General features: G+C 70.0%; 106 protein-coding genes and 2 tRNA genes (1 of these 108 only partly in view). 50 read left to right on the forward strand and 58 right to left on the reverse strand.

Annotation, left to right across the window (positions count from 1 at the left end):
- The first annotated feature begins 264 nt into the window (after positions 1-264).
- The 3 genes from AB0B61_RS05750 to AB0B61_RS05760 all read left to right on the forward strand — a co-directional run bounded on the left by AB0B61_RS05750 (position 265) and on the right by AB0B61_RS05760 (position 1,712).
- Entirely contained in the window at positions 265-402 is a 138-nt protein-coding gene (locus AB0B61_RS05750; RefSeq protein ID WP_358428534.1) for a hypothetical protein, read from the forward strand.
- Between the two features lie 386 nt (positions 403-788).
- Positions 789-1,325: a hypothetical protein gene (locus AB0B61_RS05755; RefSeq protein WP_358428536.1), complete on the forward strand. Its 537-nt coding sequence runs from the start codon at positions 789-791 to the stop codon at positions 1,323-1,325.
- A 168-nt stretch (positions 1,326-1,493) separates the two neighbouring features.
- Positions 1,494-1,712: a hypothetical protein gene (locus AB0B61_RS05760; RefSeq protein WP_357956304.1), complete on the forward strand. Its 219-nt coding sequence runs from the start codon at positions 1,494-1,496 to the stop codon at positions 1,710-1,712.
- A 71-nt stretch (positions 1,713-1,783) separates the two neighbouring features.
- Here AB0B61_RS05760 and AB0B61_RS05765 read toward each other — a convergent pair whose 3' ends face one another.
- The 4 genes from AB0B61_RS05765 to AB0B61_RS05780 are packed head-to-tail and all read right to left on the reverse strand — an operon-like array spanning position 1,784 to position 5,534.
- Positions 1,784-4,027 carry a heavy metal translocating P-type ATPase gene (locus tag AB0B61_RS05765; RefSeq protein WP_358428539.1) on the reverse strand — a complete coding sequence of 748 codons (2,244 nt, stop codon included), beginning with the start codon at positions 4,025-4,027 and terminating at the stop codon, positions 1,784-1,786.
- Positions 4,028-4,048: 21 nt separating this feature from the next.
- Positions 4,049-5,023 carry a hypothetical protein gene (locus AB0B61_RS05770; RefSeq protein WP_358428542.1) on the reverse strand — a complete coding sequence of 325 codons (975 nt, stop codon included), beginning with the start codon at positions 5,021-5,023 and terminating at the stop codon, positions 4,049-4,051.
- Complete coding sequence (locus AB0B61_RS05775) at positions 5,020-5,232, reverse strand: cation transporter (RefSeq protein WP_357956308.1); 213 nt, start codon at positions 5,230-5,232, stop codon at positions 5,020-5,022. Before AB0B61_RS05775 ends, AB0B61_RS05770 begins: the two co-directional genes overlap by 4 nt.
- A gap of 20 nt (positions 5,233-5,252) precedes the next feature.
- Complete coding sequence (locus AB0B61_RS05780) at positions 5,253-5,534, reverse strand: metal-sensitive transcriptional regulator (RefSeq protein WP_357956311.1); 282 nt, start codon at positions 5,532-5,534, stop codon at positions 5,253-5,255.
- A 351-nt stretch (positions 5,535-5,885) separates the two neighbouring features.
- On the opposite strand from AB0B61_RS05780, the gene AB0B61_RS05785 reads away from it, so the two are divergent.
- Together AB0B61_RS05785 and AB0B61_RS05790 are read left to right on the forward strand one after the other, a co-directional pair.
- Positions 5,886-7,316 carry an MFS transporter gene (locus AB0B61_RS05785; protein ID WP_358428545.1) on the forward strand — a complete coding sequence of 477 codons (1,431 nt, stop codon included), beginning with the start codon at positions 5,886-5,888 and terminating at the stop codon, positions 7,314-7,316.
- Between the two features lie 39 nt (positions 7,317-7,355).
- Positions 7,356-7,853: a universal stress protein gene (locus AB0B61_RS05790; protein ID WP_358428548.1), complete on the forward strand. Its 498-nt coding sequence runs from the start codon at positions 7,356-7,358 to the stop codon at positions 7,851-7,853.
- 143 nt (positions 7,854-7,996) lie between these two features.
- Here the strand turns inward: AB0B61_RS05790 and AB0B61_RS05795 are convergent.
- A tRNA-Lys gene (locus tag AB0B61_RS05795) sits at positions 7,997-8,070 on the reverse strand.
- A gap of 100 nt (positions 8,071-8,170) precedes the next feature.
- On the opposite strand from AB0B61_RS05795, the gene AB0B61_RS05800 reads away from it, so the two are divergent.
- Both AB0B61_RS05800 and AB0B61_RS05805 read left to right on the forward strand, forming a co-directional pair.
- Positions 8,171-9,007, forward strand: coding sequence for a MoxR family ATPase (locus AB0B61_RS05800; RefSeq protein ID WP_357643945.1), 837 nt, complete (start codon positions 8,171-8,173; stop codon positions 9,005-9,007).
- Positions 9,004-10,365: a VWA domain-containing protein gene (locus tag AB0B61_RS05805; RefSeq protein ID WP_358428552.1), complete on the forward strand. Its 1,362-nt coding sequence runs from the start codon at positions 9,004-9,006 to the stop codon at positions 10,363-10,365. The genes AB0B61_RS05800 and AB0B61_RS05805 overlap by 4 nt, the downstream gene beginning before the upstream one ends.
- On the opposite strand, the gene AB0B61_RS05810 is transcribed toward AB0B61_RS05805, so the two are convergent.
- The gene (locus tag AB0B61_RS05810; RefSeq protein WP_358428555.1) at positions 10,362-11,126 is read right to left on the reverse strand and encodes a nuclease-related domain-containing protein; all 765 of its coding nucleotides are present in this window, start codon (positions 11,124-11,126) and stop codon (positions 10,362-10,364) included. The two genes, AB0B61_RS05805 and AB0B61_RS05810, sit on opposite strands and share 4 nt — an antisense overlap.
- Before the next feature lie 170 nt (positions 11,127-11,296).
- On the opposite strand from AB0B61_RS05810, the gene AB0B61_RS05815 reads away from it, so the two are divergent.
- Positions 11,297-11,887 (forward strand): TetR/AcrR family transcriptional regulator, encoded by a 591-nt coding sequence (locus AB0B61_RS05815; protein ID WP_358428558.1) that lies wholly within the window; start codon positions 11,297-11,299, stop codon positions 11,885-11,887.
- On the opposite strand, the gene AB0B61_RS05820 is transcribed toward AB0B61_RS05815, so the two are convergent.
- From AB0B61_RS05820 to AB0B61_RS05830, 3 genes are read right to left on the reverse strand one after another with little or no spacing between them, the layout of a single operon-like run.
- Positions 11,846-12,937: an acyl-CoA dehydrogenase family protein gene (locus tag AB0B61_RS05820; protein WP_358428561.1), complete on the reverse strand. Its 1,092-nt coding sequence runs from the start codon at positions 12,935-12,937 to the stop codon at positions 11,846-11,848. The two genes, AB0B61_RS05815 and AB0B61_RS05820, sit on opposite strands and share 42 nt — an antisense overlap.
- Complete coding sequence (locus AB0B61_RS05825; protein ID WP_358429325.1) at positions 12,934-14,094, reverse strand: acyl-CoA dehydrogenase family protein; 1,161 nt, start codon at positions 14,092-14,094, stop codon at positions 12,934-12,936. The genes AB0B61_RS05820 and AB0B61_RS05825 overlap by 4 nt, the downstream gene beginning before the upstream one ends.
- A gap of 11 nt (positions 14,095-14,105) precedes the next feature.
- Positions 14,106-15,308, reverse strand: a complete 1,203-nt coding sequence (locus tag AB0B61_RS05830) for an acyl-CoA dehydrogenase family protein (protein WP_358428564.1) — start codon at positions 15,306-15,308, stop codon at positions 14,106-14,108.
- A gap of 107 nt (positions 15,309-15,415) precedes the next feature.
- On the opposite strand from AB0B61_RS05830, the gene AB0B61_RS05835 reads away from it, so the two are divergent.
- Together AB0B61_RS05835 and AB0B61_RS05840 are read left to right on the forward strand one after the other, a co-directional pair.
- A complete protein-coding gene (locus tag AB0B61_RS05835; protein ID WP_358428567.1) occupies positions 15,416-15,994 on the forward strand; it encodes a GNAT family protein in 579 nt (192 codons plus the stop codon).
- 13 nt (positions 15,995-16,007) lie between these two features.
- Complete coding sequence (locus tag AB0B61_RS05840) at positions 16,008-18,473, forward strand: hypothetical protein (RefSeq protein WP_358428570.1); 2,466 nt, start codon at positions 16,008-16,010, stop codon at positions 18,471-18,473.
- 306 nt (positions 18,474-18,779) lie between these two features.
- Here AB0B61_RS05840 and AB0B61_RS05845 read toward each other — a convergent pair whose 3' ends face one another.
- A complete protein-coding gene (locus AB0B61_RS05845) occupies positions 18,780-19,394 on the reverse strand; it encodes a TetR family transcriptional regulator C-terminal domain-containing protein (protein WP_358428572.1) in 615 nt (204 codons plus the stop codon).
- An 82-nt stretch (positions 19,395-19,476) separates the two neighbouring features.
- Between AB0B61_RS05845 and AB0B61_RS05850 the strand changes: the two genes are divergently transcribed.
- Positions 19,477-20,742, forward strand: a complete 1,266-nt coding sequence (locus AB0B61_RS05850) for an FAD-dependent monooxygenase (RefSeq protein WP_358428575.1) — start codon at positions 19,477-19,479, stop codon at positions 20,740-20,742.
- On the opposite strand, the gene AB0B61_RS05855 is transcribed toward AB0B61_RS05850, so the two are convergent.
- The 5 genes from AB0B61_RS05855 to AB0B61_RS05875 all read right to left on the reverse strand — a co-directional run bounded on the left by AB0B61_RS05855 (position 20,645) and on the right by AB0B61_RS05875 (position 26,541).
- Complete coding sequence (locus AB0B61_RS05855) at positions 20,645-21,529, reverse strand: hypothetical protein (RefSeq protein WP_358428578.1); 885 nt, start codon at positions 21,527-21,529, stop codon at positions 20,645-20,647. The two genes, AB0B61_RS05850 and AB0B61_RS05855, sit on opposite strands and share 98 nt — an antisense overlap.
- A 174-nt stretch (positions 21,530-21,703) precedes the next feature.
- On the reverse strand, positions 21,704-22,078 hold the full coding sequence (locus tag AB0B61_RS05860) for a VOC family protein (protein WP_358428581.1): 375 nt from the start codon (positions 22,076-22,078) through the stop codon (positions 21,704-21,706).
- Between the two features lie 45 nt (positions 22,079-22,123).
- Complete coding sequence (gene secA2, locus AB0B61_RS05865; protein ID WP_358428584.1) at positions 22,124-24,304, reverse strand: accessory Sec system translocase SecA2; 2,181 nt, start codon at positions 24,302-24,304, stop codon at positions 22,124-22,126.
- Between the two features lie 167 nt (positions 24,305-24,471).
- Positions 24,472-25,491 carry an EamA family transporter gene (locus tag AB0B61_RS05870; RefSeq protein ID WP_358428586.1) on the reverse strand — a complete coding sequence of 340 codons (1,020 nt, stop codon included), beginning with the start codon at positions 25,489-25,491 and terminating at the stop codon, positions 24,472-24,474.
- 216 nt (positions 25,492-25,707) lie between these two features.
- Positions 25,708-26,541, reverse strand: coding sequence for an SAM-dependent methyltransferase (locus AB0B61_RS05875; RefSeq protein ID WP_358428589.1), 834 nt, complete (start codon positions 26,539-26,541; stop codon positions 25,708-25,710).
- 257 nt (positions 26,542-26,798) lie between these two features.
- Between AB0B61_RS05875 and AB0B61_RS05880 the strand changes: the two genes are divergently transcribed.
- Positions 26,799-27,143: a PRC-barrel domain containing protein gene (locus AB0B61_RS05880; protein WP_358428592.1), complete on the forward strand. Its 345-nt coding sequence runs from the start codon at positions 26,799-26,801 to the stop codon at positions 27,141-27,143.
- A 101-nt stretch (positions 27,144-27,244) separates the two neighbouring features.
- On the opposite strand, the gene AB0B61_RS05885 is transcribed toward AB0B61_RS05880, so the two are convergent.
- Positions 27,245-27,841 carry a nucleotidyltransferase gene (locus tag AB0B61_RS05885; protein ID WP_358428595.1) on the reverse strand — a complete coding sequence of 199 codons (597 nt, stop codon included), beginning with the start codon at positions 27,839-27,841 and terminating at the stop codon, positions 27,245-27,247.
- A gap of 86 nt (positions 27,842-27,927) precedes the next feature.
- On the opposite strand from AB0B61_RS05885, the gene AB0B61_RS05890 reads away from it, so the two are divergent.
- The 3 genes from AB0B61_RS05890 to AB0B61_RS05900 all read left to right on the forward strand — a co-directional run bounded on the left by AB0B61_RS05890 (position 27,928) and on the right by AB0B61_RS05900 (position 30,584).
- Positions 27,928-28,413 (forward strand): DUF1360 domain-containing protein, encoded by a 486-nt coding sequence (locus tag AB0B61_RS05890; RefSeq protein WP_358428598.1) that lies wholly within the window; start codon positions 27,928-27,930, stop codon positions 28,411-28,413.
- Positions 28,414-28,514: 101 nt separating this feature from the next.
- Entirely contained in the window at positions 28,515-28,664 is a 150-nt protein-coding gene (locus tag AB0B61_RS05895) for a GPGG-motif small membrane protein (protein ID WP_165959640.1), read from the forward strand.
- A 135-nt stretch (positions 28,665-28,799) separates the two neighbouring features.
- The gene (locus AB0B61_RS05900) at positions 28,800-30,584 is read left to right on the forward strand and encodes a SpoIIE family protein phosphatase (RefSeq protein WP_358428601.1); all 1,785 of its coding nucleotides are present in this window, start codon (positions 28,800-28,802) and stop codon (positions 30,582-30,584) included.
- A gap of 68 nt (positions 30,585-30,652) precedes the next feature.
- Here the strand turns inward: AB0B61_RS05900 and AB0B61_RS05905 are convergent, their stop codons facing one another.
- Genes AB0B61_RS05905 through AB0B61_RS05920 form a run of 4 tightly spaced genes read right to left on the reverse strand, consistent with a single transcriptional unit; the run spans position 30,653 to position 32,307 of the window.
- Positions 30,653-31,378: a metallophosphoesterase gene (locus tag AB0B61_RS05905; protein WP_357950678.1), complete on the reverse strand. Its 726-nt coding sequence runs from the start codon at positions 31,376-31,378 to the stop codon at positions 30,653-30,655.
- Positions 31,371-31,619 (reverse strand): BON domain-containing protein, encoded by a 249-nt coding sequence (locus AB0B61_RS05910; protein ID WP_357950676.1) that lies wholly within the window; start codon positions 31,617-31,619, stop codon positions 31,371-31,373. Before AB0B61_RS05910 ends, AB0B61_RS05905 begins: the two co-directional genes overlap by 8 nt.
- Before the next feature lie 47 nt (positions 31,620-31,666).
- Positions 31,667-31,801 (reverse strand): hypothetical protein, encoded by a 135-nt coding sequence (locus AB0B61_RS05915; protein ID WP_358428604.1) that lies wholly within the window; start codon positions 31,799-31,801, stop codon positions 31,667-31,669.
- Entirely contained in the window at positions 31,798-32,307 is a 510-nt protein-coding gene (locus AB0B61_RS05920; protein ID WP_358428607.1) for a hypothetical protein, read from the reverse strand. Before AB0B61_RS05920 ends, AB0B61_RS05915 begins: the two co-directional genes overlap by 4 nt.
- Positions 32,308-32,362: 55 nt before the next feature.
- Between AB0B61_RS05920 and AB0B61_RS05925 the strand changes: the two genes are divergently transcribed.
- The 3 genes from AB0B61_RS05925 to AB0B61_RS05935 all read left to right on the forward strand — a co-directional run bounded on the left by AB0B61_RS05925 (position 32,363) and on the right by AB0B61_RS05935 (position 35,581).
- On the forward strand, positions 32,363-32,620 hold the full coding sequence (locus AB0B61_RS05925; RefSeq protein WP_225291886.1) for a hypothetical protein: 258 nt from the start codon (positions 32,363-32,365) through the stop codon (positions 32,618-32,620).
- Between the two features lie 5 nt (positions 32,621-32,625).
- Entirely contained in the window at positions 32,626-33,681 is a 1,056-nt protein-coding gene (locus AB0B61_RS05930) for an SDR family oxidoreductase (protein ID WP_358428610.1), read from the forward strand.
- Positions 33,682-33,754: 73 nt separating this feature from the next.
- Positions 33,755-35,581, forward strand: a complete 1,827-nt coding sequence (locus AB0B61_RS05935; protein ID WP_358428613.1) for a transketolase — start codon at positions 33,755-33,757, stop codon at positions 35,579-35,581.
- 54 nt (positions 35,582-35,635) lie between these two features.
- On the opposite strand, the gene AB0B61_RS05940 is transcribed toward AB0B61_RS05935, so the two are convergent.
- Positions 35,636-35,980 carry a hypothetical protein gene (locus tag AB0B61_RS05940; RefSeq protein ID WP_358428616.1) on the reverse strand — a complete coding sequence of 115 codons (345 nt, stop codon included), beginning with the start codon at positions 35,978-35,980 and terminating at the stop codon, positions 35,636-35,638.
- 48 nt (positions 35,981-36,028) lie between these two features.
- On the opposite strand from AB0B61_RS05940, the gene AB0B61_RS05945 reads away from it, so the two are divergent.
- From AB0B61_RS05945 to AB0B61_RS05955, 3 genes are all read left to right on the forward strand, one after another.
- Positions 36,029-36,583, forward strand: coding sequence for a GNAT family protein (locus tag AB0B61_RS05945; protein ID WP_358428619.1), 555 nt, complete (start codon positions 36,029-36,031; stop codon positions 36,581-36,583).
- 92 nt (positions 36,584-36,675) lie between these two features.
- Positions 36,676-38,535, forward strand: a complete 1,860-nt coding sequence (locus AB0B61_RS05950; protein ID WP_358428622.1) for a protein kinase — start codon at positions 36,676-36,678, stop codon at positions 38,533-38,535.
- Between the two features lie 143 nt (positions 38,536-38,678).
- Positions 38,679-39,623, forward strand: a complete 945-nt coding sequence (locus tag AB0B61_RS05955) for a sugar kinase (protein WP_358428625.1) — start codon at positions 38,679-38,681, stop codon at positions 39,621-39,623.
- Here AB0B61_RS05955 and AB0B61_RS05960 read toward each other — a convergent pair whose 3' ends face one another.
- The 7 genes from AB0B61_RS05960 to AB0B61_RS05990 form a co-directional block, all read right to left on the reverse strand.
- Positions 39,624-40,121: a DUF4232 domain-containing protein gene (locus AB0B61_RS05960; protein ID WP_358428628.1), complete on the reverse strand. Its 498-nt coding sequence runs from the start codon at positions 40,119-40,121 to the stop codon at positions 39,624-39,626.
- Positions 40,118-40,804 carry a hemerythrin domain-containing protein gene (locus AB0B61_RS05965; protein ID WP_358428631.1) on the reverse strand — a complete coding sequence of 229 codons (687 nt, stop codon included), beginning with the start codon at positions 40,802-40,804 and terminating at the stop codon, positions 40,118-40,120. Before AB0B61_RS05965 ends, AB0B61_RS05960 begins: the two co-directional genes overlap by 4 nt.
- A gap of 64 nt (positions 40,805-40,868) precedes the next feature.
- Complete coding sequence (locus tag AB0B61_RS05970) at positions 40,869-41,774, reverse strand: dihydrodipicolinate synthase family protein (RefSeq protein WP_358428634.1); 906 nt, start codon at positions 41,772-41,774, stop codon at positions 40,869-40,871.
- A complete protein-coding gene (locus AB0B61_RS05975; protein WP_357643887.1) occupies positions 41,771-42,760 on the reverse strand; it encodes an ABC transporter ATP-binding protein in 990 nt (329 codons plus the stop codon). The genes AB0B61_RS05970 and AB0B61_RS05975 overlap by 4 nt, the downstream gene beginning before the upstream one ends.
- Positions 42,753-44,687 carry a dipeptide/oligopeptide/nickel ABC transporter permease/ATP-binding protein gene (locus AB0B61_RS05980; RefSeq protein ID WP_358428636.1) on the reverse strand — a complete coding sequence of 645 codons (1,935 nt, stop codon included), beginning with the start codon at positions 44,685-44,687 and terminating at the stop codon, positions 42,753-42,755. The genes AB0B61_RS05975 and AB0B61_RS05980 overlap by 8 nt, the downstream gene beginning before the upstream one ends.
- Positions 44,687-45,628: an ABC transporter permease gene (locus AB0B61_RS05985; protein WP_358428639.1), complete on the reverse strand. Its 942-nt coding sequence runs from the start codon at positions 45,626-45,628 to the stop codon at positions 44,687-44,689. The genes AB0B61_RS05980 and AB0B61_RS05985 overlap by 1 nt, the downstream gene beginning before the upstream one ends.
- Before the next feature lie 22 nt (positions 45,629-45,650).
- Entirely contained in the window at positions 45,651-47,258 is a 1,608-nt protein-coding gene (locus tag AB0B61_RS05990; protein ID WP_358428642.1) for an ABC transporter substrate-binding protein, read from the reverse strand.
- Between the two features lie 191 nt (positions 47,259-47,449).
- Between AB0B61_RS05990 and AB0B61_RS05995 the strand changes: the two genes are divergently transcribed.
- A complete protein-coding gene (locus AB0B61_RS05995; RefSeq protein ID WP_358428645.1) occupies positions 47,450-48,160 on the forward strand; it encodes an FCD domain-containing protein in 711 nt (236 codons plus the stop codon).
- Between the two features lie 28 nt (positions 48,161-48,188).
- Here the strand turns inward: AB0B61_RS05995 and AB0B61_RS06000 are convergent, their stop codons facing one another.
- Positions 48,189-48,791, reverse strand: coding sequence for an HD domain-containing protein (locus tag AB0B61_RS06000; protein WP_358428648.1), 603 nt, complete (start codon positions 48,789-48,791; stop codon positions 48,189-48,191).
- A gap of 72 nt (positions 48,792-48,863) precedes the next feature.
- On the opposite strand from AB0B61_RS06000, the gene AB0B61_RS06005 reads away from it, so the two are divergent.
- From AB0B61_RS06005 to AB0B61_RS06015, 3 genes are all read left to right on the forward strand, one after another.
- Positions 48,864-49,442: a TetR family transcriptional regulator gene (locus AB0B61_RS06005; RefSeq protein WP_358428651.1), complete on the forward strand. Its 579-nt coding sequence runs from the start codon at positions 48,864-48,866 to the stop codon at positions 49,440-49,442.
- Positions 49,439-50,590: an FAD-dependent monooxygenase gene (locus AB0B61_RS06010; RefSeq protein WP_358428654.1), complete on the forward strand. Its 1,152-nt coding sequence runs from the start codon at positions 49,439-49,441 to the stop codon at positions 50,588-50,590. The genes AB0B61_RS06005 and AB0B61_RS06010 overlap by 4 nt, the downstream gene beginning before the upstream one ends.
- A 73-nt stretch (positions 50,591-50,663) precedes the next feature.
- The gene (locus AB0B61_RS06015; protein WP_358428657.1) at positions 50,664-51,869 is read left to right on the forward strand and encodes an amidohydrolase family protein; all 1,206 of its coding nucleotides are present in this window, start codon (positions 50,664-50,666) and stop codon (positions 51,867-51,869) included.
- A 154-nt stretch (positions 51,870-52,023) separates the two neighbouring features.
- Here AB0B61_RS06015 and AB0B61_RS06020 read toward each other — a convergent pair whose 3' ends face one another.
- On the reverse strand, positions 52,024-52,473 hold the full coding sequence (locus AB0B61_RS06020) for a hypothetical protein (RefSeq protein ID WP_358428660.1): 450 nt from the start codon (positions 52,471-52,473) through the stop codon (positions 52,024-52,026).
- Positions 52,454-53,167 carry a DUF433 domain-containing protein gene (locus AB0B61_RS06025; RefSeq protein WP_358428663.1) on the reverse strand — a complete coding sequence of 238 codons (714 nt, stop codon included), beginning with the start codon at positions 53,165-53,167 and terminating at the stop codon, positions 52,454-52,456. Before AB0B61_RS06025 ends, AB0B61_RS06020 begins: the two co-directional genes overlap by 20 nt.
- Positions 53,168-53,308: 141 nt before the next feature.
- Here AB0B61_RS06025 and AB0B61_RS06030 point away from each other — a divergent pair, with 141 nt between their 5' ends.
- A complete protein-coding gene (locus AB0B61_RS06030) occupies positions 53,309-53,890 on the forward strand; it encodes an NADAR family protein (RefSeq protein WP_358428666.1) in 582 nt (193 codons plus the stop codon).
- A gap of 581 nt (positions 53,891-54,471) precedes the next feature.
- On the opposite strand, the gene AB0B61_RS06035 is transcribed toward AB0B61_RS06030, so the two are convergent.
- From AB0B61_RS06035 to AB0B61_RS06055, 5 genes are all read right to left on the reverse strand, one after another.
- A complete protein-coding gene (locus AB0B61_RS06035; RefSeq protein ID WP_358428669.1) occupies positions 54,472-55,671 on the reverse strand; it encodes an ADP-dependent glucokinase/phosphofructokinase in 1,200 nt (399 codons plus the stop codon).
- 1 nt (position 55,672) lies between these two features.
- The gene (locus AB0B61_RS06040; RefSeq protein WP_358428672.1) at positions 55,673-56,533 is read right to left on the reverse strand and encodes a ketose-bisphosphate aldolase; all 861 of its coding nucleotides are present in this window, start codon (positions 56,531-56,533) and stop codon (positions 55,673-55,675) included.
- Between the two features lie 53 nt (positions 56,534-56,586).
- On the reverse strand, positions 56,587-57,429 hold the full coding sequence (locus AB0B61_RS06045; RefSeq protein ID WP_358428675.1) for a carbohydrate ABC transporter permease: 843 nt from the start codon (positions 57,427-57,429) through the stop codon (positions 56,587-56,589).
- A 6-nt stretch (positions 57,430-57,435) separates the two neighbouring features.
- Positions 57,436-58,239, reverse strand: a complete 804-nt coding sequence (locus AB0B61_RS06050; protein ID WP_358428678.1) for a sugar ABC transporter permease — start codon at positions 58,237-58,239, stop codon at positions 57,436-57,438.
- Positions 58,240-58,459: 220 nt separating this feature from the next.
- Entirely contained in the window at positions 58,460-59,767 is a 1,308-nt protein-coding gene (locus AB0B61_RS06055) for a sugar ABC transporter substrate-binding protein (RefSeq protein WP_358428681.1), read from the reverse strand.
- Between the two features lie 289 nt (positions 59,768-60,056).
- Between AB0B61_RS06055 and AB0B61_RS06060 the strand changes: the two genes are divergently transcribed.
- Complete coding sequence (locus tag AB0B61_RS06060) at positions 60,057-60,896, forward strand: DeoR/GlpR family DNA-binding transcription regulator (RefSeq protein ID WP_358428684.1); 840 nt, start codon at positions 60,057-60,059, stop codon at positions 60,894-60,896.
- A gap of 53 nt (positions 60,897-60,949) precedes the next feature.
- On the opposite strand, the gene AB0B61_RS06065 is transcribed toward AB0B61_RS06060, so the two are convergent.
- From AB0B61_RS06065 to AB0B61_RS06075, 3 genes are all read right to left on the reverse strand, one after another.
- Positions 60,950-61,026 (reverse strand) — tRNA-Lys (locus tag AB0B61_RS06065).
- Positions 61,027-61,072: 46 nt separating this feature from the next.
- Positions 61,073-61,996, reverse strand: coding sequence for a nucleoside hydrolase (locus AB0B61_RS06070; RefSeq protein WP_358428687.1), 924 nt, complete (start codon positions 61,994-61,996; stop codon positions 61,073-61,075).
- Between the two features lie 250 nt (positions 61,997-62,246).
- Positions 62,247-62,639 carry an OsmC family protein gene (locus AB0B61_RS06075; protein WP_358428690.1) on the reverse strand — a complete coding sequence of 131 codons (393 nt, stop codon included), beginning with the start codon at positions 62,637-62,639 and terminating at the stop codon, positions 62,247-62,249.
- Between the two features lie 52 nt (positions 62,640-62,691).
- Between AB0B61_RS06075 and AB0B61_RS06080 the strand changes: the two genes are divergently transcribed.
- Both AB0B61_RS06080 and AB0B61_RS06085 read left to right on the forward strand, forming a co-directional pair.
- Entirely contained in the window at positions 62,692-63,405 is a 714-nt protein-coding gene (locus AB0B61_RS06080) for a hypothetical protein (protein WP_358428693.1), read from the forward strand.
- Positions 63,406-63,454: 49 nt separating this feature from the next.
- Positions 63,455-64,231, forward strand: a complete 777-nt coding sequence (locus AB0B61_RS06085; RefSeq protein WP_358428696.1) for an FAD:protein FMN transferase — start codon at positions 63,455-63,457, stop codon at positions 64,229-64,231.
- A 129-nt stretch (positions 64,232-64,360) separates the two neighbouring features.
- Here the strand turns inward: AB0B61_RS06085 and AB0B61_RS06090 are convergent, their stop codons facing one another.
- Positions 64,361-64,636, reverse strand: coding sequence for a hypothetical protein (locus tag AB0B61_RS06090; protein ID WP_225291914.1), 276 nt, complete (start codon positions 64,634-64,636; stop codon positions 64,361-64,363).
- A gap of 154 nt (positions 64,637-64,790) precedes the next feature.
- On the opposite strand from AB0B61_RS06090, the gene AB0B61_RS06095 reads away from it, so the two are divergent.
- Positions 64,791-65,168, forward strand: a complete 378-nt coding sequence (locus tag AB0B61_RS06095) for a phage holin family protein (protein ID WP_358428699.1) — start codon at positions 64,791-64,793, stop codon at positions 65,166-65,168.
- 5 nt (positions 65,169-65,173) lie between these two features.
- Entirely contained in the window at positions 65,174-66,610 is a 1,437-nt protein-coding gene (locus tag AB0B61_RS06100) for an aromatic amino acid ammonia-lyase (protein ID WP_358428702.1), read from the forward strand.
- Between the two features lie 107 nt (positions 66,611-66,717).
- Here AB0B61_RS06100 and AB0B61_RS06105 read toward each other — a convergent pair whose 3' ends face one another.
- Entirely contained in the window at positions 66,718-67,722 is a 1,005-nt protein-coding gene (locus AB0B61_RS06105; protein WP_358428705.1) for a LacI family DNA-binding transcriptional regulator, read from the reverse strand.
- A 213-nt stretch (positions 67,723-67,935) separates the two neighbouring features.
- On the opposite strand from AB0B61_RS06105, the gene AB0B61_RS06110 reads away from it, so the two are divergent.
- Positions 67,936-68,796, forward strand: a complete 861-nt coding sequence (locus AB0B61_RS06110; RefSeq protein WP_358428707.1) for an amidohydrolase — start codon at positions 67,936-67,938, stop codon at positions 68,794-68,796.
- Positions 68,793-69,350, forward strand: a complete 558-nt coding sequence (locus AB0B61_RS06115; RefSeq protein ID WP_358428710.1) for a cysteine dioxygenase family protein — start codon at positions 68,793-68,795, stop codon at positions 69,348-69,350. Before AB0B61_RS06110 ends, AB0B61_RS06115 begins: the two co-directional genes overlap by 4 nt.
- Here the strand turns inward: AB0B61_RS06115 and AB0B61_RS06120 are convergent.
- Together AB0B61_RS06120 and AB0B61_RS06125 are read right to left on the reverse strand one after the other, a co-directional pair.
- Positions 69,301-69,987, reverse strand: coding sequence for a (2Fe-2S)-binding protein (locus tag AB0B61_RS06120; RefSeq protein ID WP_358428713.1), 687 nt, complete (start codon positions 69,985-69,987; stop codon positions 69,301-69,303). The genes AB0B61_RS06115 and AB0B61_RS06120 overlap by 50 nt on opposite strands.
- A gap of 13 nt (positions 69,988-70,000) precedes the next feature.
- Positions 70,001-71,182 (reverse strand): MFS transporter, encoded by a 1,182-nt coding sequence (locus AB0B61_RS06125; protein WP_358428716.1) that lies wholly within the window; start codon positions 71,180-71,182, stop codon positions 70,001-70,003.
- A gap of 81 nt (positions 71,183-71,263) precedes the next feature.
- Here AB0B61_RS06125 and AB0B61_RS06130 point away from each other — a divergent pair, with 81 nt between their 5' ends.
- Positions 71,264-72,232, forward strand: a complete 969-nt coding sequence (locus AB0B61_RS06130; protein WP_358429327.1) for a LacI family DNA-binding transcriptional regulator — start codon at positions 71,264-71,266, stop codon at positions 72,230-72,232.
- Here AB0B61_RS06130 and AB0B61_RS06135 read toward each other — a convergent pair.
- Entirely contained in the window at positions 72,198-73,490 is a 1,293-nt protein-coding gene (locus tag AB0B61_RS06135; RefSeq protein ID WP_358428719.1) for an MFS transporter, read from the reverse strand. The genes AB0B61_RS06130 and AB0B61_RS06135 overlap by 35 nt on opposite strands.
- A 115-nt stretch (positions 73,491-73,605) precedes the next feature.
- Here AB0B61_RS06135 and AB0B61_RS06140 point away from each other — a divergent pair, with 115 nt between their 5' ends.
- The 9 genes from AB0B61_RS06140 (at position 73,606) to AB0B61_RS06180 (ending at position 83,601) form a co-directional block, all read left to right on the forward strand.
- Positions 73,606-74,649 carry a winged helix-turn-helix domain-containing protein gene (locus tag AB0B61_RS06140; RefSeq protein WP_358428722.1) on the forward strand — a complete coding sequence of 348 codons (1,044 nt, stop codon included), beginning with the start codon at positions 73,606-73,608 and terminating at the stop codon, positions 74,647-74,649.
- Between the two features lie 65 nt (positions 74,650-74,714).
- A complete protein-coding gene (locus tag AB0B61_RS06145; protein ID WP_358428725.1) occupies positions 74,715-75,680 on the forward strand; it encodes a sugar-binding domain-containing protein in 966 nt (321 codons plus the stop codon).
- A gap of 237 nt (positions 75,681-75,917) precedes the next feature.
- Complete coding sequence (locus tag AB0B61_RS06150; RefSeq protein ID WP_358428728.1) at positions 75,918-76,997, forward strand: sugar ABC transporter substrate-binding protein; 1,080 nt, start codon at positions 75,918-75,920, stop codon at positions 76,995-76,997.
- An 18-nt stretch (positions 76,998-77,015) separates the two neighbouring features.
- On the forward strand, positions 77,016-77,807 hold the full coding sequence (locus AB0B61_RS06155) for an ATP-binding cassette domain-containing protein (RefSeq protein WP_358428731.1): 792 nt from the start codon (positions 77,016-77,018) through the stop codon (positions 77,805-77,807).
- Entirely contained in the window at positions 77,804-79,039 is a 1,236-nt protein-coding gene (locus AB0B61_RS06160; protein ID WP_358428734.1) for a sugar ABC transporter permease, read from the forward strand. Before AB0B61_RS06155 ends, AB0B61_RS06160 begins: the two co-directional genes overlap by 4 nt.
- Complete coding sequence (locus AB0B61_RS06165; protein ID WP_358428737.1) at positions 79,039-80,514, forward strand: FGGY-family carbohydrate kinase; 1,476 nt, start codon at positions 79,039-79,041, stop codon at positions 80,512-80,514. Before AB0B61_RS06160 ends, AB0B61_RS06165 begins: the two co-directional genes overlap by 1 nt.
- A complete protein-coding gene (locus tag AB0B61_RS06170) occupies positions 80,511-81,974 on the forward strand; it encodes an FGGY family carbohydrate kinase (RefSeq protein WP_358428740.1) in 1,464 nt (487 codons plus the stop codon). Before AB0B61_RS06165 ends, AB0B61_RS06170 begins: the two co-directional genes overlap by 4 nt.
- On the forward strand, positions 81,971-82,585 hold the full coding sequence (locus AB0B61_RS06175) for a histidine phosphatase family protein (RefSeq protein ID WP_358428743.1): 615 nt from the start codon (positions 81,971-81,973) through the stop codon (positions 82,583-82,585). The genes AB0B61_RS06170 and AB0B61_RS06175 overlap by 4 nt, the downstream gene beginning before the upstream one ends.
- The gene (locus tag AB0B61_RS06180) at positions 82,582-83,601 is read left to right on the forward strand and encodes a 2-hydroxyacid dehydrogenase (protein ID WP_358428746.1); all 1,020 of its coding nucleotides are present in this window, start codon (positions 82,582-82,584) and stop codon (positions 83,599-83,601) included. Before AB0B61_RS06175 ends, AB0B61_RS06180 begins: the two co-directional genes overlap by 4 nt.
- On the opposite strand, the gene AB0B61_RS06185 is transcribed toward AB0B61_RS06180, so the two are convergent.
- The 5 genes from AB0B61_RS06185 to AB0B61_RS06205 form a co-directional block, all read right to left on the reverse strand.
- Entirely contained in the window at positions 83,591-84,448 is an 858-nt protein-coding gene (locus AB0B61_RS06185; RefSeq protein WP_357643812.1) for a carbohydrate ABC transporter permease, read from the reverse strand. The two genes, AB0B61_RS06180 and AB0B61_RS06185, sit on opposite strands and share 11 nt — an antisense overlap.
- Positions 84,445-85,326 carry a sugar ABC transporter permease gene (locus AB0B61_RS06190; protein WP_357643810.1) on the reverse strand — a complete coding sequence of 294 codons (882 nt, stop codon included), beginning with the start codon at positions 85,324-85,326 and terminating at the stop codon, positions 84,445-84,447. The genes AB0B61_RS06185 and AB0B61_RS06190 overlap by 4 nt, the downstream gene beginning before the upstream one ends.
- Positions 85,327-85,386: 60 nt before the next feature.
- Positions 85,387-86,685: an extracellular solute-binding protein gene (locus AB0B61_RS06195; protein ID WP_358428749.1), complete on the reverse strand. Its 1,299-nt coding sequence runs from the start codon at positions 86,683-86,685 to the stop codon at positions 85,387-85,389.
- 467 nt (positions 86,686-87,152) lie between these two features.
- Entirely contained in the window at positions 87,153-88,583 is a 1,431-nt protein-coding gene (locus AB0B61_RS06200) for a penicillin-binding transpeptidase domain-containing protein (protein WP_358428752.1), read from the reverse strand.
- Between the two features lie 35 nt (positions 88,584-88,618).
- Positions 88,619-88,978, reverse strand: coding sequence for a MerR family transcriptional regulator (locus AB0B61_RS06205; protein WP_357643804.1), 360 nt, complete (start codon positions 88,976-88,978; stop codon positions 88,619-88,621).
- 97 nt (positions 88,979-89,075) lie between these two features.
- Between AB0B61_RS06205 and AB0B61_RS06210 the strand changes: the two genes are divergently transcribed.
- Positions 89,076-89,999: an aldo/keto reductase gene (locus AB0B61_RS06210; protein ID WP_358428755.1), complete on the forward strand. Its 924-nt coding sequence runs from the start codon at positions 89,076-89,078 to the stop codon at positions 89,997-89,999.
- Positions 90,000-90,183: 184 nt separating this feature from the next.
- Here the strand turns inward: AB0B61_RS06210 and AB0B61_RS06215 are convergent, their stop codons facing one another.
- The gene (locus AB0B61_RS06215) at positions 90,184-90,834 is read right to left on the reverse strand and encodes a TetR family transcriptional regulator (protein WP_357950523.1); all 651 of its coding nucleotides are present in this window, start codon (positions 90,832-90,834) and stop codon (positions 90,184-90,186) included.
- A 93-nt stretch (positions 90,835-90,927) separates the two neighbouring features.
- Between AB0B61_RS06215 and AB0B61_RS06220 the strand changes: the two genes are divergently transcribed.
- A complete protein-coding gene (locus tag AB0B61_RS06220; protein WP_358428757.1) occupies positions 90,928-92,229 on the forward strand; it encodes a GH1 family beta-glucosidase in 1,302 nt (433 codons plus the stop codon).
- Between the two features lie 114 nt (positions 92,230-92,343).
- Here the strand turns inward: AB0B61_RS06220 and AB0B61_RS06225 are convergent, their stop codons facing one another.
- The gene (locus tag AB0B61_RS06225) at positions 92,344-93,234 is read right to left on the reverse strand and encodes a prefoldin domain-containing protein (protein WP_358428760.1); all 891 of its coding nucleotides are present in this window, start codon (positions 93,232-93,234) and stop codon (positions 92,344-92,346) included.
- A 201-nt stretch (positions 93,235-93,435) separates the two neighbouring features.
- Between AB0B61_RS06225 and AB0B61_RS06230 the strand changes: the two genes are divergently transcribed.
- Together AB0B61_RS06230 and AB0B61_RS06235 are read left to right on the forward strand one after the other, a co-directional pair.
- Positions 93,436-96,453 (forward strand): M14 family zinc carboxypeptidase, encoded by a 3,018-nt coding sequence (locus AB0B61_RS06230; RefSeq protein ID WP_358428763.1) that lies wholly within the window; start codon positions 93,436-93,438, stop codon positions 96,451-96,453.
- 130 nt (positions 96,454-96,583) lie between these two features.
- A complete protein-coding gene (locus tag AB0B61_RS06235) occupies positions 96,584-98,017 on the forward strand; it encodes an aldehyde dehydrogenase (RefSeq protein WP_358428766.1) in 1,434 nt (477 codons plus the stop codon).
- Between the two features lie 192 nt (positions 98,018-98,209).
- Here AB0B61_RS06235 and AB0B61_RS06240 read toward each other — a convergent pair whose 3' ends face one another.
- From AB0B61_RS06240 to AB0B61_RS06260, 5 genes are all read right to left on the reverse strand, one after another.
- On the reverse strand, positions 98,210-98,962 hold the full coding sequence (locus AB0B61_RS06240; protein WP_358428769.1) for an alpha/beta fold hydrolase: 753 nt from the start codon (positions 98,960-98,962) through the stop codon (positions 98,210-98,212).
- 63 nt (positions 98,963-99,025) lie between these two features.
- Positions 99,026-101,503 carry a LuxR C-terminal-related transcriptional regulator gene (locus AB0B61_RS06245; protein ID WP_358428772.1) on the reverse strand — a complete coding sequence of 826 codons (2,478 nt, stop codon included), beginning with the start codon at positions 101,501-101,503 and terminating at the stop codon, positions 99,026-99,028.
- Positions 101,504-101,531: 28 nt separating this feature from the next.
- On the reverse strand, positions 101,532-101,963 hold the full coding sequence (locus AB0B61_RS06250; protein ID WP_358428774.1) for an AMP-binding protein: 432 nt from the start codon (positions 101,961-101,963) through the stop codon (positions 101,532-101,534).
- A gap of 56 nt (positions 101,964-102,019) precedes the next feature.
- Complete coding sequence (locus AB0B61_RS06255; RefSeq protein ID WP_358428777.1) at positions 102,020-104,437, reverse strand: LuxR C-terminal-related transcriptional regulator; 2,418 nt, start codon at positions 104,435-104,437, stop codon at positions 102,020-102,022.
- Between the two features lie 53 nt (positions 104,438-104,490).
- Positions 104,491-105,234, reverse strand: a complete 744-nt coding sequence (locus tag AB0B61_RS06260) for an AMP-binding protein (RefSeq protein ID WP_358428780.1) — start codon at positions 105,232-105,234, stop codon at positions 104,491-104,493.
- Positions 105,235-105,334: 100 nt separating this feature from the next.
- On the opposite strand from AB0B61_RS06260, the gene AB0B61_RS06265 reads away from it, so the two are divergent.
- The 3 genes from AB0B61_RS06265 (at position 105,335) to AB0B61_RS06275 (ending at position 110,490) form a co-directional block, all read left to right on the forward strand.
- Positions 105,335-105,925 carry a TetR/AcrR family transcriptional regulator gene (locus tag AB0B61_RS06265; protein ID WP_358428783.1) on the forward strand — a complete coding sequence of 197 codons (591 nt, stop codon included), beginning with the start codon at positions 105,335-105,337 and terminating at the stop codon, positions 105,923-105,925.
- Positions 105,926-105,983: 58 nt separating this feature from the next.
- The gene (typA, locus tag AB0B61_RS06270) at positions 105,984-107,834 is read left to right on the forward strand and encodes a translational GTPase TypA (RefSeq protein ID WP_358428786.1); all 1,851 of its coding nucleotides are present in this window, start codon (positions 105,984-105,986) and stop codon (positions 107,832-107,834) included.
- A gap of 115 nt (positions 107,835-107,949) precedes the next feature.
- The gene (locus AB0B61_RS06275) at positions 107,950-110,490 is read left to right on the forward strand and encodes a hypothetical protein (RefSeq protein ID WP_358428788.1); all 2,541 of its coding nucleotides are present in this window, start codon (positions 107,950-107,952) and stop codon (positions 110,488-110,490) included.
- Here the strand turns inward: AB0B61_RS06275 and AB0B61_RS06280 are convergent.
- Positions 110,453-112,006, reverse strand: coding sequence for a DUF2079 domain-containing protein (locus tag AB0B61_RS06280; RefSeq protein ID WP_358428791.1), 1,554 nt, complete (start codon positions 112,004-112,006; stop codon positions 110,453-110,455). The genes AB0B61_RS06275 and AB0B61_RS06280 overlap by 38 nt on opposite strands.
- Positions 112,007-112,026: 20 nt before the next feature.
- A protein-coding gene (locus AB0B61_RS06285) for a DUF2461 domain-containing protein (RefSeq protein ID WP_358428794.1) crosses the window boundary here: on the reverse strand, positions 112,027-112,657 show its 3' portion. The gene runs 20 nt beyond the window's last position; the window shows 631 of its 651 coding nt (coding positions 21-651); the start codon falls outside the window, past its right edge; the stop codon is at positions 112,027-112,029.

Genomic DNA, 112,657 nt, shown 5'->3' on the forward strand with positions numbered 1-112,657 from the left:
GCAGCGCTTCGCCGTTCTCCGCAGCGACACGCACGACGGCGCGAGCAACTCCCTCATAGCCCAGGCCGGAAGCCGAGATCATCTCCCGCAGCCGGTCATTCGGGGAGCGCTGGCCAGGGGGCCTCGCCATCGGAACTCCCTATGGATAAACCGATTAAACGCTCTGCGACTCCTTCGACCATAGCGGTCCTGTTCGTGCGGGGCCACTGTTAGCAGCAACCCCAATACGGAGCGTGAGAACGCGTCCGCGGAAGGAGTCGACTGATGACCGCTCAGACCGGCCTCGACGTCGTCACAGGTGTGGAGCGAAAGCAACCGAGGGACCTCGTCCCCGAGCTCCTCGGGGAGCACCTCGTCTCCTCGAACGGAGGAACCCAAGTGTCCACTGCCATCCACGACTAGATCAGTGTCGAGCTGCCCGAGACGTTCGACCCGCGCTGGAACCGCATCCCCGGCATCACCGTGGATGGTCACCGCGTCACCCTCGACCCCGAGGCTCCCGTTCGCCCCCGCCATCCACACGCCTCAGGGGGCGGTCCGATCCTCCTAGGCGGGTGCTAAAGGTGACACCTCCGCGCCGCTACCGGGGCCGAGCAACATCGGCAGTGACGATCGCCCCTTCCCGGGGTGAGACGTCAGGGAGCGGCGCCAGCCGAACGTGGGAGAGAGGCGGCCGGTAAGAGGTGACCACGATGGCGGCGGACCCCATATCGGCGCCTGCTGGAGCGGGCGGAGTCTTGATCTTCCGGCCGCCGCCCGGCGGTCGGCACCCGAACAAGGGAGAACCCATGCACAACACAACCACCGGAGCCTCGGCGAATGCTTGGCGGGCCGCCGCTCCGCCTGGTGTGCTCCGCTACACGTTCGCGGGCGTACCCGAGCAGGTGCGTCGGGCGCGCAAGCTGGTGGAGGAACTGTTCACCGGCACCGGCCGCGAGGACGACGCCGGTCTAGTTGTGAACGAGCTAGCCAACAACAGCGTGCTCTACACGCGTTCGGGGCGGCCGGGGGGCTGGTTCGGCGTGGAGCTGGCCTTCGGGACGCTGGTGCGGGTCGGTGTCGTCGATCTGGGCGGAGCGGGGTGGCTGATCGGAGAGCCCACCCCGTGCTCTCACGAGCCCACCCTGGACGACGATCTCGAAGGCCTGGAGGATCTGGCGGGGGTCGCGCTCAGCGGACGCGGTCTGGCGATCGTGGCGGAGTTGGCGGTGACGACGGGTGCGTGCGGGAGTGACGCGCTCGGCCATTTCGTGTGGGCTGACCTCGCCCTGCCCGACCCGGTCGAGGAGGTGCAGCCTGAGGCGTTGCGGCTCCTGGTGTCTTAGGGGAGGCCCAGCCTGCTGAAATCAGGCTGGCCCTCCTTGAGCGCAAGGATAAGGGCAGGACGGACCCAAGTAGGTTTACGTGATACCCGGAAGGCAAGGTAGTGGCGCAGAAGCCGAGGCATTAGCCCCCCGAATCGCGGACCGAAGTCGTTAAGTACGTTCCTGGACGTGACCGGCGAGAAAGGTCTGGTCGGCGTGAACCCTGACGGGCAGGTGCGGAGCAGCACCGACCCGGGAGCGACCTGGCAGCCAGGGGGACGCCTGCCCATGCGACCCGTCGCCTTCACGGCGGTGTCCGCCGAGCATCTCCTGGCCGCTGCCATGAACGGCATGGTCTACGAGTCGGTGGACAGCGGCGCCACCTTCCGGACCATCTACCAGCCGTAGGCGGCAGCACCACACCGAGCGCATCGAAATGGCTCCGAGCAGCGCTGCTCGGAGCCATGTCGATGCGGTTCTTACTTGAAGCGGCGCAGCCGGAGGCTGTTGCTCACCACGAAGACGCTGGAGAACGCCATCGCGGCGCCGGCGATCATCGGGTTGAGCAGACCCAGCGCCGCCAGCGGAAGGGCGGCCACGTTGTAGGCGAACGCCCAGAACAGGTTGCCCTTGATGGTGGACAGCGTGCGCCGGGACAACCGGATCGCGTCGGCGGCCACCCGCAGGTCGCCGCGTACCAGCGTGAGGTCGCTCGCCTCGATCGCGGCGTCGGTGCCGGTGCCCATCGCCAGCCCGAGGTCGGCCTGGGCCAGCGCGGCGGCGTCGTTGACCCCGTCGCCGACCATGGCCACGACCCGGCCCTCGGCCTGCAGCTTCTTGACCACGTCCACCTTGTCGGCGGGCAGCACCTCGGCGATCACCTCGTCGATGCCCACCTCGGCCGCCACCGTACGGGCCACGGCGTCGTTGTCACCGGTCAGCAGAACCGGCGTGAGACCGAGCGCGCGGAGCTGGGTGATGGCCTCCTGGCTGGTCGACTTGACCACGTCGGCCACCACCAGCACGGCACGGGCCTGTCCGTCCCACCCGACCGCGACGGCCGTGCGACCGGCGGCCTGTGCGGCGTGCAGCTCCCGCTCCAGATCGGCGGGCAGGTGCTGGGACCACTCCTCCAGCAACCGGGGCCGGCCGACCAGCACCGCGTGACCGTCCACGATGCCCTGCACTCCGAGTCCTTCGACGTTGGCGAAGTCTTCCGGCGTGGGCAGTTCGCCGACCCGGTCCGCGGCGCCCTTGGCGATGGCCCGGGCGATCGGGTGCTCAGAGGCGTGCTCCAGCGCCCCGGCCAGGCGCAGCACCTTGGCCTCGTCCTCGCCATCGGCGACGTGGACATCGGTGAGGGTCATGCGGCCCTCGGTGACCGTGCCGGTCTTGTCCAGCACCACGGTGTCGATCTTGCGGGTGGACTCCAGCACTTCCGGACCCTTGATCAGGATCCCGAGCTGGGCACCCCGGCCGGTGCCGACCAGCAGGGCGGTCGGCGTGGCCAGGCCGAGCGCGCACGGGCAGGCGATGATCAGCACCGCGACCGCGGCGGTGAAGGCCGCGCCCACGCCGTCGCCGGTGCCCAGCCAGAAGCCGAGCGTGCCGATGGCCAGCGCGATCACGATCGGGACGAAGATGCCGGAGATGCGGTCGGCCAGCCGTTGCACGGCCGCCTTGCCGGTCTGGGCCTCCTCCACCAGCTTGGCCATCTGGGCGAGTTGGGTGTCGGCGCCCACCCGGGTCGCCCGTACGACGAGCCGGCCGCCGGCGTTCACGGTGGCGCCGGTGACCGCGTCGCCCACCCGAACCTCGACCGGCACGGACTCACCGGTCAGCATGGAGGCGTCGACCGCCGACGTGCCCTCCTCGATGACGCCGTCCGTGGCGATCTTCTCGCCCGGCCGTACGACGAACCGGTCCCCGGCCGTCAGCTGGTCGGCGGGAATCCGGGTCTCCACGCCGTCGCGCAACACCGCGACGTCCTTGGCACCGAGCTCCAGCAACGCCCGCAACGCCGCCCCGGCCCGCCGCTTGGAGCGGGACTCGAAATAGCGTCCCGCCAGGATGAACGCCGTGACCCCGGCCGCGGCCTCGAGGTAGATGTTGCCGGTGCCGTCGGTGCGCTCGATGGTGAACGCGAACGGGTGCGTCATGCCCGGCGTGCCGGCCGTGCCGAAGAACAGCGCCCACAGCGACCAGCCGAGCGCGGCCAGCGTACCGATCGAGATCAGCGTGTCCATCGTGGCGGCGCCGTGCCGGAGGTTGGTCCAGGCCGCCTTGTGGAAGGGCCAGCCCGCGTACACCACCACCGGCGCGGCCAGCACCAGCGACAGCCACTGCCAGTTGGTGAACTGCAGCGGCGGGATCATCGCCATCGCGATCACGGGCACAGCCAGCACCACGGAGGTGATGAGGCGGTTGCGCAGGGGTCGGAGTTCGTCCTCCGGCTCTTGCGCGCCCGCCTGCGCCCCCTCCGTCTTGGGTGGGGCGGGGAGCGCGGCCGTGTAGCCGCTCTTCTCCACCTCCGCGATCAACTGCTGCGGATCCACGCCATCGGGGAAGGTCACCTTCGCCTTCTCCGTGGCGTAGTTGACCGTGGCGGTCACGCCGTCCATCTTGTTCAGCTTGCGCTCGATGCGGTTGGCGCACGAGGCGCAGGTCATGCCGCCGATCGAGAGTTCGACCGCGTTCTGCCGGTCATCGGTGACCGAAGTCATCACCGTGCCCCTTTCTCTCGCTCAGTGGCCGTGGCCATCAGCGCCGTGGCCGCTGGGGGTGGCCGTCGGAGTCGCCTTGGGGAGGGCGGACTGCTCGCCGGCGCCAAGGGTGAAGTCCGCGGTACGGACCTCGCCGTCGTGCTGGAAGTCCAGGAACAGCCGGTAGTCGCCGGTGCTGGGCACCTCGGCGTAGAAGACGATCTCGGGGCCTGCCGGGGTCTTGCCGTCGCCGGGCTCACCGTCCGGGTGGACGTGAAGGTAGGCCAGGTCCTTGGCGCGCAGGGCCACCAGGTGACCGTAGGCGCCGAGGTAGGGCTGCAGGTCGGTGACCGGCTTGCCGTCCTTGGTGACCTTCAACGTGAGCTTGCTCGACTGCCCGGGGGCCAGGTCTCCGTCAAGGGTGACGGTGTATCCGTCGACCGTCGCCGTGCGGCTCTCCCCGGGCAGAGCCTTGGGCTCGTAGTCACCCGCCGCCGCCAGGTCGGTGCCCAGTGTCAGGGCTTCACCGCCGACCGGTGAGAAGTCGGCGAAGGCTCGGTACGTGCCCGCGTCCGGCAGCGTCAGCTTGACCGACCACACGCCGTTGCCCGCCTCAGTGGGGTGCAGGTGCTGGAAGGCGCCCAGGTCGCGGGAGACCACGATGAAGTGGAGTTTCTTGTCGTGCTCGACCTTGTAGTCGGTGACCGGCTTGCCGTCGGGGCCGGTCACGGTGAATTGGAAGTCTGTGGGCTCACCGGGCTTGAGCGCCTCGGTGAGTGGGACGAGGGTGTAACCGTTCTCGGACACTTGGAGCCCCCCAGGGGTATCGCTTTTGGCCTGCTGGGTGGCGTGCTGGTCGTGGCCCGCGCTCGTGCTCGTGGTGGGCGCCGTCATGGCGCTGTGATCCTCGGCCGGAGGCGCTCCGACCGGCCCTACCGCCTTGCCCGCCCCAAGGGCGCCGCCGAAGACGACGGCCAGCCCCAGGACGTAGGCGCCGAGTTTGGCTGCGGTGTTCACGACTGATTCGCCACTTCGTATCCGGCTTCCTCGACCGCGGCGACGATCTTCGCCGGGTCAATGGAGTCGTCGCTGTCAACGGTCAGCAGTCCGGTGGCCAGGTCCACCTCGACGTTGGTCACGCCGGCCACTTCGCTGACCTCTTCTTTGACCGAGCTGACGCAGTGGCCGCAGGTCATGCCCTTGACGGTGTAGGTGGCAGTGCTCATATCGGTCTCCTTAAGGTCGATCAGGAACGGACAAGTCTGGCGATGGCGTCGGCGGCTTCCTTGACTTTCGCGTCGGCCTCCGGGCCGCCCTTCCGCGTGGCCTCGGCGACGCAGTGGGCCAGGTGCTCCTCCAGCAGCGACAGGGAGAACGACTTCAGCGCACTGGTCGCCGCGGACACCTGAGTGAGGATGTCGATGCAGTATTTGTCGTCTTCGACCATGCGCTGCAGGCCGCGGACCTGCCCCTCGACGCGGCGCAACCGCATCGCGTGATCCTTCTTGGTTCCGCCGTATCCGGCCATGTCCGGACCTCCCATCCTTCGTCGCCGGGGTTAACACCATACCCCCCTATAGTATTCCGGACAACAGAAGCCCACCAAGGCCGACGAAATCCGGGAGGATGAGATGCCACATGTGATGCGCAGGCGTCCATTCGATCGCGTGATCGTCGGCGGGAGCGGCGCGGCCGTTCGCCCTGGTGCTTCCATCAGCGGCGATCGCCCTCGTCGCACTTCGACGCCGGCAAGAAGCCGGCGCTTGACATATACCCCCCGGTGGTATTCATTAAGCCAGCGGCACCCCCAGTCACACACGAATCGCGGAAACGTTTGCGAATCGCATACCCTACCCCCGTATCGCATGGAGAACTGCTGATGTCCGCTCCATCTCCCCGGCGCTGGGCCGCCCTGGCGCTGATCGCCACCGCCCAGTTCATCGTCATCATGGACACGTCGATCATCGGCGTGGCCCTCCCCCGCATCCAGGAGGACCTGGGCTTCTCCCAGGAGAGCCTGTCGTGGGTCTTCAACGCCTACGTCGTCGCGTTCGGCGGCCTGTTGCTGCTCGGCGGCCGGCTGTCCGACCTGTTCGGCGCCCGCCGCGTGTTCGGCGCCGGCTGGGTCATCCTGCTGGCCGGCTCGCTCGTCGCCGGCATCGCCCCCGAGGTGTGGGTGGAGCTGGCCGGCCGCGTGATCCAGGGCGCCGGCGCCGCCCTGATCGCGCCGTCCGCCCTCACCCTGCTCATGATGCTCTTCGGCCACGACCCCCGGGAACTCACCAAGGCCATGGCCCTGTACGGCGCCGCCGCCCCGGCGGGCGGCACCGCCGGCGTCTTCCTCGGCGGCGTCATCACCGAATACCTGAGCTGGCCCTGGGTCTTCTACATCAACATCCCCATCGCCATCGTGGTCCTGCTGGCCAACAAGCCGGTGATGCCCGCCGTACAGTCCCAGCGCGGCTCCATTGACGTGGTCGGCGCGCTGACCGTCACCGCCGGCCTCGGCTCCGCCGTGTACGCCATCGTCCGGGCACCTGAGATCGGCTGGGGCTCGGCGCAGACCTGGCTCGTGCTGGCCGGCGCCGTGGCCCTGCTCGGCGGCTTCGTCGTCATCCAGGCCCGCCGCCGCGAACCGCTCATGCGGCTGTCGATCTTCCGCGCTCCGAACCTCTCCGCCGCCAACCTGACCCAGCTGCTGCTCGGCGGCGCGTGGATCCCGATGTGGTTCTTCCTCAACCTCTACCTGCAGCAGGTCCTCGGCTACAGCGCCTTCCCGAGCGGCGCGGCGCTGGTGCCGATGACCGTCCTCATCATGGTCGGCATGATCGTCCTGGCACCCCGCGCGATCGGCCGCTTCGGCCCCAAGGCGACCACCGTGGCCGGCCTGGCCCTGCTCGCCGCAGGTATGGGGTGGCTGTCCCTGATCAGCTCGAACGGCAGCTTCGCCACCGACGTGCTGCCCGCCAGCCTCGTCGCCGCCCTCGGCATGTCCCTGGCCTTCATCCCCTCACTCGGCACCGCCATCTCCTCCGCCCGCCCCGAGGAAGGCGGCCTCGCCTCCGGCATCGTCAACACCAGCTACCAGGTCGGCTCGGCCCTCGGCCTGGCCGCCATGACCGCCGTCGCCGCCGCCAACGGCGCCGGACAACTCGGCAACCTGCCCGCCCTGACCAACGGCTTCTCCTCCGCCTTCATCGGCGCCGCCGGCATCGCCGCCGTCGGCACCCTGCTCGCCGGGCTGACGCTGCGCACCCACCGCACCGAACCGGCCGCGTCCGAGCCCGCCACAGCGCACAGCGGCCACTGACCACCTTGCTCTCTGAGCCCCGCTTTCAAGGAGTAACCCATGACCACCGCACCGATCCTCATCGCTTACGACGGCTCATCCGGCGCCCGCCATGCGCTCGAAGAGACCGCCCGGCTCTTTCCCGGCGCCCCCGCCGTGGTCCTCTACGCCCGGCAGCCACTGGAGAGCCTCGCCGCGCACCTGGAAGGCCACCCCGCTCTGGAAGAGCTGCGCGACTTCGACGACAAGACCCTCGACGCCTCCGAACGACTGGCCACCGAAGGCGCGGATCTCGCCCGCGGACTCGGGCTGAAGGCCGAACCGCGGGTCGCCTCGATCCCCGAGGAGACCGTCGCCGACGCCATCGCCGATGTCGCGGAGGAGATCGACGCCTCGCTCATCGTGATCGGCTCACGAGGCCGGCAAGGATTACGGGCACTTGTCGCCGGGAGCACCTCCACCCACGTGGTCCACACCTCGGGCAGGCCCACACTGGTCATCCCGTCCAAGCCGCTCGCGGACGCCCGTCGCCACACTCGGCATCGCGCCGTTCGCTGAGACGCCTGCCCTTCTCCCGGCTCTCCGTTCCAGGGAGCCGGGAGAAGCACCACCGAGCAACCATGGGAGCACCCCGGCTCGGCCAGAGCTATATGAAAAACGCGAAACCCCAGCTCAACAGGTGAGCTGGGGTTTCCGTGCGGTGCGCCGCCAGGGACTCGAACCCCGGACCCGCTGATTAAGAGTCAGCTGCTCTAACCAACTGAGCTAGCGGCGCTTGCAGAGAGGAATATACCGGCACTCCGCATCCTGGTCGAATCGGTATCACCTGTCCGCCAACCGCTAGAATAAAGTTCGGCAAGCAGACAGGAGCATCGATGTTCGACTCGCCCGCCGACGTGACCGAGCGGCTCGCCGCCGTTGACTATCTCTCCGACGACGCCATCTCCACCTCGGTGTTCCTCGCCGCCGCCCTCGGCAAGCCGCTGCTGGTCGAGGGCCCCGCGGGGGTGGGCAAGACGCAGCTGGCCAAGGCCGTGGCGCAGGCGACCGGCGCACAGCTGGTCAGGTTGCAGTGCTATGAGGGGCTCGACGAGGCCAGGGCCCTGTACGAGTGGAACTACAAGAAGCAGCTCCTGCGCATCCAGGCCACGAGTGCCGATGACGACATCTTCAGCGAGGAGTTCCTGCTGGAGCGGCCGCTGCTCAAGGCGATCAGGGCCGGGGTGCCGACCGTGCTGCTCATCGACGAGACGGACAAGGCGGATGTGGAGGTCGAGGGGCTGCTGCTGGAGCTCCTGTCGGACTTCCAGGTGACGATCCCGGAGCTGGGCACGATCAGCGCGGTCCGCAAGCCGTACGTCGTGCTGACCTCGAACGCGACCCGCGAGCTGTCCGAGGCGCTCAAGCGGCGCTGCCTGTATCTGCACATCGAATACCCGACGCCCGAACGCGAGCGCGACATCGTGCTCAGCCAGGTGCCGACGATCCGCGCGGACCTGGCCGAGCAGCTGGCCAGGACCGTCGCCACGCTGCGGGCCATGGAGCTGAAGAAGGCGCCGTCGGTGGCGGAGACGGTCGACTGGGCCAACACGCTGCTCGCGCTCGGGCGCGACGAGCTGGACGAGCCGACGGTGGCCGGCACGCTGGGCGTGGTGCTCAAGCACGCCTCCGATCATGCTCGCGCGGTCAAGGAGCTCGGGCTGCCCTCATGAGTGACACCTCGCTGGTCGACAGGCATGTCGGGTTCGTGCACGCGCTGCGCGAGGCGGGGCTGCCCGTGTCGCTGGCCGAGGGGCTCGACGCGGCGCGGGCGCTGCGGGTGATCGACCTGACCGAGCGCGAGTCGCTGCGCGCCGCCTACGCGGCGACGCTGGTCAAGAAGCCGGGGTACCGTCCCGGGTTCGACATGCTGTTCGACCTGTGGTTCCCGTCATCTACGACCGGTCTCTACGACGAACGCTCGGTAAAGAGTGACACCGCCGAGCTCAGCGAGCTGCGTGACCAGCTGGCCAGGCTGCTGACCAGGGGCGGCGAGGCCGAGATGCGGGAGTTCGCCAGGGCCATGGTCGGGCGGTACGGCCGCCAGCCGGCGGGTCCCGGCCGCCAGAACTGGTTCTCCTACAGCGTCCTGCGCGCCCTGTCCCCCGAGACGCTCATGGCCCGGATCCTCCAGGAGGTCCTGGCCGGCCAGGAGCGCGGCGGCCTGGCCGAGAAGACCGCCCGCCAGCGGGTGAACTCCGGCATCAAACGCTTCGAGGAGGCGGTCGCCACCGACGTACGCCGCCGGATCGCCGAGGACTCCGGCGTCGAACGCATCGCCCGCTCGGCCGTACGCCCCCCGCTCGACCAGCTCGACTTCCTGCGCATCACCAAGGCGGACCTGGCCAGGCTGCGGCGCGAGGTCTACCCGCTGGCCAGGCGTCTGGCGGCCAGGCTGACGATCAAGCACAGGAAGGGGCGGCGCGGGCGGCTCGACTTCCGGCGCACCATGCGGGCCTCGCTACAGAGCGGCGGCGTGCCGCTGACCACCCATTTCAAGCCGCCCCGGCCGCACAAGCCCGAGCTGGTGATCCTCTGCGACACCAGCGACTCGGTCTCGTCGTTCGCGCACTTCACGCTGCTGCTCACGTACGCGCTGCGGGAGCAGTTCACCAAGGTACGGGCGTTCGGGTTCGTGGACACCGTCGACGAGATCACCCGCTTCTTCGTCCCCGGCGCGGACGTGGTGGAGGCGATGACCCGGCTGGCCAACGAGGCGGACATGGTGCGCTTCGGGCGCACGAACTACGGCCACTCCTTCGAGCGCTTCGCCGAGCGCTACGGCGACGCGATCGGCCCCAAGACCTCGCTGCTGATCCTCGGCGACGCCCGCTCCAACTACCAGCCGGCCGCCGTCGACACCCTGCGCGCCCTGGCCGCGAAGGCCCGCCACGCCTACTGGCTCAACCCGGAGCCCCGGCAGCAGTGGGACACGGGCGACTCCATCGCCACCGACTACGACGCGGTCGTGCCGATGTACGAGTGCCGCAACGTCGCGCAGCTCAGCGCGTTCATCCAGGACCTGGCCTAAGCGCGCTGGAGCTCCCGGGCGGCGGTGCGGGTGAGCAGCTCGATCTGCTGCTCGTCGAGCACCTCGCCGGCGGTCGCCTTGATGCGCCGGGCCGCCAGGCTCGGCTTGAGCAGTGTGAGGCCCTCCGCCGTGACCTGGCCGCCGCGCGGCAGCAGGCCGCAGTGCACGGCGAGCAGCGGCGTGATCGTCACCGGGATGCCGGTCTCGCGGGTCAGCAGCTCGGCGAAGGCGTTGGAGGTCTCGGCGAGAGACTTGGCCACCTTGGTGCCGTACTTCTCGCCGAAGAACAGCCGCCCGTTGTAGGTGGCGATCTCGGTGTCGGGGCTCCACGACTCGTTGTCGATGGCCCACAGGCCGCCGGGACCGATCACCAGGTGGTCGATGGAGGCCTGATCCCTGATGGCCCGGCCGTCCAGGACGCTGTAGCCGAGCTTGCCGAGCGAGCGGCGGAGCATCCGGCCGGTGATCACCTCACCGCGCCGCCGGCCGCGCCAGACCGCGGTCGCGTGGAAGGAGCGCCAGGCGATGAACCAGTCGACGCCGGCCACGATGCCCGCGAGGGCGACGCCGTAGAAGGCGACGAGCGCCAGGTCGAACCGGATCGCCAGGCCGATGCCGGCCACGAAGCCCACGCCCGCCTTGATCATCCTTGATCGCTTGCGGTTGTTGGCGTCCTCCCGCCAGAACTTCTCGTAGTACCACTGAGGCGAGGCCCCAGTGAACTTCTCGTCCTGCTGCACGTAGATCGAGCCACCAGGCACGGCAAACTCCCCCAATGAGTCGCTGAACCATCAGGATCTGCCACGCCGAAGATCCCTCGCTGAGTCAATTAATACCCCACCTGACCCCAACGGAAGCAAGGGGACCCTAAGGTGACGGAAATAGCACCTGCGGGAAGTCCATCAACCGACCAGTCGGTATGCTGTGACACGTGAAGGAAGAACCGGTACGCAGGAGGCTGCTGAGCGAGGCGACCCGGCTGTTCGCGGAGCGGGGCTTCGAGGGCGCCTCCGTGCAGGAGATCGTCGTGGCCGCCGGCGTCACCAAGGGCGCCATGTACCACTATTTCGACTCCAAAGATGATCTGCTGCACGAGATCTACGCGCGCGTGCTGCGCATGCAGATGGAGCGCCTGACCCACATCGCCGACGGCCCCGGGACGGTCGCCGAGCGGCTGCACGCGGCGGCGGCCGACGTCATCGAGACCACCACCGCGAACCTCGACGACTCCAAGATCTTCTTCCGCTCGATGCATCTGCTGGCGCCCGAGACGCGCAAGACCGTACGCGCCGAGCGCCGCCGCTACCACGAGCGCTTCCGCGACCTGGTGATCGAGGGCCAGCGCGAGGGGCTGTTCAGCGAACGCGTCCCGGCCGAGCTGGTCGTCGACTACTTCTTCGGCTCGGTGCACCACCTGGGCAGCTGGTTCCACACGGACGGACCGCTCACCGGCGCCCAGGTGGGCAAGCACTTCGCCGACCTACTGCTGACCTCGCTCGGGGCCGGGCACATCGGCGAGTGAGGCCGGCGCCGGCACGTCGGCCAGTGAGGCCAGCGCCTCCCGGTGGTCGCCAGGCGTGCCGAGTGCCGTCTCTGTGGCTTTGGCGCGCTTGAGGTAGAGGTGCAGGGGGTGCTCCCAGGTCATCCCGATCCCGCCGTGCAGCTGCAGGGCCTCCTCAGCCGCGTGTACGGCCACACCCGCGTTCCACGCCTGGGCCACGGCGACCGTCACGGCCGAGTCGTCACCGGCCGCGGCACGGGCGGCGGCCCGCGCCCTGACCACGTCGAGCCAGAGATCGGCCAGCCGATGCTTGATCGCCTGGAACGAGCCGACCGGGCGGGCGAACTGGTGGCGCTCCTTGACGTAGGCGAGTGTGGTGTCCAGGCACCACTCCGCCACCCCGAGCTGCTCGGAGGCGAGCAGCCCCGCGCCGGACCGCAGCACCTCGGCCAGGTCACACGGGCCCAGCGACCGCGCGGGCGCCGCCGAGAAGGTGACCGTCGCGACCGGCCGGGTCAGGTCCAGCGACGGTACGACCCGGACGGCGGCGTCGGCGGCCTCGACCGCGTACAGCTCACCGCCGACCGGCACCAGCAGCACGTCGGCCACCTCCGCCCCCGCGACCGCGGACACGGTCCCGGACAGCGTCCCGCCGTCCAGGCTCACCGACGAGCCCCGCCCCGGCCGGTACGGCGAGGCGGCGAACGACACCACCAGGGCCGCGGTCGTCCGCCCCTCCGCCAACCCGCCCAGCAGATCGGCCGAGCCCGTCGCCAGCAGCGCCTGGGTGGCCAGCACGGCGCTGGTGAAGAACGGCACCGGCGCGACACCCCGGCCGAGCTCCTCCAGCACGACACCGGCCTCGCGGGCCGACGCGCCCGCTCCGCCGTACTGCTCGGGAATGAGCAGGCCCGCCACCCCGATCTCCCCCGCCAGCGTCTTCCACAGGTCGAGGTCGTAGGGGTCGGACTCCACCCGCTTGAGCACCGCGGCGGGCGGACAGCGGTCGGCGAGCACCCCGCGCACGGCGGCGCGCAGTTCCTCCTCGACCTCCGAGTACAGCAGGGTCATCGTGGCAGGTCCTTCCAAGGGACGTCCTTGTCGACGCGGGGTTCTGAGGGCAGGCCGAGCACCCGTTCGGAGATGATGTTGCGCAGGATCTCCGAGGTGCCGCCCTCGATCGAGTTGCCCTTGGCGCGCAGGTAGCGGTAGCCGGCGCCACGCCCGTAGAAGTCGAGGTCCTCCGATCGGCGGAAGGTCCAGTCGTCGTAGCCGAGCTCGCGCCTGAGCTCGATGTCGAGGCCCGACAGCTCCTGGTTCAGCTTGGCGAACGACAGCTTCATGCCCGACCCCTCAGGACCGGGGTGGCCGGCGACGAGCTGTTCGCGCAGCCGTACTCCGGACAGGCGGGTCACCTCCGCCTCGACCCACAGCGACAGCAGCCGCTGGTGCAGGTCGTGCGTGCGCAGCTCGGGGTGCTCGCGCCAGGTGTCGAGCACCGGCCCGATCATGCCGCCGCCACGTCGTACGGGAGCGCCGCCGATGGCGACGCGCTCGTTCATCAACGTGGTCTGGGCGACCCGCCAGCCGTCGCCGACCTCACCGAGCCGCAGGTCGTCGGAGAGCCGCACGCCGGTCAGGAACACCTCGTTGAACTCGGCCTCCCCCGTGATCTGCCGCAGCGGGCGCACCTCGACGCCCGGCGCGTGCATGTCGCAGATGAAGTACGTCATGCCGCGGTGCTTGGGCACATCCGGGTCGGTACGGGTGACGAGGATCGCCCACCGGGCGTGGTGCGCGCCGGAGGTCCAGACCTTCTGGCCGTCGACGACCCACTCGTCGCCGTCCCTGACCGCCCTGGTGGCCAGCGTCGCCAGGTCGGACCCGGCGCCCGGCTCGCTGAAGAGCTGGCACCAGATCTCCTCACCGGTCCACAGCGGCCGCAGGAAGCGGCGCCGCTGCTCCTCGGTGCCGAACGCCAGGACCGTCGGCGCCGCCATGCCCAGGCCGATGCCCTGCACGCCGGTGTTGAGCTGCGGCGTGTCGGCGAGCTCCCGCTCGACGACCTGCTGCAGGTCCCGCGACACGCCCAGCCCGCCGAGCCCTTCGGGGAACCAGACCCAGGCCAGCCCGGCATCGAACCTGGCCCGCAGGAACTCCAGCCGATTCTTCGGATCACTGGCGCCGAGGAGCGCGTCGACGCGCTCCTTGATCTCCTTCTCGTTGATCTCCGCCTCGTTCACATGTACCTCTTCAGTTCGCGGTAGGCGAGTGAGCGCTTGTGCACCTCGTCGGGGCCGTCGGCCAGGCGCAGCGACCTGGCTCCCGCCCAGAGCCCCGCCAGGGGGAAGTCCTGCGAGACGCCGCCCGCGCCGTGCACCTGGATCGCCTTGTCGAGGATCCATTCCACGGCGATCGGGGTCGAGATCTTGATGGCCTGGATCTCGGTGTGGGCGCCCTGGTTGCCGACGGTGTCCATGAGCCAGGCCGTCTTGAGCACGAGCAGCCGCAACTGCTCGATCCGGATGCGGGACTCGGCGATCCACTCCTGGATTACGCCTTGCTGCGCGACGGGCTTGCCGAACGTCGTACGCGCCAGCGCGCGGCGGCACATCAGCTCGACCGCGCGCTCGGCCATGCCGATCAGCCGCATGCAGTGGTGGATACGGCCCGGCCCGAGCCTGGCCTGGGCGATCGCGAAGCCGCCGCCCTCCTCGCCGATCAGGTTGTCGACCGGCACCCGTACGTCCTCGAACACGATCTCGGCGTGGCCACCGTGGTCGGCGTCGCTGTAGCCGAACACGTGCATGCCGCGCTTGATCCGCATACCGGGCGTGTCACGCGGCACCAGGACCATGCTCTGCTGGCGATGCTTGGGCGCGTCGGGGTTGGTCTTGCCCATGAGGATGAAGATCTTGCAGGCGGGGTTCATCGCGCCGGAGATGAACCACTTGCGGCCGTTGATGACGTACTCGTTGCCGTCGCGGGCGATGGAGGTGGCGATGTTCGTGGCGTCGGAGGAGGCCACGTCGGGCTCGGTCATCGCGAACGCCGAGCGGATCTCCCCGTCGAGCAGCGGCCGCAGCCACTCCTTGCGCTGCCACTCGTTGCCGAACATGGAGAGGACCTCCATGTTGCCGGTGTCGGGCGCGGCGCAGTTGGTGGCCACCGGGGCGAGGTTGGGGCTGCGGCCCATGATCTCGGCCAGCGGCGCGTACTGCAGGTTCGTCAGCCCCCCGCCGTGCTCTCCCGGCAGGAACAGGTTCCACAGGCCGCGCTTCCTGGCCTCGTCCTTGAGGTCGGCGACGAGCGGCGGGGAGCCCCATCCGCTGGTCGCGGCCTGCTCCTCGAAGGCGGCTTCGGCCGGATAGACGCATTCGTCCATGAAGAGCAGCAGGCGCTCACGCAGGTCCTCGGTGACACTGTCGAAGGCGAAGTCCATACCCCGGAGCCTACCGACCGGCCGGTATGAGTGTCGACAGGTGGTCGCCGATAAACCGGCGCATGTGGCCGTAAAGGCGATCCGGATCTTCTTTTAGGGTGACCGCTATGACCGCGAACCTGCCCTCCCCTGTGGTGCTCGAGAACGACGTCGTCCGCCTTGAGCCGCTGACCATGGCCCACATTCCCGACCTGTTCCTGGCCGGGGGCGGGGATGAGGAGGTCTGGCGCTGGATGCCCGCCAAGCCGCCGCAGGCGGAGCCGGAGCTGGCGGAGCTCGCTCAGGGCCTCATCTCGGACGACAAGCACATCCCGTTCGCGGTCGTGCTCAGGTCGTCGGGGCTGGCCGTCGGCTGGACCACGTACGGCGACGTGCCCGGGTTCGAGAAGAGCATCGAGATCGGCTGGACCTGGTACGGCCGGACGGTCTGGCGTACTGCCGTCAACACCGCCTGCAAGGTGTTGCTCATCGACCACGCTTTCGACAAGCTGGGCTACAACCGCGTCTTGCTCAAGACGGACGTCCTCAACCTACGTTCGCAAAACGCCATCAAGCGCATCGGCGGTGTGCACGAGGGGACGCTGCGCCGCCAGCGCAGGAGGCCGGACGGCACGTGGCGCGACACGGTCTACTTCGGCATCCTCGAAGAGGAGTGGCCGGACCACCGAGCTCGCCTGATCCGTTAGCCGAAAGGGCCGCATGACTGACCGGCTGGGGGGCTACTGGTTAGGCTCCCGGCTCGGCGGTGCCGTCCATGACGCCTACGACGAGTCGGGCACTCGATATGCGCTCACCCGCCTCCCCTTGCTTTTTTCGCGGCCCCGGGGCCATGTCAAGGCGGCCCTGCAGGTGCGGTCGCTGTGCGTCGCGCGGGTGGTGGACGCCTGTCTCGACGGGGACGCGCCGTATCTGGTCAGCGAGTACGTCCCCGGGCCGACGCTGGCGGAGGTGGTCGGGCGGCGGGGGCCGTACGGCGGGGACGACCTGTACCGGCTGGCGGCGGCCACGGCGACGGCGCTGGCGGCGATCCACGAGGCCGGGGCGGTGCACGGGGGGCTCACGCCGGACCGGGTCGTCCTGGGGGCGGAGGGGCCGCGGCTGGTCGGGCTCGGGGCCGCGGCTGACGGGAGCGGGCCGCCGGGGGATGTGCGGGACTGGGGCAGGCTGTTGGTGTTCGCGGCGTACGGCCCCGCACCACCCGACGGCCTGGACCCATCGCCGGGCCAGCCCACTCAGCCTGGGCGGTCTGAGCGGCTGCTTGACCGGTTCGATCGGCCGCTTCGAGAGCTTGTGCTGGCGGCGCTCCGCCGGGATCCGGACCGGCGGCCGAGCGCGCATCAGCTGCTGCTGTCCCTGCTCGACGTGCCGCAGTCACAGCAGGGGCGCCTGCTCCCGCCCGAACCGGTGGACGACCCGCCGCTGGGCGCGCGGGCGGAACGCCTCTACCTCCAGCTCAGCCGCGCGGACCAGGACCTGGTGCCCGAGGTGTTCCTGCGCCTGGTCGGCATGGCGGCCGACGGCACCGACACCCGCCGTCGCGCCACCCGCAGCGAGCTGGTCACCGGCCGCCCTCCGGAACAGGCCGGCATGGACCGGGTCCTCAGGGCGTACACGGAAGCGGGGCTGATCGACCAGAGCGGCACCAACGCCGACGGGGTGGTCATCGCCCACGCGGCCCTCCTGCGGGCCTGGCCGCGCCTGCACGAGTGGTTGGACGCCGAACGCGACGGCCTCGCCGTACACCGCGACCTGACCAGCGCGGCGCGGCGGTGGGAGTCGGGCGGGCGGCGGGAGACCGACCTGTTCCAGGAGGACGACCTGGACAGGGCGCTGGCGTGGGCGGCGAGCGGGCGGCGGCGCGTGACGCTGAGCGCCGCCGAGCAGGCGTTCCTGGACGGCGGACGCGCGCTGGTACGCGGCCGCGCACGCGGTCGGCGGCGGACCATGGCGGCCCTGGCGTCGGTGACGCTGGTGGCGGTCCTGGCGGCGATCGTCGTCGCCGTCTGGCACGACGGCAGCGCCGACGGGCGGCTCGACCAGGCGATGGCGAGGGTGGCGGCGTCCAGGGCGCGGGCGCTGCGGGCGGCCGACCCGGTGACGGCGCGCAGGCTGAGCCTGGCCGCCTGGCGCCTGGCCCCGGTCGCGGAGGCCCGTGCCGCGCTGGCGGACTCGGCGGCTGATCCGGCGGTGGACGTGTTCGCCGACCCGTACGGCGGTCCGCACTCGCTCGATGCCCTCAGCGACGACGGCACCCGGCTGGCCGCGCTGACCGACGGGACAATCCGGGTGTACGACCCCCTTTCCCGCAGGCAGCTGGCCATGACCGCCGGTCCTGCCCAGAGCGTACGGGCGCTGGCCTGGTCCCCCGACGGCCGGACGCTGGCGCTCGTCGGCGTCGACCGCTCGTACCTCTGGGACACGACTTCGGGCGCGGGCGTGGGACCACCCTTCGGCCGGGGGCTGGGCGCGCCGGGGCAGCAGGCGGCGTGGTTCAGTCCGGGGGGCGGGCTGCTGTTCGCCGCGGCCCGCCAGTCAGGCGAGCGATGGGCCTGGAACCTGCGGACCGGCCGGGCCGCGTTCGTCGGCCAGTACGTGGTGGTGGGGCCGCACGACAAGGTGGCGCTGGTGTTCGCGGGGACGCGCTCGGAGGTCGTCCGCCTGTCCGGTCATGGCGCCCGTACGCCGACGCCGTGGCTGGACCGGATGCCGTGGGAGTACACGGCGTTCAGTCCTGAGGGTGAACGGGTGGCGATCGCCGAGGAGACCGGGGTGCAGATCTACACGCTGGACGGCGTGCCCGTGCTCCCCGCCCGGCTCCGGCCCTCTCCTGGCACCCTCACCTTCAGCGCCGACGGCCAGCTCCTGGCCAGCACGGACAGCGACCGCGTCCGGGTCTGGCGCGTCGCGGACGCCACCCGCCTCACGGATCGCCAGGTCCCGGCCGCCGGTGCCGACCGTCCCGTCCAGGCCGCCCTGGCGCCGGGCGGACGCTGGCTCCGCGTACTGGCCGGCCACGGCACGGTCCTCACCATCGACCTCGCCCACGCGACCCCACCCCCGGACCCGGCCGGGTCGGCGGCGTCGATCTGCGGCCGATACGGAGGGCTGTCCCAGACTGATTGGGACCGATATCTGTCCGAGGTGCCGTATCGACCGGTGTGCTAGCTCACCCCACCATGTGCGGGTGCTCGCATGCCTCGGTACTCGCATGCCTAGATGGCCGCACGGCTTGGTGGCCTCGCGCGTAGACGCTCGTGCGCAGGTGGCCGCGCACGCAGGCGCTCGCACGTCAGTGGCCGCACACACAGGCGCTCGTACGCCGGTCGCCGCACACACAGACGCATGTACGTCAGTGGCCGCACACGCAGACGCATGTACGTCAGTGGCCGCACACGCAGGCATTCGCACGCCAGTCGGCGCACACGCAAGCGCTCGTGCGTCGGTGGCCGGGGCGCGATGGTCCGCGTCGCCTCAGGTGCCTGATCCCAGCATCCCCCGCAGGAGGTCCCGTACGGCCTCCCGCAGGTCGTCGAGTGAGGGCACGGTGCCCGCCCCCGCGATGGCGTCGAACATGATGCCCTCGCCGAACGCCACCAGCTGCCGCCCATGCCGCACCGGATCCGGCGACCCCAGGGCGCCCAGCAACCCGGTGACGGGATCCCGGAATCGGCGCCCTGCCTCGTCGTAGATCTTGCGCAGCTCGGGCCGCCTGGTCGCCTCCAACGCCAGCTCGTAGCGGGCCAGCGTGCGCCGGCGGTCGGCGAGCTGAACGTGCAGCGCCTCGGCCACCAGCCCCGGCAGATCGGACTCCAGGAACGGGTCAGTTGCGGCGTTCGCACCCTGGAGCGGGTCAGTTGCGGCGTTCGCGCCCTGGAGCCGGTAGACCGGGGCCAATGCCTGTACTTCCAGGTCCGTGAGGCGGGAAAGCGTCAGTTCCAGCAGCGCGGCGCGGGTGCGAGCCAGGTTGGACGTTGACCCGGGCGGGAGGCCCGCGGCCTCGTCGACGGCTCGGTGGGTGAGGCCGCGCATGCCGCGCTCCGCCAGCAGAGTGATGGCCGTGTCCGCGACGGTCTCAGAGCGCTTCACGAGCAGCAAGACTACACCGGTAGTGCCGCCGGACTACAGGCGTAGTAGGGTGAAACTACAGACGTAGTTCGGGAGGCAAGGCATGGCCAGAGCTGTGGTGATCGGCGGCGGCATAGGCGGACTGACCTCGGGGATCGCGTTGCGGCGCAAGGGCTGGGACGTGACCGTGCTCGAACGCGCGGCCACGCTGGAGCCCGTCGGGGCCGGGGTGGCCGTCGCCGCCAACGCGTTGAAGGCGCTCGACGTGATCGGCCTGGGCGACCGCGTGCGCGAGTTGTCCAGGATCCAGGGCCAGGTGGGCGTACGACAGCAGAACGGGCGCTGGCTGACGCACACCACCGAGGACAAGGCCCAGAGGCTCTACGGCGACTCGATCGTCATCCTGCTCCGCGCCACCCTCGTCGAGCTGCTCATAGAGGGCCTGGGCCACGAGCGCTTGCGCTTGAACACCACCGTCACCGGGGTGGACGCCGACCAGGGCATCGTCCGCACCGGTGCCGGTGACATGCAGGCCGATCTGATCGTGGCCGCCGACGGCATCCACTCGGCGACGCGCACCGCGCTGTTCCCCGAGCACCCCGGTCCGGTGTACTCGGGGGTCACCGCCTGGCGGGGGCTGGTGACCGCGCTCGACCGTGAGGTCCCGAGCACGGAGACGTGGGGCAGGGGCCTGGTGTTCGGGGCTCACCAGTTGAATGACGAACTCATCTACTACTACGCGACCGACCTGTCACCCGCCGGAGCCGTCCACGCGGACGAGCGCGCGGAGTTGCTGCGCAGGTTCGGTGGCTGGCACGATCCGATCCCCGCCCTGATCCGCGCGTCGGACAACGCACGGATCCTCCGCAACGACCTCTACTACTTCGACACCCCGCTGCCCGCCATGCACCGGGGCCGGGTGGCGCTGGTCGGCGACGCGGCCCATCCCATGACGCCGAACCTCGGCCAGGGCGCCTGCCAGGCCATCGAGGACGCCGTCGTCCTCGCCCTCACCGTCTGCGGCGACTTTGGGATTAGTGGTGGTTCTCCAGGCCGACGCCTCGACGCGAATGACCCAGCTGGGCGACTCGGCGCTGAGAACGCGAGTGGAGGCCTCGGCGTTGGGGGCGGGCTCGCCGCCTATACGGCCGCGCGTCTGGAGCGGACCGCGGGCATCGTGCGCCAGGCGATGACCGTCTGCAAGGTGACCAAGGTGCGGAACCCGGTGGCCGTCGGGCTGCGGAACGCGGGGGTGGCGCTCGCCTCGCGGATCACACCAGATCTGATGTTGCGGTCAATGAACGAGATCCTCGGGTGGCGTCCACCCCGACAGGCTGGGAGTGATCAGGGGCCAGCCGCCCGAGTGTGATCGTTCCCCCGATGGTGAGTGCGGCCGCCAGCATGGCCGGGACCGCCGTGGACGGGCTGGTCGGGAGTGGTTCGCCGAGGAGGATCGCGCCCGCGAGCACCGAGGTGATCGGGTCCACGACCTGTACGCCCGCGTACGCGATGCCGAAGTAGCCCACCGCGTAAGAGCGTTGCAGCATCACGACCGCGCCGACCAGCAACACGGGGATGACGAGTGTGAACCAGTGCAACAGCCTGCCCCAGTCCCCGTTCATGCCACCGCCGACCGCCCGGACGAACGTTGACACGCTCGCGGTCACGGCGCCGGCGCCCACGGACAGGACGAGGGCCTTGCCGGGTCCGCGCAGCCGGTTGGCGACCAGTTCGGCGGCGAGCACGATCAGGCCGATCACGACGATGAAGCCGATCGCGGCCCCGCTGCCGAGACTCGGCCTGACGTTGTGCGCCGGGACCAGCACCATGAGCCAGAGCAACCCGACGGCCACCGCGATGGAGCCGAGGATCTCCGCCTTGTACGGGCGGCGGCCGTACATCAGCGCGGCGAGCGGCACCGCGAACACCAGAGTGGCCACACTGATCGGTTGTACGGCGACCAGCGGCGCGAGGCTCAGCGCCACGGCGTGCAGGGACGCGCCGACGAAGCCGATGACCCCGCCGATCCACCAGCGGGGGCGCTTCACCAGTCTGAGGGAGGCGCCCTCCGCTACGGCTTCGTACTGTTGCAGCGCCGCGCCGAACGCGTATCCGAGTGCCCCGGCCAGCGCGATCACGAGACCGACCCAGGTCATCGGCGCCCGCGCAGGGACATGGATCCTTCCAAGAGCATTGCACCAGCTTATGAGGGAAGCTAAGTGCTTGAATCATCCTTTTGGCCAGACATCCCTCATCACGGACGTACCGCCGCACCAGTCCGGTCCATCACCCCAGCCACACAGCGGGACGACGGGACGTGTCAGGATTTTTCAGGACTTCTCGGGGCAGACGCAGAACAGGTGTCCCTCCGGGTCCTGCATGACGACCCACCCCACCTTCTCCTCCGTGATGCCGGGCTGGAACGCGGGCTTCGTCGCCCCCAGGGCGATGTACTCCGCCACCGCCCGCTCCACATCCGGCACCCGGAAGTCGAGATGGAACTGCTTGTCCGAGCTGGGCCACTCCACCGGCTTGCGGTCGGCGACGCGGCCGAAGTAGATGTTCGTCGTCCCGTCGCCCACCGCGGCGTACTCGTCCTCGGCGTATTGGATGTCCAGCCCGGTCACCTGGTGCCAGAACTCGGCCAGCCTCTTGGGCTCGGCGCAGTCGATGGTGAAGGCGATGAGCTTCGCGTGAGTTGTCATGAGTGAAGGTTCGCAGGCGTACCTGCCATCTTTTGTCAGGTACGCCTAGCCGCGACGCGTGGCAGATGTCACACGCTTGAGGATCCTGTCCCACTCCGTACCGAACGGGTTGTCCTGCACCAGATACGTCCAGGTCGCCGTAGGCCGCTTGAGATCGGGCTCCGGCGCCTCGAACGATTCGACCGAGCGGCGTTCGACCTCCGACAGCAGCGACTTGTACTCCGCCACGGCCTCCCGGTGGAACTCGTCGATCGGACTCATCCGGCCGAGCGCCCGCAGGTGGATGCCCTCGCGCAGGTCGGTCAGGAACGCCAGGTGCTCGGTCCAGCAGCGGTCGATCGCGTGCAGCACGATCTGCCTGGCCGTCTCATCGCGGGTGTCCTCCGGCAGCGCCGCCCAGCGCTCGGGGTCGGCCTCGGCCAGCGCCTTGGCCGCCGAGTCGCCGTGCAGGACCTTGTCGCGCCACTCCAGGATGAGCTCGCGCTGGTGCTCCAGCAGGCGGGTGTAGCGCCAGGTGTTGCGGTGGATCTCCAGGTTCACGCCCTCGGCGACCCGCTGGGCGTGGGCCACGAGGTAGGGGCCGCGGCGGTGGCGTACCAGGCCGTCGGCGTCTGCCGCGGGCGGGCGCTCGTCGGGGACGAACTGGGTGATGAGGTCATCCCGCATGCTGACGAAGAACACCGAGGCGCCGGGATCGCCCTGACGGCCCGCGCGCCCGCGCAGCTGGTCGTCCAGGCGGCTGCTCGCGTGGCGGCCCGAGCCGATCACGTACAGGCCGCCCAGCTCGGCCACGCCGTCACCGAGCCGGATGTCGGTACCGCGACCGGCCATCTGCGTGGAGACGGTGATGGCGTCGCGCTCGCCGGCCTTGGCGATGATCGCGGCCTCTTCCGCGTCGTTCTTGGCGTTCAGCACGACGGGCTCCAGGCCGCGCCGCTGCAGGAGCTTGGCCAGGTTCTCCGACTCGGCCACGTCCAGCGTGCCGATGAGGATGGGCCGGCCGGTGGCGTGCGCCTCCTGGATCTCCTCGACCAGGGCGGCGTCCTTGTCCGGAACGGTCGGATAGATGCGGTCCGGCTCGTCCTTCCTGACGCACGGCCGGTTGGGCGGGATCACCGCGACCTTGAGCCCGTAGAACTCACCGAGCTGCTCGCTGACGGCCACCGCCGTGCCGGTCATGCCGGAAATCTGCGGATAACGCCGGATCAGGCCCTGGACGGTGATCGAGTCGAGGATCTCGCCCTTCTCGCTGGGCGGCAGCGTCTCCTTGGCCTCCACGGCCGCCTGCAGGCCGTCGGGCCAGCGCTGGAGCACGGCCACCCGGCCACGAGACGGGTTGATGAGCTGGACCTTGCCGTCGCGCACGATGTAGTCGACGTCGCGGGTGAGCAGGGCATGGGCGTGCAGGGCGAGGTTGAGCTCGATCAGCGTGCCGGGCTCGTTCTCGTCGTACAGCTCGACGTCCAGCATGCCCTCGACGCTGTCGGCGCCCTTGGTCGTCAGGTAGACGTTGCGCGCCTGGTCGTCGATCTCGTAGTGGTAGCCCCGGATCAGCTGCCTGACCAGCGCGGCCATCTCCGGCACCGCGCTGCCCTCGTCCGCCGCCCCCGCCATGACCAGCGGCACCCGCGCCTCGTCCACGAGCACCGAGTCGGCCTCGTCGACCAGCGCCACCTCGGGCGCGGGCACGATGATCTCCGCCGCGTCGGTGCGCAGCCGGTCGCGCAGCACGTCGAAGCCCATCTCGCTGACGGGTCCGTACGTGACGTCCTTCGCATAGGCCGCACGCCGCTCGTCGGGCGTGGAGTTCTGGTCGATCCAGCCCACCGAGACACCCATCGCCTCGTAGAACGGCGCCATCCACTCGGCGTCGCGCCTGGCCAGGTAGTCGTTGACGGACATCACGTGCACCCGCTTGCCCTGCAGCGCGTAGCCGGCCGCGGCCATCGCCCCCGACAGCGTCTTGCCCTCACCGGTCGCCATCTCGGCGATCTGCCCGTCGAGGAGGGCGAGCGTGCCCAGAAGCTGCACGTCGTACGGCCTGAGCCCGAGCGTCCGGTCGGCCGCCTCCCGCGCCACGGCACAGAACTCCGCCAGATCATCCATTTTCGGCTCGGGCAACTCTTCGAGCGCGCCGATGCGCTCAGCTCGTTCGCCCGCCGCCTTGACGATCTTTTTGTACGGGCTGAGGTTCACCCCGCCCGGACGATCCAGGAGGTTTCTCACTATTCCGGAAATCGACGCCACAATCCCTCCAACGCATGCTTTGTCAGCGCCGTTCCCATTTAGTGTCAAGTGCGCTCAATCGGGAGCGGAGCGACGGTACGGCAAGCATCGCCGTACCGGACCCTAACTCATAGGACGCCCGCAATCGCCACTCCGCTCCGCGACCACTAATCCTTCTCTGTAGTACATCCTGCTTGTACGGCCGGAACCACCACCGCCGCGAGCAGCAACGCGCACCCGCACCATGCCATCGGCGTGAGCCGCTCACCGAACAGCACCACGCCGAGCACGGCCGCGCCGACCGCCTCGCCGAGCGAGATGATGGAGACGGTCGTGGCGTTGAGCGCGGTCAGGGCGCGGAAGAACAGCCCGTACGCGAGGGCGGTCGGCACGGCGCCCAGGTAGAGCAGCACGGCGACAGGCGCCACCCCGGCCGCCGGCAGCACCCCGTCGACCAGGGCGAACGGGGCGAGGCAGGCGGCCGCGACGGCGAAACCGCCCATGGCCGTGCGCTGGGAGTCGTCGCGGTGGTGGCGCGAATAGAGGGTCCGCGAGAAGACCGTCACGGCGGCGTACCCGGCCGCGGACACCAGAGCCAGCACGACCCCGGCCGCCCGCCCGCCGCCGACGCTCCCGATACCCCCACTGGCGAAGGCGCTCTCGCCGGTGAGGAGGAGCAGGCCGCCCAGCGCCGCGGCCAGCGCGGCGAGCGCGGTGCGGCCGATGCGCTCCCGCAGGAGGAAGCGGCTGCCCAGCGCGGTGAACACCGGTGTGGCGCCCATCGTGACCACCGTGGCGACGGCCACGCCGGACTGGGCGATCGCGCCGAAGTAGGCCGTCTGATAGACGGCCATCCCGACCCCGACGAGCAGAACCCGCCGGTCGAAACGCGCCCACGGCGGGGAAGGCCGACGCCCGCCGACATCACCCGGCCGAACAACAACTGGCCGAACGACGGCCGACCGTTCGACGGCCGACCGTTCGACGGCTCGCCGACCGGCGGTCGCGGTGAGGCGGGTGGTGACGTACAGGAAGGCAGCGCCCAAAAGGTAGCGCCAGAACGAGACGTCGACGGGGCCGAGCCCGCCCGTCTGGAAGAGCAGGGAACCGGCGGCACCGCCGGTTCCCCAGGCGGTGGCGGCCACGGACATGAAGAAGACGCCCCGCCGCGCGGAGACATGGGACATGACTGATCTCTCCGGATGGAGTGGTGGAAGTGGGCCCGGTGCGCGGGCAGCAGCCACCCCCAGATCTGGTCAGATCCGGAAAAATCGGGAAAAGCCGCCCGCTACTCGGCGGGCGGAGGGGAACAGATCAGTCGACGAGGCACGACGCCCACTCTAGCGCCGACAATCCACCACGATTCGCCAGGTTTCCCGACGTCGGAGGCCAGCGCCCGGGCGTCAGCCAGGCTTCCGGACCGCTGAGGCGGGCTTGCGCGCCACCCCACCCAGCAGCAGCGCCTCCCACGTGGCCAACGGCCCCGGCAACCGCTCGTCAGGCCGCCACTCCGGGAAGTGCACCACCCCGGGCGTCTCCAGCACCAGCCCGTCGAAGAAGCGCTCGACGTCCTCCCGCGACCGGAAGTAGCCCGTCCCCATCGTCGCGTGCAGCATGGCTTCCAGCGCCTGGGCCTGCGGGCTGACCGAGGCCAGCATGTTGGAGGCCGCCAGGTAGCTCCCCGGCGCCAGGGCGTCCATGTACCTCTTGACCAGCCCGTGCGGATCGTCCCGGTCGGGGAACAGGTGCAGCAGCCCGATCGCCATCAGCCCGACGGGCTGCGAGAGGTCGATGAGCCGGGTCAGCCTCGGATGCCGCAGCACGGCCGCCGCGTCCCTGGCGTCCTCGGTGATCGCCAGCGCGTTCTCGTTGCCGTTCAGGATCGCCCGCGCGTGCGGCTCGACCATGGGGTCGGAGTCGACGTACACGACCCGCACGAAGGGGTCGGCGAACTGGGCGACCTCGTGGGTGTTCTCGATCGTGGGCAGCCCGGACCCCAGGTCGATGATCTGCCGGATCCCGGCTTCACGGACGAAGAAGTCGACGACCCGGCCGACGAACGCGCGGTTGCACCAGACGAGGTTCACCACCTCGGGCACCGCCTCTTTAAGGCGGCGGGCGATGGCCCGGTCGGCGGCGAAGTTCTCGGTGCCGCCCAGGAGGGCGTCGTGCACGCGCGCGACACTCGGCGTGGTGCTGTCCACGCCGGGAGGCGCCCACTCGGACCCGAGAGTCACCTGTCCCCTTTCACCTCATCTGTGACGCGGATGTTATCCGCTAGCTGGCCATTCCGAAACTGCTGGCCAGCTCGGCGGGGGAGCCATCAGGCGCCTGCGCGCGGGTGTGATTCGCCCCCTTCGTCATCAGGAGGGTCGCCCAGCCGCCTTGACGGCCCATTGACGACCGCTATACGAGAGCGCGGTGTTTAGCGGCCATGGGCGGGGTAGCGGAGGGCCTGCCCGAGAAAAGACGAAAGACGGAGAGAGGATGAGCCATGGAGCTCTGGGACTATCAGCCTGACGTCTACAACCGCGGCCAGAGTCTGGACCTCGTGGGTTACCACGTCCAGGCGACGGACGGGAAGATCGGGTCTGTCGATGAGGCCACGTACGAGGTCGGCGAGAGCTACATCATCGTCGACACCGGTCCGTGCATCTTCGGCAAGAAGGTGATGCTCCCTGCCAAGGTCGTCACACGTATCGACCCGCAGGAGCGCAACGTCTACGTCTCGCGTACCAAGGCCGAGATCAAGGACGCGCCCGAGTTCGACGAGGGCAGCTTCAAGGAGCCCGAGTACAGGACGCGGCTGGGCGACTACTACAGCCACTTCCCGCACTAAGCTCCCCGCGCAAGACGAGAGCCGCGCCCGACCCCGGGCGCGGCTCTCGCCGTCTCGGCCGACGTGGCGACCGCCGTCGGAACGGCCGCCACGTCACACGGTCACGGCCAGTGCGGGTCACCGTTCGCCTTCACCGGCGCTTCCAGTACGGCCAGGCGTTCGAGCAGCGTGATGAACGTCGTGGCGTACGGCGATCCGGCGACCACGGCGGCCGCCCGGGGCCAGTCGACCTGCTCGCGCAGGGCCCGCACCTGGGGCAGCAGCGCCCCGTAGTCGCAGGCGTGCTCCGACAGCGGCAGCAGCCACGAGATCACCAGGTCGGTCGCCTCCAGCACGGGCACGATGACCGCCGAGGCCGTCATCGGCTCGGCCCGGTCGAGGAGCTCATCCGTGATCGCCTGGTCGGACACCCGGAAGATCAGATCGACCAGCCGGTCCTCGTCGAATGCCTTGACCAGCCAGTCCTCCGGCGGTTTGGCGGTCTTGAAGCCGATCCCCCGCAGAGCCTCCAGCGCGGCCGGCACGTCATGCTCGGTCAGGACGAAATCGACGTCGTGCAGCGAAGGGGCCGCGCCCCTGGCATAGGCCGCACAGCCGCCCGCCAGGGCGAACTTCACCCCCGCGTCCTTCAAACCGGAACTCGCGCGCTTGAGTGTGTCGAGGATGGCATCAGTGACCGCATGACTATGGCTGCTCATGGGATCGGGCTACCCGGACGATCGACAAGTAGGCGTTACCCCGCGCGGCGGAGTAGAGCCGGAGGCCGAGGGTAGCGCCAGCCCCTATGACCGACTTCCTGGAGCAGACCGAACGGGACTACGAAGGCGAGCACGACCGGCCGCTCGGCACCTACGCGCGGATCATGGCCGTCTACGGCGGCGCGGTGGCGACGGCGGTGGCGGCCGCCGCGCTCACCGGGCGGCGGCCGCCCGAGCGCGTCGGGTTCATGGACGTGGCGCTGATGGCCGCCTGCACGCACAAGGTGGCGCGGCTGATCGCCAAGGATCCGGTGACCAGCCCGATACGCGCGCCCTTCACCCGCTACGAGGGAGTGAGCGGGCCCGCCGAGCTGAAGGAGACACCCCGCAACACGATCGGCGAACTGCTCGGCTGCCCGTTCTGCATCGCCCAGTGGGCGGCGACGGCGTACGCGGCCGGGATGGTCTTCGCGCCCCGGTTCACCCGGCTGGCGGGAGCGACGATGACGGCGGTGGCCGTCGCCGACTGGCTCCAGCTGGGTTACGCCAAGCTCATCAAGGCGACCGATTAACGAGCCCCTTCGCAGCCCAAGAAAATGGGCTATACACCTTTCTACCTGGTGGTTCGGAGAAAAGCATGTTAAAGGCCGATCGCTGAGGGCAGAGGCGGCTCATGGCTACTTTGCTCTGGATCATCGCCGTCATACTCGTCATCTCCGGGATCTACGTGATCCTGGCCCGGCGCGACCTGCTCTGGGGAATCGTGCTCATCGTACTCGGCTTCCTGGTGGGTCCCGGCGGTGTCAGCATCTTCAATGTGTAAGGGGCGTGACGCCCCGTCCCACCGTCCCCTCCACTGGGCCGGTCTTCGAGTCCGGCCCAGTGGACTGTCCACTCTTTACTGAATATCGCAACGTATGCACCTCTTTCTCGCCCTCTGGTAGGGAATGGGAAGGATGTGAGCAATTACCCGCCGTTCGGCGGCCGCTACGACTGTGGCGCGGCGGCCGCCGGGATTCGCGAGCTGCTGACGCGGCTACGTCGCCGGATGCGTAATGAGGCAATCGTCGACGAGGCCACCGCCCGGCTGGCGATACGGCTGAACGTCAGGCCCGCGGAGGCGGCCGACGAGCTGTCACGGATGGCGCACGACAGTGGCATCTCGCTCGTCGAGGTCGCCATGGGGATCGATCGGCCGCCCGACAAGCCCGTCGAGCCGCCGAAGCTGCCCGGCTGGGTCACCGGAGTCCTCGAAAGCGTGCACGTTCCGGCGTGTTTCCTCACCCCCGTGCGCGACGCCACAGGACGCGTCGTGGACTTCCTGATCGCCGCCGCCAACCAGCAGGCCGGCGAACCGGCCGATCGGACACCCGAGGAGCTGCGCGGGCGCCGCCTCATCGAGACCAGCCCCGGCGCGGCCAGCTCGGGCCTGTTCGACGACCTCCTGCACGTCCTGGAGACCGGTGTGACGCTGCACCGGGGGCCACTGGAGTTCGTCGAGGCGCGGGACCACATGCTCTGGCCGGCCACGATGACCGTCCGCGCGGTGCGCATGGACAACGGCCTGCTGGTCACCTGGCGCGCGCTCGACGATGAGGAAGTGCTGGTCGCCGGCTGGGAGCGGGCACAGCGGCTGGCCGAGCTGGGCTGGGGCGAATGGAACCTGGCCACCGAACGGACGCTGTGGACGCCGCAGATGTACGAGATGTTCGGCAGGGAACACGGCGAGGGGCCGATGCCCCTGGAAGAGCTGCCCCTCGTGGTGGTGCCCGAGGACCTGTCCATCGTGGACGACCAGTTGCGCACGCTCCTGGAGCACAGCGAGGCGGTCGAGACGGAGTTCCGCATCCAGCATCGGCACGGGCTGCGGCATCTCAGCGTGGTCAGCGAGCCGGTGCTCGACACCGACGGGCTGCCCGTCAAGGTGCGCTTCCTCGTCCAGGACGTGACCAAGAACCGCCGCAGGGAGCGCGCCCTGGCCGTGGCCCACGCGCAGGCCTCCCGGCAGCGGGAGCGGGCCGAGGAGGAGCACCGCGTCACCGTCCAGCTCCAGAACACGATCCTGCCGGTACGCCGGGGGCTGATGCAGCTGCCCGGCCTGTCCATCGGCGTGCGCTACCTGCCCGGCGAGGAGCTGGCCCGGCTGGGCGGCGACTGGTTCAAGGCCCGTCCCCTCCCCGACGGCAGGGTGCTGCTGGCGATCGGCGACGCGATGGGCCACGGGCTGGCGGCGGCGAGCCTCATGCTGCAGATGCGCTCGGCGCTGGCCGGCCTGGCCTACACGCACGCGCCCGCCAACCAGCTCACCACCTGGCTGAACGACCTGCTCGTCCACTCCAACGACGGTGTGACCGTGACCGGCACCGCGATCATCGGCCACTTCGACCCCGTGGACCGCACACTGACCTGGACGAACGCCGGCCATCCGCCGCCGGTTCTGGTCAGGAACGGCCACGCCGAGCTGCTCGAGGGCGTGCCCGGCACCATGCTGGGCGCCTTCGAGGCCGCCCAGTACGGCCTGGCCACCACGCGACTGGAGGCCGACGACACCCTGGTGCTCTACACCGACGGCGTCATCGAACGGCGCAGCCAGGACCTCGACGCCGGGATCGCCGCCCTCGCCCAGGCCGGGAGCCAGTGCGTCGGCGACGACCCGGAGAAGATGATCGACTGCGTCCTGGCGCACCTGGACGGCCGGGCCACGGACGACGACGTCTGCATCGTCGCCGCCCGCGTCCTGTGATCGATCAGGCCTGGAGGCCCCGGACCAGTCGCAGCCGTCTGTGATCGATCAGACCTGGAGGCCCCGGATCAGTCGCAGTCGTCGAGGCAGTAGACCCCGTACGCCCGGCCGAGCACCGGCAGGGCCACGTTGCGCACCCTGATCCCGCCGGGCGTCATGCCCTTCTCGGTGCCCTTGTGCGCGTGCCCGTGCACGAAGAGGTCCGCCCCGGCGGTGTCGACCGCCTCGGCCAGCAGGTAGCTGCCGAGAAACGGGTAGATCTCGGGCGGCTCGCCCTCCAGCGTCTCCTTGATCGGCGAGTAGTGCGACAGCACCAGGCGGTGATCGGCCTGGACCTCTTTCAGCGCCACCTTCCACGCCTCGGCGATGTGCCGGGTGTGCGCCACGAAGTTCTTGATCTCCCGCTCGCCGAACTCGCTCGCGCTCTTGCCCGCGAACCCGCCACCGAAGCCCTTGCCGCCGACCACGCCCAGCTTCGTCTCGCCGCACTGGAGCACGGCGCCGTCGTCGTCGAGCACCGTCACCCCGGCGTCGCGGAGCTCCGAGGCGATCTCGTACTGCTGGTCGGAGTGGTAGTCATGGTTGCCGAGCACGGCGACGACGGTGACGGGCAGGTCGCGGAACTCGTCGGCGACCACCCGGCCCTCGGCCAGCGTGCCGTGCCGGGTCAGGTCGCCCGCCAGCATCAGCACGTCGGCGCGCTCCTCGATGCCCTCCAGGTGTTTCCGGTAGTGGCCCCGACTGTCCTCGCCCAGGTGAACGTCCCCCACGGCCGCTATTCGCAGGTCAGTCAAGGTGCTCATCCTCTCCGGGCTCGATGATCTCCACGATCTTGATCTCGTTGTGCAGGTGGAGGGCCGGCGCCGTCTCGTGGGCCACCGCCCCGAGCCGCTCGCGCTGTTCGGCGCCGTCCACCTGGCCGCGCAGGAACAGCTGATCGCCTCTGATGTCGACCCGGATGCCGAGCTCGTGCGTGCGCGCATCCTCGGCCAGCGCCCGCTGGACCCTGGCCGCGACGTACTGCGGAGCTTCCATCGCAACTTCCTCCTTCTCCAGACGCCGCATGCCCAGCGGGAAACCGCTCAAACGGCGCGTACCAGGCCGGTGACCGCCCGTTCCACCGGGCCACGCGTGGCCAGTTGGCCGAAGCCGGCGTCGGCGCCGAGCTCGGTCAGCGCGCCCGCGATCGTCTTGCCCCGGTCGTACGCCTCGATCACCCGCGGGTCGACGTAGGACTCGCGAGCGACCGTGGGGTGTTGCCGAGATACTCGGCCGCCTCCTTCATCACCCGCGTGACCGCCCGCTTGCCGGTCCCGGCGTGGATGGAGACCGCCAGCCCCACGGCGGCCAGCACGGTCGCGTGCCAGGTGCGGAAGTCCTTGGCGGGGTACGAGCAGGTGATCACGCCCTTGCCGCAGGACACGTGCTCCATCTTGAGCGTCGCCAGGCCGTAGGAGTCGTAGCTTTCGCCGCCGACCCGGAAGAAGCCCACGTCGAGCAGCCGCGCGGCGGCGTCGGTGCCGACGGCCTGGAGGTGCCCGTCCGGCGAGGCGCAGATCCACACGTCGGTCCAGGCGGGCGGGATGGCCGGCGCCCTGATCCGGCTCAGCGTCCCGGCGTCGCGCACCGCGCCGCCGTCGGGCTTGTGGTAGCTGAACCCGCGGCCGCGCCGGCGGCGCGCGATCCCCGGCTCGTTCTGGTCACTCGGCCGTAGTTCAGGCACACCAGCGCGGCTACCCGCGACGTTAAGCGGCAAACGGCGGGGGCAGGTGGGCCCTATGCCTGAGAACAACGGTTGGGAAGAGAGCCGGGATGAGCGATCCCACGCGATGGTCCCCGCGACACCGCGCGATGTGGCGCACATCAGGGTGGGCTCCTTCATCTTGGTGTTCCTGTTCGCGTTCGCCGTGCTCGGCGTCATCGCCAGGGCCCCCGTGATGACCGGCATCGCGGTCGTGGCGGCGATAGCCACGGTCATTGACATGGTGCTGGCCGTCCGGCGGCAGCACCGCGGTAGATCAGGAGAGGCGGGTTGACCTTCATGGCGCCACAGAGTGCCGAGAATCTGACCACCAAGACGGAAATCACCGACGACCTGCGTGGCCGCGTGGTCGTAGTGACGGGCGCGAGTGGCGGCGTGGGCCGCGCGGTGGTGCGCGAGCTCGGGGCGAAGGGCGCCAAGGTGGCGCTGATCGCCCGCGGGACGACCGGCCTGGGCGCCGCCGCCGTGGACGTCGCCGTCGCCGGCGGGAGCGCGCAGGTCTATGAGGCGGACGTGGCCGAGTACGACCAGGTACGTCAGGCGGCCGAGCGCATCGAGGCGGAGATCGGCCCGATCGACGTGTGGATCAACGTGGCGTTCTCCTCGGTGTTCGCCAGGTTCTCCGACGTCTCCCCGGAGGAGTTCGAGCGGACGACCAGGGTCACCTACCTCGGCTACGTCTGGGGCACCCGGGTGGCACTTGAGCTGATGCGGCCCCGCAACAGGGGCGTCATCGTCCAGACCGGCTCGGCCCTGTCGTATCGGGGGATCCCGCTACAGTCGGCGTACTGTGGGGCCAAGCACGCGATCAAGGGCTTCACCGAGTCGGTACGGGTCGAGCTCCTGGCGGCCCGCAGCAACGTCAAGATCACCATGGTGCAGCTGCCGGCGGTCAACACGCCCCAGTTCGACTGGGTGCTCAGCAAGCTGCGCCGCCACCCGCAGCCGGTGCCGCCGATCTACCAGCCCGAGGTCGCGGCCAGCGGCATCGTGTACGCCGCCGAGCACCCGGAGCGCAAGGAGTACTGGGTCGGCGCCACGACCGCGGCCACCCTGGTCGCGCAGCGGATCGCTCCCGCTCTGGTGGACCGCTACCTGGCGCGGACCGGCGTGGACTCCCAAGTGACGGACGAGAAGCCGCCCAGCGGTGCGGCCAACCTCTGGGAGCCCGTGGACGACGACCGCGACTACGGCGCGCACGGCAGCTTCGACAAGCGCTCGCACGCCCGCAGTCCGCAGCTCTGGCTGTCGCAGCACCGGCGCGCGGTGCTCCTCACGCTGGCCGCCGCCGTGACGGCGACCGGCCTCGCGGCCCTCGGCCGGGCCAGAAGCTGAGGAAGCCTCAGGCCTGTCAGCGTTAAGCAGGCCCGATGGGGTAGGCGGCGGGGCAACCACGAGGAGGGACCTGATGCCTGAACGCGATCTGCGTTTCCTGTCCGAACTCGCCGCCCAGTTGCGTGTGGACTCCGTCCGCGGCTCGGCCGCCGCCGGCTCCGGCCATCCGACGTCGTCGATGTCGGCGGCCGACCTGATGGCGGTGTTGTTCGCCTGCCACTTGCGCTACGACTTCCAGAATCCCGGCGATCCCGCCAACGACCATCTCATCTTCTCCAAGGGTCACGCCTCGCCGCTGCTCTACTCGCTGTACAAGGCCGCGGGCGCGATCACCGACCAGGAGCTGCTGTCGTTCAGGAAGCGCGGCAGCCGTTTGGAGGGCCATCCGACGCCCAAGCTGCCCTGGGTGGACGTCGCCACCGGCTCGCTCGGGCAGGGGTTGCCCATCGGGGTGGGGGTGGCGACGGCCGGGCGGATCGAGCGCCTGCCGTACCAGGTGTGGGTGCTCTGCGGTGACAGCGAGCTGGCCGAGGGGTCCATTTGGGAGGCCGCCGAGCAGGCGGGTGCCGAGGGGCTGGCGAACCTGACGTTGCTGGTGGACATCAACCGGCTGGGGCAGCGCGGCCCGACCAGGCACGGCTGGGACACCGGCGCGTACGCCCGCAGGTTCGGGGCGTTCGGCTGGCACACGATCGAGATCGACGGGCACGATCCAGGACAGATCGACTTCGCGCTGAACGACGCCCGTAACACGCGCCGGCGGCCGACCGTGATCCTCGCCAAGACGCGCAAGGGCGAGGGCGTCCTGGAGGTGGAGAACCGTGAGGGCGCCCACGGCAAGGCGCTCAAGGACCCGGACAAGGCCATCGGCGAGCTGGGCGGCGAGCGGGACGTGCGGGTCGAGGTGCGGCCGCCCGAGCCCAACGGCGAGCCGTTCCGCTTCCACAGCGGGGAGCTGGTGCTGCCCGCGTACAAGACCGGCGACGAGGTCGCCACCAGGGACGGGTTCGGCGCGGCGCTGGTCGCGCTGGGCGCGGCCCGTGGCGAGGTGGTCGTGGTCGACGGCGAGGTGGCCGACTCGACCAGGACCGAGGACTTCGCCAAGGAGTTCCCCGAGCGCTTCATCGAGTGCTACATCGCCGAGCAGCAGCTGGTCGCGATGGCGATCGGCCTGCAGGTGCGCGGCTGGATCCCCTATGCCGCCACCTTCGCCGCCTTCCTGACCAGGGCGTACGACTTCATCAGGATGGCCGGGGTGAGCCACGCGTCGATCAGGCTGGTCGGCTCGCACTCCGGTGTGTCGATCGGCGAGGACGGCCCGTCGCAGATGGGGCTGGAGGACCTGGCCATGATGCGCGCGGTGTACGGCAGCACGGTGCTCTACCCGTGCGACGCCAACCAGGCCGCCGCGCTGACGGCCGCGATGGCCGACATCTCAGGGGTGTCGTACCTGCGCACCACCCGCGGCGGCCTGCCGGTGATCTACGAGCCGGGCGAGCGCTTCCCCGTGGGCGGCTCGTCGGTGCTGCGGCAGTCGGCGGCGGATCGGGCCACGATCGTGGCGGCCGGGGTGACCGTGCACGAGGCGCTCGCGGCGGCCGACGAGCTGAGCCGCGAGGGGATCCCCGTGGGCGTGCTCGACATGTACTCGATCAAGCCGATCGACACGGCCGCGCTCATGGAGGCGGCCACTACCACGGGAACGCTCATCACCGTGGAGGACCACCGGCCGGAGGGCGGGCTGGGCGACGCCGTGCAGGACGCCGTCAGCGAGCTCGGGCCGCGCGTGGTGAAGCTGGCGGTACGGGAGCTGCCCGGGTCGGCGACGCCGCAGGAACAGCTGGCAGACGCCCGCATAGACCGCCACGCGATAGCCGAGGCGGTCAAGCGGGTGCTGTGAGAGGAGTTGGGGGGTCAGCCGGCGCGCCGGCTGACCTTCTTACGGCTGGCGGATCTACAAGGGCGGCTCGTCATAGCGGCGACGTTCCTCGTACACGGTGGTCCGGCGAGCCTCGGGCTCCTCGTAGACGTCGTGACGGACCACCGGCTCGTCGATGGGGGCCACGGCCCTGCGGGTCACGCTGATCCGGTAGATCCCGAACAGCAGGCCGGCCACACCACCCAGCATGAGGATGACGCCGACCACGTTGATGTCGATACCGGCAAGATCGAATTCGACGGCCCAGGTGAGAATCGCACCCAGCATGATGAGGATGATGCTTCCGGCGATGGTCATGTTTTTTACCTCCTTGACAAGATGAACCTCTATCCCCATGTCGAAAAACAAACCAGCGGTCATGGCCAGGTCGAGTTTGCCCCTGCTGAGCAGGCTTGATAGTGAGGGGGGATGTTCGCTGAAAAGCCCACCCTCCAGGGCGATCGAGTGACCCTGCGCCCGGTCGGTCCCGAATACGCCGACGATCTGTTCGAGCTGGTCACCGACCCCGAGGTGCGGCGGCTGACCGGCTCGCACGGCGAGTTCGACCGGGAGGCCAGCCGCCACTGGTACGCGACGCGGAGCCAGCACGCCGACCGCCTCGACCTGGCGATCATCGCGGAAGGCGGCTTCGTGGGCGAGATCGTGCTCAACGAGCTCGACGCGGGCAACCTCGCGTGCAGCATGCGGATCGCGCTGATCGGCGCCCGCGCGTTCGGCAAGGGCTACGGCACGCAGGCCATCGACCTGCTGCTCGGCCACGCCTTCACGACGACGCCGCTGCACCGGATCGGCCTGGAGGTCTTCGCCTTCAACGACCGCGCCAGGCACGTCTACAAGAAGGTGGGATTCGTCGAGGAGGGCGTACAACGTGACGCGTTGCTCTGGGACGGCCAGTGGCACGACGCCATCACCATGTCGGTGCTGCGGACCGAATGGCGGCCAAGATCGGAAAGCCTGACATAATGATCATGACGCACGGGTCCTCCGGGGCGCGCGGGGGACCTGTGACGTCTTGCAACCAAATCACGATTTCGTGCATCTAAGCAGCAGTGACGATGCGCTTGGTGCCCGGTGACCCCGAGAGACTTGGCGGCTACTGGCTGGCCGGGCGGCTTGGCGCGGGCGGGCGCGGGGTGGTCTACGACGCCTACAACGACGAAGGCCGCCGGTACGCGATCAAGGTGCCTCGGGGCGAGGTCACCAGACAGCTCGCCGAGGCCGTCGGCCTGATCAAGCCGCGCCACCTGGCCCGGGTGGTCGGTGTCGGGCTCGAGAGCGAGCGGCCCTACATCGTCAGCGAGTTCGCCGACGGGCCCGATCTGCGGCAGGCGGTGGCCGTGCACGGGCCGTACGCGGGTGACGAGCTCTTCGCGCTCGCGCTCGCCCTGGCGACCGCGCTCAGAACGCTGCACGAGGCGGGCATCACCCACCGCGACCTGAAACCCGAGAACGTCCTGCTCGCCCCCGACGGCCCGCGAGTGATCGACTACGGCATGGCGGCCGGCGACCCGGTCGGCGTGCGGCACACTTACCTGGCGCCCGAAGTGCTCACCGGGCAGCGGGCCGGGACGGCGGCCGACGTGTTCGCCTGGGGCGCGGTCGTGCTCTACGCGGCCACCGGCCGCGACCCGTTCCAGGGCGAGAGCCTCGGCGCGATCATGCACCGGCTGCTGACCGTCGACCCGGACCTCGGCGAGCTGCCGCCACGGCTGCGTGACCTGGTGGGGCGCGCCCTGGCCAAGAACCCGGCCGACCGCCCCGCCGCCACGGAGCTGCCGGCACGCGGTCCCGCCGAGCTGCGCCCGCCCGGCGGGATGACCGGCCCGCGCTCGCTCGGCGAGGTGGCCGAGGAGGTGTACGCCTCACTCACCCCGGCGCAGCAGGGCGAGCTGCCCGGCCTGCTGCTGCGCCTGCTGGACGGCGAGGAGGTCAAGGACGACGGCGACGAGGGGGGCGTGCTGCCCCGCCTGGTCGCCGCCGGCCTGCTGGTACGGCTCAGCGTCCGGGTCGAGCCCATCACGACCGAGGTGGGCAAGCTGGTGGCGATCAGCGACGACCGGGTCGCCCCGGCCAGCGCCGCGCTCTTCCGCGCCTGGCCCCGGCTGCGCGACTGGGCGGCGCACGACGCGGCGAACCGCCACTCAGGCGACGCGCCGGCCCGGCGGACGAACGGCCGAGCCACCCGGCGGTCGGCCTCCGCTCGCGAAGACGGCGCGCCCCGGACCGGCCCCATCCCGCTGCCGGACCCCGCCTCGGCGCCCGGTCCCACCTCGACGCCCAACCCCACCTCGACGCCCAACCCCACCTCGACGCCGGACCTCACCTCGATGTACGTCGTCCACCGCGCCATGCTGACCGACCTGCGGCGGCTCGCCGAGCTGCTGACCGGGTCCGCCGTGCTCGGCGCGGCCAGGGGCCGGGCGGTACGCGGCTACGCGGCCTCGCTGCTGACCCAGGTCGACCACCACCACGCCAACGAGCGCGACCTGCTGTGGCCGGCCATCCAGCGGGCCGCGGGCCAGTCCGTCGACCTGACCCCCTACAGCACCGGTCACCAGGCGTTCGGCCCGCTGCTGGACCGCTGCCGCGCCGCGCTGACCGGCGACCCGGGCGCGCTCGGCCGCGAGCTGGGCGAGCTGCTGGCGCCGCTCGAGGAGCACCTCAGCGAGGAGGAGTCCGAGCTGTTCCCGATCGTCTTCCGGTTCGTCCCGTTCGACGCCTATGTACGGGTGGAACGGCAGGTCGCCAAGCGGGCCACACTCCGCGAACTGGCCTTCACCACTCCGTGGCTGCTCCGCCACGCCACGCCCGAGGAGGCCGCGCGCCTGCTCCAGAACGCGGGCCGCCCGCTGCGCCTGCTGGCGGCCGCCACCAGGCCGGGCTACACCCGGCGCGAGCGGCAGATCTTCGGCTAGCCCGGCGGCCACCCTCCGCCTGCCCGGCAGGTAGCCTGTGGGGCGGCTGGACCGCGAGCCAGGCCAGGGGCGCCTCGACGCTCGGCGGCCACCAGTGGCGGCCAATCTTCCGCACGACGGCGAATAGCTGGGAGCTCGACTCGATGACCGATCTGGTGACCTTCGGTGAGACCATGGCGCTGTTCTCGGCCCGGCGCACCGGTCCGCTGCGCTTCGCCCGCGACTTCGACCTGGGTGTCGGCGGCGCCGAGTCGAACGTGGCCATCGGTGTCAGCCGCCTGGGTCACAGCGCCACCTGGATCAGCCGGGTCGGGGCCGACGAGTTCGGCGAGCTGATCCGCTTCACGCTCCAGGGCGAGGGCGTCGACGTACGGACCGTCACGGATCCGGAGGCGCCGACCGGCCTGATGATCAAGGGCCGGCGGACGGCCGACCTCGTCGACGTCCGCTACTACCGGGCGAGGAGCGCCGCGTCCCGGATCACGCCCGAAGACGTCGATCCCGCGCTCATCGAGGCCGCCCGGGTGCTGCACGTCTCCGCGATCACCCCGGCTCTGTCGGCGTCCGCCCGCGAGACCGTACGGCAGGCGATCGCCGTAGCCCGCGCCGCCGGGGTGTTCGTGTCGCTGGACATCAACTACCGCCGGGCGTTGTGGACGGGCGAGGAGGCCGGCGCCTGGCTGCGCGAGACGATCGGCGAGGTGGACGTGCTGTTCGCGACCGAGGCGGAAGGCCGGCTGGTCACCGACGTCGAAGGGGGCGCCGACCTGGCCAAGGCGCTCGCCGCGCTCGGCCCCGCCCATGTGCTGGTGAAGTCGGGTGCCGAGGGGGCCCTGGAGTTCTCGGGCGGCACCGTACGGCAGGCTCAGCCGTTCCGGGTGACGGAGGTGGACCCGGTCGGCGCCGGGGACGCCTTCGCGGCCGGGTGGCTGGCCGACTGGCTGGCCGGCGCGGACGCCGACCAGCGGCTGCGCACGGCGTGCGCGGCCGGGGCCTTCGCGGTGACCTCGCAGGGCGACTGGGAGAGCCTGCCCAGCCGGGCCGACCTGCACCTGCTCCAGCGACCCGCGGACGGGGTCAGCCGCTGATCACTTGATCGCGGCGACGTCGAGCCGTCCCTGGTCGCACACGCGGTCGGCGCCGAAGGCGATGGCCGTGTACGTCCGATCGTCCGGCGCGATGACCAGCAGCCGCTTCGCGCCGGGGCAGGCCGTCTCGCCGCCGCTCTCCACGACGGTCCAGTGGAGGACGGCGCGGGCGCTGCCACCTGGCTTGAGCGTCACCTTCGGCTGCGCCCCCGGCGTCCGGCGGACCCGGGTACGCAGGGCGTCACCCCGCGCGTCGAGCATCACCAGACCGGGATAGCCGCGCAGGGTGCACGTGGCGCGCGACCGGTTGGTGAACACCAGCGGCGCGTAGCGGTTGCCCGCGCCGGCGTCCACCCGGCCCAGGCGCACCTGGAGCTGGGTCGTGGCGCAGCGCTGCGGGGCCGCGGCCGGCCGCGCGCTCTCCTGCGCCAGCGCGGGCGCGGCGCCGCCGAGCAGCAGCAGCCCGCCCACGAGTGCGGCGATCCTGAAGGTCTTCATGCATTTTTGGACGCGTGCAACACACCAAAAGTTCTAAGCCGGATTTTCTGGCATTCGCGCCGGTATTGCCGCTGACCGACCAGTCTCCACAGCACGCGGGCGGCCATCGGCATCAGGCGGAGAAAGGCCTCGCGCTCCCACGGAGTGGCGTCCTCCAGCAGCGCGCCAAGGTTGATCAGCAGCCGGTCCTTGGGCAGCTGGGCGCGGGCGTACTCCGAGAGCGTGTCCCATTCGGCCTTGGTCAGGTGCGCGGCGACAAGCGGCAGGATGCGCTCCTCCTCCTGGTCGAGGTGGACGAGCAGCTCGTCGTGCAGCAGCGTCAGCGTGTCGGCGAGCCGGTCTCTCCGGTCGGCGTCGGCCTCGGCCCGCCAGGCGGGCAGCAGTTCCTCCAGCGAGGAGATGTGGTCGGCGACGCGCTCGTGCTGCTCCTCCATCGTGCGGATGAGGGCGCTCTCCAGCTGTACGCGGCGGAGGAGCACCGGCCAGAGCAGCTTGTCCTCGGCCTCGTGGTGGTGGTGCAGGCCGGTCAGCAGCTCGCCCAGGTAGGCGGCCAGCGTGGCGGCCCGCTCGGTGTCACCGGGGGCCACCTGCCGGACCAGCTCGGGGGCCAGCCTGAGCTCGCGCCGGAACACGCGGTGGACGACCACCATCTCCCAGATGGCAGGGGCATTGTCAGTAGTCACCAGGACAGGATGCGGGACAGCGATTGCCATCCGATTGCCCACTGATCCAAGCGTGGCCCTGCTGTTACAACAGGCCCGCCGCGGCCAGGTGCTTGCCGATGCGGCCGGTCTCCTCGTCGTTCAGCGGGACCTGCGGCAGCGCGGTGGCCGGGTGGTCGATGACGCCGCGCAGGTGCAGCGCGGCCTTGAAGGCGCCGAGCCCCGACGAGCTGCCGCCCATCCGGCCGCCGCCGACCGTGACGATCTCGAACAGCCGCACCAGCCGCTCCTGCTCCAGCCGGGCCGCCTCCCAGTCGCCCCGCCGGGCCGCCTGGTAGAGCCGGACGTACCCGTGGGGATCCACATTGCCCAAGCCGGGCACCACCCCGTCGGCGCCCATCCACAGGGCGGAGTCGACCGTCACCTCGGAGCCGGTCAGCACGCGGAACGGCGCCTCGCGGCCCAGGATCACCTGCCGCAGGCCGCCGTCGTCCCCGCTCGAATCCTTGACCCCGGCCAGCACCCCCTCGGCGGCCAGTCCCAGCAGCAGCTCGGCGGTCAGCTTGGTGTGCACGGCGACCGGCAGGTCATAGGCGTAGACCGGCAATCCGCTCTCAGCGCTGATGGTCCGGAAATGGGTCTGTATCTCGGTGGGATGGGTGCGCGTGTAGAACGGCGCCGTCGCCACCAGCCCCGACACCCCGGCCTCGACCGCGACACGCACGTGTTCGAGCACCCGCGGCGTCGTCATGTCGATCACCCCCGCCAGCACCGGCACCCGTCCGCCCACATGACCGACCACGGTGTCGAGCACCACCCGGCGCTGGGCGTCGGGCAGGTAGGCCACCTCCGACGACGACCCGAGCACGAACAGCCCGTCCACCCCGCCGTCGAGCAGGTGGTCCACCAGCCGGATCAGCGACGCGGCGTCCACCTGGCCGTCAGCGGTCATCGGGGTGCACACCGGAGGGATCACACCGGTCAATGTCATGCGTGCTCCTGGATCAGTTCGAGGTCGGTCGCTCCCGGCGCCACCGGGTGGTAGCAGTGGAAGAGGTGGTCGGCGTCGGTCCGCGCCGCGGGCCAGGCCGCGCCGCACTCCTCGTCCGCCCGCCAGCATCGGGTGCGGAACGGGCAGCCGCTCGGCGGCCTGGTGGCCGAGGGAACGACGCCGACCAGCGGGATCGGGTTGATCGGGGAGATCAGTCCCGGCGTGGCGGAGAACAGCGCCCGCGTGTAGGGATGCCGGGCGTTCAGGGGTACGGCGTGCGCGGGCGTCTGCTCGACGATCCTGCCCAGGTACATGGTCACCACCCGGTCGCTCATCCGCCGGACCGTCTGGATGTCGTGCGAGACGAACACCAGCGCCAGCCCGAGCCGCTCCTTCAGATCGAGCAGCAGGTTGAGTATCTGCGCCCGTACGGACACGTCAAGGGCGCTGGTCGGCTCGTCGGCGATGAGCAGGTCGGGTTCGAGGGCCAGCGCCCTGGCGATGGCCACGCGCTGCCGCTGCCCGCCGGACAGCTGGCCGGGCAGCAGGTCGGCGGCGCCGGCGGGCAGGCCGACGAGGTCGAGGAGCTCGCGGACCCGGGCGTCCCGCTCGGCCGGGGTGCCGCGCCCGTGCACGTTGAGCGGGTCGCGCAGCACCTTGCTGACGGGCAGCCGCCGGTTGAGCGCCGTGGACGGGTCCTGAAATATCATCCCGACGCTGGATCCGATCAGCCCGCGCCGCTCCGTCTCCTTGAGCGCCCACAGGTCCTTGCCCCGGAAGGTCACGGTGCCCGAGGTCGGCCGTTGCAGGCCGACCAGCACCTTGGCCAGCGTGGACTTGCCGCAGCCCGACTCCCCCACGACGCCGACCGTCTCGCCGGGGCTGACCGAGAGGTTCGCCTCGGTCAGCGCGTAGACGCGGTCCCGTGAGAACACCCCGCCCGAGCGGGCCTTGTGCACGACGTGCACGTCCTTGAGGTCAAGCATGCTGATCACTCCCCACGAGGACGACAGCGGGATGGTGACACGCCACGGCGTGCCGCTGGGTGTCCCCTTCCAGCGCCGGAGCGTCGGTACGGCACACGTCCGTGGCCATCGGGCACCGGTCGGCGAAGCGGCAGCCGGCCGGGAAGTCCGCCGCCGCGGGCACCACGCCGGGGATCTGCGTCAGCCGCTCGGCCCCCGACTCCAGCGACAGCACCGAGCCGAGCAGCCCGCGCGCGTAGTGGTGGGCGGGGGCGCCGACCAGCGTCGCCGTGGCGCCGGTCTCCACGATCTGCCCGCCGTACATGACGACCACGCGGTCGGTGACGTCGGCGATCAGCGCGAGGTCGTGCGAGACGAGGATCAGCGCGAACCCGAGCTCCGCGCGCAGTTCCAGCAGCAGCTCGATGACCTGCGCCTGGACGGTCACGTCGAGCGCGGTGGTGGGCTCGTCGGCGACGATCAGCTTGGGCTCGCGTGACAGCGCCATCGCGATCAGCACCCGCTGCCGCTGCCCGCCGGACAGCTCGTGCGGGTAGGAGGACAGGGTACGGCGGGCGTCCAGGCCGACCAGTTCGAGCAGTTCGGCCGGTGTCCGGCGGCCACCACGGCGGGTGACCTGCTTGAGCTGGGCCTTGATGGTCATGGCCGGGTTCAGCGACGACAGCGCGTCCTGGTAGATCATCGCCATCTCGTGACCGAGCAGGCGGCGGCGGGCGCGGCGTGGCAGCGAGAGGAGTTCTTGCTGGTCGAAGCGTACGTGGCCGCTGACGCGGGCGTCGCGGGGTTGCAGGCCCATGATGGTCAGCGCGGTCAGCGACTTGCCGCAGCCGGACTCGCCGACCAGACCGAGCACCTCGCCCGGCCGTACCTCGAAGGCGATGCCGTCGACGATGTCCACGCCCTCGGCGAAGCCGATGCGCAGCCGCTCCACCGCGAGGATCGGCGGGCCCGTGGGCAGGGGTCGGGCCCGTTCGGCCAGCCTGCGGGCTGCCTCGGCCAGTCCCGGCAGCTCGACGACCTCGCCGGAGCCCGGCCGGGCCGCCTCGAACGCGTCGTCCTTCTTGATGGCGGCCTTGCGGGTGGCGGGCGCGGCCCAGGCGTCGGAGATGCCCTCGGACAGGATGTTCAGGGCCAGCACGGTGATCAGGATGAGCAGGCCGGGGAAGACCGTGGCCCACCAGCCGCCGAGCAGCACCATGTTCCTGCCGTCGGCGATGACGCTGCCCCACGAGGGGTTCGGCGGCCGTACTCCGGCGCCGATGAACGACAGCGACGCCTCGAACACGATCACGTCGGCCACCATCACCGTGCAGAACACCAGCACCGGCGCGGCGCAGTTGATGGCGATGTGCCGGATCAGGATGTGCGGGGTCCGGGCGCCGATGATCCGCTCGGCCGCGACGTAGTCCTCGCCGTACTGGGCGATCACGTTGGCCCGTACGACGCGCGCCACCGAGGGCATGTAGAGGAAGGCCATCGCCATCACCAGCACCGGGATGCTGCCGCCGAACACCGCCACCAGCACCGCGGCCAGCGCGATGCCGGGAAAGGCCATGATCACGTCGAGGCAGCGCATGACCGTCTCGTCGACGGCCCGGCGGGAGGTGGCCGCGGCGGCGCCGATGGCGGCCCCCACGACCAGGGCCAGGACGGTCGCGCCGAGGCCGATGAGCAGCGACCAGCGCGCGCCGTACAGGAGCCTGGACAGGATGTCGCGGTTGGCGCTGTCCAGTCCCATCCAGTGACTCGCGGACGGGCCGCCGCCGGCGACCTCCTGGAAGTACGGCGAGTGCGGCGCGATCACCGGCGCGAGCAGCGCGGCCAGCACGATCAGGGCGACGACGCCCACGGCGATCCACGACATCGGCCGGAGCCGTCTGAAGACGAGGCCCGGCTTGGCGAGGCGTTCGGTCAGTCCACGTCTCATCAGGTGGCGCTCCTGAGCCTGGGGTTGACCAGCAGGTACAGGACGTCGACCAGCAGGTTGACGACCATGAAGCCGACCGCGACGGTCAGCACGACGCCCTGCACGACCGCGGGGTCGCCGTCGCGGACCGCGTTGATCATGAGCTGGCCCATGCCCGGCAGGCCGTAGATCTGCTCGATGACCACCGCGCCGCCGATCAGGTAGCCGATGCGCAGGCCGAGCACGGTCAGCGGGTTGATCAGCGCGTTGCGCAGCACGTTGCGGCCCACCACCACGATCGGCGGCAGCCCGCTGCCGATCGCGGTGCGTACGTAGTCACGGTCGAGCTCCTCCACCATCGAGGTGCGGATGATCCTGGTGAGCTGGGCCGCGACCGGCAGCGACAGCGACAGCGCGGGCAGCGTCATCGAGCGCAGCCAGCCACTCGTGGAGTCGGCGGGGTTGATGTAGCCGCCGGTCGGGAACAGCCCCTCCCCCACCGCGAGCCACTGGATCATCAGCAGCGCCAGCCAGAAGGCCGGGGCCGCCACCCCGACCAGGGACACGACACGGATCACCTGGTCGGGCCAGCGGTCGCGGAACAGCGCCCCGGTGACGCCGAAGATCAGCGCCAGCACGACCGCGACGAGCAGGCCGAGCAGCGTGAGCTGGAGCGTCAGCGGCAGCGCGGTCGTGACCGATTCGAGCACCGGCTTCTTGGTGAGCACGCTGGTGCCCAGGTCGCCGCGGACCAGGTCGCCGACGAAGCGCAGGTAGCGCAGCGGCAGCGGGTCGAGCAGGCCGTTCTCGACCTGGAACTGGTGGATCTGCTCGGGGGTCGGGTTCGCGCCCTGGAAGTAGGCGTACTCCGGCTTGCTGTTGGAGAAGCGCATCACGATGAACACGAACGCGGCGACCCCGAGCACCAGCGGGACCAGGACGAGGATCCGCCGGAGAAGCATTCTGACGATGAAGGCCATGGGCTCAGGTGCGCTTGGCCTGGAGGACGTTGATGCCCGGGTATGCCTGCGCGCGGATCCCGGTCAGCTTCTTCGGGTCCCAGGCGGTCATCAACTCGGTGTGGACGACGGGGTAGAGGACCGCCTGCTCGGCGATGAGATCCAGATATTTCTGGACCTTCGCGGTCTTGGCCGCCTTGTCGGGCTCTTTGGTGGCCTCGTCCATCTGGGCGAACAGGGTCTTGGCGTCCTTGCTGTCGCCCCAGTGGCTGTACTTCATCCACAGGCCGCCGGCCACGAAGTTGTAGCGCATGATCAGGTCGGCGTCCATGCCGAACTGGTTGGGGTTCGAGGCCGCCGCGACCACCTGGTAGTCCTGGAACTGGTCCATCTTGGCGAACAGCGCGGCCGTGTCCTGCGGCTCCAGCGTCGTCTTGACGCCGATCGCCTCCCAGGAGGCGGCGATGGTCGGCAGGCAGTCGGCGATCCAGCTCACGTTGACGGCCATCAGGTTGACCGTCAGGTTGGTCACGCCCGCCTCTTTGAGCAGCGCCTTGGCCTTCTCCTGGTCGTAGTCGTAGACGACCGAGGCCCGCTTGTGGTCGGGGTGGCCCTCGTTGAGGAAGGAGCTGGAGGCGGTGCCGTGCCCCTTGAGGGCCACGTCGATCAGCTTCTTCTTGTCGATGGCGTAGTGCAGCGCCTGGCGTACGCGGACGTCGTCGAACGGCTTGGTCCCGGTGTTGAACATCAGGAACATGTGGTTCATCCCCGCGCCGCCCTCGACGCTCAGCCCCTGCTGCTTGAGCTGCTCGACGTTGGCGTACGGGATGTTGTCGGCGATCTGCGCCTCGGCCGAGCCGCCGGAGATCTTCGCGACGCGGGCCGCCGCGTCCACGATCGTCAGCCAGTTCATCTTCTTGACGGTCGCCGGGCGCGGCCCGTTGTAGTCGGCGAACGCCTCGAAGGTGGTGTTGCTCTTGGGGTTGTGCGCGGTCTGCTTGTACGGCCCCGAGCCGACGGCCTTGCCGGTCTTGGCCTGGTCCCAGGCGCCCGGCTGGCTGAAGACGTGCTTGGGCATGATCTTGGCGATGGTCAGCCTGGGCGCCGCGTCGGGGAAGGCGAACTTGAAGACCAGCTCGACGTTCTTGTCATCGATCTTCTTCACTTCCTGGAGCCAGGACTTGAAGAAGTTGCCGGTCAGCACGTTGGCTGCCGGGTCGAGGATGCGCTGGAAGGTGAAGACCACGTCGTCGGCGGTCACCGGCTGGCCGTCGTGCCACTTCGCGCCGTCGCGGAGGGTGAACTTCCACGAGGTGGCGTTCAGGTCCGAGGGCAGCGCGGTCGCCAGGGCCGGATGCGGCTCACGGGTGATCGGATCGGTGTCGATCAGGCCCTCATAGACGTGCTGGATGCCGGCCATCGCGAAGGCCGAGGCCGTCTGCGTCGGATCCCAGCTCTGGTCGTTGCCATAGCCGATGACGGCGGTGAGCAGGTCCTTGTTGGATCCGGCGCCGACCGAACCGGTCGAGGCCGGGCCACCCGAGCAGGCGGAGAGGGTGGTGGCGATGAACGCCGCCGCACCCGTGGCCCCGCTGTAGCGCAGGAAATCACGGCGGCTGAACTCAGAGCTCACGGATGCCTCCTGGGGGTTGGTGCAGATCCTGCGATCCGCATTAGGCCGCTTCGCTTACGGTCCTAATGTAGAACGTGGGACATCCCATGTCCTATGTTGTGCGTAGGGTGGACGCTATGGGCCGGACCCGGTTGAGGTCAACAGGAGATTTCCGGAATGTTACCTAAGCGCTTACGACGAAGGGATTTTTCATGACCACTGTCCCGCGCCCGCGGCCCAGCCGTGCCGTCGAGGCCCAGGAGGGCGTCAAAGAGCTCATCCTCCGGCGCGGGCTCGTGGCGGGTGATCCCCTCCCCACCGAAACCGAGCTCATGGAAGAGCTCCAGGTCAGTCGCAACTCCGTCCGGGAGGCGCTCAAGGCGCTCCAGGCCGTCGGGATCGTCGACATCCGCCACGGCTTCGGCATGTTCGTGGGCCGGATGTCGCTGGCCGGACTGGTCGACGAGCTGGCCTTCCACAGCCGCATCACGCTCCAGGACGGCAAGAGCCACCTCACCCACCTCACCGAGATCCGCGAGATCCTGGAGGCCGGCCTGGTCCAGCGGCTCATCGACCTGGGCCCCGAGGCCGACCTGACGCCGGTGGCCGACGTGATGGCCCGTATGGAGAGCGAGGCGCTGGTCGGCGACGTGTCACCGGAGACGGACCGGCTCTTCCACGACCTGCTCTACCGCCCGCTCGGCAACCCCCTGGTCAGCCAGCTGCTCGGGGCGTTCTGGGACGTCTACCACCAGCTGCGCGACCGCCTCGGCACGCCCGACGAGCCCCCGGCTGATGTGGCCAAGCGGCACCGCGACATCTACGCGGCGGTGCAGGCCGGGGACAAGGTGGCGGCGGTGGCGGCGGTCTTCGCCCACTTCGACGGCGTCCGCAACCGGTTGGCCCGCCTGCACACCCGCTGACGGGGTCTACCTGGGGCCTACTTGGGGTCTACTCGGGGGATTCGAAGGCCCGCCAGTCCTCCCGCCAGTCGGCGAACCAGCGGGCGAACCACGGTGACGTCGCCGCCAGCGGCACGATGTGCTCCACCGTCTCCCGGTGGTATCGCCGCTGGAAGTCCATCGGCACCCGGTGCAGCTCCTGTACGTTGCTCACCCGGTCGGCCAGCTTGACCAGCACGGCCTGCGGCGGCGCTTCCGCCAGCCCCCGCAGGTAGGCCGCCTTCACCGCCGGCTTGTCCTGCGGGGCGGGCACGCTGGGCTTGGTCACCCATGCGACCAGCTCGGCGACGTGCGCTCCGAACCGCTCGGCGATGTCCGCGCGCGTGCACGGGGTGTCCTCGACCACGTCGTGCAGCACGATCGCCACCAGCACGTCCGGGTCGCGCACCTGCGCCCCTCTCACCGCGATCTCCAGCGCCTCCAGCAGATGCTCCAAGTAGGGCACGCCGGTCGGCCGCAACTGATCCCCGTGCCGCAGTTCGGCGAAGGCCACGGCCTCCTCCAGCACCGCGACAGTCTCCCCCGGCAGCGCCGCGGCCAGCGGTTTCTCGGCGTCCCGCCAGGTTTTCCAGCTCGTGAAGATCTCAGTCACACCTCGGATGCTACCCTTTGGCCAAACGCCTTGGTCGATCGCCCAGGGCGTACGTCCAAGGAGAGGAAGCCCATGCCCGGACCCAAGGCGGCGGACCAGGGCCGTGAGGTGCGCGGGCGGCTGCTGCGCGTGGCCGCGGAGCTGATCGCCGAGCGCGGCTGGTCGGCGGTGAGCACGCGAGTGCTGGCCGAGCGCGCCGGAGTGACGCCCGGACTGGTGCACTACCACTTCTCCTCGGTGCACGCCCTGCTCACGGAGGCCGCCATCGGCACGATGCGGGGCCTGGTCGAAGGGCTGGGCCCGCTGCTGGAGCAGGCCGGCACGGCGGAGGAGGCGCTGGACCTCATGCTCGCCGCGCTGGACGAGCACGACGGCCGCGACCCCATGTCGCTGCTGTTCGCCGAGACGTACTTGGCGGCCACCCGCGACGAGACACTGCGCCGGTCGCTGGCCGAGGTGGTCACCGCCTTCCGCGACCGGCTGTCCCGGCGGCTGGCCGCCCAGGGCGTGGCGGCGCCGGACCAGACGGCGGCGGTGGTGGCCGCCGCCATCGACGGCCTCATGCTGCACCGGGCCTTCACTCCCGGCCTGACCGCCCCGGCCGTCGCCCCCGTACTCAGACGACTTCTCGACGGAAGGGCACTCACATGAAGGCCGTGATCTGCGGTGCCGGCATCGGCGGGCTGGCCCTGGCCCAGCGCCTCGACGCCATCGGCTGGGACGTGGTGGTGCTGGAGCGGTCCCCAGGCCCCCGCACCCAGGGCTACATGATCGACTTCTTCGGCCCAGGCTTCGACGCCGCGGAGGCGATGGGCGTACTGCCTCGCCTCCAGGAGGTGGGCTACACGGTCACGGAGATGACGTACCGCGACGAGGAGGGCCGCCGCCGCGCCGGACTCGACTTCGACCAGTTCGCCAAGGTCGTGGACGGCCGCCTGATCAGCATCATGCGTCCCGACCTCGAACGATCCCTGCGCGAACACCTCTCCGACCGCGTCGACCTCCGCTACGGCGCTGCGCTCACCGGCGTCGAGAACCATCCGGACGGCGTCCGGGTGAGCGTCGACGGCGCCACGCTGGAGGCCGACCTCCTGGTGGGCGCCGACGGCATCCACTCGACGGTCCGCGGCCTGGTGTTCGGCGAGGAGCGCGACTTCCTGCGCCACCTCGGCTTCCACACGGCCGCGTGGATCTTCACGGACCCGGAGGTCCGGGCCGAGGTGGCCGGGCAGTTGACCCTGACCGACACGATGACCAGGCAACTCGGCTTCTACGCCCTGCGCGCCGACCAGGTCGCCGTCCACCGCACGGACGACCGCACCCTGCCCGCCGACCCCCGCGAGCGAGTCCGCCAGGAGTACGCGTCACTGGGCTGGCTCGCCCCTCGCGCCCTGGCCGCCTGCCCGCCCGCAGCGCGGATGTACTACGACCAGGTCGCCCAGGTGGAGCTGCCCCGGTGGAGCCGCGACCGGGTGACGCTCATCGGCGACGCCTGCCAGGCGGTGTCGGTGGTGGCCGGTCAGGGCGCCTCGCTCGCGATCGCGGGCGCCTACGTCCTGGCCGACCGCCTCTCGACGGCGCCGTCGATCGACGCCGCCCTGGCCGAGTACGAGCGGGTGCTGCGCCCGGTGGTGGCGGACAAGCAGGCGGTGGGACGCAAGGGCGTCCGCTGGTTCGTACCGGAGGCACGCTGGCAGCTGCTGGCCCGCCGAGCCGCCCTCCACCTGGCCCGCCTGCCGCTTCTCGACCGCTATGTGATGGCAGCGGTGGCGGGGAAACCGAGCGCCATCATCTCCTAGACATCGGATAGTTTGACGTCTTACTATCATCCATCAAGATAGTTCGACATCAAATCTGATTTTCGGAGGAACCATGCGTACTCTCATCAACAACGTCCGTGTGTTCGACGGCGAGCGGACCCTCTCCGGCGCCGACGTCCTGATCGACGGCGACCGCATCGGCGAGGCGGGTGGCCCCGTAGACGTCGTGCTCGACGGCGCCGGGAAGACTCTGCTCCCCGGTCTGATCGACGCGCACGCGCACGTCTTCGAGGGCGACCTCGCCGAGGCGCTGCGGTTCGGCGTCACCACCGAGCTCGACCTGAACAACCTGCCACCTCTCCTGGCCGCCCAGCGCCGGCAGGCCGCCGAGCGCGATGACGTCGCCGACCTGCGCAGCTCCAGCGTCATCGCCACCGCACCCGGCGGGCATCCGACCCAGATCATGACGCCCGACGTACTGAAGGCCCTGGGCACGGACGCCACGATCGACACGGTCGCCGACTCCGGCCAGGCCAAGGCGTTCGTGGAGGCCCGGCTGGCGGAGGGCGCCGACTACCTGAAGATCGCGGTCGACGACGGCACCTCGGGCGGCATGCGCCTGCCCGTGCTCAGCCCGGAGCTCGCCGCGGTCCTGGTCGAGGCCGCGCACGCCGCCGGGCTCAAGGCCATCGCGCACACGGTCACCGCGCGGGAGGCGATCATCGCCCTGGACGCGGGCGTCGACGGGCTGGCGCACCTCTTCTCCGACACCGATCCTTCCCTGGTCGAGGAGGTCGCCGCCCGGATCGCCGCGTACGACGCGTTCACGATCAGCACGATCACCTACATCGAAGCCGTCACCGGCGACCCCGGCGGCACGGAGCTCCTGCGGGACGAGCGTGTCGCGTCCCGGATGTCGGAGCGCTCGAAGGCCACCTTGAACCGGGAGTTCAGCGACATTCCCCTGCCTTCCGCAGGCGCGACCAACGCCTCGCACGCCGCCCTTGCCCTCTTCCGGGCCGGTGTCCCCCTGCTGGCGGGCACCGACTCCACGCCCTTCGGCCCGCCGCACGGCGCCGGCCTGCACCACGAGCTGCTGACGCTCACCAGGGCCGGACTAACGGCCGAGCAGGCGCTCGCGGCGGCCACCAGCGTCCCTGCCCGCTGCTTCGGGCTCACCGACCGCGGCAGAATCGCCCCGGGCCTCCGCGCCGACCTGCTGCTCGTCGACGGCGACCCGACCCGGGACATCACCGCCACACGCGCCATCGCCGACGTGTGGCGTCGCGGCGTACGGCAGCCCCAAACCCCGGCCTGACCGCCCGGCCACTTCGCGCGGTCAGGGATCAGGGGCTCTAGGCCGTCGAAGCGAGGCATGGGCCGCGCCATCGCCCAGCGCCTGGCCGCCGACAGCGCGCGGGTAGCCGTCCACTACGCCACCCGCGTCGGCGCGACCAAAGAGACGGTGTCCGCTACCCGCCCGTAGGCCAGAACTTTGGCGGGGAAATCACTGGGTCGACCAGAAGCAAGCGGCTTGCCGCCGTCGGGTCGACCCCACGGAAAGTGATCAACCGCTGGCCATCACTTTCCGCCAACAAGGCCAGCGCACCGGGAAGTCCAGCGGTGACCGTCGCGATCGCAATACCCATCCCGACCAGTCCGGGGTGCTTGTGTGGGTACTCGATCCGATGCAGCTTGGAAGCGGCGATGGCCGCCACCTCTCGTGGACGCTGCATCTGCCGACCGTCGTTGGTCACGACCACATCGAACCCCTCGGCAGCCGCCCGCGGGTAGAGACTCTCATCACGTGTTCCCGACCAACCCTCAAGATCGAGCAGATGAGTGATCTCATGGTTCAGAATGAACGCGCCGAGAACCTCGTGGAGGGGCTTGGGGACATTCTCATCCAGCAGCAGTCGCACGCGCTTCCCCGAGGGGTTCATAACTGTCGACGTAGTCGGCGAAGTCGACTGCGTCGAGCGCCGCTGAGGCGGTCACACTCGGAAAGTAATCGGAGATCCGCTCGGCTGGAACGCCGTCCCGCAGCAATGCGGCGACCTCGTCATAGGGCACGCGAGTGCCTTCGATCACTGGTATTCCGCCCCTGACGGCAGGATCCACGGTGACGTGATCACGTGGTTGAAGGAGATCCGGGATGTGGCGGCCATCGCGGTAGAACGGCCGCAACACGTCGACGAGTTCGTGTATGACGACATTCGCCGTGCGATGCACCAGATCAGTCGCCTGACCTGGTTCGACGAGATAGATGGTCGAGCCATCGGCAACCAACTGGTAGGCCGACAAGTGCTCACGCTCCTGCAGATCGGCACGGAGTGTGTCCAGAGCCCGCCGGATCTTCTGTAGCGAGGCGTCGTTACGCAGCTTCACGCAGGTCCGCAACGCCACCACGTCGCGAAAGGAGTAGAGAATCGGCCGGGTTTCGGAGATTTCCGGGACGAGTACAGCTCCACGACCAACGCTGGCCTTACGCCAGTGCACAAGCTGGCGAAGCGTGGCACCCGACAACGCCGCCGCGAGCTTGGGGCTGTAGGACATCAGCTTCACCTCCCTTGTTCCGATCGAGAGCTCGCCCGTCCGGGTCATCATCGCAAACATCCCCTCGATCCATGCGGTAAAGCCCGGTCAACAGATCACGATCTTCCCGGGTTTTTCAGACGCTCCAAGGGAGACGGCGACCACCATGTCCAACTGCTCGGCGGCTGGCGGGCCCGAGCAGGACTGTGGCACGGTGTGGGCGTGTCCGACGAACTCCCCCGCACCGCGCTTCCCCAGACAGTGGCTGAGGCGATCGCCGCCGAGCAGGCGGGTCAGGTCCTGCGCTATCTCTTCTTCTGGGGCCACCGCCCGGCCCGCGACGGCGGCGTCGGCTCCGGGTGCCTGTCTCAGTGGTGGCCGGTCACGTTCAGTGAGGACGGCCACACCTTCGCCTCCGCCGAGCACTACATGATGGCCCACAAGGCGTGGCTGTTCGACGACCACCAGACCGCCGCCGAGATCCTCGCCGCGGAACATCCTGGCGAGGCCAAGACACTCGGCCGGGCCGTGCGCGACTTCGAGGAGGACGTCTGGAACGCCCACCGCTTCGACATCGTGGTCCGCGGCAACCTCGCCAAGTTCGCCCAGCACCCCGACCTGGCCGACTTCCTGCTCGGCACCCGGAACCGGGTCCTGGTCGAGGCCAGCCCCCGCGACCGGATCTGGGGCATCGGCCTGACCGCCGACGACGAGCGCGCCGCCTCCCCGGCGACCTGGCAGGGCCTGAACCTCCTCGGTTTCGGCCTGATGTCAGTCCGGGACGCACTCGCCACGGCTTCCTAACCGCCGAACCTCACCCCAGCCTCGAAGATCCGCGGCGCCATGACGTCCGTCACCGCGCTCGGCCCACTAAATCGGAAGCAGTTGGTTGTCCAGTTGATGCTTGATCACCATCGGTGACACCTGAAAATGAGCAGCGATCCCTTGCTGGCATCAGCCCGCAGCCTGGGCTGTCCCGCGAACGAGGGGTACGACTTGTGCTCACCGCTGCCGACATAGGAGACCCGCTCTGCGAGTTCGTCCAGGCGGACGCCTTCCGGTGGAGTCACCAGGCTTCGCGGAGCGGACGGCGGCGTTTGGGGGCACGCATCCACTCAGTATGGCCTCCGTCACTCTTCGTGTCAGGCCAGTTCGGGGTGGTTGCGTACAGCATGGTCATCACGTTAGTTCGCCTGGCTCACACTTCCGGCCCTGGCCCCTCCAGACAACGCCTCGATCACCGAAGACCATGGACACGTACGGGCTCACCGCCGCCGACGAGCGCGCCGCCTCCCGGGCGACCTGGGCAGGGCCTGAACCTTCTCGGCTTCGGCCTGATGTCCGTACGGGGCGCGCTCGCCGCGGCTTCGTAGCCGCAGGTCAGCTCATGTGCTTGACCGGCCCTGGGCGACCGCGGCGAGGAAGCCGCCGACGAACGCGTCGCCGAGTCCGATGGTTGTGGGCGCGGCGACGTCAAGATCGAAGCCGGGCAGGCAGCGAACGAGCCCACCCATGCGGTCTTCCAGGGCCGCGGCGAACTCCACGGACGCCCTTCGCCTTGGCCGGTTCCGCATGAGTTCGTACTGGTGCTCCGTGTAGCCGTCGCCGTGGCTGTAGCGGGTGCTGGCGATCACGATGCCCTCGTTCAGCGGCTCCGCGTAGTCGCCGGCTCTCTCGCCGAATGCCGCCGACCAATACTTCGTATGCACGACCAGGGTCGGCACGGGGATGAGCGCTCGCAGCGATTCGAGGGCGCGGGCCACCTCCGGCACGGAGAGCAGGTCGACGGCGTAGCCCAGGTACGACTGCAGCTCGTCTTCGTTCAGTCCGTAGACGTCGATGACTTCCAGAAGCGCGTCGCGGACCAATTGGCTGTGGCCCGGCTCGTGGAATCCGGCATCCTCGTAGTAGACGACCGCCTCGGCCGGCAGTTGCCGCATGTGGCTTCTCAGCGTGGACAGACGCCCGTCAAGTAGTCGCCGGTCCCGTATCGCGTTGAATCCCGAGATCAGGAAGACCCGTGCCTCGCGCAGCAACGAGCCCAGCTCGTCGCTCAGCAGCATGGACTCGTTCGCCGGGTCGTTGACGTAGATCAATCTGTTCGGAAACGGTGCCCGGATGTCGATGTCACCCGCTCGAACCCGCAGGTCCTGGTCGTACTGCACGATCAGGTGCGGATAGAGGGTGTCCCGGTCGCCGCTGCAGATGTAGTCGCAGCTCGCCGGCAGCAGGCGGCGGACGATGTCGTTGAGACTGACCAGGTGCAGGGTGGAGGGTACGCCGAGCCGGCTCATCTCCATCGCCGCCCGGACGGAGGTTCCGCCCAGAGTCGTTCGTTTGGGGAACCGCCCGGCGAACGCGCTCAGGGATTCGGAGGAGGCGACGAAGTGCTCGCCTCCTCCGCCCTTTTTGAGGTAGGTGAGAATAGAGATGACCAGCTCGCGCTCGTTGGTCACGGTGACCGACGACGTCAGCTCGGCACTGTGGATCTCGTACTCGCCGACCAGCTGCTCCAAGATCGACGAGGACAGCTTGAGCTCGTAGTCGACGCATCCCCCCAAGCCCAGGACCACATGGCTGGTCATGTCAGTAGAGAGATGCCTTGCCGGCCGCTTCGAAGAGCTCGATCTTCTGCGCGGCCACCACCTTCATCGCGTCGATGCACGGCGGCTGGATGGAGTTCGGCTCACGCAGGCTCTCATCGGCCAGGACTTCGCGCATCTTCGTGTGGTAGGCGAGCTTGATGTCGCTGGAGATATTGATCTTGTTGATGCCGAGCTTGACCGATTCCGCGATCTCGTCGTCGGGATTGCCCGAGCCGCCGTGGAGCACGAGCGGAATCTTGACCCGGTCCTTGATCTCCTTCAGCAGGTCGAGCTTGAGCTCCGGCTTCAGGGTCTTCGGGTAGATGCCGTGATAGGTGCCGATGGCCACGGCGAGGCTGTCCACCCCGGTCTCGCGCACGAAGGTCACGGCGTCCGCCGGGTCGGTGTAGATGATCGCGTCGCTGCCGTCTTCGGCCTCGTTGTCGGTCTTGCCGATCGTCCCCAGCTCCGCCTCGACCGACAGGCCGACCGCGTGCGCGGTGTCGGCGACCTTCTTGGAGATCGCGATGTTGTCCGCGAAGGACTTCATCGAGGCGTCGATCATCACCGAGGTGAAGCCGATCCGGATCGCGGTCAGCATCTCCTCATAGGTCGCGCCGTGGTCCCAGTGAATCGCGATCGGCACGGACGAGCGGTGGGCCCGCTGGGTGATCGCGGCGATCACGTCCACTCCGAGGTGGCGTACCTCGTCGGGATGGATCCCGATGATGAGCGGCGCGTTCGTCTCTTCGCTGATGTCCACGATGCCGTTGAACATGGCGTAGTCGCTGATGTTGAAGGCGGGCACCGCGAAGTTTCGTTCGTTCGCGACAGCCAAGAGCACCTTGCCGGTCGTCAGCATTACTGTATTTCTCCTTCTGAATAATTATTTTCGCGCGGGCCGGGCATGATGCGTCAGGCCTTGACGGCACCGGAGGTGAGACCGCCGATGAATCGCCGCTGGAAGAGCAGGAACAACACGAGCACCGGAATGGACCCCAGAATGCTCATGGCCATCATCTGATTCCACTCGTAGGAGTGCTGGCCCATCAACAGCTGGATACCGATGGGCACGGTTCGCATATCGTCGGTACGAGTGAGGGTCAGCGCGAACAGGTATTCGTTCCACGAGATCATGAAGGTGTAGACGCCCACGGCGACCAGCCCGGGAACCGAGATCGGCACCAGGATCCGCCAGAGAGCGGTCCAGCTCGACGCCCCGTCCACCTTGACGGATTCATCCAATTCCCGGGGCAGGGTATTGAAATACGCGGTCATCATGATGATCGCGTAGGGCAACGTGAACACCATGTGCGTGAGAATCAACCCCGCATAAGTATTATACAGGCCGAGCCCCACCACGAGACCAAAGTAGGGAATGACGAGTGTGATGGGCGGCACAGCCTGAACGGTGACGATCACGGCATTGACGGATCGCTTCAGCGGGAAGTTGTACCGGCTGAATCCATAGGCCGCGAGGATCGCCACGAACAATGTCAGTACGGTCACCGAAAGCGCGACGATGTAACTGTTGATGAAAAACCGCAACTGCGTCGTGTCGCCCAGGATCTTTTCGTAGGCGTCGAACGAGAAGTTCTCGGTGATCAGCCGCGGCGGAACCTGGAAGACCTCCCCATTGGTCTTGAACGACGTCGACAGCATCCACAGGACCGGCAGGCCGGCGAAGAGGGCACCGACGCACAGGCCTGCGAGCACGGCGATCTTCGCGTAGAGGCGCCGCCTTTTGCGGGTGAGCACGGGTGATCACCTCTCCTTTTGCAGGCGAACGTAGAAGACCGCCAGGATCATCGTGAGCAGCAGGACTATGACGGCGGCGGCGGACGCGGTGGCGAACTCGTAGCTGCTGAAGGCCTGCTTGTAGGTGTAGGTGCTGAGCATCTCGGTGACATTCAGCGGGCCGCCACCGGTGGTCATCCAGATGAGGGCGAACTGCTGGGAGGTCCAGATGAGATCCAGCACCGCCATGCTGAGGAGCACCGGCTTCAGCTGGGGAATCGTCACATTGCGAAACTTGCGGAAGGTGGTCGCGCCGTCCACGGAGGCCGCCTCGTACAGAACGGGCGAGATTCCCTGCAACCCGGCGAGGATGCTGATCATGAAGAAGGGGAAGCCGGCCCAGATGTTGATGAAGGTCAACGCCCAGAGCGCCATGTTCGGGTCGGAGAGCCAGCTCACTTCCGCGCGCAGCACGCCGATCGTGGTCAGGATGTAGTTGACCACCCCGGACGGGTCCAGCATGAGCCGCCAGATGACCGCGATCACGGCGACCGTGAACAGCCAGGGCAGGATGTAGATGATGCGGAAGATGGCTTTCGTCACTCCGCCCAGCAACGGCGTGTTGAGCATCGTCGCGAAGGCCAGCCCGAGGCCGAGGTGCGCGACAGTGCTCAGAGTGATGAAGATGAACGTGTTCTTCAGCGCGGCCAGGAAGTTGGGATCGGTGAGCACCGTGGCGTAGTTGGCGAGACCGGCGAAGACCGGATTCTGCTCGACGATCACGTTGTCCTTGAAGGAATAGCTGACCACCATCGCGATAGGGATGATCATCAGCACAAAGATCAAGATGAGCGTCGGCGAGAGATAGGCGAACGGGACGACACGCTGCACAGGGAAAGGCCGCGTACTTCTCCGTCGGCCCGCAGCGGATTCCGATGCCGGTTGTGCGGCTCCCGGGGAGGCCGCGGGATCGAGTTTCGCGGTTTCCATCGATGTCTCCTTGGTTCGGGGCCGCGCCGCACGGTCGGCGCGGCCCGCGAAGTACGGAAGGTCAGAGCACCGGCGCCCAGGCCTGTTGCGCCTTGTTGAGCATGTCGTCGATGCTCTGCTTCCCGGTGAGCAGGAGCTGCAACTGCTCGTCAAAGCTGCGCATGAGGTCTTCGGCCTTCGGCAGTCCCACGAACTCGTTGGCGGGATAGCCTTCCTTGTAGATGTCGAAGGCCTTCTTGAACAGCGGGTCGCTCGTGCTGAAGTCCGGCTCGGCCGTCTTGTTGCCGGGGAAGCCCTTGGCCAGCGTGCTCAGCTCCGCGTTCGCCTGCTTGTTCATCAAGAACTGGACCAGCTTGAACGCCTCGGCCTTGTGTTCCGAGGAGTCGGCGACGCCGATGCCCCAGGACGCGTACGGGATGCCGCGCTTGCCGGTGTAGCCGTCCTGGGCCGGGATCGGCACCACGGTGAAGTTCAGTTTGGGGTTGTTCTTCTTGATCAGCGTGATGTGAGCCAAGGAATCGATCATCATGCCGACCTGGCCGGTGGCGAACTTCTCGACCTTGTCCTGCTCTTTCATGGTGAGCGATCCGGGCGCGATGACGCCCGCGTCGTTCAGGCTCTTGACGTATTCAACGGTGCTCTTGACGCCTTGGCCGGTCAGGTCGGGCTTCCCGTCCTTGGTGAGCATGCTGCCGCCCGATGCCCACAGCCATGACATCACGTCGTTCTGGATGCCGTTGGGAACGGCGGTGTCGAGCGGCAGAGCCCAGCCCTTGACGTTGCCGCCCACTGCGCTGATCTTCTTGGCCGCGTCCAGGAACTCCGTGCGCGTGCTCGGCGGCTTCTTGACCCCCGCCTTCGCGAGCAGGTCGTTGTTGACGAACAGGGGGTAGACGAAGTTCACCACGGGGATCATGTAGGTCTTCCCCTTGACCTGGATCTGGCTCGCGAGCTGGCTCGAGTCGTACTTCGCGCTCGCCATGAGCTCGGACAGGTCGGCGATGGCACCCTGCTTGGCGAAGTCGCTCACCCAGGCGCCGTCGAGGCCCACGACGTCGGGCAGCGTCCTCGACGCCGCTCCGGACACCAACTGCTGCTTGGTGGACGCGTACGGACCGCTCAGCAGCTTGACCTTGATGTTCGGGTTCTGCGCGGTGAATTCCGTCATGAGCTTGTCGAACGATCCCGCCGGTAGCTCCGGCGCCCACCACTGCGCGAACTCCAGAGTGACGGGGCCGCCCCCGCTTGATCCCGCGCTCGTTCCCGAGGTGGAACCACATCCCACGGCGGTGGCGCTGAGCACCGCCACCGCCATCACCCCGAGCAGTCGCCGTGTCCGGCCCTGCAACCGGGTGCTGCCTCCGGTCATCGCGACCTCCTTGCTGTACAGGTGTTACCGCTCTTTGCCGGTTTCCGCCACATTAACAACGCGTGACGCGGCCCACAAGACCTAGCAACCGCAAAATACCGCTAGGAACCGCACAGTTCGGCAAAGAATGGAGGAGGGATGCGCTGTCAGCGGGGGCATCGGACCCGTGAGGCAAGCAGAATCTTGCCCTGAAGAGGCAGCGTTATGCGGTAGTCTGCGGTTCTAGGACCTGTATCACTCCTCTGTTGCGTTGATCCATAGCGCAACTACCGCAGAGATGGGAGGGTCAGTGACCCTTGACGAAGAGGACCGGCAGCGTCGTCTACCCGCAGGACGTAAAGCCCAGCTGGCGGCATACGTCGCGGAGACCGGGCAGGTCACGGTCAGCGCGCTCGCGGAGCGCTTCGGCGTCTCCATCGACACGATCCGGCGGGACCTGGACCAGCTCAGCGCCGACGGCGTCCTGGTCCGCACCTATGGCGGAGCGGTCAGCCAGTCGACCCTTTCCCGGGTCGACCGGGCCGTGGACGTGCGGCTCAAGATGGAGGAACGCGAGAAGGAGAAGATCGCGGTACTCGCCGGGTCGCTGGTCGAGGACGGGTCGATCGTCATGATCAACGGCGGTACGACCACGCTTGCCGTGGCCCGGAACCTGCGCAACCATCGCGACCTGACCGTGGTGACGAACAGTCTGCTCGTGCCCCCGGCGCTGCCGTCCTCAGCCGTCCGCGACGTGTACGTCGTCGGCGGCGCGGTCCGCACTCTCACGCTGGCCACCGTCGGCCCCGTCAGCTTCCGGGCGTCCGGCGGAAGCGAGCTGGACATCAGCTGCGATCTGGCGCTGATCGGGGTCGGCGCCGTTTCAGCGGCCGCCGGCTACACCACGAGCAACCTCGCCGAGGCGGCGATGATGCGGGAGATGATCTCCCGGGCGGCGCGCGTGGCGATCCTGGCCGACTCCTCCAAGTTCGGTCGCCGGCTCTTCGCCCAGGTGGCCGAGCTTGGCGGCGCCGACTACCTCGTCACCGACTCCACCCCACCGCCTGATCTTCTGGAGGCGCTGAAGGAGAACGAGGTAGAGCTGATCACGCCGGAAACTCGCCAAAGCGCCCCTGAGAATCCCCAGTAGCCCACAAACACCACTGGCCGTTCCCCCACGAAAGGAGAACGGCCAGTTGAAGATGGTGCGCCGCCAGGGACTCGAACCCCGGACCCGCTGATTAAGAGTCAGCTGCTCTAACCAACTGAGCTAGCGGCGCCCGCAACAGAAGTAACTGTAGCAGCCACCGCGCACCACCCAGCACATCATCCGAGCCGCTCGCCCAGCCCCTCGTACGCCCCCAGCACCGTCTCCCAGAACCGCTTCACGTCCAGCGATGTGGCCACCAGCGCGTTGGGCCGCGCGTCACGGAGTTTGAAGTCGGTGACCGTCATTCCCGAGGTGTAACGGCCGACCGTCTCCACGTCGACCCGTGCCGGTACGCAGGTGAAGAGCGCGGGGTCGAGCACGTACGCCACGGCGCACGCGTCATGGATGCCCGGTCCGGACTCGGCCGTGACCTCGCCGTAGGACTGGGCGGCCGGGACCAGCAGGTCGGACAGCCGGCCGAGCGGGCGCATCCGGTCCAGGACCTCGGTGGTCACCGCGGCCGTGAGGGTCACGTCGAGGCCGAGCATCTTCACCGTCCAGCCGGCGTCGAAGACGATGGCGGCCGCCTCCGGGTCGGCCTTCATGTTGAACTCCGCCGCGGGGGTCGTGTTGCCGCGGGTGAAGGAACCGCCCATGATCACGAAGTCGCGGGCCCACTCCACGACGCGTGGCTCCCGGCGTACGGCCAGCGCGATGTTGGTCAGGGGGCCGATGGCGACCAGCGTGATCTCGCCCGGCGCGGCCCGCAGGCTCTCCACGATGAAGTCCACGGCGTGGCCGTCGGAAACGGGGCGGGTCGCCGGTGGGAGGACGGCGTCGCCGAGGCCGGACAGGCCGTGGATGTCGGCGGCGCGGACCGTGGAGCACACCAGCGCGCCCGCGCTGCCCGGAACGACCGGAACGTCGCCGAGGTCGAGGAACTCCCTGAGCGCCAGCGCGTTGGCCGTGGTCAGCGCGAGGTCGACGTTGCCGCCGACCGTGGTGATGCCCACGAGCTCCAGGGCCGGGGTGCCCGCCACCAGCGCCAGGGCGAGCGCGTCGTCGATGCCGGGATCGCAGTCAATGAGGACTTTTGTCACAGAACCGAACAATACGCATGAATCGGGGCCGGACAGTCCCCCAACTGTCCGGCCCCGACCGAGGGCGGTCCAGGCCAGCGCTTTCCCCCAAAAACGCCGGCGGTCCCGCACTGCGAACGACGGTCCCCCTCCGCGTCCGCTCTTCGGTAAAAGTCTGCAAGTCAGTCGCAGGACTCTTGACCTGCCTCGACACTACCGAGACGAATGCAACGAACGTGCCATAGGGGGGTCGAATGTCCGCCTAATCCGGTTACGGGATTACCAAACGGACCTCCGTGCCCTCCTGGAGGGAGCGACTGACCGTGCAGTACTTCGCGTGCACCCGCTCAGCCACGGCCCGGAACACCTCGTCCGCCTGCTCAGAGGGGACTTCGACGTCATAGGTGACCGTGACGGGGCCCAGCAGGTTCGGCTCGATCTTCTCCGATTCGACGCTCATCGCCAGGCGGATCAGCCTTTGCCCGCGCTTGGCGGTCAGGGGCTCCACGGACACGATGTTGCACCCGCCCACCGCCGCGAGCAGCAGCTCGACGGGCGTGAACGCGCCCTCCTCGTCGCCGCTCCCGATCCGTACCTCCGCACCACGGGCGTTCGTCGCCCGGAACCCGCCCTCTTCGGTCCGCTCAACACGTACGTTAGCCATGTTTCAGACACTACTCAGATGGCTCTCATGTTCGGCGCGCATCGTCTATCCCATGGCTAGCGAGGCAAAGGCTAATCAGCCTCTCATCGTGTTCTGGTGCGGTGTGGCGGTGGCGGAGTTCGGGGCGATCCAACCGGGGTTCGGCTACCCGTGGCGCCCGTCCGCGTGGGCCGTCGCCGGACTGCTGGTGACGCTCGGGCTGCTGTCCGCCAGGGCGCCGGAACTCCTCCGTTCGGAGCAGGTCAGGCGGCGCCTGCGCCTGGCCGGGTACGTGGCGGGCACGCTGCTGGTGACGCACCAGCTCAGCTCGACCGCCTATGTGACCAGCGCCAGCCGCACCGGCTCGCTTCTCCTGTACGGCATCGCGGCCGTGATGGCCGTGTGGCACCACGGCGTACGGGCCACGACCAGGGGCTCCCTGCTCATCGTCGCCGACCTCGAACCCGCCGGGCTGCGCGACCTGCTCGCCACCCGCACGGGCGACACCGTGACGGTCTACCGGACCGACCGGGTGACCGACGAGCTGCGCGAGCTGGAGGCCGAGCACGGCCTGGTGCTCGTCGCCGGCGAGGAGCACGACCCCCGGGCCAAGGAGCGGCTCAGCGCCTCGGGGCTGCGCCGCCAGGTGCCCGACATCGCCGAACGCACCGTGATCGTCGCCGGACCCCGGCCCTTCCAGAGGTACGTCCGGGGCGCCCTGACCCGGCTGTCCGTACCAAAGGCGCAGGTCAGGACAACTCGGTTCAAACACAAGCCTAAGGTTTAACCAGGCATTACGCGCGCCGTGGGACGGTTGCTGCGAACAAGGAGGCAAGGTGACGACTTTCCCCGGAAGCGCCCGTGTCGAAATGGTCATGGGCATACCGGTCAGTGTGGACATCCGTACCGCCCTGCCGCGGCGTGAGCTGGCCCCCGTACTCGACGACGCCTTCGCCTGGCTGCGCTGGGTGGACGAGACGTTCAACCCCGCCAGGGAGGACAGCCAGATCAGCGCGCTGAACCGCGGCGGGACCATCCGGCAGATCCCGGAGCTCATCGAGGTGCTGCACCGCTGCGACGAGCTCAGTGAGGCGACGGGCGGGTGGTTCGAGTCCCGCATCAACGGCGTCATAGACGCCTCCGGCTACATCAAGGGGTGGGCGCTCGAACGGCTCTCCCGCGCGCTGACCAACGCCGGCGCCGTGGATCACCGCATCAACGCCGGCGGGGACATCAGGGTGCGCGGCTCGGCCGCCCCCGGCAAGCGCTGGCAGATCGGCGTCCGCGATCCGCGTACCGATCGGGTGCGCAGGGTCGTGTTCACCCACGACCTGGGCATCGCCACCACGGGCGGCGCGAAGGTCGTGGATCCGCGCACCGGCATCAAGCAGGACGCACTCGGGTCGGTCACCGTGCTCGGCCCCGATCTGGGCGCCGCCGACGCCTACGCGACGGCGATGTACGCCATGGGGCCGGTGCTGGCCAGGCGCTTCGCCATGGAACTGGCGGCGGCCGGGTCGTACGAGACCATGATCATCGGGCGTGACGACCAGGAGGTCAGCACACCCGGCTTCGCCGCCTACGGCGGCCCGGAAGCCCGCCTGGCGGGCTGAGGCACCTTTCTGCCTGAGGCACCTTTCGAGCGGCGCGGGCTTTCGGGCGGCGCCGCTTTAAGGTGGCACCGCTTCCGGATGCCGCGAGACAGAGCGGCCGCGGAACGGAACAGCTGTGGGGTGGAAGCGCTAAGCCTCGGGATGCTTGCTCAGGTATTCGATGTAGACCGGCCGCAGGGCCTCGCCGAGCTCGCCTTCGCCGGCCGCCAGGGCATCGCTGAGCAGCGCGGACACCCGGCTGAGGTCGTTGGCGGTCTCGGTGTCGTGACCGCTGGCGGCCTCGGCCGCCGGGATCACCCGCAACAGGTTCCACAGAAAGCCCAGGTCGCCGTGGCGCACGGCGTAGCTGACCGCGCGATCGTGCAGCTCGCTGGCCGACAGCGATTCGAATCCATCCGAGTCCATCTCGCTCCCTTCCCCCGACTGCCTCTTCCCACCGTTGCCCCTCGGTAACGCCTCTCGACAACGCGTATCACAGTGGGTGGCCGGGCGGCACATATCCGCTCATCACGGAGTGCCTCTATCGGAGCACCGATCGGTAATGGGAGGATCAACCAGCGTGAGATTCATCATCAGAACCCTGGCGGCCGCGGTCGCCCTCTGGGTCGCCATCCAGTTCGTCCCTGGCATTCAGATCGCCGGGGCCAACACCCCCAAATACTGGGGCACCCTGCTCATCGTCGCCCTGATCTTCGGCCTGATCAACGCCATCGTGAAGCCGATCATCAAAACGCTGGGCTGCGCCCTGATCGTGCTGACGCTGGGATTGTTCCTCCTCGTGATCAACGCGGCCATGCTGCTGCTGACGAGCTGGATCTCCGGCCAGCTCGACATCCCCTTCCATGTCGCCAACTTCTATCCGGCCGCCTTCTGGGGCGCGATCATCATCAGCGTCGTCAGCTGGCTGCTCGGCCTGTTCATCCCCGACAACGATTGAGCCCAATGGAACTCGACGGTGCCGGTCTGACCTGCGCGCAGGTCCATGCGGTGGCGTACGAGGCGGCCCGGGTCACGATCTCCTCACTGGATCGGGCCCGGGCGGCGTGGGGGGTAGCCCAGGGGCTGACCGGCCCCGTCTACGGCCAGAGCACCGGGGTCGGCGCCAACAAGGACGTGGGCGTCGAGGAGGGCGGCCTCGACCTGCTCCGCAGCCACGCGGGCGGGGCGGGTCCGCTCGTGGCGCCCGAGCGGGCCAGGGCGATGCTGGTGGTGCGGCTCAACCAGTTGCTGGCGGGCGGCTCGGGCGTCGATCCTGGCGTACTGCCGGTGCTGGCGGAGGCGATCAACGACGGCTTCACGCCCCCGATCCGCACCTACGGCGCCATCGGCACCGGCGACCTGACCGCCCTCGCCACCACCGCACTGTGCCTCCTGGGAGAAATGTCCTGGCAGGGACCGATGCCTCCGCAGGGAGCGACGGCCGGACAGGAACCGAAGCCCACGGACGGACCGGCCGCCGGGGAAGGACCGACGGCTCCGGTGAGTGGGCCTCGTTATCCGCTGGTGTCCAGTGACGCGTTGCCGTTCATCAGCTCCGGGGCCGCGACGCTGGCCGACGCCGCCATCGCCGTGCACCGGCTGCGCGTCCTGCTCGACGCCGCCGTCGACGTGGCGGCGTTCAGCTTCGTCGCGGTGTCGGCCTCGGCCGAGCCGCTGGCGGCCGCCGTACAGGAGGCCCGACCGCACCCCGGCCAGGCCGCCACGGCCGCCCGCCTGCGCGGGCTGCTCTCGCGGGAGCTCGCCGCCCGCATCCAGGACCCGTACGGCTACCGGGCGTTCGCCCAGGTGCACGGCGCCGCGCTGGACGCGCTCGGCCGCGCCGAGAGCGTCGTCGAGACCGACCTCAACGCCGCCACCGAGAACCCGCTCTTCGCCGACTCGCTGGCCTGGCACAACGGAAACTTCCACTCGGCCCCGGTCGCGCTGGCCCTCGACGCGCTGCGCGCGGCGCTGGTGCCGACGGCCCAGCTCAGCGTGGCCCGGCTGGCCACGCTCATGGAGCCCGCCTACACGGGGCGGCTGCCGTTCCTGGCGGCGCGGCCGGGCGGGTCGGGGGCGTTGATCCTGGAGTACGTGGCCCAGGACGCGCTGGCCGAGCTGCGCCACCTCGCGAACCCGGTCACGGCCGCGACCGCCGTCATCTCCCGGGGGACAGAGGATCACGCGGGCTTCGCGACGCAGGCCGCCCGCTACGCCCTGCGCTGCGTGGAGCCGCTGGAGATCGTGCTCGCCTGCGAGCGCGTCGCCGCCACAAGAGGCCCCGATGTCCCCGACCGTCCCCTCACGGATGACCTCGACGCCGCACGGGCGCTGCTCTCACAACCTTTTCGATCTTGTACGGCAAGCGGTGGGCACCCGCCACCCACCGCACGGGGCTGAGCGCCTCCAGGAAGACGGCCGCTGACCGGCACAGACATCCCGCCGTTACGGCCCGCGGAAGACAGGCGACCAGTCACCACGACCCACCGACGACCGGCAGCCCGCCGCTACGGCTCATTCGCGACCGGCAGGCGCCCCACCGAGCCGCGTTCGCGAAGCGTCGGCTGCTGCACCACCCGGCGGCGCCGTGTGCCCCCGTCGGCCGCCGCCGACATCAGGCGGACCGCAGCCCGCACGATGCCGTCGATGTCCCAGTCCACCGTCGTGAGCCCCGGCGTGAGCAGGCCCGACATCGGGTGGTTGTCGTAACCCATGACCGAGACGTCGCCCGGGATCGACAACCCCAGCTCGGCCGCCGCCGCGTAGACGCCGTAGGCGATCGAGTCGGCGAAGCAGAACACCGCGCTCGGCCGGTGGGCGTCGAGGATGCGGTGGGCCGCGTCGGTGGCCGCCGCCAGGCCGTGGGGCGCGGTGGCCACCACGATGTCGAGGCCGAGGCGGTCGGCCTCGGCGGTGACGAGCACGTCGGCCGGGCGGTCGGGGGTGCTGGTCATGGTCGGCGTCAGGAGGGCGATCCGCCGGTGGCCCATGGCGTGGAGGTGCTCCAGCGCGAGGGTGACGCCGCGGCGGTTGTCGAAGACCACTTCGCCGGCCGTGCCCGCCAGTGAGTCGCCGATCGCCACCACCGGCAGCGACTCGCACAGCTCCGACCAGAACGGCGCCGCCGGATCGACGGGCTGCACGATCATGCCGTCGACTCGCTGGTCGCGCAGCTGCTGGGCCAGCGCCCGCTCGCGGGCCGGGTCGCCGACCGCGTCGAGGATCAGCGCGTAGCGGTCCTTCTCCCGCAGGCCCCGGCTGATGCCGACGGCCAGCGACTGCTGCCAGAGGTCCTCCAGCGAGCCGCAGAGCAGCCCGATCATGTTGGTGCGCCCGCTGGCCAGGGCCCTGGCGATGGGGTCGGCCTCGTAGCCGAGCTCGGCCGCGGCGGCGCGGACCCGCTCCATGGTCTCCTCGGAGACCTGCATGCCACGCAGCGCGTAGGAGACAGCAGCCGGCGACAGACCGGTCGCCTGGGCCACTTCCCGGATCGTCGCTCTCTTCCGTGGCATCTAGCCAGCCTATTGCGTGGCACCGACAGAAGCTCGCATGCCGAAGAGACCGCCGGCGGGGTTCGTCCCCCTCGGGGGGCATGCGGCCAACCGTTGACATTTGTCCGGTGAAGCGGTTCACTGAACCGTATCACTGAAACGGTTCACAGCCTCGAATCTCCAGCGTGATAGGTTTACCTTCAATACTAGTAGGAAATAGAGGGAGGTGTGGTCGTGATCATCGACATCCATCAGCATTTGTGGACCGGAACATTCGTCGAAGCGCTCCGCGCCCGGACCGCGCCTCCTTACCTCGACGGCTGGACGCTGATCCTCGACGGCGAGCCGCCCTACGAGGTCGACCCCGCCGACCACACGAACCGGGACGTCTCAGGGCTGGAGCTGGCCCTGGTCTCGCTGTCCAGCCCGCTCGGCATCGAGTTCCTGCCTCCGGAGGAGGCGTGGCCGCTGCTCGACGCCTACCACGAGGGCGCGCTCGGGCTGCCCGAGCCGTTCGGCGCGTGGGCCTCGACCTGCCACAGCGAGCCCGACCCCGAGCGCCTGGCCAAGGACCTCGACCGCGGGTTCGCCGGGCTGCAGATCCCGGCGACGGCCCTGCCCGACGACCGCCTGCTGGACGTGCTCACGGAGCGGGACCTGCCGCTGTTCGTCCATCCGGGCCCGGCCGCGGCCACGCCCGGCACACCGTCCTGGTGGCCCGCGCTCGTGCCGTACGTCCAGCAGATGCACGCGTCGTGGCACTACTTCCACGCGGTCGTCCGGCCGCGCCACCCCAGGCTGCGCGTGTGCTTCGCGCTGCTGGCCGGGCTGGCCCCGCTCCACTCGGAGCGACTGATCGCGAGGGGCGGCACGGGCCGCGGCCTGGTGGACCCCGGCTGCTTCGTGGAGACCTCCTCGTACGGCCCGCGCGCGATCGACGCGATCGTCCGCGAGCTCGGCGTCGACGTCGTGGTCAACGGCTCCGACGCCCCCTACGCCACCGCACCCGACCCGGGACTCGGCGAGGCAGCCGCCCACGCCATCCGGGTCACCAACCCCCGTCGTCTACTAGGCCGAAAGGAGACCCGTACGTGAGCGAGCAAATCCTCGAGCACCCCGGCATGAACCAAACCCAGGACGGGGGTGCCTGTGCTCAGCTCCCGGAGCGCACACTGGACCGGCGCGAGCTGCGCAAGCTGGTGAACGAGCTGGCAGCCAACCCGGCCGAGTGGCGCGAGCAGGTGGAGTTCCCCGCCGACGGCGGCCGGCACTACGCCTCGCTCTACCGTGACGCCTACGTCGACGTCTGGCTCCTGTGCTGGCGGCCCGAGGACGACACGGGCTGGCACGACCACGACATCTCCTCGGGCGCGGTCCACGTGGTTCAGGGCGCGCTGCTCGAGTGCAATCCGCGCATCGGCGGCGAGCACCTGGAGACCGTGGTGTCGGAGGGGCAGTCGTTCTCGTTCGGCCCGGACCACATCCACCGGCTCAACGGCGCCGTGGACAACAGCGTCTCGATCCACGCCTATTCGCCGCCGCTGTGGCGGCTCGGCCAGTACTCCATCGACGACACCGGCGTCATGCGCCGCGTCTCGGTCAGCTACGCCGACGAGCTTCGTCCGATGGACGACGCGGTGGTGGCCTGAGCACGCAGCAGCTCGCGCAGGGTTCCACGTCGGGCAGCGCGATCCACAGGCAGCAGGTCCTGCGGAAGTAGCCGTCGTCGGCGGGCTCGATCAGCCCGTCGACCGGCTTGCCGATCGCGGCCAGCAACGCCATGTAGTCACCCGCCACGAACTGCGTCAACGGGTGGGCGAACGCCTCCGCGGTCGAACCCCAGAGCGTCCGCTCACCCACTCTGGCCATCCGGCTGAGCACGCGGACGAGCGGCTCCTGCGACTCGGCCAGCGCCCGCCTGATCGGCGCGACGCCGGAGCCCCAGCTCACGCGGGAGGCCGCGATCGTCACCCCCGCCCCGGACACCTTGAAGTACGTCTCGGCCGGCCGCATGGTCGGCACCCGCCCGTCGAGCGCCCAGCCGAGCGCCATCGGCAACGTGTGCCAGTAGCCGTAGGTCTTCCAGAACAGCGCGGCACCGACGTGGCGCGGGGCGCTCCAGCGCGCCGCCGTCTCGTCGACCAGCTCTTCCAGCAGTGTGTACGGCGGGCGCAGCAGCTCCGAGGCGGCCGTCCAGGTCTCGTCCGGCGTGATGACCAGCTCGGGTTCGACCCCGATCACCCCGCCGCGCTCGTCGGCCAACTGCTGGAGCGCCTCCGTCAGCACGTGAATCCTTCCGCTACCGGTAAGCCTTGTCCAACGTAGCAGGGCGCCCCGCGAACCAGCCGGCCAGGAGCTGCGCCCCCAGCACCCCGAGCCCCGTCAGCAAGGGCACCGTCCACCCACCGGACACCTGCCTGAGCAGCCCGAACAGCACCGGCCCCAGCGCGGCCACCGCGTACCCCACCGACTGCGCCACCGACGACAGCGCGGTCACCGACGCCGGGTCGGGCGCGCGCAGCGCGATCAGCAGCAGCGCCAGCGCGAACGAGGCCCCCTGGCCGACCCCGAGCACGACCATCCACAGCCACGGCAGCCACGGCGCGGCGACCGGGGCCAGCAACATGCCGAGGTACCCGGCCACGGTCAGCAGCCCCGCCCCGATCACGAACGGCACCTGCGACGGCCGCCGCCCGGCCAGGATCGGCACGGCGAGCGTGGCGCCCACCTGGACCAGGTTCGTCACGCTGAGCAGGTAGCCGGCCTGGTCGGCGGGCAGGCCGGCATCATGGAAAATCGTCGGCAGCCAGGCCAGCAGCACGTAGAAGGTGAACGACTGCAGACCCATCAGCGCGGTCACGTACCAGGTGACCCGGCTGCGCAGCACCACCCCGAACGGCCGCGGCCCGCCCTGCGGCCCCGCCTGCCCGCGCAGCGCCTGCGGCAGCCAGAGCAGCGCGGCCAGCAGCGCCGGTGCGGCCATCAGCGCCGACATGCCGCGCCAGCCGTAGCCCGTGGCGTGCTCGACAGGGATCACCAGCGCCGAGGCGGTCGCGGCGCCGCCGACGATGGCGGAGCTGTAGACGCCGGTCATCAGGTTGACCCGGTCGGGGAAGTACTCCTTGGTGATGCCGGGCATGGCCACGTTCATCACGGCGATGGCGGTGGCCGCGATCGCCGAGCCCACATACAGCGCCGGGACGCCGTCCAGGCCGCGCAGCACCACGCCGGCGGCCAGCACGAGGAGGCCGGCGAGCAGCGTGCGGTCCAGCCCGATCCGGCGCGCGAGCAGCGGCGCGATCGGCCCGAACACGCCCAGGCAGACCACCATCACCGTGGTGATACCGCCGCCGGCGGCGGGCGTGAGGCCGACGTCGTTCATGATCTCGTCGAGGAGCGGGGAGATGCCGGCGATCGCGGGCCGCAGGTTCAGCGCGGCCAGCACGAACCCGGCGACGAGGAGTGCGGATCTCAACGACATAGAACCCCTACTCTCGCATAACGCCCTGACAACGTTGTCTGGCCGTCTTACTTGGGAAAGGATCCAAGGGTGAGACCGACGATGAAGGATGTCGCCACGGCAGCCGGGGTGGCGCTCAAGACGGTCTCGCGCGTCGTGAACGGCGAGCCGGGCGTCAACCCGGCGACGGCCGAACGGGTGCGCGAGGCCATCGACCGGCTGGGCTACAGCCGCAACGAGAGCGCCCGCGTGCTGCGCAGGGGCCGCACCGCGACCGTCGGGCTGGTCATCGAGGACGTCGCCGACCCGTTCTACGCGGGGCTGAGCCGGGCGGTGGAGGAGGTGGTCATCGTTGAGGGCTGCCTGCTGCTGAGCGGCTCGTCCGGCGAGAAGCCGGCCAGGGAGCGCGAGCTGGTACGCACGTTCTGCGCCCGCCGGGTCGACGGTCTGATCGTGGTGCCGGCCGGTGACGACCACTCCTACCTGCGTCCCGAGCTCGACGCCGGGACGCCCGCGGTGTTCGCGGACCGGCCGCCCGGGCCCGGGCTGGACGTCGACACCGTGCTCAGCGACAACGCGGGCGGCGCCAGGGAGGCCGTCGGCCACCTCCTGGCGCACGGCCACCGCCGGATCGCCATGCTCGGCGACCATCCGTCGATCTATACGGCGGCCGAGCGGCTGGCGGGTTACCGCGCGGCCCTCGGCCCGCTCTACGACCCCCGGCTGGTGGCGATGCACGCCCCGACGCCCGAGACGGTCCGGGACGACCTGGAGCGCATGCTGGCGCTCGACTCGCCGCCGACCGCCCTGTTCACCGGCAACGGGCGGCTCACTGTCACCGCGCTGCGCGCTCTGGGCGGGCGGCGGATGGGGCTGGTCGGGTTCGACGACTTCGAGCTGGCCGACCTGCTGACGCCCGGGGTGACGGTGGTGGCCCAGGACCCGGCCGGGATGGGCCGGGTGGCCGCCGAACTGCTGTTCCGCCGCCTGGCGGGGGACGGCGGCCCGGCGGAGCACGTCGAACTGCCGGTACGCCTCATCCCCCGCGGCTCGGGCGAACAACCTCCGTGACCTCCTCGGGCCCAGCGTCTCCGGCGGAGGTGGGGCGCGCGTCTCCGGCCGGGGCCGGGCGTAGTGCGCCGGACAGGGCCAGGGCGACGAGGACGCCCGCGACGCCCGCCGCGAAGATCGCCGTTCCCGGGCCGGTCGCCTCGCTCAGGACGCCGATCGCCGCCGCGCCGATCGCCTGCCCGGTCATCAGCCCGGCCGACAGCAGCCCGAACGCCTGGCCGCGTACCTCCTCCGGCACCGCGTCCACGAAGCGTCGCTGCAACCCGAGCTGGTAGGACACCCCGGCGGCGGACACGGCGGCCAGCACCGCCGCCCACGCCACGCCAGGCGCCATGAGGAAGGCCAGCCACGGCAGCCCGATCAGCACCGCCAGCGGCAGCGACAACCGCTCCCTGACCGCCGGAGCCGCGAACCGTCCCACCGTGAACTCCCCGACCGCCATCCCACCGGCCGCCGCCGCCAGCACCACCCCCGCCTGACCCTGGCCACCCAGATAGGGCACGACCATCGCCTCGGCCCCGGCCAAGCACATGCACGGCAGCCAGCTCGCCAGCAGCAGCCCCCGCACCCGCCGATCGACCATCAGCGACCGATTCACCCGCAGAGTCACCCGCACGGCCCCACCGGCCGCGCCGCGAGCCGCCGAGTCATCGCCGACCGCCGCGCCCCGGCCCGGACGGTAAGGCAGGCCGTACCGGAGCACCAGGGCGGCCACCGCCGAGAGCGCCGCAGTGACCGCCAGCGCCCCGCGCGGCCCCGTGGCCGCCAGGAAGGCGCCCCCCACGGCCAGCCCCGCGATCTGGGCGCCCGCCGAGGTGACCCCCATGAGCGACCGCGCCAGCACGAACGCGTCCCCGGGCAGCACGTCAGGCAGCAACGCACTGCGCGCCGCCCCGAACACCGGCGCGAACAGCCCCGTCACCAGCACCAGCCCGAGCATCACCGGCACCGGCAGCCCGGCGAAGGCCAGCAGCAGGCACACCACCACCCTGACCAGCTCGCCCACGACCATCACCGCCCGAGGCGGCAGCCGGTCGGCCAGCGAGAGCAGGAACATCCCGCCCAGGATGTACGGCAGCCACCCGGCCATGTACGCGGCGGCCGAGAGCCCGGGTGACCCCGTCTGCGCGTACACCAGCACCGACAGCGCCAGCATCTTGATCGAGTCCCCGGAGATCAGCAGCGCGAAGCTGCCGAACAGCACCCGGAACTCCCGTACCGCGAACACCTGCCCGAAGGTGGCCCCACGCTCGGTCAACCCGCACCCCCTGTTGAGTGAGAAGGGCGGCTCCGGAGGAAGGTCTCGGAGCCGCCGGTCACGATGCTGCGGGAGCACGCCCGGCGAGGGCGACTCTTTCGGATATAAACGAAAGGTGTTCAGGATCGAGGTCACCCCGCAGGACCTGGTGGCCAGCCGGTTCGCCATCTCGCCGCTGATCGAGACCATGCACGCGCAGTGGGTGCTCGAAGGGCGTACCAGGGCGGGCGCGCACCGGCGGTGGGTGGACAGGTGGCACGCGCGGTACAAGGAGCTCGCCGGTCGCCACCCCGCCCTGCGCGCCATGGCGGCGATCACCGGCAACAAGGGCACCGGCAACGTCGACTTCATCGCGCCGCCGCCCGCCGGGATGAGCGTGCCGTTCGAGACCGAACTGGCCGCCATGCGCACGACTCCGGTCGCTCAGGCGCACGCCGAGATCACCTCGGTCCTGGCCCAGCGGCCGCCCGTGCCGCAGTGGACCAGGGAACTGCTGCTCGGCCCCGGCGTCGTCCAGGTGCTGGCCGACGCCTACGAGGTGCTGTGGACGGAGATCCTGTCCGCGGACTGGCCGCGCTTCCAGGCGATCCTGGAGCGCGACGTGGTGCAGCGGGCGGGCCGGCTCGCCGCGTACGGCTGGGCGGCCGCGCTCGACGACCTGAGCGAGCAGGTCCGGTGGCACGGCGACGGGTACATCGAGGTCCGCATGGGCCAGAGCGACGAGCGGCACCGGCTCGGCGGCAAGGGGCTGCTGTTCCTGCCGTCGGCGTTCGTGCCCGCCGTGGGCGCCTATCTGGAGGACGCCTGGCCGTACGCGCTCACGTACCCGGCCCGCGGCACGGCCGTCGAGGCGCCCGCGACGGGCGCGGGGGCGGGCCTGGCGGTGCTGATCGGCCGCACCCGGGCCCGCATCCTCGCCGAGCTCGCCGTGCCCGCCACCACCACCCACCTCGCCGCCCTGCTCGGGCACAGCCTCGGCACCACCGGCGGCCACCTGGCCGCCCTGCGCCGCACCGGCCTCATCACGGGCACCCGTACCGGCCGCGCCGTCCTGTACGCCCGCACCCCACTCGGCGACGCCCTCGTAGCGGGAAACAACGAGAACACGGGTACGCGCGCGAGGACCGATGATAGTTCGGCAGACTCGATACCCCCTTGATCTGAGGGCACGAAGGTATAGTCGCATCTGTCCAGCACAATTGTTCAGGCCGAGGGAGCGCGCGCATGAAGGCCGCCGATGTCGCGCCAGAGGCGCAGGCCCGGTTCCCGCACGATCTCATGTACGCGGCAGCGACCCAGTACTACCTCGAAGACGCCACCCAGGCCGACATCGCCAAGCGGCTGGGCGTCAGCAGGGCGACCGTGAGCCGGCTGCTCACCGAGGCCCGCCGCCAGGGCATCGTCGAGATCAAGGTGCACCGGCCCGCCACCCTCGAGGACGGCCCCCTGGCCGCCAACGTGGCCGAGGCGCTGCGGCTGCGGCGCGTCCACCTGGTCCCCAAGGTCAGCGGCCCGGCGCTGGGCCCCTGGCTGGCTCCGGGGCTGGCCCGCGCTCTGGCCGGGGTCGGGCTGGAGTCGGGCGACGTGGTGCTGGTCTCGTCCGGCAGCACGGTGTACGAGTGCGCGCGTGAAGGGCTCGGGCAGTTCCCCGGCGTCACCATCGCACCGGCCGTGGGCGGGCAGGAGGAGCCGCAGCCGTGGTTCCAGACCAACGAGACCACCCGCATCCTGGCCGAACGCGTCGGCGGCGTGCCCAGCTACCTCTACGCGCCCGCGCTGCCGGGGCCCGAGCTGTTCTACTCGCTCCAGCACGAGCCGTCGGTGCGCAAGGTCATGGACCTGTGGGCGCACGCCAAGTGCGCCATCGTCGGCGTCGGCTCCGCGCCGCTGATGCGGCAGGTCGTGCCCGCCTTCATGCCGCGCGACGCGGAGAGCCTGCGCGAGGCCGTGGGCGACGTCTGCATGCGTGTCTACGACCGCGCCGGCGAGCCGGTCTCCTACCCGGGCAGCGAGCGCCTGGTGGCCCCCGGCCTGCACGAACTCCGCCGCATCCCGTCGTCGATCGCCGTCGCGGTGGGCGCCGAGAAGGTGCTGTCGATCATCGCGGGCGCCAGGGGCGGCTACTTCAACCAGCTGGTCACCGACGTCCTGACCGCCGAGGGCCTCCTCGCCGCGGCGCGCCGTTCCTGATAAACAGCCGACAAACCGGGAACGAACCCCAAACGACTACTTCTTGACCAAAAGCAGGCTCAGGCCCTGAACACTTTTGCTGGACAATTATTCAGACCTCGCGCTAGCGTGAGCCGCACCACAGGACGTGGCCGGTTGTGAGCGGCTTGTCTCCCGTGGCGTTTTCGGGGGAGCGACGCGATCAGCGAGTCCGTGAGGACGTAGTGAGTGAGGAAATATCCCGTGAAGAGAGTTCAGATGCGAACCTCCGCGTTCGCCGCGGTTGTAGTCATCGCAGGTTCGGCGCTGGCCGCCTGCGGCTCCGGTTCCACCGGCGGTGACAGCGGCTCCAGCGGCACCAAGGCGGGCGGCGCGGAGAACGCCAAGGTGGCCTTCCTCATGCCCGACCTCGCCTCCACCAGGTACGAACTGCAGGACAAGCCGCTGTTCGAGGCCAAGATGAAGCAGCTCTGCCCGAGCTGCACGGTCATCTACCAGAACGCCGACTCCGACGCGGCCAAGCAGCAGCAGCAGGCGAACTCGGCCCTGGCACAGGGCGTCAAGGCCATCGTGCTCGACCCGGTCGACTCGGCCGCCGCGGCCACGATGGTCAAGACGGCGCAGTCGCAGGGTGTGGCGGTCATCGCCTACGACCGGCCGATCCCGGCCACGCCCGCCGACTACTACATCTCGTTCGACAACGAGAAGATCGGCAACATGATCGCCCAGTCCCTGGTCGACCACCTCAAGAAGGAGAACATCCAGGGCGGCCTCCTGGAGGTCAACGGCTCGCCCACGGACGCGGCGGCCGGCCTGATCAAGAAGGGCATCCACAGCGCGATCGACCCGAGCGGCCTCAAGCTGCTGGCCGAGTACGACACGCCCGACTGGCAGCCGGAGAAGGCCCAGACCTGGGTCAGCGGCCAGATCACCCAGTTCAAGGACCAGATCGCCGGCGTGGTCGCGGCCAACGACGGCACCGGCGGCGGCTCGATCGCCGCGTTCAAGGCGGCCGGCGTGAAGGTGCCGCCGGTCACGGGCAACGACGCCGAGCCGGCCGCCGCCCAGCGGATCATCGCCGGTGACCAGTACAACACGATCTCCAAGCCGATCAAGATCGTGGCGGAGGCGTCGGCCGACGTCGCCTACCAGTTCATGCAGGGCAAGAAGCCCGCGGGCAAGACCACGCTCTACAACACGCCGTCCCAGCTGTTCGTCCCCACGGTCGTGACCAAGGAGAACATCAAGGCGGTCCTGTTCGACAGCGGCATCATGAAGGCCAGTGAAGTGTGCACCGGCGAATACGCCAAGGGCTGCGCCGACCTGGACATCAAGTAGGGCTAGGGAGGAGCGGCCTTGTCGCCCACACAGCAAGCGGACAGCGTTCTGTCCCTGCGGGGGATCAGCAAGACGTTCGGAGCGGTCGCCGCGCTCACCGACATCGAGCTCGATGTCGTGGCGGGCCAGGTCATGGCCATCGTCGGTGACAACGGCGCGGGCAAGTCGACGCTGGTCAAGATCCTGTCGGGGGTGCATCCGCCCGATTCGGGGACGATCACCTTCGAGTCGCGGGACGTCCACATCCCGACGCCGGCGGCGGCGCACAAGCTCGGCATCGCCACCGTGTTCCAGGACCTCGCCCTGTGCGAGAACCTCAACGTGATCCAGAACCTGTTCCTGGGCCAGGAGGTCCGCCCGCTCCGGCTGAACGACGTGGCGATGGAGACCCGTTCCTGGGACCTGCTCCGCCAGCTGTCGGCGAAGATCCCGAGTGTCCGCGTGCCGGTGGCCGCGCTCTCCGGCGGCCAGCGGCAGACGGTGGCCATCGCCAGGTCGCTGCTCGGCGACCCCAAGGTGATCATCCTCGACGAGCCGACCGCCGCCCTGGGCGTCGCCCAGACGGCGGAGGTGCTCAACCTGGTCGAGCGGCTGCGCGAGAACGGCCTCGGCGTCATCATGATCAGCCACAACATGGCCGACGTGCAGGCCGTGGCCGACACCGTGGCCGTGCTCCGGCTCGGCCGCAACAACGGGGTGTTCGACGTGGGCGCGGTCTCCACCGAAGAGATCATCGCCGCCATCACCGGCGCCACCGACAATGCGGTCTCCCAGCGCCAGGCGCGCCGCAAGGAAGGTCTGCCCTCATGAACAGCACGCTCACCACGGACCGCCAGGACGAGCGGCTGAGCGGGAACGAAGGGCTGCGCGGCGCGATCGCCGACGTGCTCGAGCGGGCCCGTGGCGGCGACCTGGGCGTGATCCCCGTCGTGGTGGGGCTCATCGTCATCTGGACGGTGCTGCAGATCCTCAACCCGATCTTCCTGTCCAGCGCGAACCTGGTGAACCTCACCCTGGAGTCGGCCGCGACCGGCATCATCGCGCTGGGCATCGTCTGCGTGCTGCTGGTCGGCCAGATCGACCTGTCGGTCGGCTCGGTCAGCGGCCTGTCGGGGGCCGTGCTCGCCGTGCTCTTCGTGAGCCGGGGGCTGCCGGTCTGGCTGGCCATCCTGGCCGCGGTCATCATGGGCGCGGTGATCGGCTGGGTGTACGCGCAGCTGTTCAACCGCTTCGGGGTGCCGAGCTTCGTCATCACGATGGCCGGGCTGCTGGCCTTCCTCGGGCTGCAGCTCTACGTGCTGGGCACCAAGGGCTCGATCAACCTGCCGTTCGACTCGGGCCTGGTGAACTTCGCGCAGCTCGACTTCGTACCGGCCTGGCTGTCGTACTGCTTCGCGGTGATCGCGGCCGTCTGGCTGTTCGCCAGCGGCTACCTGCACGCCCAGGAGCGGCGGCGCGCCGGGTTGTCGGCCAGGAGCCTGTCCATGCTGCTCGTCAGGAGCGCGGCGCTGCTGGCCGTGCTGGCCTTCGTGGTCTACTACCTCGGGCAGACCCGCGGCATCGGCTGGATGTTCGTCTTCTTCGTGGCGCTGGTGCTGATCATGCACTACATGCTGTCGCGTACCAAGTGGGGGCGGGCCGTCTACGCGGTCGGCGGCAACGTGGAGGCCGCGCGCCGCGCGGGCATCAACGTCAGGGCCGTCTACACCTCGGTGTTCGTGCTCTGCTCGTCGTTCGCGGCGGTGGGCGGCATCCTCGCGGCGGCCCGGCTGGCCGCGGCGAACCAGAGCAGCGGCTCCGGCGACGTCAACCTCAACGCCATCGCGGCGGCCGTGATCGGCGGGACGAGCCTGTTCGGCGGGCGCGGCACCGCCTTCGGCGCGCTGCTCGGCATCATCGTCATCCAGTCGATCTCCAGCGGGCTGACCCTGCTCAACCTCGACTCCTCCATCCGCTTCGTGGTCACGGGCATCGTCCTGCTGCTCGCGGTGGTCGTCGACTCGATCGCCCGCAAGTCGCGGACCTCCCACGGACGCGCCTGATGGCGGTCATCTGCGTCGACGCGGGGACCACGGTCATCAAAGCCGTCGGGTACGACGAGACGGGCGCCGAGACGGCCGTCGCCCGGCACGGCACCACCGTCTCCAGGCCCGCGCCCGGCCAGGCCGAGCAGGACATGGACGCCGTCTGGGACGCGGTCGCCGGCACGGTCCGCGAGGTCGCGTCCCGGCTCGGCACCGCGCCGGACTTCATCGCCGTGACCGCGCAGGGCGACGGCTGCTGGCTGGTCGACGCGGCGGGCCGGCCCACCGGTCCGGCGATCCTGTGGAACGACGGCCGGGCCGCCGCCACGGTCGACCGCTGGAACCGCTCGGGGCTGGCCGCCGACGCCTTCCGCGTCAACGGCTCCTCCGCCGCCTCCGGTCTCCCCCACGCCATCCTGACCTGGCTGAACGAGCACGACCCCGACCGGCTGACCCGCTCGGCCGCCAATCTGACGTGCGGCGGCTGGATCTTCTCCCGGCTGACCGGCGAGCTGGCCGCCGACGAGTCCGACGGCTCGGCCCCCTTCATGGACCTGCGCACCCGCGCCTACTCCTCCGCGCTCCTGGCCATGTTCGGCCTGGAGTGGGCCGATCGCCTGCTGCCCGAGCTGCGCGACGACACGCGCCGGGTGGGCGCCCTGACGCGCGAGGCCGCCGAGCTCCTCGGGCTGCCCGCCGGGACGCCGGTCGTGATGGCGCCCTACGACATCGCCGCCACCGCGATCGGCGCCGGCACCGTGGGCCCCGGTCAGGCGTGCAGCATCCTGGGCACCACGCTCTGCACGGAGACCGTCGTCGAGCGGCCCGACCTGGACGGCGAGCCCGTCGGCATCACGATCGCGATGCCCGACGGCTACCTGCGCGCCTTCCCCACCTTCGCCGGGACCGAGGTCCTCCAGTGGGCCTGCCGGCTGCTCGGCCTGGACGGCCCGGCCGAACTGGGCGAGCTGGCCGCCACCGGCCCGCCGGGCGCGGGCGGGCTGTCGTTCCAGCCCTACTTCTCCCCCGCCGGTGAGCGCGCGCCGTTCTCCGATCCGCTGGCCAGGGGCGCCTTCCTCGGCCTGTCCTTCGAGCATGGGCGCGAGCACGTCGCCCGGGCCGTGCTCGAAGGGCTCACGCTGGTCATCCAGGACTGCCTGGCCGCCTCCGGTGAGGGGCCGCACGAGCTGCGGGTGTGCGGCGGCGGCTCGGCCAGCGCGCTGTGGCTGCGAATGATCTCCGACGTCACCGGCCTGCCGGTCTTCCGATCGGGCGACGCCGAGGTCGGCGCCAGGGGCGCCTTCCTGGTCGGCCTGGTCGCCACGGGCGCGGCCACGAGCATCGAGGCCGCGGCCGACCGGTTCGTCCGGTTGCGGGATGCCGTACGACCCGAGTCCGGCGCGTACGGCACGGCGTACCAGGACTTCCTGACCCTGCGCGAGACCAGCGCCCGAGCATGGCCGCTGCTCGCCGAGATGCGGGGGCGCTCGTGAGCGTCTGGATCGGTGTGGACCTGGGCACGCAGAGCGTCCGGGCGATGGCCGTCACGGACGGCGGCGAGGTGCTCGGCGCGGCGAGCAGGCCGCTGACCAGCCACCGCGACGGGCCCCGGCACGAGCAGGACCCTGAGGAGTGGTGGCGCCAGCTCGCCGCCGCCACTCGCGAGGCGCTGCGCGAGGTGCCGCCGGAGCGGATCCGCGGCGTCGCCGTGGCCGCGACCTCGGGCACGATCCTGCTGACCGGCCCCGACGGCACCCCGCTGACCCCCGGTCTGATGTACGACGACCGGCGGGCGGCGGCCGAGGTGGCCCGGATCGACTCGGTCGGCGCGGCCGTCTGGCAGCGGCTCGGCTACCAGCGCATGCAGGCCAACTGGGCGCTGCCCAAGCTGCTGTGGCTGCTGCCTGACGCCCCGCCCAGCGCGCGGCTGGCGCACCAGAACGACTTCGTCAACCGGCGCCTGGTCGGCCGCGACGTGGCCACCGACCTGAGCAACGCGCTCAAGACCGGCGTGGACCTGATCGAGGAGCGGTGGCCGTACGAGGTGTTCGACGAGCTGGGGGTGCCCGCCGAGGCACTGCCCGACGTCGTACGGCCCGGCACCACGCTCGGCACGGTCTGCGCCGAGGCCGCCGCGAGCACCGGCATCCCGCTCGGCACCCCGGTGATCGCCGGGACCACCGACGGGTGCGCGGCGCAGCTCGGCGCCGGAGCCATGACGCCGGGCAGCTGGAACTCCGTCATGGGCACCACCCTGGTGCTCAAGGGCGTCACCAGGGAGCTGATCCACGACCCGCTGGGCGTCGTCTACTCGCACCGCGCGCCGGACGGCGCGTGGCTGCCGGGTGGCGCGTCGAGCACGGGCGCGGGGGTGCTGACCCGCGAGTTCGCCGGACAGGACCTCGACGCGCTGAGCGCCCAGGCCGCCGCCCGCTACGGTCCCGCCGCCACCCCCACCAGCGCCGGGGAGCCGGTCGTCACCTATCCGCTCGTGTCGCGCGGGGAGCGGTTCCCGTTCGTGGCGCCCGAGGCCGAGGGGTTCACGCTCGGCCGGCCCGCCGACGACGTCGAGCGCTACGTGGCGATCCTGCGCGGCGCGGCGTTCGTCGAGCGGCTCTGCTTCGACTATCTCGACCTGCTGGGCGCCCCGGCGGACGGGGAGATCGTGCTGACCGGCGGAGCCACCAGGAGCGCCTACTGGACCCAGCTGCGCGCCGACGTCCTTGGACGTCCCGTCACGCTGCGGGAGAACGCCGAGCCCGCGCTCGGCATGGCCGTACTGGCCGCGGGAGACAAGGGCGACGCGGCCGGGATGATCCGCACCCGCGCGGTCGTGGACCCGGCCGGACCCCGCATGGACGAGACCTACCTACGCTTCGTCACCGAACTGGAAGGACGCGGCTGGCTGCCCGCGAGCGCCGCCGACCACGCCCGTGAGAGGACCGCGCCATGACCCACATCGCACTGGTGCGCCACGGCGAGTCCGTCTGGCATGCCGAGAACCGCTACGCCGGGCTCAGCGACATCGAGCTGACCCCGCGCGGCCTCGACCAGGCCGGGCAGCTGGCCTCCTGGGCCGGCCGGGCCGGGCTGGCAGCCGTCTGGGCCTCCACCCTGAGCAGGGCCCGCATCACCGCCACCGCCAGCGCCGAGGCGGCGGGCGTCGAGCTGCGGGTGGACGAGCGGCTGCGGGAGCTCGACTTCGGCCAGGCCGACGGGCTGACCGCGGCGGAGATGTGCGAGCGCTTCCCCGAGGCCCGCGCCGCCTTCGAGGCCAATCCAGCCACGAACCCGCTGCCGGGCGGCGAGGATCCCAAGCTGGCGGCCGACCGGTTCACCGAGTGCCTGCGGGACATCGCCGCCGCCCATCCCGACAGCCGGGTGATGGTCGTCGCCCACACGACCGTCATCAGGATCGCGCTGTGCCGGCTCATGGGCGTGCCGCTGGATGAGTACCGGCGGCTCTTCCCGAAGCTGGACAACTGCGCCATCACCGAGATCCGCCCGCGGAACGGCCAGGTGGCGATCCTGCGGTACAACTCCCCGATTGGAGCTCTTCGTTGACCATCCGAGTCCTCGCCGCCGGCGACCACTTCGTCCAGAACCGCCTCTTCATCGACGCGCTCCGGCACGCGGTTCCCGGTGAGGTGGAGATCAGCGAGCTGACGCTGCCGTGGCCGGAGGTGCCGTTCGGCCGGGTGAGCGAGGTGGACGAGGCCTCCGATGTGGAGGACGAGCTGATCGAGGCGCTGCGCGGCGTCGAGATCTGCGTGACCCAGATGGCCCCCCTGACGAAGCGGGTGCTGGAGGCGTGCCCTGAGCTCAAGCTGTTCTGTGTCAGCCGGGGCGGCCCGGTCAACGCCAACCTGGACGCGGCCTCCGAGGCGGGGGTCGCGGTCACGTTCGCGCCGGGACGTAACGCCGTGGCCACCGCCGAGCACACGCTGGCCATGCTCCTGGCCGCCACCCGCCGCATCCCCCAGACGCACGCCGACCTGGCGGGGGGCGTCTGGCGGGGCGACTACTACACCTATGACAACGTCGGGCCCGAGCTGGAGGGCTCGACGGCGGGCCTGGTCGGCTACGGCGCGATCGGCCGCCGGGTGGCCCGCATGCTGGAGGGCTTCGGGGCGGAGGTCCTGGTCTACGACCCTTACGTGGAAATTTCAGGACAGGTGGAGTTGGCCGAGCTGCTCGAACGCTCCCAGTTCCTCTCCCTGCACGCGCGGGCCACCCCCGAGACCATCGGCATGATCGGCGCACCGCAGATCGCCGCGATGCCCCGGGGGTCCGTCATCGTCAACTGCGCGCGCGGCTCGCTGCTCGACTACGACGCCCTGTGCGACGCGCTGGACTCGGGTCACCTGTTCGGCGCGGCGGTGGACGTCTTCCCCGAGGAGCCCATCCCGGCGGGGTCGCGGCTCCTCACGACCCCGAACCTGGTGATGACCCCGCACCTGGCCGGCGCCAGCAAGGAGACGGCCATGAAGGCCGCCGAGATCGTCGCCGAGGACGTGGCCCGCTACGTCCGCAAGGAGCCGCTCAAGCACTGGGCCAACCCGGCGGCACTCATCCCTTGAGCGCGCCCGCCATCAGGCCGCGCATGAAGAACCGGCCGAGCAGCACGTAGATCAGCATCGTCGGCACCGACGCCAGAATCGCCGCCGCCATCTGCTGGCTGTACGGCGTGGCCTGGGCGCCGGCGATGTTGTTGAGCATGACGGTCGTCGGCCAGCTCGTCGGCCCGGTGAGGAAGACGGCGAACAGGAAGTCGTTCCACATCGAGGTGAACTGCCAGATGATCACCACCGCGATGGCCGGCGCGGACACCGGCAGCACGACCGACCAGTACGTACGCAGCATCCCCGCGCCGTCCACCCGCGAGGCCTCGATGAGCTCGTCCGGGATGGTGACGTAGTAGTTGCGGAAGATCAGCGTGCAGATCGGGATGCCGTAGACCACGTGCGCCAGCGTCAGCCCGGGGATGCCGCCGTAGAAGACGCCCTGCAGCCCGGTCACCTCGTTGAGCTTCACCAGGAGCTGCACCAGCGGGATCATCACCCCCTGGTAGGGGATGAACATGCCGAACAGGAACAGCGTGAACAGCAGGTCCGCGCCCGGGAAGCGCCATTTCGACAGCACGTAGCCGTTCATGGAGCCCAGCACGCAGGACAGCAGCGAGCCCGGCACGGCCAGCAGGACGGAGTTCCACAGGCCCGGGGCCAGCTTCTCCCACGCCACGCGCCACGCCTCGAAGGTCCAGGTCCGCGGCAGGTTCCACGCCTGGCCGGGGTCCGCCTCGGTCAGCGGCTTGAAGCTGGTGACCAGCAGGACGTAGATCGGGATCAGGAAGATCACCACGAAGGCGATCAGCAGGACGAGCCGCACCCCGCTGGACACCCGCCGGCGCCCGATCACCGCGGTCATGAACGCCTCTCCTTACGCACGGACCAGATCAGGTACGGGATGACGAAGATGGCCACGCTCAGCACGATGTACGAGGCGATGGTGGCGCCCTTGGCCGGGTCGTGGGAGTCGAACACCGCCACCCACATGAACACGGCGGGCACGTCGGTGATGATCTGCTTGCCCGACACCGCCACGATCAGGTCGAACACCTTGAGCGAGATGTGCCCGAGGATGATCAGCGCCGACAGCGTCACGGGCCGGAGCATCGGCAGCACGACGTACCGGTAGACGCCCCACTCGTTGCACCCGTCGACCCGCGCCGCCTCGCGCAGCTCCTCCGGCACGCCACGGAACCCCGCCAGGAACAGTGCCATGACATATCCGGACATTTGCCAGACTGCCGGAAGGGCCATCGCGGCCATCCCCCAGTCCGGATCCCGGAACCACTGCCACTGCGGCAGCCCGATCCAGTCGAAGAGCCGGTTGAGCCCGACCGCCCGCTGCTCCATCCCCGAGTTCATCAGCCACCGCCACACGATGCCGGTCGCGACGAACGAGATGGCCATCGGGAACAGGTAGATCGCCCGGAACGTCCCCTCGCCCCTGATCCCCTTCTCCATGAGGAAGGCCAGGAACCAGCCGAGCACCAGCGCGCCCAGCACGAACACGAGCGTGAACATGATCGCGTGCTGCACCGAGAGGTGCCATCGGGGCAGGTCCCAGATGTCGACGAAGTTCTTCAGCCCGACGAACTTGCCCTCGGACACCTCGTCGTGCTTGTCGGTCATGGCCAGCTGGAAGTTCCAGCCCAGCATGCCGTACACGAACACGCCGATCGCGATGATGGACGGCGTGACGAGGAGTAACCCAGGCAGCCAGGTGCGTGCCCGCCTCACAACATCCCCTCCAAGAGGTACGGCAGGCGCGAAAACGCCTGCCGTACCCAGGTGACTGTCTTACTGCGCGTTGGCCGTGGCGGCGTCGGCGAGCCCCTTCTGCAGGGCCGCGACGTCCTTGCTGCCGATGAACAGGCCGACCGCCTCGGTGATCGAGGCCAGCCACGGCTGGTTCACTGACACCCCGTGCTGGATGGAGCCGGCCAGCTTGTTGCTCGACCAGTCCTTCAGCGCGTCCGCCAGGTAGTCGGTGTAGAGCGACTGGTCGGCGTCCTTACGGGCGGGGATGGAGCCCTTCTTCGGGTTGAAGGCGTCCTGTCCCTCCTTGCTGGCCGCGACCTTGAGCCAGGCGATGGCCCCGTCACGGTTCTTGGCGCCCTTGGGCAGCGTGAAGCTGTCGGACAGCCACAGGTAGGTGCCCTCGGTGCCGGGAGAGGGCGCCCAGTCGAAGTCCTCCTTCGACTTCTTGCCCAGGCCGCCGTCCGGCGGGTTGTGGAAGTAGCCGTAGGCCCAGTCGCCCATGACGTTGAACGCGGCCTCGCCGTCGGCCACCTGCTTGGCCGCGGGCTGCCAGTCGTCCTGCGGGTCGCCCGCGTACGACATGATCGTCTTGAAGCTCTCCAGCGCCTTCTTCACCTCGGGACTGCCCCAGTTGGCGCCCGGCTTGAACAGCGCGTTGTAGGCGTCGGTGCCGAGCGAGCCGAGCAGCACGCTCTCCATCAGGTGCACCACGGTCCACTCCGAGCCGATGGACAGCGGGATCTTGCCCTTGGCCTTGACCTTGCCCAGGTCGGCGATGAACTCGTCGATCGACTTGGGCGCCGCCGCGATCCCCGCGTCCTTCAGCAGCTTCGGGTTGAACCACAGCACGTTCGACCGGTGGATGTTGACCGGCACCGAATAGATCTTGCCCTCCACGCTGATCTGCTTGATCAACTCGGCGGGGAAGACGTCCTTCAGCTTCAACTCGTCATAGAGGGAGTTGAGGTCCTCCAGGTCGCCCGCCTTGATGTAGCCCTGCAATTCGGCGCCCGCGTGACCCTGGAAGGTGTCCGGCGGGGTGTCCGCCTGCAACTTCGACTGCAGCAGCGCCTTGGCCTTGTCGCCGGAGCCGCCCGCGACCGCCGCGTCGAAGAAGGTGTAGTTCGGGTTCTCCTTCTCGAAGATCTCCCGCATCGCCTTCAGACCGTCGGCCTCACCCGGCCCGGTCCACCACGAGAACACCTCGACCTGCTTCTTCTCGCCGCCACCCGTGGCCTGCGGGCTCGCCGTTGCGCCGCCGCCGCTACCACCGCAGCCGGCCAGGCCGAGCACGCTCGCCATAGTGATCGCGACGGCCGCCAACCACCGTCGTCGCATCGCACACCGTCCCTTCGAAACCCCGAGTGGTGAAGGTTGACAACGTTGTCAGTAGGGCAATCAACCCACTTCGCACTTGGAGCCGTCAAGGCATGTGCTGGTAACAGGTCCGCATAGGCGCGACGACCAGCAGATGGTGGGCGGGCCCGAGCCCTGCGCGGCTCGAGCCCGCTGTCACGCGTCCGGAACCAGACCCCCACCCCTCCGAGGAGGCCAAGCTCCGCCTGGACACGCGACGCCCCATTGGATCGAGCCACGACGCCCCCTGACTGAGAGGCGAGATCGCAAGGTGCGGTCGATCACATGCAGAACGTTAGACATGTGGACGGCACGCCGCATGCGTCGAGATGGCCATTCGAGGATGTAACCGTTCGACCCCGGAGATGTGTAGAGAGGTCTGTGCAGCGCGCTATGTAGGGGAGAAGAGTGCCGAGGTCACCCCGGTGAGCGCGGGTCGGCGTACCGCTTCAGGACAGTGCCGCCTCCAGGACGGCGCGGGCGACGAGGGCGGCGGTCGACGGGGCGGCGTGCTCCAGGATCACGCCCACGGCCACCTCCGGTGTGTCCGCCGGGGCGAACGCCGTGAAGAGCGCGTGATCCTCCCCTACCCCCGACTTGGCCGCCACCTCCACGCCCGGGATGGCGGCCGCCGTACCGGAACCGCCGGCGCCGGTGACCGTGAGCATCATCGAGGTGAGCTGGTCGGCCAGGGCGGCGGGCATGGTCATCCGGTACGGCGCCGGGTCGGCCCGGTCGATGAGCGAGCCGTCCGGAAGGCGTACGTCCTCCACCAGGTACGGGCGCATGAGGATGCCGTGGTTGGCGACGGCGGCCGACAGCATGGCGATCATCAGCGGGGTGACCCGGACGTCATGCCGCCCGATGGCCGACAGGGCGGTCTGGGCCCGGTCCATGTTCGGGGGGTAGGTGCTGGCGGTGACCCGCAACGGAATCGTGAGGCCGCGGTCGTTGAAGCCGAACGCCTCCGCCTGGTCGCGCAGGATGTCCTGCCCCAGCTGGAGGCCGATGCCGGCGAAGGCGGTGTCGCAGGAGGACCGGAAGGCGACCGGCAGCGTCGGATGGGCATCGCCGCAGGCCCCGCCCGTGACGGGCAGGTAGGCCGTGCTGCCGGGCAACCGCAGCCGGGCGGGGGCGTCGACCCGCGAGGTGGGCGAGTACTCGCCCGACGACAGCGCGGCGGCCGCGGTGACCAGCTTGAACGTGGAGCCGGGCGGATATCTCAGGCTGACCGCCCGGTTGAGCAGCGGCCCGGTGGGGTCGCCGCGCAGCCGCCGGTCCGTCTTGGCCAGCTCGGCGGGGTCGGCGGTGGTGTAGGCGTCGGGGTCGTACGACGGGTAGCTGGCCAGGGCGAGGATCGCGCCGGTCGCCGGGTTGACGGCGACCGCGGCGCCCGGCCGGCCCGCCGCCTTGAGGCTCTCGTACGCGGCCGCCTGCGCGCGGTCGGTGATCGTGAGCCGGACGTCGGCGCCGCGGGCCCTGCCGTGCCTGACGAGCGAGCGGACCTGGATCCTCGGGTCGTCGCCGGACAGGACGTCGTCCGCGGCCCCCTCGATGCCCGTGGTCCGGTTGAGCGAGGCCGTCCCGGTCACGGGGGCGTACAGCTCGCCGTGGGGGTAGACGCGGCGATACGCGTACGGCCCGTGGACCGTCGCCCGGCTCATGGCGACGGTCGTGCCGTCATAGGTGAGGATGTCGCCGCGCGGATGGTCGAACCTGGCGATGGCCAGGCGCTGGTTGCGCGGATCGGCGTTGAGCCCCCGCGCCCCGAACCCCTGGATCACCGTGATGTTGGCCAGCACCGCGAACAGCAGCATCGCGCACCCCTTGGCGACGCGGCGCAGCGGGATGTTGATCCGTTTCGCCCTGGGTCCGGCCATGGTCCCGGTCTAACAACCGGACCCCAAAGGCAGGGCTAGACGACTCTGCGGTAGTAGGAAATCTTGTCGTGGATGTAGCGCTGACGCTCGGTGAGGTTGGCGATCTGGTCCTGGACGCGGCCGTCGTGCTCCTCCAGGAGCTTGATGCGGTCGGCGATCGTGTGGTCGCCCTGCCGGACCAGGTCGGCGAAGCGGAGCATCTCGGCGATCGGCATGCCGGTGTCACGCAGGCAGCGGATCGTGCCGAGCCAGCCGACGTCCTCCTCGGTGAACCTGCGCTGACCTGCGGCGTTGCGGCCGACGGGCTCCAGCAGGCCGATCTTCTCGTAGTAGCGCAACGTGTCCAGGGTGAAGCCGGTCTCCTCGACCACTTCCGCGGGTGTGTAGACGCTCACGGCAGAAGCATCGCACCTGGAGCCGACTCCAGGTCAACTCATTCGCGGTAGCGGCCGGCTTGACATGGACCGCGCTCCAGCTTCCACGATCACCACCATGAACATCGCACTGGGCACGATCCCGTTCGGCACCGCGGTCGACGAGAAGGACACCTTCGCCATTCTGGACCGGTTCGTCGAGGCCGGGGGCACCATGCTGGACACGGCCAACTGCTATCCGTTCTGGGTGCCGGGGTGCACCGGCGACGAGAGCGAACAGGCCATCGGCTCCTGGCTCGCGGCGCGCGGCAACCGGGACCGGGTGTTCCTGAGCACGAAGACCGGCGCCCGGCCCACCGTCCCCGGCGACGACACGCTCGCCTCGGCCGAGGGACTGTCCGCCGCCGCCATCGGCAAGGCGATCGAGGGCAGCCTGCGGAGATTGCGGACGGACTACATCGATGTGTATTGGTCGCACATCCAGGACCGCTCCGTACCCCTGGAGGAGACCCTGGGGGCATTCGACGACCTGGCCCGGCAGGGCAGGATCCGCAGCGCGGGGGCCAGCAACATGGCCACCTGGCGGGCCGAGCGGGCCAGGAACCTGTCGGCGGCGCGGGGCTGGCTGCCGTACACATGCCTGCAGCTGCGGCACACCTACCTGCGCCCTCGACCGCTCACCCGGCCGACCGAGGGAGGCCACATGCTGGCGACGGACGAGACGCTGGATTATGTACGCGACGAGCCCGACGTGACGCTGTGGGCGTACAACACGCTGATGGCGGGCGCCTACACACGGGCCGATCGCCCGATCCCCGACATTTACCACCATCCAGGTACGACCCGGCGGCTCGCGGTGCTGCGTGAGGTGGCGGCGGAGGTGGGGGCGACGCCCAACCAGGTGGTGCTGGCCTGGCTGCTGGCCGACGGGCACGTCCCGATCGTCGGCGTCTCCACGATGGCCCAGCTCGACGAGGCCCTGGGTGCGGCGGACGTACGGCTGGACGACGAACTGCGCACCCGTCTGGACGCGGCGTGCTGAGACCGATACCGCGGTGGCTGTGGCTGTTGCCCGGGTGGTCGCGGGAGCGCTCCCGCGAAGTGCCGCGAGGGCGATTGGTGCTGGCGGGAGGCGGCCGTGGCTGGTCGAGGACATCCCCCAGACCGCTCGCCCTTCCCGCTAGCGGACCCGCGCCACCACCGGGCCCCGTCCGGCGGGCGGGCGGTCAGGGCAGATGGTCGGCCAGGTAGCGGTGGACCAGCTGCTTGCACTCGGCGATCAGATCGGAGTCACCGTCGGGACGCACCCGGAACGCCAGCTTGAGCACCGCGTCCGTGGCCTCGACCGCCACCAGCAGGGCGCGGTCGAGCCCCGGCCCGACAGGCGCGTCGAGCAGGTCGACGGTGAGGGCCCGCAGCCGGTCGGCGACCACGACGTTGTTCTCCAGCGCGGCGTCGAGCATCCGGTCGGTGCCCTTGAGCGCCGGCCCGCCCGGCGCCGTCAGCACCTCCCCGAAGTCGACCACCGCGAACCCGGGAGTGGTCCGCTTCATCACCACGAACTCGTCGATGGCCAGGTCGACCAGGTCGGTCCAGTGATCCAGACCGGACTCGGCGATCCGCTCCGTGAGCCGCTCGGTGATGCGCTGCAGGAAGGCGTCGAGGTTGCGCAGGGCCAGCGCTCGCACCAGGCCCTGCTTGTCGGAGAAGAACTGGTAGAACGTGCCTATCGGCACCTCGGCCCGGCGCGCGACCTCTTTGGTGGTCAGCGCCTCGTAACCGACCTCGTCGAGCAAATGTGCGCACTCGTCGAGCATCCGTTCGACTCGCTCCACGCTGCGGCGTTGGGCTGGACGCCGGCGCAGGGTACTCGTCATGCCCCCCATCTTGGCGTATTACCGCCAGGTAGGGTTCCCCGAGCCTCCGCGAGTTAACATGAGTGCCACTCGGATGATCGCTTAGGAGTGCGCATGTTCCTGTGGGGTACGGCCACGGCCGCCTACCAGATCGAGGGCGCCGTCAAGGATGACGGCAGGGGCGCCTCCGTCTGGGACACCTTCGCCCACGAGCCGGGCCGCGTCCGGGACGGGCACACCGGGGACGTCGCGTGCGACCACTACCACCGCTGGCCCGAGGACGTCGCCCTCATGGGCGACCTGGGCGTCAACGCCTACCGCTTCTCGATCGCCTGGCCCCGCGTGCTGCCGCTGGGCACGGGCCGGGTGGAGCCGAGAGGCCTCGACTTCTACGACCGGCTGGTCGACGGCCTGCTGGCGGCGGGGATCGCGCCGGTGCCGACCCTGTTCCACTGGGACCTGCCGCAGGCGCTGCAGGACATGGGCGGGTGGATGAACCGCGATATTTCCTACTACTTCGCCGATTACGCGGCGATAGTGGCCGAGCGCCTCGCCGACCGGGTGCCCATGTGGATCACGCTGAACGAGCCGTTCGTGCACATGGCCTTCGGGTACGGCATGGGCGTCCACGCCCCCGGCCAGGCCCTGCTGTTCGACGCCCTGCCCGTCGCCCATCACCAGTTGCTCGGCCACGGCCTGGCCGTGCAGGCGCTGCGCGCGGCCGGGGCGCGGCAGGTGCTGATCACGAACAACTGCACCCCGGTCTGGCCCGTCTCGGAGGAGGCCGCGGACCTGACGGCGGCCGACGCCTACGACACCCTGCACAATCGCCTGTTCAACGACCCGATCCTGCTGGGCGAGTATCCGGACCTGAAGGCCATCGGCACCATGGACGTGGTCCGTGACGGCGACCTGGCCATCATCTCCGCGCCCCTGGACGGCCTGGGCATCAACTACTACAACCCCACCCGCATCGGCGCGCCCATGGACGACGGCCTGCCCTTCACCGACCACGGCATCACCGGCTACCCCACCACCGCCTTCGGCTGGCCGGTCGTCCCCGACGGCCTGCGCGAGCTCCTGACGGGCCTGCGCGCCAGGTACGGCACCGCGCTGCCGCCGGTGTACGTCACGGAGAACGGCTGCTCCCAGGACGACGTCCCCGGCCCGGACGGCACGATCGACGACCAGGGCCGCATCGCCTTCCTGGACGGCCACATCAGGGCGGTGGAACAGGCGGTGGCGGAGGGCGTCGACGTGCGGGGCTACTTCGTCTGGTCACTGCTGGACAACTTCGAGTGGGCCGAGGGCTACCACCAGCGCTTCGGCCTGGTGCACGTGGACTTCACCACCCAACGCCGCACGCCAAAGGCGTCATACGCTTGGCTCCGCGACCTCCTCGCAACCAAGCGCTAGAGCGGGACTCCCCCGAAGGGGGTGTCCCTCCGCAGGAACCCCCTTCGTCCGCCCCCGGAGGGGGTTCCTTTCCTAGGGACCCCCGCCACCACGGACCGTCGTTCCGCACAGCCGCTAGAACACCGACACATGCACATGGTCGTAGTGGTTGGCGGTGACCCCGCCCCGGTCCGACATGGGATCCCAGCCACCACCCGACCGGATGTCGTAGTAGCGCTGCTTCCAGATGATGTACATCACCCCGATCCGGGGCCCGTTCTTGATCAGCCACTCGGCCAGCGCGTCACCCCGGTCGGCGTCGGCCCCCGAGGCCGCCCGGCCGCCGCTCGACATCATGAAGTCGCAGGCCCGCCCCTTGCCGTGCTCACCGGGGTCACCAGGACGCAGGCAGCCCACGCCGTACGGCATGGGGAAGTTCCGCATGATCTCGGCGCGCACCGCGATCAGGCGCGGCGTGAGCCCCGAGGAGCCGCCCGGCTGCTGGAAACCGTACTTGGCGAGGAGCCGCTCGATCTGGCGGCGCTTGCCCTGCATGGTCTTGATCTCTTTTTTCAGCTTGCTGATCTTCTCGGCGACGGTCCGCTTGGCCTCCGCCGACTTGTCGATCAACGTCTGGATGCCCTTGACCTTGTTGATGCGCTCGTTGGCCAGATAGGTCAGGTTCGCCGCCTGGCCGAGTGCGACGGTGGGGTCGGCGGTCGAGGCGAACAGCTGGGTGCCGTCGAGCGGTCCCATGATGTAGGTGCTCTGGGCGATCGAGGACACCTCGGCCTTGGCCTTGGCCAGCTGGGCCTCCAGGTCGCCGGAGTTGTCGGTGGCGTTCTTGGCCTGGATCCGGACCTCTTCCAGGCTCTGGATCTGGCCCCGATAGAGCTCGTTGAGCTGGGACGCCTGCTTGGTCAGCTTGCGCAACTCGGCCGGGTTGGGAGCCGCGGAGACCGGGAGAGGGAACGCGAACAGCCCCACCAGGACGATGGCGAATAGGGCGAAGCGACTGATTTTCACGTCCGTCCTCCCCTCATCGACGGACCGAAACTATAGAAGATGATCTTGAATATTGTCACCTGAACGCGGCAAGTCGCGCCCCTTTGGCGAATTATCTGAGGATTGTCCGATCTAAGGCAGGCATAAAGATTGGGCCTTGCCGAGCGCCACGTATCGGTCTGAGATGGCGACGAAACTGGTCTCTGCGAAGGGGCAGACCTCGTGTCTCGATTACTGACCCTGTCCACCGCCGTCGTCCTCGGCCTCGGCACGTCCCTCGTCGCCCTGGAGGCCCAGGCGTCGGTGGACCCCCTACCACCCCGTGACAGGATCGAGCTCTACCAGCTGGAGAGCACGCCCGGCACCGGGCAGGCCCTCAAGGAGAAGGGCTTCGACGTCGTCCAGCAGGACGCCAAGGGCGGCAAGGAGCACGTCGAGGTGACCGCCGCCCAGAGCGACCTGGACGGCCTGCGCAAGCTCGGCTACCAGCCGGAGCCCGTACGCAACCCGCAGGGCCAGACCCAGCTGGAGGCCGCCAAGGCGCAGGCCGCCGGCGGCTACACCGTCTGGAAGTCCTACTCCCAGTCCGGCGGCATCGCCGACCAGCTCAAGGCCATCGCGAACGCGAACAAGGACATAGTGAAGATCGAGTCCCTCGGCAAGACGCTGAAGGGCCAGGACATCCTCGCCGTCAAGGTCACCGCCCTGGCCAGGGTGCTGCCCGACGGCATCAAGCCGGCGACGCTGTACTCGGCGACGCAGCACGCCCGCGAGTGGATCTCCACCGAGGTCGACATGCGGCTGCTGAAGCACGTGATCGCCAACAGGTCCGCGCTCAAGGACCTGCTGAACAGGACCGAGCTCTGGTTCGTGCCGGTCGCCAACCCCGACGGCTACGACTTCACCTTCACCGAGGGCAACCGCCTGTGGCGCAAGAACCTGCGTGACAACGACGGCGACGGGCGGATCACCACCGGCGACGGCGTCGACCCGAACCGCAACTACCCCACCAACTTCCACTACGACGAGGAGGGCTCCTCGTCGATCCCGAGCAGCGAGACCTACCGGGGCGCGGCGCCCGCCAGCGAGCCCGAGACCAGGGCGCTCGACGGGCTGCTCAGGCGGATCAGGTTCAAGGGTCAGGTGAACTACCACTCCTTCGGCCCGCTGCTGCTCTACCCGATCGGCTGGCAGGTCGCCACCAAGACCGCGGACAACCCGATCTACGAGGCGATCTCCGGAAACGACGCCAAGCCGGCGATCGCGGGCTTCGACCCGGACCTGTCGGCGGAGCTCTACACCACCAACGGCGAGACGACCGACCACGCCCACGCCTCGTACGGCACGCTGGCCTGGACGCCGGAGCTCGACGAGGGCTGTGACGGCTGCGGGTTCGTCTTCCCCGACGACGAGGCGCTGGTCCAGGCGGAGTTCGAGAAGAACATCCCGTTCGCCCTGGACGTGGCCAAGTCGGCCACCAACTGGTCCGAGCCGGTCAACCACCTCGGCAACGCAACGGCCGACTTCGTGCTCGACCCGTTCGAGGTCAGCTACGGCCGGGACCAGGTGGTCCAGGTGGACGCCAAGCGCAAGCTCGGCCCGATCTTCCTGAACTACCAGGTCAACGGCGGCCGGACCAAGACCGTGCTGACCGGCGAGTGGCGGGGCGGCGAGCGCTACGGCAAGGGCTACGACACCTACTACCACTGGATGCGCGGCAAGATCACCGGCACCCGTCCCGGGGACAAGGTCAAGGTCTGGTTCAGCTCGATCGGCAGGAAGAGCGGGGACTTCACCTACCAGGTCGCCGGTGACATCGGCGGCAAGGTGCTGGTGCTGGCCACCGAGGACGTGACGGGCCTCAGCCCCGTCCAGGGCGCGACCGAGGCCAAGTACGCCGACGACTACGTCAAGGCGCTGGACGAGGCCGACTACAGCTCCGACGTCTATGACATGGACAAGATGGGCCGCAAGGCGCCGCACGCGCTCGGCGTGCTCAGCCACTACAAGGCGGTGGTCTGGGAGACGGGCGACGACATCATCCCGAGATCGGTCGGCCAGGTGGCCGGCACCACCTCCAAGGGCGGCGTCGACACCGAGCTGGCCGTGCGCGACTACCTGAACGAGGGCGGCAAACTCCTGCACTCGGGCAAGTACCCGTCGTACGCGGCCAACAACAACGGCGCCTACTACTACCAGCCCGACCAACCGGCCCAGCCCGAATGCGCGGACCCCAACGACCCGCCGTGCATCCAGGTGTTCAACGACTTCCAGCAGTACTGGCTGGGCGCCTACGTCTTCTTCGACGACTCGGGCATCAACCCCGACACGGGCCTCCCGTACGCGCTGCAGGGCGTGAGCGGCCGGTTCAAGGGCTTCGCCGGCACGCTGGAGCCGAGCCATACCAACTCGTTCGTGGCGACCTCGGCGATCCTGCCGGCCGCCCAGTTCCCGCAGTTCGCCAGCTCCGCGCCGGTCAAGTGGGCACGGCCTGGCGGACCGTTCGACCCGCACACCGGTTCCTGGGACGTCTACAGCGGCATCGCCGACGCCTCCTGGAAGCGGCTGACCAAGACCGTCGACCTGACCGGGAAGACCAGCGGTGACCTGTCGTTCTGGACCTCCTACGACACCGAGGCCGACTGGGACTTCCTGACCGTCGAGGCGCACACCGCGGGCGGCGACGACTGGACTACCCTGCCGGACGTCAACGGTCACACCTCACAGAGCACGGGCAGCAGCTGTGACCCGCCCAGCGGCGGCGAGGGCTGGCGCGCGCTGCACCCGTTCACCCAGCGCTACCAGGGCCCCGGCTGCGAGCCGACCGGCACCTCCGGCTCGTGGAACGCGGCCTCGGGCAACTCGGCGGGCTGGCAGCAGTGGAAGGTCGACCTGACCCCGTACGCGGGCAAGAAGGTGGAGCTGTCCGTCTCGTACATCAGCGACTGGAGCACCCAGGGCGCGGGCGTCTTCCTCGACGACTTCACCGTCACGCTGAACGGCGCGACGGCGGAGCAGACCTCGTTCGAGAGCGACCTGGGCGGCTGGAGCGCCGCGGCGCCTCCTGAGGGCACCTCGCCCTCGATCAACAACTGGGCCCGCACGGACCAGGTGTTCGAGGAGGGCGGCGGCATCGCCACCAAGGACACCGTCTACCTCGGCTTCGGCGTGGAGAGCCTGACGACCCGGGCCATGCGTACGGACCTGGTCAAGCGGTCCTTGCGGCACCTGCTCGGCTGATCGGCCCAGAGGGGTCCGGCTCGCGTACGCGCGTGCCGGACCCCTCTTGCGCGCGTGGACAGAACATGGTTCGGTCAGCTTGAAGAGCAGGGTAGCAAGCAAGCATTCGGTCAAGCAGGAGGCTCACGACATGCGCCAGCACGACACGCTGTTCATCGGGGGCGAATGGGTGGCCCCGGCCGGGACCGGCACCATCGACGTCATCTCCCCCCACACCGAAGAGGTCGTGGGCCGCGTGCCCGACGGCACCCCCGAGGACATGGAGCGCGCGGTGGCCGCGGCGCGGCAGGCGTTCGACCACGGTCCGTGGCCGCGCATGACGTTCGCCGAGCGGGCCGAGGTGATCGGCAGGCTGGCCGAGATCTACGCCGCCCGGCAGGGCGAGATGGCCGCGCTCATCACCGAGGAGATGGGCTCGCCGATCACCTTCTCCAACCTGGCGCAGGCGCCGCAGCCGCTCGGCATGCTGCAGTACTACGCCGACTTCGGCAAGACCTTCGCCCAGGAGGAGCAGCGGCCCGGCCTGTTCGGGCCGACGACCGTGCGGCGCGAGCCGGTGGGCGTGGTGGCGGCCATCGTGCCGTGGAACGTCCCGCAGTTCGTCGCCATGACCAAGATCGCGCCCGCGCTGCTGGCCGGGTGCGCGATCGTGCTCAAGCCCGCGCCGGAGACGCCGCTCGACGCGTACCTGCTCGCCGAGATGGTGATCGAGGCCGGGATCCCGGCCGGCGTGCTCAACATCGTGCCCGCCGGCCGCGAGGCCGGCGAGCACCTGGTCTCCCACCCGGGCGTGGACAAGGTGGCCTTCACCGGCTCGACCGCCGCGGGCCGCCGCATCGCCGCCATCTGCGGCGAGCAGCTCAAGCGGGTCAGCCTGGAGCTCGGCGGCAAGTCGGCGGCGATCATCCTGGACGACGCGGACCTGCCGTCCAGCATGGGCATGCTGGCCATCGCCTCCCTGATGAACAACGGCCAGGCGTGCGTCGCCCAGACCCGCATCCTGGCCTCGCGGACCCGCTACGACGAGGTCGTGGACGCGGTCGCGAACATGGTCACCTCCCAGCCCGTCGGCGACCCCGCCGACCCGGGCACCGGCATCGGCCCGCTGGTCGCCAAGCGGCAGCAGGACCGCGTCGAGAGCTACATCCAGGCCGGCATGGACGAGGGCGCCAAGGTCGTCGTCGGCGGCCTGGACCGGCCGATGGACCACGGCTGGTACGTCGCCCCGACCGTCTTCGCGGGCGTCACCAACGAGATGCGCATCGCCCGCGAGGAGATCTTCGGCCCGGTGCTGTCGGTGATCCCGTACGAGGACGAGGCGGACGCGATCCGCATCGCCAACGACAGCGACTACGGCCTGGCCGGCACGGTCTGGACGGCCGACGCCGACCACGGCATGGAGGTGGCCCGCCAGGTCCGTACCGGCACCTACGGGATCAACTGCTTCATGCTGGAGTCGAACGCGCCCTTCGGCGGCTACAAGGCCAGCGGCGTGGGCCGCGAGCTGGGCCCCGAGGGCCTCAGCAGCTACCTGGAGTACAAGACGATCGCCCGCCTGGGCTGAGAACAGGGCTCCGGTACGGCCGTACCGGAGCCCTTCTCACGGCGCCCCGCACCCAGCGCGCCCCCGCAACGCTTGGTGTGGTCTCCGCTACTCCACGAAGTATGTCCTACGTCCACCGCCTCGACGGTTTCCTTCCCATAGGACTTTCTCCCGGTGGATTTCTTCCTTACGCCCTAGATAGACGTCTATTACTCAGAAAAGGTTCGTACTGATCCACTTTCCGATCCGACGGATGAGTTCTGGGGTCGCGGCGGACTCCGCGTGGCCGTAGCCGCGCTCGATCCAGAGCTTCTTGGGCTCGCGGGCGCCCTCGTAGAGCTGGTGCGCGTGTTCCAGGGGGAAGAACGCGTCGGCGTCACCGTGGACGATCAGCAGCGGCGTCGGGGAGATCAGCGCGGCGGCCTCGTGGGGCGGCACCGGGATCGGGTCCCACTCGCCTCGGGCGATCCTGGTGCGCTTGGCCATCCTGGCCGCCCACCTGCCGATCGGCTGCTCGATGGCCCAGTGCACCTGGCGCATCGGCTTGGTGCCGCGGTAGTGCCAGCGGGCCGGGCCGCTCACCGACACCACCGCGTCGATGCCGCCGAGCAGTCCCGCGTGGCGTACGGCCACGGCGGCGCCCATGGAGAAGCCGATCACGGCGACCTTGGAGTAGCCGATCACCCGCGTGTGCCGTACGGCGGCGTCGACGTCGAGGATCTCCTTGTCCCCCACGGTGGACTCGCCACCGGACCGGCCGTGCCCCCGGAAGTCGAACGCGACCACTCCCCCGTAGCCGCTCAGCACGTGCGCGATGCGCCGCGTGGCCGGATCGCGCCACGAGCCGGTGAACCCGTGCGCCACCACGATGCCGAGGCCGGAGCGGGTGGACGGGGTGTGCGCGGCGTCGATGCGGACGCCGTCCTCGGTACGGAGCATGACCGGGAAGTTTGGAGCGAGCGGCATGTTTCCGAGCTTATGATCCCTGGCTGCCGAGACCGTGTTCGGCCGCCCCTACCGCGCTCCTGGTCACCGGTTGTCGAGGCCGTGTTCGGCCGCCCATACCGCGATCTGGGCGCGCGAACCGAAGCCGAGCTTCTCCATGATGTTGGCCACGTGCCTGGCGACCGTGGCCGGACTGATCACCAGCTGCGCCGCGACGGCCCGGTTGCTCAGGCCCTCGGTGAGCAGCCCGGCGATCTCCCGCTCGCGCGCCGTCAGCGTCGCGTAGCGCGGCTCGCGGGCGGCCAGGCCCGACGAGGACACGAACAGCGTGGCGGGCAGGGACGAGAGCAGGGCGGCGGGCTCGTGAACCTCGCCGGCGTCGGCCTTCTGGCCGAGGATCCGCCGGGCCACCGCGCCGGGCTCCTGCGCGATGCCGCTGGCCCAGAGCAGCGCCACCCGGCCCTCGCCGAGCTTGTCGCGGGCGAGCGAGAGCAGCTCCTGGGTGCGGGCCGGGGCGTCGTGCTGGCCGATCGACTCGCGCAACGCGCTCGCCGCCGCGGCCGCGACGACGGCCCCCTCGAGATCGCCCTCGGCCTGCGCCAGGACGGACAGGGCGACCAGCGCGCGGACGACGCCGCTGCGCCGGCCGGTCTGCGTGCTCAGCACCAGGCTGGCGGCCAGGCTGCGCCGGGCGGCGGGGAAGTCGTGCAGCCTGGCCGCCACCCTGCCGACCTTGGCCTGGCAGCGGGCCAGCTCGACCCGGTTGTCGAGCTCCTCGAGGATGGGCAGCGCCGCCGTGTGGTGCCGCATGGCGGCCGCCAGGTCGCCCCTGGCCTCGGCCACCGCGCCCAGATGGGTCAGCGCCCTGGCCAGGGTCCAGTGGTGGCCCGTCTCCATGGCCAGGGCCAGCGCCTCCTCGCCGAACCGCTGCGCCTGGCGCGGCTGCCCCTGGAAGAGCGCCAGGTTGAGCCGGGCGATGCGGGCGGTCGTCAGGTTGAACAGGTCGTCGTGCTCGGCGGCCGCCACTTCGAGCTCGCGCAGGTAGCGCAGGGCCGTGCCGGTCTGGCCGGTACGGAAGAAGACGGTCAGGGCCACGCCGTAGGTGACACCCAGCCAGTGCGTATAGGGGTGCCGCCGCTGCTCCTCGATGCTCTCCTCGATGAGCGCCGCGGCGCGGTCCAGCTCGTCGCGCGTTTCGAGCCCGTAGGCGAGGCCGCCCTTGGCCACGCCGATCAGCTGGTCGGGCACGCCCGACAGGTCGAGGCCGAACAGCCGTTCGTACCAGCCGACGCCCTCCCTCAGGTCGCCGCGCACCGCGAGGATGGTCAGCGCCGCGTGGGCCAGCCGCAGCCCCAGCTCGGCGCTGCCGGACTCGGCGGCCCAGTCGATCGCCGCCCGGCAGTCGTCGAGCAGGCGGCGCCCTCTGGCGAAGTGGACGGCGCGGGCCGGCCACGCCAGCCGGCGGCCGAGCGAACCGGCCTCGTGGCAGCGCTCCATCTCGGCGCAGATCACCTTGAGGTGGCCGTCGCGCAGCCGCGCCTCCTCGCCCGCCTCGCACAATCGCTCGGCGGCGTAGTGCCTGATGGTGTCCAGCAGGTGGTAGCGGCCGCCGTCGCCGTGGTGGAGCACCAGCGACTTGTCGACCAGGCCGCTGAGCACGTCGAGCACCTCGCAGCGGCGCAGCAGGTCGCCGTCGGCGCACACCTGCTCGGCCAGGTCGAGGTCGAAGCGCCCGGCGAACACCGACAGCCGCCGCAGCAGCACCCGCTCCTTGCGGGCGAGCAGGTCGTGACTCCACTCGACCGTGGCCAGCAGCGTGCGCTGGCGGGCGTGGGCGGTGCGGTCACCGGTGGTCAGCAGCTTGAACCGGTCGCCGATCCGGTCGGCGATGCGTCCCGGGCTGAGCAGGCTGCTGCGCGCCGCGGCCAGCTCCAGCGCGAGCGGCAGGCCGTCGAGCGCCCGGCACAGCCGGATGACGTCGGGCATGCTGTCGGTCACGGCGCGGGCTCCGGCCGCGGCCGCCCGCTCGACGAAGAACAGCACCGACTCGGCGTCGGGATGCCGCTCGTCGGGCAGGTCGAGCGGCGGCACCCGCCAGATCAGCTCGCCGGGGATGCGCAGCGGCTCTCGGCTGGTGAGCAGGAATCTCAGCTCGGGGCAGTCGGCGAGCAGACCGGCGACCAGCTCGGCGCACGGCTCGACGAGGTGCTCGCAGTTGTCGAGCAGGAGCAGCGTCCTGGTGCCGCGCAGCCGGATCCGGAGCCCGTCGAGGAGCCGCTCGGAGCCTTCCTCGCGGACGCCGAGCACGTCGGCCATCTCCTTCACGATCAGCTCGGGGTCGCTGACGCGGGCCAGCTGGACCAGCCACACGCCGTCGGTGAAGCCGGGCAGGGCGCTGGCCGCGACCCGCAGCGACAGGCGGGTCTTGCCGATGCCGCCCACCCCGCTGAGCGTGACCACGCGCTCGCCGCGGACCAGCGCGCACAGCTCGGCCACGTCGCGCGCCCGTCCGACGAAACGGTTGGGTTCGGCGGGGAGGTTGTGCTGGACTTGCGGAATCATGAAGAAGGTCCAAGTGTCGGCGGGAGGATCACACTCCCTCACAGTCTCCCTTGGTTCGCCGTCCGGTGGGATCACTTTCCGTGCAGAGTTCGCGACTCACCGGATATGAATGTAGCTCCGCGACGCTCACCACCATGCGTACCCGTGACTCTCGCGCCGCGCTCATCGCCCGCGGCAGGTCGGAGATCATCAGGCGGGCCCGGCTGGCCATGATCCGATCCCGCAGCCTGCCCTCGTCGAGCTCCGCAGGGACCGGCCAGGCGATCCCGCCGACGGCTATCACCGCGTCGGTCGCCACGAGCAGATCGGGACCGACGGTCAGGCAGATGAGCACCGTGTCGCCCGCGCGTACGCCCCGGCGCCGCAGCTGGACGGTCGCGGCGGCCGACCTCTCGTCCAGCTGCCCCTCGGTGAGACACAGGCCGGTGCCAGAGTCCACCATCACGATGCGCTCCTCCATGCCGCCCACGCTATGGAGGGCATCTCATGCACACATGGGGCGGAATATGCAGATCGCTATGCAGAACCGCGCGGCTGCTCGGCCGCCCACACCGCGATCTGGGCGCGCGAGGTGTAGCCCAGCTTCTCCATGATGTTGGCGATGTGCCTGGCCACGGTCGCGGGGCTGATGACGAGCTCCTCGGCGATGGCCCGGTTGGACAGGCCCCTGGTCAGCAGGGCCGCGATCTCCTGCTCGCGGGCGGTCAGCAGCGAGTGCCTGACGGGCTCGGTCACCACCGGACCGGCCGGGACCGGCCGCTCGCCCGCGAGGACCTGGCGGGCGGCGTCGTCGGGGCTCATCGTCCTGCCCCGCGACCAGAGCGTCGCGGTGCGGCCCTCGCCGAGCTTGGCGCGGGCGCGGGTGAGCAGTTCCTCGATGCGGATCGTGGCGGAGAGCTGGCCCATCGACTCGCGCAGCGCGGTGGCCGAGGCGGCGGCCAGTACGGAGCTCTCCAGGTCCCCTTCGGCCTCGGCCAGCACCGACAGGCTCACCAGGCAGCGGGCCACGCTCTGGCGCTGCCCGGTCAGCCTGCTCAGCGTCAGGCTCGCGGCCAGCCGCTCCCTGGCCACCTCGAACTCGTGCAGCAGCGCCGCGACCCGGCCGATCCTGGCCAGGCAGCGGGCCAGCTCGATGGTGCCGTCGAGCTCCTCCAGCCACGGGACCGCCAGCTCGTACTGGGCCATCGCCTTCACCAGGTCGCCGCGCGCCTCGGCGACCGCGCCGAGCTGTGTCGCGGTCCTGGCCAGCAGCCAGCGGTGCCCGTGCTGGCGGGCCCTGGCCAGGGCCTCCTCGCCGTGGCACTGGGCCTCGCGCAGCCGGCCGCGGGTGAGCGCGACCGCCGACAGGCCGGCCAGCCCGGCCGCCTGGTTCCACTGGTCGCCGGAGGCGATGGCCAGGGCCAGGCCGGTCTCGGCGTGGTGCAGCGCCTCGTCGCCGCGTCCCATGCGCAGCAGCACCACGACCGACAGGCTGTGCATGACGCAGCTGGGGAAGACGTTGTCGGCGCCCAGGCCCGCCAGGCTGGTCGTGGCGTACTCCAGCGAGCGGGCCAGCTCGTCGCGGCCCTCCAGCCCGTAGGCCAGGTAGGCCTGGGCATGGGCGATCTGCTCGTCGGGCACGTGGGTCAGGTCGAGGGCCAGCAGCCGCTCCACCCAGCCGACGATCTCGGCCGGGTTGGCGCTGCTGACCGGCAGCAGGCTGGTGCTGTAGGCGCACAGGCGCAGGCCCAGCGGCGCGTTGCCGGACTCGATCGCCCAGTCGAGCGCGGCCCGCTGGTCGTCCACCAGGCTCCGGCTGGCCTCCAGCGCGGCCAGCCGCACCGGCCACGGCAGGTCGGGCTCGACCATCTCCGTGCCGAAGTGGCGCAGCTGAAGCTCGCACAGCACCTCCAGGTGCCGCTCGCGCAGCACCTCGCGCTCGGCCGCCTCCGCCAGCCGCTCGGCCGCGTAGTGCTTGATGGTCTCCAGCAGCCGGTAGCGCCTGCGCTCCTCGTCGCACAGCACGAGGGACTTGTCGACCAGGGCGCCGAGCAGGTCGACGATCTCCGCCTCGGAGATGGGCCGGTCGGCGCAGATCTGCTCGGCGAGCTCGAGGTCGAAGGACCCGGCGAACACCGACAGCCTGCGCAGCAGCACCTGCTCCTTGGCCGAGAGCAGGTCGTAGCTCCATTCGACCGCGGCCAGCAGTGTGCGCTGCCTGGGCGGCGCCGTACGGCCGCCGGTGGTGAGCAGCGAGAAGCGGCCGTCGATCCGATCGGCGATCTGCCCGGGGCTGAGCAGGCTGGTGCGGGCCGCGGCCAGCTCCAGCGCGAGCGGCAGCCCGTCGAGCGCCCGGCACAGCCGTACGACGTCGTCCAGGCTCGCCGGGCTCAGCCTGGTGCCCGCGGCGGTGGCGCGGTCGACGAAGAGCAGCACGGACTCGGCGTCGGGATGCCGCTCGTCGGGCAGGTCGAGTGGCGGCACCCGCCAGACCAGCTCACTGGCGATGCGCAGCGGTTCGCGGCTGGTGGCCAGGATGCCGAGACCCCGGCACGCCGCGACGAGCTCGGCGGCCACTTGCGCGCACTGGTCGACCAGGTGCTCGCAGTTGTCCAGCAGAAGCAGGGCGGGCGTGTCGCGCAGCCGGGCCGCCACCGTGTCGAGCAGCGGGCGGGTGCCTTCCTCATGAATGCCGACAGCCCGGCCGATCTCCTGCAGGATCAGCTCGCCCCGGGTGAGCCTGGCCAGCTCGACCAGCCACACGCCGCCCGGGTAGGAGGGCACCAGCCGGGCGGCGACCCGCAGCGCCAGGCGGGTCTTGCCGATGCCGCCGACCCCGCACAACGTGACCACGCGCGTCTCACCCAGCAGCCCGCACAGGTCGTCGACGTCGCGCTCGCGACCAACGAACCTGTTGGGCTCGGCCGGAAGATTGTGCCTGGGGGGCTCGGACATTGTGGTCACCCTGCGTCGCGGAAGGATCACACTCTCCCACAGTGTCGCACTTTTCACCGGCTGAGCGAGCTGACGACGGCCCTTTCGTCCACAACGCGCAACGTCGGATCGCCGAGCAGGCGTCTGACCACCTCGTTCGGCGCGATCACCAGGGTGGCCGCGTGCACGTGCGCGAGCACGCGGCAGCCGATCAGGCTCGGCTCGTGCGCGATGACCACGTGGGCGCCCGACATCAACGCCAGATCGAGCACCCGCAGCCCCTTGAGCGGATCGCTCACCGCGGCGAGCACGACGTCGTCCTCGCTGACCAGCAGCCGCGACGACAGGCTGCGCAGGTCCGACGCCAGCTCGTCGTGGTCGTAGACGTATTCGCCGCCGACGCTCAGCGCGGGACCGGCCAGCGGCCCGAACTGGACCGAACGCTCACCCAGCAGATCGCTGAACGGCAGCTCCCCCGGCGTCGGCTCGAAGGTGAAGACCTTCTGAACATCCACCGCGAGCGGGTCGTAGCCGCGCTGGGCGATCATCATGCGGGCGGTCCCGGAGGCTCCGAGCACCGCCACTCCCCCGGACCAGGCGACGGAGTGGACGGCGATGGCGAACCCCGCCCCGAGCGGCATGTCGACGATCACGCGGTCGCCGTAGCGCAGACCGTGGCGGCGCAGCCCCGCCGCCGCGTGCGTGACCTTCCGCGCGAACGCGTTGTAGGACAGCACCTCTCCTGTTCTGACGTCACTGACCGCGGGCTGGTCGCCCTGTACGGGAGACGCGCCCAGCACCAGCTCTGTCCAGGTCATGCCGCCAATGTAGGCATCCGGCCCCGGCCGGGACATGCGTAGAAATGTGCAACCCGCTATGTACGTCCGGTGCCCGGCGAGCCCCCCATAGTCTTGATCCATGCAGGACGACTCCAGCGAGCCGACCACGGCTGGCCGCATCCTCGACGCGGCCTACGCGCGGATGCTGGAGCACGGCCTGCGCCGCCTGACCGTCGACGACGTCGCCAGGCAGGCGGGCCTGTCGCGGATCACCGTCTATCGGCGCTTCGCCCGCAAGAGCGACCTGATCCAGGGCGTGATGCTGCGCGAGCTCCACCGGTTCCTGCGCGCGTTCGAGCAGGCGGTCGGGCCGCTGCCGACCATGGCCGACCGGGTGACGGAGGGGTTCGCGGTCACGCTGCGCCTGGTGCGGGGGCATCCGCTGCTGAGCAGGTTGCTGGCCACCGAGCCGGACATGATCCTGCCGCACCTCACTCTGGAGGCGGGCGCCTACCTGGCGGTCGCCAGGACGTATCTCGCCGAGCACCTGGACACCCCGGACGGCCTCGGCACCCCGGACGCCGAGGCGGTGGCCGAGATGTTCATCCGCATCGCGCTGTCGTTCGTGCTCACTCCGGACAGCGCGATACCACTGGACAGCGACGACGAAGCCCGTGTCTACGCCAGGCGGCATCTCGTCCCGCTCCTGCCATCAGAGGGGATCAACTAGACTTATAAGGCCGCGACTTCGCGCGGCCGCCCCCACGATCACAGAGCGAGACGTCATCATGCCTTTGAACAGCCGCGACGACCTGCGGAACATCGCGATCATCGCGCACGTCGACCATGGCAAGACCACGTTGGTCGACGCCATGCTCTGGCAGTCCGGGGCGTTCCGCGCCAACCAGGACGTCGACGACCGTGTCATGGACTCCAACGACCTAGAGCGCGAGAAGGGCATCACCATTCTCGCGAAGAACACCGCCGTGAGTCACGGCGGCATGACCCTCAACATCATCGACACCCCGGGCCACGCCGACTTCGGCGGCGAGGTCGAGCGCGGCCTGTCGATGGTCGACGGTGTCGTGCTGCTGGTCGACGCGTCGGAGGGGCCGCTGCCGCAGACCCGCTTCGTGCTGCGCAAGGCGTTCGGCGCCAAGATGCCGGTCATCCTCTGCATCAACAAGGTCGACCGGCCCGACGCGCGCATCAAGGAGGTCGTGGACGAGGTCTACGAGCTCTTCATGGACCTCGACGCCACCGAGGAGCAGATCGACTTCCCGATCGTCTACGCCTCGGCCAAGGCGGGCCGCGCCTCCATGAACCGTCCCGAGGACGGCGGCATGCCGGACGCCGAGGACCTGGAGCCGCTGTTCGACATCATCAAGTCGACGATCCCGGCGCCCACCTACGACCCCAGCGCCCCGCTGCAGGCTCACGTCACCAACCTCGACGCCTCCTCCTACCTGGGCCGCATCGCGCTCTGCCGGGTGCACCAGGGCGTGCTGCGCAAGGGCCAGCAGGTGGCCTGGTGCCGTACCGACGGCACGATCCAGCGGGTCAAGATCACCGAGCTGCTCATGACCGAGGCCCTGGAGCGCAAGCCGGCCGAGGAGGCCGGTCCCGGCGACATCATCGCGATCGCCGGCATCCCCGAGATCATGATCGGCGAGACGCTGGCCGACCCCGAGGACCCGCGCCCGCTGCCCCTCATCACGGTCGACGAGCCCGCCATCTCCATGACCATCGGCACCAACACCTCGCCGCTGGTCGGCAAGTCCAAGGGCTCGAAGGTCACCGCCCGCATGGTCAAGGACCGGCTGGAGAAGGAGCTCGTCGGCAACGTGTCGCTGCGCGTGCTCCCCACCGACCGGCCCGACGCCTGGGAGGTGCAGGGCCGCGGTGAGCTGGCGCTGGCCATCCTGGTCGAGCAGATGCGCCGCGAGGGTTACGAGCTGACCGTCGGCAAGCCGCAGGTGGTCACCAAGACCATCGACGGCAAGGTGCACGAGCCGGTCGAGCGCCTCACGGTCGACTGCCCGGAGGAATACCTGGGCGCGATCACGCAGCTGCTGGCCGTCCGCAAGGGCCGCATGGAGCACATGACCAACCACGGCACCGGCTGGATCCGGATGGAGTTCGTGGTGCCGGCGCGCGGCCTGATCGGCTTCCGCACCGAGTTCCTCACCGAGACGCGCGGCACCGGCCTGGTGCACCACGTCTTCGACTCCTACGAGCCGTGGTTCGGCGAGCTGCGTACCCGCAACAACGGCTCCCTGGTGGCCGACCGCTCCGGTCCCGTGACCGCCTTCGCCATGCTCAACCTCCAGGAGCGCGGCACGCTGTTCGTGTCGCCGACCACCGAGGTCTACGAGGGCATGATCGTCGGCGAGAACTCCCGGTCCGACGACATGGACGTCAACATCACCAAGGAGAAGAAGCTCACCAACATGCGCTCCTCCACCAGCGAGGAGACCGAGAAGGTGATCCCGCCGCGCAACCTGTCGCTGGAGCAGGCGCTGGAGTTCATCCGCGAGGACGAGTGCGTGGAGATCACCCCTGACCACGTGCGCATCCGCAAGGTGGTCCTCGACGCCTCCACGCGTGGCCGCTCCGCGGCTCGCGCCAAGCGCGCCTGACCCAGGCTCACCCACCACACCTGACTTCTTCCTGACATTCGGTAGAAGTCAGGTGTGACCACACCGTGACCGGAGTGGCGAGAACAACTGCCTCCACGAGTGAATCATCCACTCTGTGGGGAAGCTCCGGATGTTCATCGCGTTCGGGCTCGCGATGGTCTCGGCGGGAGCGATCGTCTGGTGCACGGTGGCGGCCAGGCCCGTGCCGCTGTCCACGCGGTCCGCGAATCCCGTCGTGCCCGAACCATGGGAGCTGGACGGCCGGGGCGACCCGCGGGTGAAACTCGCCCGGCAGGCGACGACCGAGGTCCGGGTGACCAGGGCCGGCCCAGGTGACCTGCGCGCCGTGCCCGCGGGGCGGCTCGACGAGCGCCAGCGCCAGGTGAAGGTGACCATCAAGCACCGGCTGCTCATGGACCGGGCCGACCCGCTGGTCGAGACGCTGCGGCAGGGTGGCAGCTTCCCCGGCGGCATCCGGCGGTTCACCGACGACGGGTTCGGGGCCGTCAAGGTGGGTGGCACCGTGCTGGCCCCGACCACGCGGCCGGCGCCGATCCTCACCACCACGCCCGCCGGACTGACCACGGCCGAGTTCCAGGTGACGTTGCTGCGGCAGTTCAGGCCCAGCGAGCTGATGACGTTCGATTTCAACGCCCCCAGCGCCAAACCGCTCATCGTGAGCCAGCGGACGATCAGCCTGCTGCCGGGCGAGTGGACCGTCCTGCAGGCCGAAGGGCTCGATCCCGAGCGGGAGGAGTCGGAACTCCTGCGGTTCACCGTCGGGTCGTACCTGGTGAAGGTGACGCTGGCCCAGGACTCCTACGGGTTCCCTGACGCGGAGGAGACCGACGACTTCTCGTGGACGGCCGGGCTCGGCGTGCTCACCGCGATCGCGCTGGCCGCCTTCCTGGCGCGCTCCCTCGGCCTGGCCTGGTGGAACCGGCCGCCCAACCGCGAGCTTCTCCTGGGGATCGCCCTGGTCACACCCCTGGTGCTGCTCCCGCTCCTGGCGCCGGACTGGCGGCCCCTGGCGTACGTGGCCCTGTTCCTCGCCCTGCCGGCGCTCACGGCGCGGCACGCGAGCCGGGCCCTGCCGATCAGCCCGCCGTGGACCACCCGCGACATGCTCGTGGTCACCGGGCTCGCCTGCCTCGTCGGCCTCGGCATGCTGTCCTGGTCATGGCTGCACGAGCAGCTGCCCGCCCAGACGCTGCTGATCGGCTCCGTGGTCGCGGCCGTGACGGCCGCCGCGGCGGCGGTGGTGTTCAGCGTGGACCTGGGGGTTCGCGTGGTGATCGTCCGGCTGGCGGTGCTGGCGGCTGAGGCGGCGATCGGCCTGCTGGCGCTCGCTCTGTGGGGCCGGGCGCTGCTGACCGGGGTGTACCCGCCGGACAGCATCAGGCTGGTGCTGGCCCTCAGCTGGGCGGTGATCCCGATCGCCGCCATCGCCGTGGCCACCAAGATGTGGACCCGCACCGCGGTCGTGGGCGCCGTGCTGGTGAGCCTGCTGGTGCAGGGCTGGCCGACCGAGTGGCTGGACAGCGGGTCGTGGAATCTGCCCTTCGGCGGCGCGGACGCGGCGAACATGCCGAAGATCGGCATCCTGCCGCTCGACCCGCTCGTCCGCGGGGTGCTCGGGTTACTGCTGCTGGCGTTCGCGCTGCTGGTGCTCCGGCTCCGGCGCCTCGGCGGTTCGCTGGCCGCGCTCGACCACCCGGCGACGCACCCCACGGTGATCGCCTGCCTGATGGTGCTCTACCTCACCCCTCGGGGCAGCACCACGCTCACCGACGTCAACGTGGCGCTGCCGCAGCTGACGATCACCTCGATCGCCGCCTGGGTGACGGCCCGCTGGCTGCTCGTACGCCACCACCCGGCCGTCGTCGAGCCCGCCACCGCCGAGGAACACCGGCAGCTGGTCAGGGCCGCCCTGCACAAGCGGCTCCTGCTCATCTCCGAGCAGGAGCTCTATCGCATCGGCCGGGGCAAGCTGGGCGCCGGCGAGCTGACGATGGCCGAGTTCGACACGCGCCGCCACGAGCTGGAGACCGCGCTGGCCGAACACGGGCGGCACCCCGAGACGGCCCTGGCCACCGCCGCCGGCTGCACGCCCTGGCACAACGGCGTGTACGCGTTCGTGATCAGCCTGCTGCTGAGCCTGCCCTTCGTGCTCGTGTTCGGCTGGCCGACGGGGGCCGACCTGAGCAGCTTCGTGTTCGACTCCCGCTACCTGCTGACACTGCCCGCCTTCGGCTTCGTGTTCGGCTACTTCTATCCGCGCATCCGGGGCACCCAGCCGATGACCAAGGCGCTCCACCTGATGGCGGCGGCGTTGGTCACGGAGCTGTCGGCGTACCTGCCCACGCTGTTCGAGCCGGACATCGGGGTGGCGGTCAAGGTGCAGGTGGTGGCCATCGTGGTGGGCGAGGTGGCGCTGGTCTGCATCGGGCTCGGACTGTACTGGGAGTGGCGGGTCATGCACCTGGCCGGGGAGCCGTGGGCGCGGGTGCGGAACATACGCAGCGTGCGCAGCCTGGCCACGCCGCTGCTGGCCGTCGTCATCGCGGCGGGCACCACGGCGGCGACGTCGGCGGCGGGCCAGACCGTGGACCGCATCCTCAAAGGGGACCAGGTGTCCTCGTCGTCCGGGCCGTAGCCGCCAGGACCACGTAGCCGTCCTGGGAGAACCGGACCTCGTAGCCGCTGCCGACCAGGAGCCGTACGCGCTCGCGCTGCTCGGCCACGTCCACGAACGGGAAGGTCTTCCGCCCCACGTCGGCCACGACCCATGGCGCCTCGCGCGATGTGCGGTCCCACAGCAGCACCCGGCTCCGCCCCGACAGGGCCGGCGCCAGGTTGTTGGCCGCCTCCACGAGCACCCCGTCGGGCACCACGGCGACGGCGGCGGCCGCGGCCCGCTCACGGGCGTCGTGCCGGTAGGAGTCGGGGTCGGCCAGACCGGCCAGGGAGAAGAACGGCACGGAGACCAGCGCGAACCCGGCCACCCCCAGCGCCCAGACCCGCGTCGCCCGATCACCGAGAGCAGAGATCCGCGTCACCGGGGTTCCGCCCGCCGTCCGCAGGGCCCCGATGCGCGTCGCCGGGTCCCCTCCGGCCGTGTGGCGGGCGCGCAGGCGCCGGACGCCGTCCACTCCGGCCGCGAAGACCACCACCACGACGAAGGCGTTGTAGTGGTAGCCCGCCACCCACCAGTTGGGGAACGAGCTGGCCAGCATCCGCTCGGCGAGCAGCGGCACCGCCATGATCAGCAGCGGCGACCGCGGCGCGGCCAGCAGCGTGATGCCGAGCAGCAGGGCCAGCGTGACGAGCTTGGCCGGTGGGCTGCCGAGCTGGGCCAGCACCGCGAGCGGATCGGTCAGGGCGGTGCGCGCGACGCCCCGCATGTCCGGTCCCAGCGCGCCGTACGCCCAGTAGTAGTCGGACCGCCCCCCGAACAGCGGGATGAGCACCTGCGACGCCAGCCATGTGTAGGCCGCCCCACCGGCCACGAACGCGCCGCCCAGGACCCGCCGGCCACGCTGGGTGAGCAGGACCAGCCCGAACCCGGCGACCAGCAGCCCCATGTCCTCCTTGACGCACAGCAGCGCCAGGGCGGCCGTCACCACGCCGATGCGTTTACCGGCCTGGTGGCGTTCGAGCAGCACGGCGGTGAGCAGCGGCGCGAACGCCGCCTCGTGGAAGTCGAACGCCACGGTCTCCACCACGGGCCACGAGAGCGTGTAAGCCACGGCGACGAGATGCGCGGCGCCCGGCCCCAGCGCCCGCCGCGTGAACACCCACAGCGGGACCGCCGCCGCGGCCAGCAGCACCGCCTGGGCGACCAGCAGCGTCGCGGGGCCGTCGAACAGCCAGTAGAGCGGGGCCAGGAGGGCGAGGATCGGCGACCAGTGATCGCCGAGGGTGGAGAAATCCGGGCCGAAGCCGTTGTGCACGCCCTTGACGATGGCTATCGGCAGGCGGAACTGGGAGTAGGAGCGCACGGCCTGGTCGAAGATCACCAGGTCGTAGGCGCCGGCCTTGAAGTTCGCCAGCTTGGTGAGGGAGAGGGTGGTGTAGAGGGCGGCCGCCGTGGCGGTGATCGCCGCCAGCGTGACGCGGTCACGGCGCGTCCGGTCGCCCGTCTCGGCGGTGACCGTAGCCGGCGCTGTCACGCTTTGTTGATCACCCATGGTCAGCGGCGCGGCAGCTCGCTGCCCCGTACGTGGGCGCTGAGCCAGTCCACCAGCGGCCCGAAGGCACGCCAGGTGTCGCGGACCCGGTCGAGAACCTCGGCGGTGTGCACCCACGGCTCGGGCTCCCACTGGCGGCCCGCGTGCAGGGACCTGTGGCGCAGCAGGTCGAGGCGGGGATGGTCGTCCGCGATGCCACGAGGACGGGTCTTCAGCCGGTCACCGCCGATGACGTAGCCCCCGGCCCGCAAGGCCGTCACCATGTCCGCCAGCGGCTTGCCCGTCAGGTCCTCGTCGACCGCGGCGCGGTAGCGGGCCACCTGGTCGGACGCCTGGGTGTAGCAGCCGCCCGCCACGAAGAGCCCGTCGGCGCCGACCTGGACGTAGAAGCCGATGCCGGGTGTGAGGTCGACGAAGGCGCCCTGATGGGTCTTGTACGGTGACTTGTCCTTGGCGAAGCGGACATCACGGTAGGGGCGGAACAGCTGGGCCTGGCCGAACTCCGCCGCCAGCTCCTCGGTGAGGGCGAGCATCGGCGCGCGCACCGCGTCCTCGTAGAAGTGCTTGTGGCGGGTGAAATATGTCTTGCTGTTGTCCGCCTCAAGGCCCTCGTAGAACACGAACGCCTCGTCG

It is taken from the genome of Nonomuraea sp. NPDC049158, assembly GCF_040648335.1.
Lineage (GTDB): Bacteria > Actinomycetota > Actinomycetes > Streptosporangiales > Streptosporangiaceae > Nonomuraea.

What these genes read in the sequence shown, in the direction of transcription:
- AB0B61_RS05750 (WP_358428534.1), top strand. Translation starts at nt 265, where the DNA reads ATGACCGCTCAGACCGGCCTCGACGTCGTCACAGGTGTGGAGCGAAAG.
- AB0B61_RS05755 (WP_358428536.1), top strand. Translation starts at nt 789, where the DNA reads ATGCACAACACAACCACCGGAGCCTCGGCGAATGCTTGGCGGGCCGCC.
- AB0B61_RS05765 (WP_358428539.1), bottom strand. Translation starts at nt 4,027, where the DNA reads ATGACTTCGGTCACCGATGACCGGCAGAACGCGGTCGAACTCTCGATC.
- AB0B61_RS05775 (WP_357956308.1), bottom strand. Translation starts at nt 5,232, where the DNA reads ATGAGCACTGCCACCTACACCGTCAAGGGCATGACCTGCGGCCACTGC.
- AB0B61_RS05780 (WP_357956311.1), bottom strand. Translation starts at nt 5,534, where the DNA reads ATGGCCGGATACGGCGGAACCAAGAAGGATCACGCGATGCGGTTGCGC.
- AB0B61_RS05785 (WP_358428545.1), top strand. Translation starts at nt 5,886, where the DNA reads ATGTCCGCTCCATCTCCCCGGCGCTGGGCCGCCCTGGCGCTGATCGCC.
- AB0B61_RS05790 (WP_358428548.1), top strand. Translation starts at nt 7,356, where the DNA reads ATGACCACCGCACCGATCCTCATCGCTTACGACGGCTCATCCGGCGCC.
- AB0B61_RS05800 (WP_357643945.1), top strand. Translation starts at nt 8,171, where the DNA reads ATGTTCGACTCGCCCGCCGACGTGACCGAGCGGCTCGCCGCCGTTGAC.
- AB0B61_RS05805 (WP_358428552.1), top strand. Translation starts at nt 9,004, where the DNA reads ATGAGTGACACCTCGCTGGTCGACAGGCATGTCGGGTTCGTGCACGCG.
- AB0B61_RS05820 (WP_358428561.1), bottom strand. Translation starts at nt 12,937, where the DNA reads ATGACCCTGCTGTACTCGGAGGTCGAGGAGGAACTGCGCGCCGCCGTG.
- AB0B61_RS05830 (WP_358428564.1), bottom strand. Translation starts at nt 15,308, where the DNA reads ATGGACTTCGCCTTCGACAGTGTCACCGAGGACCTGCGTGAGCGCCTG.
- AB0B61_RS05835 (WP_358428567.1), top strand. Translation starts at nt 15,416, where the DNA reads ATGACCGCGAACCTGCCCTCCCCTGTGGTGCTCGAGAACGACGTCGTC.
- AB0B61_RS05840 (WP_358428570.1), top strand. Translation starts at nt 16,008, where the DNA reads ATGACTGACCGGCTGGGGGGCTACTGGTTAGGCTCCCGGCTCGGCGGT.
- AB0B61_RS05850 (WP_358428575.1), top strand. Translation starts at nt 19,477, where the DNA reads ATGGCCAGAGCTGTGGTGATCGGCGGCGGCATAGGCGGACTGACCTCG.
- AB0B61_RS05855 (WP_358428578.1), bottom strand. Translation starts at nt 21,529, where the DNA reads ATGACCTGGGTCGGTCTCGTGATCGCGCTGGCCGGGGCACTCGGATAC.
- AB0B61_RS05860 (WP_358428581.1), bottom strand. Translation starts at nt 22,078, where the DNA reads ATGACAACTCACGCGAAGCTCATCGCCTTCACCATCGACTGCGCCGAG.
- AB0B61_RS05870 (WP_358428586.1), bottom strand. Translation starts at nt 25,491, where the DNA reads ATGTCCCATGTCTCCGCGCGGCGGGGCGTCTTCTTCATGTCCGTGGCC.
- AB0B61_RS05880 (WP_358428592.1), top strand. Translation starts at nt 26,799, where the DNA reads ATGGAGCTCTGGGACTATCAGCCTGACGTCTACAACCGCGGCCAGAGT.
- AB0B61_RS05885 (WP_358428595.1), bottom strand. Translation starts at nt 27,841, where the DNA reads ATGAGCAGCCATAGTCATGCGGTCACTGATGCCATCCTCGACACACTC.
- AB0B61_RS05890 (WP_358428598.1), top strand. Translation starts at nt 27,928, where the DNA reads ATGACCGACTTCCTGGAGCAGACCGAACGGGACTACGAAGGCGAGCAC.
- AB0B61_RS05895 (WP_165959640.1), top strand. Translation starts at nt 28,515, where the DNA reads ATGGCTACTTTGCTCTGGATCATCGCCGTCATACTCGTCATCTCCGGG.
- AB0B61_RS05910 (WP_357950676.1), bottom strand. Translation starts at nt 31,619, where the DNA reads ATGGAAGCTCCGCAGTACGTCGCGGCCAGGGTCCAGCGGGCGCTGGCC.
- AB0B61_RS05925 (WP_225291886.1), top strand. Translation starts at nt 32,363, where the DNA reads ATGCCTGAGAACAACGGTTGGGAAGAGAGCCGGGATGAGCGATCCCAC.
- AB0B61_RS05930 (WP_358428610.1), top strand. Translation starts at nt 32,626, where the DNA reads ATGGCGCCACAGAGTGCCGAGAATCTGACCACCAAGACGGAAATCACC.
- AB0B61_RS05935 (WP_358428613.1), top strand. Translation starts at nt 33,755, where the DNA reads ATGCCTGAACGCGATCTGCGTTTCCTGTCCGAACTCGCCGCCCAGTTG.
- AB0B61_RS05940 (WP_358428616.1), bottom strand. Translation starts at nt 35,980, where the DNA reads ATGACCGCTGGTTTGTTTTTCGACATGGGGATAGAGGTTCATCTTGTC.
- AB0B61_RS05945 (WP_358428619.1), top strand. Translation starts at nt 36,029, where the DNA reads ATGTTCGCTGAAAAGCCCACCCTCCAGGGCGATCGAGTGACCCTGCGC.
- AB0B61_RS05950 (WP_358428622.1), top strand. Translation starts at nt 36,676, where the DNA reads ATGCGCTTGGTGCCCGGTGACCCCGAGAGACTTGGCGGCTACTGGCTG.
- AB0B61_RS05955 (WP_358428625.1), top strand. Translation starts at nt 38,679, where the DNA reads ATGACCGATCTGGTGACCTTCGGTGAGACCATGGCGCTGTTCTCGGCC.
- AB0B61_RS05960 (WP_358428628.1), bottom strand. Translation starts at nt 40,121, where the DNA reads ATGAAGACCTTCAGGATCGCCGCACTCGTGGGCGGGCTGCTGCTGCTC.
- AB0B61_RS05970 (WP_358428634.1), bottom strand. Translation starts at nt 41,774, where the DNA reads ATGACATTGACCGGTGTGATCCCTCCGGTGTGCACCCCGATGACCGCT.
- AB0B61_RS05975 (WP_357643887.1), bottom strand. Translation starts at nt 42,760, where the DNA reads ATGCTTGACCTCAAGGACGTGCACGTCGTGCACAAGGCCCGCTCGGGC.
- AB0B61_RS05980 (WP_358428636.1), bottom strand. Translation starts at nt 44,687, where the DNA reads ATGAGACGTGGACTGACCGAACGCCTCGCCAAGCCGGGCCTCGTCTTC.
- AB0B61_RS05985 (WP_358428639.1), bottom strand. Translation starts at nt 45,628, where the DNA reads ATGCTTCTCCGGCGGATCCTCGTCCTGGTCCCGCTGGTGCTCGGGGTC.
- AB0B61_RS05995 (WP_358428645.1), top strand. Translation starts at nt 47,450, where the DNA reads ATGACCACTGTCCCGCGCCCGCGGCCCAGCCGTGCCGTCGAGGCCCAG.
- AB0B61_RS06005 (WP_358428651.1), top strand. Translation starts at nt 48,864, where the DNA reads ATGCCCGGACCCAAGGCGGCGGACCAGGGCCGTGAGGTGCGCGGGCGG.
- AB0B61_RS06010 (WP_358428654.1), top strand. Translation starts at nt 49,439, where the DNA reads ATGAAGGCCGTGATCTGCGGTGCCGGCATCGGCGGGCTGGCCCTGGCC.
- AB0B61_RS06015 (WP_358428657.1), top strand. Translation starts at nt 50,664, where the DNA reads ATGCGTACTCTCATCAACAACGTCCGTGTGTTCGACGGCGAGCGGACC.
- AB0B61_RS06025 (WP_358428663.1), bottom strand. Translation starts at nt 53,167, where the DNA reads ATGTTTGCGATGATGACCCGGACGGGCGAGCTCTCGATCGGAACAAGG.
- AB0B61_RS06035 (WP_358428669.1), bottom strand. Translation starts at nt 55,671, where the DNA reads ATGACCAGCCATGTGGTCCTGGGCTTGGGGGGATGCGTCGACTACGAG.
- AB0B61_RS06040 (WP_358428672.1), bottom strand. Translation starts at nt 56,533, where the DNA reads ATGCTGACGACCGGCAAGGTGCTCTTGGCTGTCGCGAACGAACGAAAC.
- AB0B61_RS06050 (WP_358428678.1), bottom strand. Translation starts at nt 58,239, where the DNA reads ATGATCATCCCTATCGCGATGGTGGTCAGCTATTCCTTCAAGGACAAC.
- AB0B61_RS06055 (WP_358428681.1), bottom strand. Translation starts at nt 59,767, where the DNA reads ATGACCGGAGGCAGCACCCGGTTGCAGGGCCGGACACGGCGACTGCTC.
- AB0B61_RS06075 (WP_358428690.1), bottom strand. Translation starts at nt 62,639, where the DNA reads ATGGCTAACGTACGTGTTGAGCGGACCGAAGAGGGCGGGTTCCGGGCG.
- AB0B61_RS06080 (WP_358428693.1), top strand. Translation starts at nt 62,692, where the DNA reads ATGGCTAGCGAGGCAAAGGCTAATCAGCCTCTCATCGTGTTCTGGTGC.
- AB0B61_RS06090 (WP_225291914.1), bottom strand. Translation starts at nt 64,636, where the DNA reads ATGGACTCGGATGGATTCGAATCGCTGTCGGCCAGCGAGCTGCACGAT.
- AB0B61_RS06100 (WP_358428702.1), top strand. Translation starts at nt 65,174, where the DNA reads ATGGAACTCGACGGTGCCGGTCTGACCTGCGCGCAGGTCCATGCGGTG.
- AB0B61_RS06105 (WP_358428705.1), bottom strand. Translation starts at nt 67,722, where the DNA reads ATGCCACGGAAGAGAGCGACGATCCGGGAAGTGGCCCAGGCGACCGGT.
- AB0B61_RS06125 (WP_358428716.1), bottom strand. Translation starts at nt 71,182, where the DNA reads ATGTCGTTGAGATCCGCACTCCTCGTCGCCGGGTTCGTGCTGGCCGCG.
- AB0B61_RS06130 (WP_358429327.1), top strand. Translation starts at nt 71,264, where the DNA reads ATGAAGGATGTCGCCACGGCAGCCGGGGTGGCGCTCAAGACGGTCTCG.
- AB0B61_RS06145 (WP_358428725.1), top strand. Translation starts at nt 74,715, where the DNA reads ATGAAGGCCGCCGATGTCGCGCCAGAGGCGCAGGCCCGGTTCCCGCAC.
- AB0B61_RS06150 (WP_358428728.1), top strand. Translation starts at nt 75,918, where the DNA reads ATGCGAACCTCCGCGTTCGCCGCGGTTGTAGTCATCGCAGGTTCGGCG.
- AB0B61_RS06160 (WP_358428734.1), top strand. Translation starts at nt 77,804, where the DNA reads ATGAACAGCACGCTCACCACGGACCGCCAGGACGAGCGGCTGAGCGGG.
- AB0B61_RS06165 (WP_358428737.1), top strand. Translation starts at nt 79,039, where the DNA reads ATGGCGGTCATCTGCGTCGACGCGGGGACCACGGTCATCAAAGCCGTC.
- AB0B61_RS06175 (WP_358428743.1), top strand. Translation starts at nt 81,971, where the DNA reads ATGACCCACATCGCACTGGTGCGCCACGGCGAGTCCGTCTGGCATGCC.
- AB0B61_RS06185 (WP_357643812.1), bottom strand. Translation starts at nt 84,448, where the DNA reads ATGACCGCGGTGATCGGGCGCCGGCGGGTGTCCAGCGGGGTGCGGCTC.
- AB0B61_RS06195 (WP_358428749.1), bottom strand. Translation starts at nt 86,685, where the DNA reads ATGCGACGACGGTGGTTGGCGGCCGTCGCGATCACTATGGCGAGCGTG.
- AB0B61_RS06200 (WP_358428752.1), bottom strand. Translation starts at nt 88,583, where the DNA reads ATGGCCGGACCCAGGGCGAAACGGATCAACATCCCGCTGCGCCGCGTC.
- AB0B61_RS06210 (WP_358428755.1), top strand. Translation starts at nt 89,076, where the DNA reads ATGAACATCGCACTGGGCACGATCCCGTTCGGCACCGCGGTCGACGAG.
- AB0B61_RS06215 (WP_357950523.1), bottom strand. Translation starts at nt 90,834, where the DNA reads ATGACGAGTACCCTGCGCCGGCGTCCAGCCCAACGCCGCAGCGTGGAG.
- AB0B61_RS06220 (WP_358428757.1), top strand. Translation starts at nt 90,928, where the DNA reads ATGTTCCTGTGGGGTACGGCCACGGCCGCCTACCAGATCGAGGGCGCC.
- AB0B61_RS06235 (WP_358428766.1), top strand. Translation starts at nt 96,584, where the DNA reads ATGCGCCAGCACGACACGCTGTTCATCGGGGGCGAATGGGTGGCCCCG.
- AB0B61_RS06240 (WP_358428769.1), bottom strand. Translation starts at nt 98,962, where the DNA reads ATGCCGCTCGCTCCAAACTTCCCGGTCATGCTCCGTACCGAGGACGGC.
- AB0B61_RS06245 (WP_358428772.1), bottom strand. Translation starts at nt 101,503, where the DNA reads ATGATTCCGCAAGTCCAGCACAACCTCCCCGCCGAACCCAACCGTTTC.
- AB0B61_RS06250 (WP_358428774.1), bottom strand. Translation starts at nt 101,963, where the DNA reads ATGGAGGAGCGCATCGTGATGGTGGACTCTGGCACCGGCCTGTGTCTC.
- AB0B61_RS06255 (WP_358428777.1), bottom strand. Translation starts at nt 104,437, where the DNA reads ATGTCCGAGCCCCCCAGGCACAATCTTCCGGCCGAGCCCAACAGGTTC.
- AB0B61_RS06260 (WP_358428780.1), bottom strand. Translation starts at nt 105,234, where the DNA reads ATGACCTGGACAGAGCTGGTGCTGGGCGCGTCTCCCGTACAGGGCGAC.
- AB0B61_RS06265 (WP_358428783.1), top strand. Translation starts at nt 105,335, where the DNA reads ATGCAGGACGACTCCAGCGAGCCGACCACGGCTGGCCGCATCCTCGAC.
- typA (WP_358428786.1), top strand. Translation starts at nt 105,984, where the DNA reads ATGCCTTTGAACAGCCGCGACGACCTGCGGAACATCGCGATCATCGCG.